The sequence below is a fragment of the Sorangium sp. So ce185 genome, from assembly GCF_051526825.1.
Classification (GTDB): domain Bacteria; phylum Myxococcota_A; class Polyangia; order Polyangiales; family Polyangiaceae; genus Sorangium; species Sorangium cellulosum_D.
This window is the reverse complement of the sequence record NZ_CP150316.1, coordinates 3,279,372-3,394,714: the sequence shown is the minus strand read 5'-3', so window position 1 is coordinate 3,394,714 and position 115,343 is coordinate 3,279,372. Positions and strand designations below refer to the sequence as shown.

Sequence of the window (115,343 nt, the reverse complement as noted above, 5' to 3'; positions counted from 1 at the left end):
GATTGACGTCTTCGCCGAGAGCGGCCGGTGATCGGCCGGCCGCTCCTCGAAAGAGAAGGACCCGCCCGACTCCCCGCCGCAACGCTAAGGCACCACCTCGATCCACGCCGACGCGCGCACGAGGCCGCCCGAAGCCGGGTCGATCCGCACGAGGCTCGCTCCCAGGACGCCGGTCCGGCGATTCCGGGCGAACGTCACGGGCGGGGCCGGGCCGGCGTCGAAGCCGCGCAGCCGCTCGAGCGCCGCGATGAGCCCCTCCCGCGTCACGTGGGCGCCGGCGCGCTTCAGCGCCTCGATCGCGATCTGCGCCGCGACGTAGGCGGTCGCCTGCGCCCCGAGCGGGCCCGGCGCCACGCCGGCCCGGCGCAGAGAGGCGCGCAGCGCCGCGCCCGACGCCCGCTCTCGCTCACCCGAGAGGCCGGCGTGCACGAACAGCACGCGGTCCGACAGGCGGCCGGAGAGCGGCTCGCCGAGGCCGACGACCGATCCCAGCGGGGCGTAGATCGGCGCCGCCGAGCCCGCGTCGTCCAGCGCCGCCCGCGCGCCCGCGAGGTCCTTGCCGGGGCCCCAGAAGAGGATCGCCCGCGCCCCGTGCGCCTGCGCCGCGCCGGCGACATCGCCCGGCGAGAGGCGGCCCGGCTCGAACGACAGCGCAGGCAGCGCCGGGAGGCCCCGGCCGGCGGCCTCCGCGCGCGCGCCCGACGCCCAGGCCTCGCCCTCGCGATCCCGCGCGTGCACGATCAGGGCAGGCGCCCCCGCGTTCGCCGGAGCGCCGGCGAAGTGCTTGATCGCCACGCGGGCCAGCACGTCCGGCCCCGGCCACACCCGGAACACCACGTCCTCGCCCCCGGCCGCCGCCGCGCCGGCGGCATCCCGCGCGAGGCCGGGGGCTCCGCCCACCAACGCGGGTGCGCCCACACCGCCCGGAGCTCCGAGCGCCCCCGCCACGGGCCCCACGAGCGGCGCCCGCTCCTCCGAAAGGCGCGCTCGCACCGCTGCCCCCTCGCCGAGGACGCTCCCCACCAGCGCCAGCACGCCCCCCTCCAGGAGGCGCTCCGTCGCCCCGGCCTCGCCCGCCGGCCCGCCGCTGTCCTCCACGCGCAGCTCGAGCCGCCGCTGGTAGATGCCGCCCTGCGCGTTCACCTCCGCGAACGCCGCCGACAGCACGTCGCGTACGGCCTCCCCCGCCGGCGCCGCCGGCCCGGTCAGCGGCAACGCGGCGCCCAGCACCACCGCGTCCGCCGTGACGCCCGGATCCAGATCGCGCCCGACGCAGCCGAGATACGCGGCGAGATCCGACAGATCCGCCGCCGACAGGCGGTACTGCGGCATCACCGGGCTCAGCCGCTGGCCCGCGCGGCCGCGCCCCTCCCGGACCGCCGCCGCGAGCGCCGCGGCATCGATCGCCGCCTCCCCCTGCCCGCCGCTCGGGCCCCGCGCGCCGCGGGACGCGAGGCGGCGGTCGGCCGCGAGCGGCGGCGCCTCGATGCCCCCCTCGTACGTCCCCTGCCCGCTCGCGCCGTGACAGCCGGCGCAGGCGGCGTCGCGGCCGGAGAGCGCCGCGGCGCCGCCGACGATCGCCCCCTCGATCGCGCGGCCGTCCGCGGTCACGCCGCGCTGGTAGATGCGCTTGCCGCGCCGGGCGGGCGGCGTGAGCTCGGCGCACTGCGCCTCGCCGGCCCCCGCGCGCGCCGCGGGCGCGCGATCGCCCCCGCCCACTGCCCGCAGCGCGACCATGCCGAGCGCGATCGCGGGCGCTGCAGCCAGCAGCAGGCGCAGGCGCCCCCGCGGTCCAGCCGCCGCCCGCGCGCCGCGCCGCCGGCCCCCGCGCGAGGACTTCCACACAGGCAGGGGGAGAGCGCTCATGGCGGCCTCACTGCGGGTCGTTGAGGTGCTGCGCGACGTGCGCGAGGGTCTCGGGCGGCTCGGTGGCGAGCGTCTTCAGCCACACGCCGGTCGACGTGTCGCCGACGAGCAGCGTCATCATGTGGTCCTCCGGCCTCCGCACCTGGCCGCCCAGGCGCAGCAGCACCGCGGCCACGTTCGCGGGCGTGCCGGTCAGGAAGTACCAGCCCTCGCCCGCCTTGAACTTCGCGGCGTATTGCTTCAGCGCGGCAGGCGTGTCGTTCTCGGGGTCGACCGTGATCGTCAGCATCGTCACCCGCTCGCCGCGCGCCCGGAGCAGCGCCTGCACGCGCGCGAGGTTCGCCGTCATCGTGGGGCAGGCGCCCTTGCACGAGGTGAAGGCGAAGTTGATGAGCACCTTCCGGCCCCGCAGGAGCCCGTCGTAGAAGCGGTGCGCGCGGCCGTGCTGATCGACGAGCTCGGTGTTGGTGAAGTACTTCGCCGCGGCGGCGTCGTCCTCCCGAGAGACGCCCCCGACCTTCATCCGCTCGACCCGCGGCGGCGCGTTGCCCTCCGCGGGCGCGAAGCGCGCGACCGAGGCGAAGAGGAGCGCGAGGGCCGCCGCGGCGAGCGCCGCCCCGGGCCTCACCGCGCACCTCTCGCGGCCGCGCCCGCGCCGCGCGGGGACACCCGCAGCGGGACGAACGGGAGCGCGCCGTACGGCGCGCCGCGCCCTGGCGCGGCGGCGAGGAAGCGGTACTGGCCCGACACGGGCGGCGTGAACGCGACGGAGAAGATGCCGTCGCCCTCCGCCCGCGGCGCGCCGCTCCAGCGATACCCAGCCGGGAACCTGATGATCATGACCTCCACCTCCTTGGCATCCAGTGCAGGGGCCGCTCCCGCCGCGGTCGCGCGGAAGCGGAGCGTCGCGGGCTCGCCCGCCTCGAGCCGCAGATCCGGCTCGAACAGCGGCGCGAGCGCGACGGCCGGCGCGGGGTCGCCCCCGCAGCCGGGGCCCTCGCCCGGGGCGCAGCGCGCGGGCGCCACGGCGGCCTCGAGGCACACCGCGGCCCGCGGGCGGTCGAGGAGGAGCTCGACGTCGTAGAGCCCCTCCGCGCCGAGGCGCACCGGGGTCGCGTACACGCCGGGCCGCACCTCCTTGAGCGATCGGTCCTCGACGAGGATCGACCGCGGCTCGCGGCCATAGCTCGGCAACGTGCCGATCGGGGCCATCATGCCCTCCGCGTACACGTAGAGCATCCTGTCGGCCGGGCTCGCGACCACGGCGCCGTTGCCCTCGGGCATCGGGGCGATGGGCGTGGCGAGCGCGCTCGGGCCAGGGCGCGCGCCGGCGGCGGACGGCGCGTCCTGGCCGACCGCGATGTCGATGAGCGGCGGGGCCTTCGGGCCGCCGAGGGCCGCCCGATCGACGAGCGAGACCCTCGGCGCGCCCCGGTTGCGGATGTAGGCAAAGGCGTCGGTGAAGGCCACCGCGTCCGGCGCCGCGAACCCCGTGAGGGCGTGCGCCACCGCGCCGGTCGCGCCGTCGAGCACGGCGACCTCGTTCGCGGCGGGGTTCAGCGCGAACGCGAACCGCCCGCGCGGCTCGAACTCGAGCGCGCCGAGCCCCGGCTTCAGGGCGATGCGCCCGGCGACGTCGCGCCGCGCGGCGTCGAGGACGACCACCTCGCCGCGCGCGGCGTTCGCGGCGTAGACCACGCCCGAGGCGTCGCTCGCCGCGATGGAGACGACCCCCTCGCCCACCGCGATCTCACCGAGCGGATCGAGCGTGGCGCCGTCCACCACGACCACCGAATCCCCTCGCTGGCTCGAGACCCAGGCGGCGCGGCCGCCGCCCGTGAAGGCGATCTCGTGGTGGCCCGGGCCCACCTGGAGCGTCTTCAGCACGTCCGTCGAGCGCGCGTCGATCACGCTCACGGTCCCGTCGCCGTCGTTGCCCACCCAGACCGTGCGCCCGTCGGGGGCGACCGCGACGCGCGACGGGTCCTCGCCGACGGGGACGTTCGACCGGACGAGCCCCCGCCGCGTATCCACGACGGCGAGGCCGCGCCCGCCCCGCAGCGTGACGTAGAGGCTCTCCCGGTCGGGGTGCATCGCGAACGAGACGCCGGGCCCCGCGAGGCTGACGACGCTCCGGAGCTTCGTCCTGCCGAGGGCGATCTGCGGGTTGATGGCCGAGAGGGTGCTGTCCTCGTTGAGCGTCCAGAGGAGGTAGGCGTTCATGTCCACCTCCGGGCGCACCGACAGGAGCCCTGCCATGAAGCTCTTGATCTTCCCCTGGCAGTCCTCCTCGTCCGGCGCCGCGTCGACCGCGCCGCCGGCTGCGCCGGCCGAGGCCGCGGCGCTGGCCGCCCCGGCGCGGCGCGACATCCACCCGAGCGGCGAGAGGCCGGTCACCGGCGCGCCCGTGGCCGCGTCGGTGATGGTGAACTCGGCCAGGACCTCGGAGCCGGCCGCGGCGCCGGCCGCCTCCGGGGCCGGCGCCGCGCCGCGGAGAGCGCCCTCGCCCTGCTCCAGCGAGCGCAGGGCGAACGCGATGGACAGCCCGTCGCGCTCGATCCGGCTCGACTGGAGGGGAGCCGCCGCCTGCGCCGGCCCTCTCGCGGGCTCCGCCGGCGCGGGCGGCGCCGCTGCCTCCGCCGGCGGTCCGGCGCCCTCGCTCCGCGAGGCGAGGAGCGCCTCGACGCGGCCGCAGCCGAGCGCCGGAGAGGCGCTGAGCCACGCCAGCGAGAGCCAGAGTCCGTGCGTGCCCGTCCAGGTCCGTTTCATGGGTGGCTCCGTCCTTCCTCTCACCGCGTGAGCCGCAGGATCCCCCAGAGCCCGTCGACGAGCGTGGCGTTCGCCTGATCGAGGTAGAGGCGATCCCCGGGGACGGCGTACTTGCCGCCCGCCCTGAAGTAGGGGTTGATGTTCCACGCGGTCATGGGGCCGACACCGCCCTGCGCGCTGATGGCGTAGGCCTTGCTGTTCCGGCCCATGTACCGGGATCCCGAGCCCTCCGCCCACGCGTTCTGCGCCCACTCCATGCCCCACAGGCCGAAGGTGTGCTGGCGCCGATGCCCCGAGGGCTGCAGCACGCGGACGCGCAGGCGCTCATGGACTCCCATCGTGAAGATCGGCGTCTCCGGGTCGCCGTGGGCCGCCGAGCTGAAGATGTCGCTGAGATCGAGGTTCTCGATGGCGCTGAACCGCGTCTCCGGCTTCACCCCGAGCCGCGACCAGAGCGGCTCGGCGCGGTAGTTGAACGCCTTGTGACCGGTGGTGTCCGGGTCGACGCCGCTCACGACGTTCGCGAGGGCCGTGCCGCAGCCCAGGGACGCGGCGCACTGGAACGCCGGATCGTCCGAGTGCAGGGCCACCTCGTCGTGGAGCAGGAGCACGACCTCGCGGAACCACTGCTCGGCGCCGGTCTCGTCCCGGTACTTCACCTGGGCGAGCGCGCGCGTGCCCCGGCTCGTGGTCCACTCGGCGCCCTCCGGCTCGACGATCAGCGCGCCGACCGCGCCGTGCATCGGGTGGTTCACCACGTCCGCCATGTCCTTCAGGTTCACGGCGCCGAGCTCGATGGGCTGCCAGCGGACCTCGCCCGCGGACGTCAACGAGACGTCGCCGGCGTACCACGTGTACTTCCGCTCCTCTCCAGGCGCGACCGTCCGGTCGGGGTTCTGGCCGACGTGCGCGCCGTCGGTCGCCACGACGTCGTAGGCCACGAGCTGCGGATACAGCGAGACGCGGTTCGAGGTCCTCACCTGGTTGACGTTGAACCCGTCGACGATGGGAGCGTTGTAGTTCCAGTGCGGCGTCTTCGGCGGATCCTCGGGCAGATCGTTCACGAGCGTGAACTCGACGCACTCCCCGGCCGCCGCGCGCAGGATGAGCGGCTCGACCGCCGCCTTGCCCGACCGGACCGCGCCCAGGTCGCGCTTATCGACGAACACGATGGCGTCGGGGTCGTAGAGCCCGTGCGCCGCGTTGTAGGTGAGGCGATCGCCGGGCAGGTCCCTCGCCGAGATCGCGTGGACGACATACTTCCGCTTCGGCGCGCCCTTCGGGCACACGTTGGGGTCCTTCTCGATCTTCTTCGGCAGCGACACGCCCGAGATCGGCAGGAGATCGGTCGGCGCGCCGTGGACGCGCAGGATGCCCCACGCGCCCGCGAAGAGATCGTCGGTCGCCGCGCTGCTGTACAGGTAGTCGGCGCCGCCGGACTCGTTCTTCTCGAAGACGGGCGCCGGCTCGAGCGCGAGGTCCATCTGCTCCGAGACGCCGATGACCTGCCCGCTCGAGTAGCCGCTGTCCGGGTCGAAGGCCTCCTGAAGCCACTTCTTCCCGTGCACGGAGAACACGTGCTGCTCCCCCTGCGCGCCCTGGGTCAAGCGGATCACCGCGCGATCTCCCTCGTAAACGCGGAGCACCGGCGTCGCGGGGTCGCCGTGCACGCTCGAGCTGAAGACGTTGTGCATGTCGCCGGCGGGGCCGCTCTTCGGGACGACCTCGCCTGTCGCGCAGTTGCGCTGGGCGAGCCGCAGCGGCATCGGCTCGACCCGGTAGTTGATGAGCCCGACCCCCGAGTCGCGCCACGACACCGCGTCGGTGGCGACGCCCGCGTGGGTGATCGCCCGGGGCAGCGCCGCCTGCGCCTGGTTCGGCGGGTTCACCGGGTTGCCGCACTCGTCGTAGATGGTGGCGTAATCGGAGATGCTCAGGTTGAACTCGCGGAACGGCGTCCTCTCGTCGCCGGCCGGGAACAGGATGTCGGCGCGGTAGCTCGTCGGCCCGCCGTCGGCGCGCCCGCCGAAGAGCTCTCCGGTCTCCGGATCGCGCCAGCTCGATCCGGCCGGCTCGATGACGAGGCCCCCGTAGAGCCCGTGTTGCTGGTGCGACGAGGCCGAGAAATGATCGTGGGTGAAGGCCGTGCTGAGCGCGCGGTCCTGGCCGGCCCGGTTCACGAGCGGATCGGCCCACCAGCGCTGGATCGTGGTCTGCGCCCCGAGCGGCGCGTCGGTCAGGCGCGGGTGCCTCGTCGCCTCGAGCCGCACGCGGGCGCCCGACTCGTCGAGCGAGCCGTCGGCGGCGCGGGCGCCGCCGAGCCGGTTGGCCGCCTCGATGCGCGCCATCACCTCGTGCGGCGAGAGCGTCCCGTCCTCGTAGTTGAACCCGTTCGCACCGCCGTCCGACGAGGTGATGTCGAACTTCACGAGGTGGATGTGCTGGCCGACCATGTCCGTCGGCGTGCGCGCCTGGAAGGCGTCCTCCGGGAGCACCTCCGGGATGAGGTTCGTCGCGTGGAAGTCGACGCACTCGCCGGACCTCGCGCGGAGGAACATCGGCTCCGGCGCCCGCGTGCCGTCGAGCGTGGCCGCGACGTCCCCCTCGAGGACGGTCGTCCGCAGCCGCGGGTCGTGCCAGCCGGCGCGGCTCACCGCGGCGTCGATCTCGACGTAGGCCGCGCGGTAGGTGCGCACCGGCGCGTCCTTCGGGCACGGGTCCGCGAAGGGGGCGCCGGGGGCGGGCGGCTGACCGTTCACGAGGAAGAGCGCCGGCTTGCCGGCCGAGGTGAAGGACGGATAGCCCTTGGCGGGGAAGCCGTAGCGCGTCGTCGCGCGCACGGCGCCCGGGAGCTCGCCCGCGTGGAAGCGGCTGGCCGCGATCTCCGCCGGGGTGCCCTGCTGCGGCAGCAGCTTCACTTCGGCCGCGTGGAGCTGCACGTCGAAGAGGCCGCCGGCGCCGCGCTCCACGCCCTCCGGCGGGGCGCTCGTGATGATGTGGCGCGGCAGCCCGCCGTCGTGCTCCATGTCGAGCGGCGGCTGCGAGGGCCGGTGCCCGGGCTTCGCGGCGATGAAGAAGGGATAGCCCGGCGTGGCCGGGACGACCTCGGTCCGGCCGTCGGGCAGGGTGACCGACGTCGGCGCGTAGGTCGGCATCGGCGCCAGCGCGATCCCGGGGAGGGGCACGACCGCGGGCTGGGGCGTCCCGCCCGCGATCTCGCCGTCCGGGAGCGCGCGGTCCGGCGTGCCCGCCTCGAAGACGTCGTGCGTGCGCCAGAGCCCCCACATGCCCGCCGCGAAGTGGGGATACAGGTGGCAGTGGTAGATGGCGTCTCCCGCGGTGAGGTTGCGGTTGCCGCTCCCGCCGTAGGCGATGTGGTAGGTGAAGGCCGCCTTCGGCCCGAGGGTCTGCGAGTCGATGTAGGCGCTGTTGTCGTTGCTGGGCGACCGGAGCCACTGGTGGCCGTGGGCGTGGAAGACGTGCGTCTCGCTCGGACCGGCGTGGAGGTTCCGGATGCGGACCGCATCTCCGAGGTAGCTGTGGGACACGTTCGCGGGGTCGTCGGGATAGAGGGCCCGGACGGCGTTGCCGGCCTCGTCCTTCTCGATAATCAGCCCCGGGTCTCCGTTCGCCCACGAGCTCAGGAAGAACTCCTCGAACTTGCACTCCGCGCAGTCCTTGCTCGGGCCGATCCGCCTCCGGTTGGCGATGACGGCGGCGCCCAGGCCGGCGGAGCCGTAGTTGATGCCGAAGCCGCTGCGGGCCCCCGCGTACCGCCGGTCCGCGAGCTCCGGGAACGCCTGAACGATGCCCAGGATGTCGTGGAACAACACCGTGAACTCGCGGAAGGCGTGGCCGTCGTCGGAGATGGGCGTCCCCGCCTCGGTCTTGTCGAAGCCCGCGATGATGGCGTTGAGATCGCCGTGAACGATCTCACCGGCGTCGTTGATGATCTTCAGGATCGGGACGCCGAAGCTGTCGACCGCCTCGTAGTTGACGCGCGGCGTGCCGTTCGGGTTCGCCGGCTTGACGGACGCGGCCTCGAGCTCCTCGGCCGTCACCTGCGAGCGGTAGGCGACCGCGCCCGGCGGCTCGACGTGGACGGCGCCGTACAGCGTATGGGCGATCAGCCGCGCCGGCCCGCCGCCGTCCGCGCCGGCCATGGAGCCCGCGCTGTACATGAGGAACGCGCCCTCGCGGCCGGCGAAGAGCTCGTAGCTGCGCGTCTCGCCCGGCTCACACAGCGAGCTCTCGTTCTGCCCGACGTTGCCGCCGAGCGCGTCGATGTTCCTGATCTGGAGCCCGGCCACATGGATCGAGGCGCTCCGGGTCGCGGGAGTAAGGGACGAAAGAGGGCCCGTCGCCGGTGTGAGCCAGTTGGTGAACGAGATGGAGAGTTTGTCGCCGGCGTTGACCCGCAGGACGAGTGGCCTCGGGCGCTTGCCCGGCCGCAGCGTGGCGTTGCCCGGCCCGATCGGCCTCGACGGATCGGCGGCCACGACGTCCCGGCGGAGGGCGTATACCATGCCCCCGGGGTTGAACGAGCCGAAGCGGTCATAGACGAACACTTGATCTATGGCCACGACGTCCGCAAATACGGTCCTCCCCGACGCGGGAACATGAAAATCGTCGCTCAACGCCTCTTCGCTCTGCGCTACGCTCTCCTCCTCCGGAGGAGGCGCTTCGGCGCCGGCACAGCCAAGGACAGCCATCGTCGTCGCGGCCCATCCGAGCCACCAGGAATGCCTCATCAGCACAGGAAATCCCCTAGCCCCGTGTGATCTACAAGGGGCGCTCGCTTCGAACGCATGTCGCCCGAGCGCCATGTCCAGAGCGCAGGCCGGCGGAGGAGCACGGGCATAGCGCAGCCGCCGGCTGAGGCGCCTCGATAACAGGAGGTTTTGTCTCCGTATTCCTCTAAGGTCAAGAATCTTCGTGATTGCAAACAACGCAATCTTCGTGATTGCAAACAACGCATGGAGACAGCGCTGTTTTGAACAGATCAGCGAGGGCTGTCTGTCCGCGCCGCCGGGGGCGAGGGCCGGCTCATCGGCAGCGTGCCTGTCGCTCGATCCCTGACGTGCCGGCCGTGACGTGCCGGTCGTGACGTGCCGGTCGTGACGTGCCGGCAGAGTGACGTGCCGGCAGTGACGTGCCGGACGCCTCAGCGCGGCGCGCCTGCTCCGGCACGCCACGCGCGGGGAGACGTCCGGCGGCGCGGCCGGCGCCGTCCGGTCAGGCTCCCGCTCGGCTGGTGCGTCGGCGCGCGAGGGGCCGGCCGCGGGCCGGGCGGCGCCGGTCCGCCCGGCTGCACGTCACGGCTCGGCGTGAGCCCGCGGCTCGTCGCCCTCGGCGATCACCAGGGCGGCCGCCGTGTCCTTCTCGTGGGTCAAGCTGACGTGAAACTGCCTCGCGCCCCGCCGCCGCGCGGCCTCGCGCGCCGCGCCCGACAGGCGGATCCGAGGGGAGCCGTGCTCGTCGCTGACCACCTCGAGCTCATGCCAGGACAGGCCGGACGGCCCGCCGAGCGCCTTGAACAGCGCCTCCTTGGCGGCGAACCGGGCCGCGAAATGCTGCGCCGGAGAGGCGCGCCCGCGGCAGTAATCGCGCTCTTGCTCCGTGAAGAGCCGCTTCTCGAAGCCTCCTTGATGTCGATCGATGGCCCTCGCGATGCGGCCTATATTGCAGAGATCGATCCCAAAACCGACGATCATACGATCCTCCTTCGAGCCCTCTCGGGGCGCGCCGCGGGCGCGCGCGTCCTCCGCGCCCGCCTGCGGCGTTCACGCATGTTGCCCCGAGCCGGCGGGCACCCCGCCGAGTTCCTACGTCGATGAAGCGGCTAGCCCACCGGGCTCGCCGCCGCGCGGTCGATGAGGTCGCAGACGTCCCCGACCGTCTTCACCTCCCGCTCGGCGCCCTCCGGGAAGGTGATCTTGCACGACCTCTCGATCGCGCAGATGAGCTCCACCATCTCCGTGGAGTCGATGTCCAGATCCCCCTGGAGCGACGTGCCGCGGTGGAGCTCGTCCGCGCTCTTCCCGAGGTGGTCCGAGAGGATCTGTCGCACCATGTTCTCTCTATCGCTCATGACTTCTCTTCCCTCCTTGATGGCCGAAACCCCTTGCGTGCTCCCTACCGGGACGGCTCCAGATCGAGCCCGTCGCCGCTGATGACCAGCGCGGCGTTGATGCCGCCGGATCCACGGCCGTTGACGAGGACGTGCTCGATCATCCGGTTTTTCATCGGCTCCGTGGCGATCGCCAGATCGCACTGCGCGTCCCACACATCCAGGTTGCTGGTCGGGGGCACGACACGGCGCTGGAGCGCCATCGCCGCGATCGCCACGTCCATCGCCCCGCTCGCGCCGTACAGGTGGCCGGTCATGGACTTCGGCGCGGTCACCGGCACCTGGCGGCCGCGGGCGCCGAACACCTCGTGGATCGCGGCGGCCTCCTGGTGATCGCCGTCCCGCGTCGCCATCCCGTCGGCCATGACGAAGGAGACGGCGCTCGCGGCGACGTCGCCGTCGTCGAGCGCCTTGCGCATCGCCGCCGACAGCCCCAGCTCCTCCGCCGGCAGCGGCGCCGGGTGGCACGCGTCCGTGGCCATGCCGAAGCCGGAGATCTCCGCGTAGATGCGCGCGTTCCGCCGGATCGCGTGCTCTCTGTCCTCGAGGAGCAGGAACGCCGCCCCCTCGCCGGGGACGATCCCCCGTCGCCCCGCGTCGAACGGGCGGTACGACGCGCTCGGCACCCGGTCCGGCTCGCGGATCATCACGCCGTCGGTGAGGCACGCCAGGTACATGAGCGGCGTGAGCGGCGCCTCCGCGCCGCCGGCGAGGACCACGTCGGCGCGCCCCTCTGCGACCGCGCGCGCCCCGTAACCGACGCTCGCGAGGCCGCTGGCGCGGTCGCACACGATCGTCTTGCTGTGCCCCTTGAGCCCGAACAGGATCGAGATCTGCCCCTGCGGCGCGGCGGGGAACCAGGCCGTCGCCTGGAAGGGGCTCACGGCGCGCAGGCCTTGCGTGTGGAGGGAGCGGATCTCCCGCTCCGCGAAGTGCCAGCCGCCGAAGCAGTTGCCGACGAACACGCCGAACCTCTGCTTGTCGACCTTGTCCAGCTGGAGCTCCGCGTCCTTCATCGCCATGTCCGACGCGGCGATGGCGTACTGGGTGAACGCGTCGAGCTTCCTCGCCAGCCGCGACGGCATGAAGTCGAGCGGATCGAAGCCGCTCACCTCGCCCCCCACCCCGACGGGGAAGCCGTCTGGCTCGAACTTCGTTATGCTCCCGATGGCCGGCAGCTTCGCCAGGATGTTCCCCCAGACGGCGTCCTTGCCGATCCCGTTGGGGGCGACGAGGCCGATCCCCGTGATCACGACGCGGCGGCTCACTTCACACCTCCGGCGTAGTCAGGGCTCGTGAACAAGAGCGCGCCGTGGAGGCCGGAGAAGCCGCTTGCGTCCTTCAGAACCACGTTCACCTTTCTTTCGATCCCTTTGTTGGCCACATAGTTCAGGTCGCAGGCCGGGTCCGGCCTGTCGTGGTTGATGGTCGGCGGTATCTGGCCCTTGTGAATCGCGAGCACGGCCGCGACGCTCTCGAGCGAGTTGGCCGCCGCGAGCGGGTGGCCGACCATCGATTTGATCGAGCTGACCGCGACCTTGTAGGCGTGCTTGCCCAGCGCCCGCTTGATCGCCGAGGTCTCGTTGATGTCGTTCTGCCGGGTCGAGCTGCCGTGAGCGCAGATGTAGTCGATCTCGTCTGGCCGCATCTCGGCGTCGGCCAGCGCGAGCTCGATCGCGCGCGCGAGATCGATGCCGTCCGGCAGCAGATCGGTCATGTGGTACGCGTTGTTGCACGACCCGAAGCCCCGGAGCTCGGCGTAGATGGGCGCCCCGCGCCTCTGCGCGTGCTCGCGCTCCTCCAGGACGAGGACCGCTGCGCCCTCGCTCAGGACGAAGCCGTCGCGCTGGGCGTCGAACGGCCTCGACGCGGTCGCCGGCGCGTCGTTGCGCTTTGTCGAGAGCGCCCCCACCACGTCGAAGGCCGCGATGGCGATCGGCGTGATCGGCGCCTCGGACGCGCCGCAGAGCATGACGTCGGCGTCGCCGTTGCGGATGAGGTCGAGCGACGCGCCGATCGCGTCGAGGCCGCCGGTGCAGCCCGTGCTGAGGGTGATGCATGGGCCGCGGGCCCCGTGGAGCGCCGCCACCTCCGCCGACGCGACGTTGAAGGTCGACGCCTGGTAGATGGTGCGCATCGCCCAGGTCGGATCGAGGCGCTCCCTCCCGCGCTCGGTGAGCACGAGGAACTCCTCCTCCACGGCCAGGATGCCGGCGATCGCGTTGCCGATGCAGACGCCGGACGTGTCGCTGGCCAGTGTGCTCGCCGGGAGCCGCGCGTCCTTCACGGCCATCTTCGACGCCGCGACCGCGAGCTGCGCATACCGGTCGAGGCGCCGCACCTGGTCCTCGGTGAGGCCGTGCGCCCGCGGCTCGAAGTCGCGGATCTCGCCTGCGACCTTGGACTTGAACGGCTCCGTCGAGAACCGGTCCAGCGTGCAGATGCCGGACCTCCCCGACATGGTGTTCTTCCAGAACTGCTCCCAGCCGGTTCCGTTGGGCGCGATGATCCCAAGGCCGGTGACGACGACTCGACGTCTCGTCTTTGCATTGAACGTCTTCACGTGTAGATCCCCCTTGTGGCGCACTCGTCGTGAACCCCGGAGCCCGACGGCTCGGCACCGGACCCTGGCAGCGTCGCCTCGACGCCCGGTCCGCCTCCACGCGCCGCCGACGGAGGCCGGGTGACTCTGGCTCTTGCGCTCAGTAGTTGCCGAGCCCCCCGCAGACGTTGAGCGCCTGCCCGGTGATCCCGCGCGCCGGCGCGGAGGCCAGGTAGGCGACCATCTCGGCGACCTCATCGGGCACGATATACCGCCCGATGGGTATACGCTGCTCGATACGCCGCTTGGCGTCTGCGGTGGAGACGCCCCAAATCTGAGCGTACACCGCCCTCGCCTTCTCAGCAAGCTCGGTCTCGACGAAACCGGGGCAAACGGCGTTCACGGTGATCCCCTTCGGCGCGAGCTCGAGGGCGAGCGACTTGGTGAACCCGATGATCCCGTGCTTCGACGCGCTGTACGCCGCGGCGTGCACGACGCCCTGCTTGCCTCCAGTCGATGCCATGTTGATGATCGTCCGCAGGGCTCCCTCCGTGTTGTGGTTCAGGATCGCCTTGGTGACGTGAAACACGCTGCTCAGGTTCGTCTCGAGGATCTCCCGCCACAGCTCGTCGGTCATCGAGGCCGTCACGCCGCCCCCGCCGCGACCTGCGTTGTTCACGAGCACGCCCACGCCGCCGGTCTTACCGACCACCTCGCGGACCGCCGCGACGACCGACGACGGGGACGTCACGTCGCAGAGCCCGACGACGGCGTTGCCCCCCGCGCGGCGCACCTCGGCCGCGGTGCCCTGGAGCTGATCCTCGGACCTCGCGAGCAGCGCGGTCGTGTACCCGTCCTTCGCGAGCCTCAGCGCGATCGCCTTCCCGATGCCCCTGCTCGCGCCCGTGATGAGGGCAACCTTGTTCATCGACTTGTCCATCGTCAGTCTCCTTCACTGGCGCGACTCGACGCGCGCCTTGATCGCCAGCATGGTGCTGCGGCTGTTCTCGTTGATCGCGCGGGTGACCCTCTCGAGCGCCTCGCGCGCCGTGATGTCACCCCAGACCTGCTTCACCCCCTCGGGCCGGAGCTCCACGCCGTGGCGCGAGACGACCCGGACGCCGCCGCCCGGCAGCGGCTCGACCAGCCACTCCCCGGAGTGCCGCCGCAGCACGGGCGGCGGCTCGGGCTGGAAGTACGTGATCCTCGAGGTCGGGGTGCAGCGCCGGATGGAGCGGAGGTGCTCGTCGCGGCCGCGCACGTCGACGGTCATCACGAACTCCTGGTCCTGGCCGTCGTCGTACCGGACCTCCACCGCGCGGCAGTGGGGGAGGAGCGCCGGCCACTCGCGCACGCGCTCGAGGAGGCCGTACACGGGCTCGGCCGGCCCCGCGATCGTCATCTCTTCCTCGAACTCGCCAGAGAGCTCGCCGCGCCGGCCGGCGTGCGCGCTCGCCTCGAGGGCCAGCTTGATCGCGAGCAGCTCTCGCTTGCTGTTCTCGTCGGTCGAGCGCTCCATGAAGGCGCGCGCCTCCGAGGGCGTCGAGACCCCCGCCACCAGGCCCTGCACGTCCTCCTTGACCGAGAAGCGGTGCTCGAGGACGACGAGCGCCCCGGTCCCCGTCTGGAAGAACCTCCACGCCACCTCCATGCGGTCGAGCAGCGGTGGAGGCCGGACCATCTCGCTCGTGATGACGCGCGCCTCGGGGTCGAGCTCCCTCCTCGATCGCCAGCTCATGACGTGCCCGTTCACGAGGGCCGAGATCTCGATGAGCTGAGAGCGATCGTCCTGCTCGATGACCTTCGCCGCCTTGCACGGCGGGAAGATCCCCGGCCATCGCTCCACATGGAGGCACAGCGCATACGCTTGATCGACGCCGGCGCTCACCTCTATCTGATGTCGCATGAAATGCATGGACCAACCCCTCGCCCGGCACGACCGGGCGTGATAAAGGACTATCCCCGCGGTCGGGCTCAGGCGATCGCGACGACGCGGCACCACGCCGCGTCAGCCCGCGCGAGCTTCACTGGAAAGCAAGCTACCTTGAAGCCATGCGGCCTACCGATCTTGTCGAGGTTCGTGAGGCGCTCGAGCTGGCAATACTCTCGCTCTCGCCCGTAGAGGTGCGCTGGCCAGAGATCGCCCGGGTCCCTGCTCTTCATGTACGACCTCAGCATCCTCGCGAACGGCGCGTCGAACCCGAAGCTGTCGACCCCGATGACCCGGACCCCTTGCTGCACGATCCACTCCGTCGCCTCCCTGGTGACGCCGCGGAACCGCGTGAAATACCGGCTCTCTCCGATGTGTGTGTCTCCCCCCGTGTCGAGCAGGACGATGTCGAGGGGCTTCAGCCGATAACCGATCGCGTCGAGCGCCGCGACGACCTCCTGCTTGCTGACGGGGCCCTCCGTGCCGGAGTGCGCCCGCAGCTTCAGGACGACGCCGTCGCAGAAGCACCACTCCAGGGGAACCTCGCAGATCGTCCTGGCGCGCGCTCCCTGGTTGTTCAGATCCCCATAGTGGTACGGGGCATCCATGTGCGTCCCCGTGTGCGTGGTCAGGGTATATCGCATCAGCGAGAGCCCCTTGCCCCCGGGAAAATCGCGATGGTCGACGCCGAGCCCGACCTTGTGCTTGACCCACGCGAGCGCGCGGGAGAGCCGGGTCGTGCCCTCGACGTACACAAGGGATTTGCCGAGCAGATCTCCTCCGCGGCGGTGGTCGACCACCTCGAGCTTGACCGGCTCAGGCTCCCAGTAACCAGGATCCACGGCCACGCTGAGGTCGATCAGGCGATGGCCCTCGATGGATGTCGTGGCGTTCATTCTGCGTCGTCTCCTCTCCGTGCTGGAAGCCGTCGTTGTTCGCCGCCGGCTCGCCGTCAGGCGAGCTTCTCGGCCATCCAGTCGGAGAGGCGCGGGACGGCGTCCGCGAAGCAGTTGATCGCCGCGTGCCGCTCGCCGTCGTAGCTGATGAGCGCCTTCTCGCCCCTCGCCCAGCTCATCAGCCGCAGGCACGATGCGTACGGGAAGACCCCGTCTTCCTTGCCGTGGATCGTCAAGAGAGGAGCCGTGAGGCGCGGGACGTCCCGGAGATTCACCCGGGACTGCGCGATGTGGTTCATCTCATCTTCGCTCTTCACGCCGAAGACGAACATGAGGTCCTTGCGGACATTGATGGTCATCTTCAGGAAGTTGTCCACATCGTAGGTGCCCGAAAGGTTGATGCACGCCTTGATATCGCGAGGGTGGAAGGCCGCCGAACGGGCCGCCAGGTAGCCACCGTAGCTGACCCCGAAGATGCCGATGCGGCCTCCGTCGACCGCCTCCTGCCGGTGCAGGGCGGAGAGCACGTCGCCGATGACGCGCTCGAAGTCGAGCACCATCGGGACCGTCCCGGCCAGGAGCCCTTGGCCTGGGCCGTCGAAGACGAACGCGGAGAGGCCCCGGCTCACGAACTCCATCGCAAACGCGTGGAGCTCCACTTCCTTCGCGGAGTCGAGGCCGTTGACGAGGATCACGCACGGGCGCTCGCCGCCGCCTGAGCGGTAGAGGTACCCCGGGAGCGACCGCCCCGCGTGCGGGATCTCCATCGGCTCGATCGAGCAGGGCATGTACGGGCGCGCCCGTTCGAAGGTGCGCGTCACGTCCTTCCTCGTCTCGATCTTCACGACCGGGTTGTCGAAATACATGAACTCCGCGAAGTGATAGCAAGCCGACGCCTTCTTGAACCAGAGGCGCGCTGTCGCCCGCTTTCCGCTGGCTTCCGCGTCGGCGCCCGCCTCCTCGTAATGGCGGGCGAGCCTCGCGAACTGGTCGTGCCAGTCATCCCAGTCTTCGTGGAGCGTGGCCTTCCTCACGCCCTTCAGCGCGCGAACCAGATCGCCCCAGTCGAGGCCGAAGTACAGCAGACGCGGGAAGAAATACTCACACATCTCCAGCGTCTTCATCGGTATGGCGTTCGCACCACCGGCCCGCCCGCGCTCCTCGGCACCACCTCTCGCCGTCTGAACACTCATGGCCTACCCCCCCATCGGAAACGACACCCGATCAACGCCGCTCGAGCGACGCTGCAAGACAAGATAGCACGTGCTCGGTAGTACCGAAGATCGTGGCGCCCACCCGACTCAGCGCCTCTTCGCGCGCGTCGCCCTCGAGCTGCGGCGGGACGTCGAACGTGTGGGTGATCAGGAGGCGGCTCCCGTGGCCGCTGGGCTCGACGACCCAGGTCCCGGTCATCGAACCGATCTGGGGCGGCAGGGTCAGCATCTCGAAGTCGATACGCTCGCGGCTCGGGGTGTAGCGCCTGCGCGATCGCACCGTGTTGGTCCCGAAATCGTTCGCCACGCTCATCGTCATGACGATCTCGTCCTCACCGACCTCTTCGCGGCTGGTCGATAGGACCGTGGGGAAGATCCGCGGCCACCGCTCGATATCTACGCAGGCGCTGTAGACGGCAGAAGGGGACGCGTCGATCACGATCTCATTGGTGATGGTCTTCATGTGATGTCCTCCGGCAGACACGAGCCTCGGCGCCGGGCGGCCCCGCGCCAGAGCTCCGTGCGTCGATCCGCCCGATGCGTGATGGGCTACTCAGCGTGAGGCCGTCGGAAGCCCCCGCCAGCGCGAACGCGCGCGGTACCCAGTGACGAGCGCTAGGCGCCGATCGTGGACAATCCGCCAGCTAGGCGCACCTCGTCGGCGGCCTATAGAACGAACTGCATCGCGCTCATCATTGTCGAAACGTCGCTCCGATACAGCCTGGACCGTGTCCCGTTCATGACGCGCTCCGTCACTGCTCGTCGTTCAACGATGAAATACACGAGGAGAGAATTCTAGTCAACGAAGAGAATGCAAACTCGCGCAAACCGAAATCAACCGGAACGACGGCACCATCCAACGCTCCGTGCGTAACGGCGATGGTCCTCCTGCGCGCTCCGAGCGCAGCAGCGTGGGCGGCGGCGGACCATCGAGTCCCGCCCATCGATCGACTCGGACACATGCGTCTGCCTGGGGCATTTCTCTGTGACGGCCAGGCGCGACCGCCGTTGCGTACAGCCGCGACGCAGACGCGCGCTTAACACGCAGCCTTGGATAAGCGTTCCTTATTATCGACTCTTGCTTCTCGCCATGAGCCGGATAGACGCCGACGCTCACGCGTGCGCCGGAAGGCGTCTCAGCCCGCGCGCCGTTCGGCTCAGGGCTCCGTGGCAACGCGAAACACCGCTGAAACGCGCCGGCATGCCGGAGCAGCCTGGGCGGCCGAGCTCTGGGAGATCCAGCGCGTAGTGCAGATGTCTGACTGCCATTCCATCTCAGCCTGCTATTGTCGCATCTTGAGCCAGCGTGGCGTACCGCCACTCGACTCTCCGCAGGTGTGGGAACGATGGACGGAGACGAGGCGAGCGCTCGAAAGGACGGAGACTCATCGTGAGCGACAGACCTGTGATATCTTGGGACTCGAACAGTACGACGAGGACGACGACGTCCGCGCCGGCCGAAGGCGGCGGAACTCACACAATCGATCGACAGTTCACCGGGATCGAAGCGCCTCCGGAGGCCGTGGGGCCGCTGCACATCCAGCCCGCGAACGACCAGCGGCAGCACGCTCCGGCGCAAGCGAGCGCGCTCTTCTTCTCGACCTCGACGTCGGGGACCTCGGGAAACGGCAACACGGCCATGAGGATCCTGGCTAAGTCGCTCGTCCGGGAGCTGGGGAAGCAGGGCTACGGCTCTCGCGAGGCGATCGTGCTCTCGACGGAGCTGGTGCGGCTCATTTCCGCCGAGATGGAACACCACAGGAAGATGCGTTATGTTTCACTGTCGAACGGCGCCGGTCCTGAAGCCCCGTCGCAGGCGGGCTCACCTGCGCTTCAGACCAGCGCGACCTGAGCGGGCGGCGAGGCGCTCCTGATCGTCCGGGCGGTCGACGCCGCCCAGGATCGCCTCCACCCCTGCGCGCCCGGCGGGCGCGACGTCAACAGGGGAGCGGCGCGCCCCGGTGCGCGCCGGGCGCCTGCGGCCGTCTCGCTGGTCCCGCCACGCAGCGGGACGGGCTGGAGCGCGCCCCCCGCCCTCGCCGCGCGCACCTCGCGAGGGGCTGCTGCCTTGTAGGACCAGGACCGCTCGGATAGGCTCCCGCCGCTCAGCGCACCGGCGCGAGTTGAGGATGGATCCGGATGATCCGGCAAGAAGGAGCCTGCCAAGTGCAATTGCCTACTTTGGGTGTCGCAGAGGTGAGGGTGAAGGGGAGCGCCGGGGTCTCCCCTTCCCTGCCCGTCCGGGCCGCGAGCCTCCGACGCCGCCTCATCGCGCTGCTCGCGCCCGCGCTCCTCGTCGGGTGCGGCTACACCGAGTTCGAGATGCAGGCCCAGCTCGACCGGTCCGAGCGCCTCCAGCGCGAGCTGCAGACGAGCCAGCAGCGCGTCCGCCAGCTGGAGCAGGACGTCGTGCGCGGGGGCGCCGCGGCGGCGCCGCGCGAAGATCCGCTCTCCGCGGAGGGCATCGATCTCGGCACCGGGCCGGGCGCGGGGGTGCAGCGCGGCGAGGCGGCCGGGGCTCGCCCGGCGGCCGAGCGCGACAGCGGCGTCCTGAGGGCGTTCCTCCCGGTCGCGGCCGGGGACGTCACGGTCGCGCCGCGCGACGGCCGCGTGGCGATCTCGATCCCGACCCGGGTGCTGTTCAAGGGGAACCGCGACGCGCTCTCCCCGGCGGGCGAGAAGATTCTGCGGGACATCGCCGCGATCATCCGCGGCAACGAGCCGCTCAAAGGCCTCGATTACCAGGTCGTCGGCCACACCGCGGGCGGCGCGCCGGGCGTGGCGCCGGGCGTGGCGTGGCGCAACGGCTGGGACGTGACGGTCGCCCAGGCGCGCGCGGTGCTGCTGTTTCTGGCGCAGCCCAAGGAGGCTGGCCTGCCCGTCGCGCGCTTGAGCCTTGCGAGCTTCGCCGACCTGCCGCCCGCCGACGCGGCCGGCGGCGCGCCCGCGCAGCCGGCGGAGCCGCGCCTGGAGATCGTTGTGGAGGGGACCGCGCAGATCGCGGAGAGGCCGGTCGGCGAGGCTCGCCCGGCTGGCGCGGCCCCGGCGGGCGCGGCCCCGGCGGGCGCGGCCCCGGCGGGCGCGGCCCCGGCTGGCGCGGCCCCGGCTGGCGCGGCCCCGGCGGGCGCGGCTCCGGCGGGCACGGCTCGCCCGGGCGGTGCGACCCGCCCGGCTGGCGAGGCCCGCCCGGCGACCGGCACGAAGGGCGGGGACGACACGTATCCGTGAGAGCGACGCGAGGGCTGCCGCAGCCGTCCGGCCGCAGCCAGCCCGTCACGCGCCGCGCAGCGCCTCGACCCTCCTCCTGAGCGCCCCGGCGTCGCCGAGCTCCCCCAGCACCGCGCGCACCACCTCCGGCGCGGCGGCCGCCACGGCGTCGTGGACCCGCGCCCGCAGCCGCCGCCCGCTCGCGACGAGGTACGCGGCCGCGAGCGCCGCGGCGACCTCGCCGTCGGCGCCGCCGCGCTGGAGGAGCGACCCGGCCAGCGCGCAGAGCGCCTCGATCGCCTTGGCCACCTGCGCGCCGTAGATCGGGTGGGCCGAGTCGACGCCCTGCTCGTGGCACGCCGCGAGGCATCGCGCCGTGCTGGTGAGCCGGCCGATGTCGGTCGGCTCCCCGCGCTCCCAGAGCCCGGACGCGAGCTGCTCCTCGAACATGCGCCCGAGGCCGGCGCCCTCGGGCTCGGTCCCTCCGGGCGCAGCGCCCGGCGCCGGCGCGGGGGGCGCGCCCGGCCCGGAGCCGTGCTGCTGGCCCGCGGGTCCGCCCCGCGCCGCCGCGCTGGCCGGGGCCGCGGCGCGCGGCGGGCCGGCCGCGGCGCTCGGCTGGAAGAGCTGCTTCGCGCGCGACAGCAGGCCGCGGGCGGCCGGCGCCGGGCTGCTCTCTGCAGCCCTGGGCGCCGGTGCCGACATGGCCATGGGCGCGGGCGCCGAGGCCCTGGCCTTCATGAAGGGACTGGCCTTCATGGAGGGACCGCCGATCATCGGACCGCCCATCGCGGCGAACGCGGCGGCCGGCGCCGCCGGGCCGCGGCGGCTCATCCCCCACCCCGCCGGAGCGCTCACCGGCACCGGCCTCGCCTCGGGCTGCCCGTGGGCCCGCCGGTCGCCCGTGCGCCGCTCGATCACCACGAACGACGCGTGCTTCGAGGCGACCCGGTGCCGGACCGCGAGGTCCACGATGCGCTTCCGCATCGCCTCCGCGCGCTTGCCCGACAGCCCGCGCTCCGACGCCTCGAGCTCCCGCACGCGCGCGCCCGCCCACAGCGCCTCGAGCCCCGGCCGCGACACCTCCGCCTCGAGCTCGACCGGCACCGCGAGGTGGAACCGCTCTCCGCGCAGGCTCCCACGCAGCTCCACGCGCCCCACCCCCGGCCGCTCGTAGCGGCCGTAGAGCACCCACGGCTCGCCGTCGACAAGCGCCGGGAGCTCGGCCGGCGAGAGCTCGCCCACGTCGACGCCCTCGAAGCGCGCCTCGAGCCCGGTCACCCGCATCGCCGTCGCCCGCGCGAACTGCGCCGTCACCTTCTCGTCGATGCGCTCGCCCGGGTGGATGAGCTCCGCGGCCCCCTGCGTCCGGCGCGCGAGATCGTTCACGAGCAGATCGCTCACGTTCGTCCCGATCCCGAACGTGTAGACCCGCACCCCCTGGCCCTGCTCGGCGACCCGGTCGACGATCTCGGCCTCGTTGCCCACCTGGCCGTCGGTCAGCAGCACGATCACGCGGTCCCGCTCCTTGTCGCCGAGCATGCCCGCGGCCGCGAGCAGCGGCTGCAGCATCTCGGTGCCGCCGGACGCGACGAGGCCCTCGACGAACGCGTCCGCGGCCTCGAGGGTCCGCTGCGTGAACGGGGCGAGCGACGGCTCCATGGCCCGGAACGTGTTGGAGAAGGCGATCACCCCGAACCGGTCCCCCTCGGCGAGGTGGCGGAGGCACAGGCGGAGCGCGCGCTTCGCCTGGTCGATCGACTCGCCCTGCATCGAGCCCGACACATCGACAACGAACACGACGTCGCGCCGGGCGGACGACCGCTGCGCGTCGAACAGGTCCGGCACTACGGTGAGCGCGAAGGTCCCCTCCTTGCCGGCGGCCCGGTCGCAGACGAGGCCCGCCTGAACGCCCGGCGCGCCCGCGGCGATCAGCACGATGTCCCGATCGAGCGCGGCCTTGTCGCCCCGGAGCGACACCCGCTGTCGACCCCCTTCCTCGCGGCGCACGGCGAGCGCGTGCGAGGGGCTCTCGATCGCGACGTCGCGCCCGAGATCGAAGACGATGTCCACGGTGATGCCGTAGTCGACCCGCGCGATCTCGGGGGAGATGCGGTCGGCGTCGGGCACCTGGTCGGTGGGCGCGTGGGCGCCGTGCGCGGTCCGCTCGCCCCCGGCCTTGCCGGGGATGTAGCGGGGCGCGACCAGGGTCGGGATCATGAGCCGCAGCGCCCCCTCGTCGGCCTGGAGCCGCTGCACGAACGCGACCTCGACGACCGTCTCCTCCCCGGGCAGGAGGTTGCCCACGCTGGCCGTGAACACGTTGCGCCGCTCCTCGTCGAGCAGCGCCGCGCCGTGGCCGGCGGCGACGGCCTCGTCGTAGGCCTGGAACGCCTCTTCCCGCTCCTTGACCTCCCCCTCGAGCCGCCGGCCGGCGCACTCCATGGCGAAGCCGGCGATGCTCGCCTCGCTCGGCAGCGGGAAGGTGTAGATCGCCTCGATCGGCCGGCGCTCCTCGTTCCGGTAGCGCTGCCGCACCACGAGCCGCGCCGCGCCGCCGAAGACCTCCCCGGAGAGGGAGACGCCGAGCAGCGGGACCGGGTGCCCCTCGGAGGAGCGTAGACACGAGCTCGGCGTCGCCGCCGGGAGCGAGGGATCGATGGAGGGGATCATCGCGAGCCTTTCGGGGCAAGGGTTGCGTAACGAGACTCGATATCGAGGGCGATGCGCCGCGAGCGCTCCGGCGCGTCGCCCCGCACGTGGAGCTCGACGCCGTCGGCGATCTCGACCCGCTCCCAGCGCGCGCCGCGCGGCGCTCCGGCGGCGGGGGTCGACGCCGCGGCCGCCTCCGCAGGGCCGGCGCAGGCGCCCGCCTTCGCGGGGGGCGGCGCCCCCGCGGCGATGCGCTCGATCTCGTCGAGACCGGCGCCCGCGAGGCGCGCCTGGATCTCCTCGAGCGGCAGGTGCGCCTGCTGGAGGACCTTGATGGCGCGGAGCCGGACGAGGTGCTCGCGCCCGTAGGAGGTGTCCTTCCCGCGGAACTCGGGGGCCGGCAGCAGGCCGCGCTGCACGTAATACCGCACCGTGCGCGGCGCCACGCCCGCCTCGCCCGCGAGCTCGTCGAGCTTGTACGTCATCACGACGAGCATCCTGGCTCGCGACACTTCGACTGTCAAGTAGACACCACAACCGGTACGCGCTTCGTGCCGCCGGTGTGTGTGGACACCGGCCGCCGGTCTCCGCCGCAAAGCTGCTTTCGTGGGCGGCCCAGGGAGAACCGGTGAGCCGCGCTTCGTACCCGCCGATGGCGTCGGTCGATGGACAGCGTCGAAAACGTGTGATGTCCTGACAAATTCGGCGCACCTCGGCCTTCGCGTGAAGGACCTGGTGCGGTGAGGGCATCAAGCGTCTCGTGGTAGAGAGATGAGGAGGTCCGCGGCTCACATGAAGCTTTCGAAATTCGCGCTCTTTGGGATGATCGCTCTCGCCGGGTGCTCCGCAGGAGAGGGAGGAACGGACGAGGAGGACACGGGGCAGATCGAGCTGAACCTGATCGGCGCGGCGGCGTCGGGCAACGTGTACCGTCTGCGCGACGGGATCGTGATGGTCCAGGGCCCGCAGGACACGATCTTCTTCAACACCGAGGACGACCCGAACCGAGCTCGCCTGAGCGCGGACGTCCCGGCGGGCACTTATTACACGTTCCTTCAGGAGGGCTGGCGGCTCGAGCGCCTGAACCTGGACAACACCATCGAGCCGGTAGAGGCGCAGTTCCTCTCGCCGAACCCCCAGTGGTTCAACGTGTACGCCAACCAGAACACGCTGGTCCCGCTGCGCTTCCGGGTCGGTGGGGACGACGTGGTGCTCGACCGGGGCTCCTTCGACATCGTGATCGAGGTCGAGGAGGCGCCCTCCACGTCGACGCTGTGCACCGACGACAGCGAGTGCGGGCCGGGCGGGACGTGCTGCCTGGCGGGCTTCGTCGGCACCTGCACGCAGCTCGGGGAGGGCGAGGCGTGCCCGTTGCCCGACCTCACCGTCTCCGCGGACGCGGCGCAGTTCAGCCTGAGCATCGGCCACGAGAGCTTCCCGGCGGACAGCTGCGCGATCGTGGAGGGCTGCGTGGGCGGGGCGGGCGACCGCCGCCTGATGCGCTTCTCGACCGAGACGCCGAACGTCGGCGAGGCGGACATGATCCTCGGCGATCCGATGGCCGTCGACGGCTTCGAGTACTCCGCGTGCCACGGCCACTACCATTTTGAGGGGTACGCCCGGTACGAGCTCCTCGACGGCACCGGCGCGGTCGTCGCGACCGGCCACAAGCAGGCGTTCTGTCTGCTCGACAGCTCGCCGGTGGGCATCCCGGGGGCGCCGTCGACGTCGCGCTTCCACTGCGGCTTCCAGGGCATCCAGCGCGGCTGGAGCGACGTCTACAGCTCCGGCCTCGACTGCCAGTGGGTCGACATCACGGGAGTGAGCCCGGGGGACTATTTCCTCCGCATCACGATCAACGCCGATCGCACGCTGCCGGAGAGCGATTACGGCAACAACACGATCGAGATCCCCGTGACCATCCCGGAGGACGGCTCGACGGTGCCCGGGGATCCGCTCTCGGCCTGCTCCAACCCCTTGGGCGGCGAGTGGCGCGACTGCGGCTGGTCGATCGCGCCCGGCTACGAGGCCGTGGCGTGCGATCCGAACACGGTGATCACCGTGGGCTGCGGCTGCCCTTCCGGCACCTGCGGGGGCGATCCGATGATGCGGGTGTGCGACGGCGCCTCGGGGTGCACCGGCGAGGAGGCGCTGTCCTCGGTGGATGACGCGTGCGGCTACTGCCCGCAGACGCAGTTCGTCTGCCCGGAGAGCGGTGTCTACACGGTGCTGGTCGCTTCGTACGACGCGACGGCCGCGTTCACCTGCGACGTCTCCGCCACCGTCGCGACCCCGTAAGCCGCGGCCTCGCGCCCGGTCCATCTCCTCCTCACGGTCCGCCCGCGCGCGTGCTACGAGAGCGCCGCGCGGGCGGCGGCGCGCTCGCGGGGCGGCGGAGGGCCGTCCCCCCGGGCGCGCCCCGCGTCCGGCCGCAGGAGACGCGATGCGCCCCATTCGAGACAGCGATCTGCCGCCCGTCAAGGAGCTCACCCGGGCGTTCTTCCGGGCGGTGAATCCGCACGTCGAGCCGGCCGAGTTCGAGGAGAAGTGGCAGGCCGCGCTGCGCTCTCCGATGCGGTTCATGCGGAGCTTCCCGCAGGCGTGGCACGTGGATCTGCTCGACGTCCCGCGGGCGCGGGTGCCCGGCGGCCGGTGTCTGTGCTTCGGCGACGCGCACCCCGACAATTTCGGGCTCATCACGTTCACGGTCGGCCCGCGCTACGTGTTCAACGATCTCGACGACGCGGGCCCCGGGCTCGCCGCGCTGGACGCGCTGCGGTACTTCACGGTGCTCCGGCTGCTGCTCGACGACCGGAAGGCGCTCGCTGAGCTCATGGAGCTCTACGAGGACATGCTCCAGGGCAACGAGCCCCTGCGCGAGCTCCCCGAGGCGCTGTACCCCGACGTCGCGGCCAGGGACGCGCGCCAGCTGGCGAAGTGGACCGAGGGCGAGGCGTTCCGGTTCGACGAGCCCTCGCTGAGGCTGTCGCGCGCGGAGGCGGGGACGGGCGAGCGGCTGCTCGAGGCGCTCGGGCGGTCCGGGCAGCTCTCGGAGGTCGAGGTGCTCGCGCTCGCGCACCGGGACCGCGACGCGGGCGGCTCGGGGGGGCTCGAGCGGTACCTGATCCTCGGCCGCGAGCGGGGCGGAGAGCGGCGGCTGCGCCTCCTCGAGCTCAAGGAGACGACGCACGCGGCGACGAGCTGGAACAACTTCCTGCACGAGGACGAGGACCGGCTCGAGCGGGTGAAGGCGTCGATATGGCGCGGCCTCGAGGTGCCGTTCTACCGGGAGGTGCAGGTCGGCAGGAGCGTGTACCTGCTCCGGGATCGCCTGGGCCGGGCCTCGGTGGACATCGAGGACCTGTCGAAGCGCGATCTCCGCGCGGTGCTGGAGGCGCAGGTGAGCATCCTCGCGCGGCAGCACGCGGAGGCGTTCGCGGGGCTCGACCTCGGCAAGCTCGACGACTGGCTGAGGGAGAGCCTCGATGTGACGGCGAAGCGGTGGCTCAAGGCGTACGAGCGGGCGCGGAGGCGGTGACGAGGCGACAGGCCGCCTCGCGCGGCGCTCGGTGCTTCCTTGTCTCGGGAGAGGTGGACGTGATGCGTCATCTCCTCGTGAGGGCATGGGGGCGCCAGGGGATGCTCGAGCCGGCGAGGGGGAAGTGAGCGCGTCGTTCGGCGTAGATCGTGGCTGATGGCGGCGGCTGCCTTTTTCCATCTCCATGGCGCGGCGATGAGCTTTCTCCGGAGATCCACGACGGCCGCGGCGCTGCTCGCGAGCGCGCTCGCGCCGAGCCTCGCCACTGCCGCGCCCGACGCGCCGCTGCCGCATGCGAAGCCGCCGGCCGAGCCGACCGCCGAGGCGCCGCCGCCCGGGCGCGACGCGCCGCCGGCCGCGCCGTCCGCCGAGGCGCCGCCGCCCGGGCGCGACGCGCCGCCGCCCGGGCGCGACGCGCCGCCGCCCGGGCCGGCTCGCGATGCGCTGTCGACAGAGCCGCCGCGCGATGCGCCGAAGGACGCGCTGGTGCCGCCGACACCGCTCACGCCGCTCGGCGCCGACTACCCTGCTGGAGCGCACGGCGACGCGCTGGTCCGCCTCGTCCTCACCGTCAACGCGGACGGGACGGTCCGCGCCGCGGTCGCCGAGGAGGGGCAGGAGCCGTTCGCCTCGGCCGCCGTGGCCGCCGCGACGTCGTTCCGCTTCGCGCCGGCCACCCGGAACGGCGCGCCGGTCGCCGCGAAGATCCGCGTCGAGGTCCGCTTCACCGAGGCCGCGCCGCCCGCGCCGCCCGACGCCTCCGCGCCTGCAGCGGCGCCGCCGCCCACGCCCGGCGGCGGCCCGGCCCGGGCGCCCGCGCCGCCGCCCGGCGCGCCGCGATCGCTCGAGGTCACCGTGCACGGCGAGCAGCAGGCGCCCGGCGTCTCCAGCTTGAGCCGCGGCGAGGTCAGGATCGTCCCCGGCGCGTTCGGCGACCCCTTCCGCGCGATCGAGATGCTCCCCGGGGTGACCCCGCTCGTCACGGGGCTACCGTTCTTCTACGTCCGCGGGTCGCCGCCGGGCAACGTCGGTTATTTCCTCGATGGCGTCCGTGTCCCCTATCTCTATCACCTCGGGCTCGGGCCCTCCGTGGTCCATCCCGGTATCGTCGATCGCGTCGACCTTTACCCGGGCGGCTACCCCGCGCGTCACGGCCGGTACGCGGGCGGGATCGTCGCTGGAGAGACGACGCCGCCGCTGCCGTACTGGCACGGTGAGGGCATGCTCCGGCTCGTCGACGTGGGCGGGCTCGTCGAGGGTCCTTTCGCCGACGGACGCGGGGTCGCGCTCGTGGGCGGCCGCTATTCCTACACGGCGCTGCTCCTCTCGCTGGCCGCGCCCGAGGTGGCGCTCGACTACTGGGATTACCAGGCCCGGCTGTCGTACCAGGTCGCCCCCGAGGGCCGGGTGAGCGTCTTCGCGTTCGGCGCGCACGACTACCTCGGAGACGAATCCGGCGGCGAGACGACGACGCTCTTCGACACGACATTCCACCGGATCGATCTCCGGTACGACCATGCCTATGGCCAGGGCAGCGCGCTGCGCGGCGCGCTGACGCTCGGCCACGACGAGACGGGGATCGAGGGCGGTCAGAAAGCGCTGACGCGGAGCCTCGGCGCGCGCCTCACGCTCGCTCACCGGCTGCGCGACGAGACCGTGATCCGCGCCGGCATCGACGCCGTGGTCGACGACAACGTGCTCGATCTCGGGACCGACGTCGGCGACTCCCCGGGCGACGTCGCGCCGGACGGTGACGACGATGATGATGTCTCGGTCGGCGATCTCCTGTTGAGCCGCGTCGACTTCACGACGGGTGGTTACATCGAAGCCGACATTGCGATCACCCCGCGCTTGCGAATCACCCCGGGGCTCCGGCTCGATCTCTACCATTCGGACGGCACGGTCGCGCTCGGCGTCGATCCGCGGCTCTCGGCGCGGCTCTCTCTGGGGCGCGGCGTCACGTTCGTGCAGGCGCACGGCCTCGCGTCCCAGCTGCCGAGCTTCGTCGTTCCGATCCCTGGCATTCGCCCGCGCCTCGACGACGGCCTCCAGCGGAGCTTCCAGTCGAGCGCCGGCCTCGAGTTCGCGCTGCCGGCGGACATCGACGCGACGGTCTCGGTGTTCCACAACGCGTTCTTCAACATGACCGACGCGCTCGGCGCCGCCGGCTTCCAGTCGATCGACGAGGCCTTCACGCTCCGCGCGCTCGGCGCCGCGACCGGCGTGGAGCTGTCCGCGCATCGGCGGCTCACGAAGCGCATCGGAGGATTCGCGTCGTACACGCTGTCCCGCTCCACGCGGAGCATCGGCCGCAGCCGGCAGGTGACCTCGGTCGATCGGACCCACGTGGCGAACGCAGCGCTGACCTACGATTTCGGCCGCGGCTACAGGGCTGGCGGGCGCTTCGTGTTCTATTCGGGGCTTCCCCAGCGGGTTGGCGGCGTGACGCTCCCGCCGGGCAGCGGCGTCCCCGGGGGGCTCGGGTCGGCCGCCGGCGCGGAGCCCCGGTGGGAGCGGCTGCCGCCGTTCTTCCGCCTCGATGTCCGCCTGGAGAAGCGCTGGTCGATCGGGAAGTCGGGCTGGCTGGCGGTGGTGCTCGACGTGCTCAACGCGACGATGTCGAAGGAGAACATGCCGCGGATGTGCGATGGGTTCGGGCCGTGCGAGCCGACCGAGTTCGGGCCGGTCACCGTGCCGAGCCTCGGGCTGGAGGGCGGGTTTTGAGGGCCTGACGAGGATGTTGACCTCGCCGCGGTGGTCATCGGCGATGACGACGCGGTGGCGCTCTCACGCGAGCTGCGTGCGGTGAACCGGAAGCGTGCCGGGAGACCTCCGGCTGCGCTCAAATTCAACCGGAGCCTCTCGGGAGGTGGCGGCATGCTTGAAGAAGACTCGTCTCGATTGACTACGGCTCTCGAGTAAACGAGTAGGCTCGGCCCTTTGGCCTTCGCCTCCGGTCTGCTCAGTCCGGTCTCGCCGCTGGTGCCGGCGCCCTGCCGTCGCTCTCGCATCGCACGGCAAGCCTATGTCCCGGGCCTGCTCGGCGTCAGGATGGGCTCTACCGAACGCGTACACGTTACGGTGCAAATTCGATTAAGGCGCCGAGCTCCGTGAGCTCGACCCTTCCGCAACCGAGCGGGACGCTGTCCGCGAGCTGCTGACAGAACTGTTCATCGGACTGCAATTTCAGCTTGACGCGTTCGATCACGATGTGCGTGCGCTCCCGGCACGCTCACCCCAGGGCGAGCTCCGCGAGCTCGCCCTGGGGCGACCCCGAGCTCTCGCCAACAGCGGGAAGAGCGCGTTTGCGGCACCAATCTATCGTGTTGCCTTTCACTGCGCGGAGATTGGTCCTTAACGAAAATCCTCGTAATGGAGAGCAACCTCCCGACGACGCCACGCAGAGACATCAAACACCCGCGAACCACTGTCACCGATCGCATCACGCAGCTCATCGGTGTCAATTTCATCCGAAACACCCTCGCGCTGAGCCATCCACCGCATTTCGTCGGCATCCAACACAACTCGGCCACTGCTCAGAGCATCATCGCAGCATTCAAAAGCAACAGCCAATGCACGCATCGCCCGTCGAGTAAGACCAGCACGAGCGCGCCGAAGCCATCCTAGAAGATACTCTGCAAGCTTGCTACCGGGCACGATCAACAAGAGCCCGAACGCACGTACCGCGACTATACCCTCCAATCCGACCATTTCTATCGACTGGCTCCCAACCAGGTAATCATAAGACCGCCGCGCACGATGCCGCTCCGCAATTTGCCGTATGACCTGATTTGCTTCCTCGGGCACATCCATCCATAGAGCAGGCCCCCTGCTAGGACGCCAACGCAGGTCAATCCGGCGCCGCGTAGTATCAACCACGATTTTATCTACTTCGCTCCGACTTCGCAGCAGTTCCCCAGGGTAAGACCACGTCAGCCCGTGCATGTTGCACACGAGCGTCCCCGCCGGCAAAACGTCGACTTGCGACCCAATGCCTGACATGATTCCGGCAAGAGACACGTCGCCAGGCACCTCACGAATCAAAGACTCGGCGCTTGTAAACAGCGCACTGTCCGTTGTCCACCAGTACTCTTCCGAGCGAATGTCCGCAATCGAAACCCGAGCTCTCTGCCCCTTTGATTCGCGAACCACAAGCGGCACTTGCGCTATCGCCTCGTCCAGAAGAGTAGAGTTGATAGGCCGCGCGCCTGTCCAAAGAGGGGCCAAGAGCCAGCGCGCCTCCTCCGCGGCCCAAGTCTTCGAGAACCCACGCCGCTCGAGTTGAGAAGCTTCGTCTGCAACCTGCTTGCAGTAAGCCCGATACACAACGCGCAACGCGGCGTACAGTTCACCAGTCACCTCGAAGGCCGAGCGCGCAACGTTAGTCTTTGGCGCTCCTGGACCGCTCACGTTACAGAGCGCGTAAAATGCAGACTGACCGTAGCCGGGGGTCGTAAATTCGACTCTTACCCCTTCCACGCACGTTCCGACCAACGTGTCCGGAGAGTCCGATCCACCTCGCGGTATCTCAACCAAAGACCACTCCTTGAACGTATCCGACCACTCAACCGCACACGCGATCGTAACACCGTTTTCGCTAACCTCATCAACTCTCAACTCAGGACCCTCAACGTGTCCAAATCTCCTGAGTTCATCTGAGAGCGCGGCTTTGACCGAATCGAACCCCACCCTATGCGCAGGCAATCCATCGACACTCAGCGTAACTTCGCATTCTGGAACAACGATCCAGCGCCTCATAATTTCTGCAACGTCACCCACGTCCGCACTAGGCCGCACATGGAGTCGCACAACAGTCCCATGCGCGCCGACCCGCTTCGCCTCCGGATCCACTTTCTTATCAAGCGTCCTAATAAGGTATCTTCCGTGAACCGAGCGAAGCGATAGAAGCCGCGCCTGTGGGTCGCCAGGGGCAGCGGTAATGATCTCGACGCTGTCCGCCAGCATAAAGCACGACAGGACTCCGATACCAAAACGACTAATCGGACTGAATTTTGGGTAACGCTTTCGAAAATCAGCTTCCTGGTACTTCGACGATCCAGCTCGAAGCAAGTGCCGCTCGATTACTGCTTGCGACATTCCTGTACCGTTGTCCTGCACCTCGAGCACCCGCCGCTCCGAGCTCCATGTCACAGCAATCGCACCCTTGTAGGACCGATCGCCCGCTTCTTGAGCGTCGATGCGCTGAACGCGAACGGCGTCGATGGCGTTTTGCGTGAGCTCTCTCAGCACTACCGTTGCGTCGTTGTAGATTGTGTGGCCAGTCAAAAGATCGAGAATTTTTCCCTGATCAAGAGTAAACTCAAACTGCTGGCGCAGAAAACCTTCTGCCTCGACGTGAGAGTCGTCAATGTCTCTCCACGGAAATTCATAGTTAGCCGCCCCTTCTTTCCGTGCGTATGTGACCCACGCATGGCTCTGCTGAAGCTCACGCTTGGCGTACGAGAGAAACGACGTTAGTCCGAAGAACCCAGACGGTTCCTTAAAATGAGCATAAACCTCGATTGTGTCTCGCGGTAAGTCCTTGTCGACCACGCCGTCACGGTCGCGCCCGAGGCGCGATCGTACGGTTCGGACGGCCATCTGCTTCGCCCACTCCTGCTGGCTAATCGGATCCGTCGGCGCGATCAGGCGAAATTCGACACTTGGCGTACGATCCTGCGTCATGTGGAGCAGATCGGCTGTCCGCAGCATAACAGCGATGTACTGCAAATTGCAGGACTCCTCGGGAAGGTCACCGTAGGGCTGCGACACTTGGTATTTCGACAGATCCTCCAAATCGTTGAGGTGGTGACTTTCACACACCAAGCCAAGATCCTTGCGAAAGGTCTCTGGGAGAGCACCCAGCATTTTGTTTATTTCTTCAACTACCAGCCTCGCGTCCCCGAGATCTGACACGTTCCTACCGGTCGACCAAGCGCGGATCCGTTTTGCATGGTGATGGCGAACGTACTCTTGGTAGTAGAAGCGCTCCCGTTGCTCCTGCGACAGCGAGGCCAACTTCGTCTCGAGGTCTTTTCCTGCGTCACCCACCAGCAGAACGTCGCTGACGTACGCCGGAAAACCAGAGTTGGCTCGCCTCGCGAACTCGTCACGCGTCACAAGCATTCCGCTGTCATGGAAATAGATCGACAGCGTCAACATGAGCCAGTCGCAGGGCGTCATTGCCTTTTGCGTTCTTTCGGGAATGAGCCAGTCAAGCATCCCAAGCATCTTGTTGATGTGCGTGATATCGTGACGCGTGAATTGCTCAAATATCTGTTCACGACCAATGTGCCCGAGCAGCATCGCCACTCGGCTTTTCACATTCGAAAGCTTGAACCCTTGGAATGCCGGCAGCTTCTCGACCGCCTCAGCGTTCTTCTCCGCTTCCGTGCAAATGGTGTCGTTCAGCAGGGTGGAAATCGTCACGGTCTAGCTCTCTTAGTGTGTAGTTTTCTGGAAACCGCCGCGGCGCTATCGCTCACAGCTACCGTAAACAAGCGCTTTCGACTGGTCAAGCACGACGGAACGGAGCACGCGTCGCCCCTGGGCATGTACACTGGTCCTCCCCCGCTTCCGTCGACACCCCCGACGGCACCAGGAGGCAGGGATGGGACGGAGAAAGAGGAGGGCGTTCACGCCCGAGTTCAAGGCGGAGGCGGTACGGCTGGCGAAGGCGAGCGACCGGAGCATCGGCCAGGTGGCGAAGGACCTCGACCTGACCGAGACGGCGCTGCGCGACTGGATCAAGCGCGCGGACACCGACGCGGGCCACGGCCCGCCGGGGGCGCTGACGACGCCGGAGCGTGAGGAACTGCAGCGGCTGCGCCGCGACGTGAAGCGGCTGGAGATGGAGCGCGAGATCTTAAAAAAAGCGGCGGGCTTCTTCGCGAAGGAAAACGAGTGAGGTTCGAGTTCATCGACGCGGAGAAGGCGCACTACCCGGTGCTGGTGCTGTGCGCGGTGCTGCTGGTCTCGCGCAGCGGCTACTACGCGTGGGCCAAGCGCTCGGAGTCCGCGCGGGCCAAGTCCGATGCTCAACTGAGCGTGCAGATCAGGGCCGTGCACCACAAGAGCCGTGGCCGCTACGGCAGTCCGCGCATCCACGCGGAGCTGCGTGCTCGCGGTATGCGTGTCGGCAAGAAACGGGTCGAGCGGCTGATGCGCGCTCAGAGGCTCGCGGCTCGGAGGAAGCGGCGCTTCCGCCGCACCACCGACTCGCGGCACAACGGCCCGATCGCCCCGAATGTGATCGAGCGGCAATTCGAAGCTCGAGCTCCCAACCAAGTCCGGGTGACGGACGTGACGTACATTCCCACCGGCGAGGGCTGGCTGTACTTGGCCGTGATCCTGGACCTGTTCTCGCGCCGCGTGGTCGGCTGGGCCGCGAGCGCGTTCAACGATCGCGCCTTGGCGCTCACCGCGCTCGCGTTCGCCTTGGGAACGCGGTGGCCGGCGCCTGGGCTGGTGCACCACTCGGATCGCGGCAGCCCCTACGCCAGCGACGACCACCGGCTCGTGCTCGGGGCCCACGGGCTCATCCCGAGCATGAGGCGCGCTGGCGACTGCTGGGACAACGCCGTGGCCGAGAGCTTCTTCGCGATGCTGAAGGCGGAGCTGGTCGAGTACGAGCGCTACACGACGCGAGCGGCCGCCGTCGCCTCGGTCAGAGACTACATCGACAACTTCTACAACCTGAAACGACGGCACTCACGGCTCGCCTACATGAGCCCGATCGAGTTCGAATTGAAGACCTACGTGACCGCGCGCGCGGCATAGTGAGACTGTCCGCGGAACCGGGGGAGGACCACGCGGGCAGCCCGAGCGCCCGTGGGCAGTCCACCAGGCTCCTCCCTTCACTGTCGAGCCAGCTATCCGCGATCTGGCTGCTCGAAGGCAGCCCGTCGCGCGTACACGTCCGGTGCACCCTCGGCACACCGGCGAGTTCGGCGCCCACGACCTGAGCTGCGCTCACGGATCCGAGGCACACGGCGGCAACCGGACGCGGCCGCGCAAGCGCACGGCGCAGTACAAGCACACCGCGAGGGGGACGAGCACCACCCGCCGCGCCGAGAGGCGCGCGTCGCCGATCGCGCGTCTCGCCGTCTAACCGGAGACGATGCGGTCCCGGCAGAGCGCAAGCACCTCCCGGAAAGCATGCTTTCCGGGCAGCGCGTCCCTCGCCCGCTCTGCGGCCCCGTGACGGCCCGAGCTCTCGCCCTGGGACCGGTACACGTTGTCCGTGAGCTCTTCCTTTCAGCCTTCCGCAGCCTCTACTCCACGGCCCATGGGGGTGGAGCATGCAGCACAGCTGCACAGCGTACGTGACCCGCTCGCCTGCGCCCCAGGGACGCGGTAGGCTTGGCAAGTGGCTGCCGCAGACCCGACGCGATGGGCAGAGAACCTACGCCTGGCCTTCGAGCTGCACGACGCAGGCGTGGCACTGATGCGGCAGAATCTCCGGCGCCGGCTGCCCGGGGCCGGCGAGGAGGACATCGACGAGCGCCTTGCTGACTGGCTGCGGGAGCGTCCCGGCGCCGAGTTTGGCGATTCAGAGGGGCGGCCCGTTCCCTGGCCGCGACGCGCCCCGTGAACACACTTCAAGACGCCCTCGGCCGCGTGGTCGCGGACTTGGAGAGGCTCAACAGGCGACTCGCGCTCGTGGGAGGCCTTGTTTCCGCACGGGCGGAACCGCGGTTCTCAAGGGATGTTGATCTCGCCGTGGAGCTGGCTGACAGTGCACTGGCTCAGATGGTGAGGTCGCGCGCTACCGGCGGCTTGAATTGAAATTCAAGCCGGAGCCTGTCGAGAGCCTTCCGGCTGAATTGAAATTCAACCTGGAGCCTGTCGAGAGCCTTCCGGCTGAATTGAAATTCAACCCGGAGCCTGCCGAAACCTGTCGCCCTGACAGCGCGGCGCGGCCTGACAGCGCCTCGCCCGCCGCCGATGGCCCGCTGACGCAGCGGGCAGCGCGGGCACGAGCGCTGCGAGCACCGGAGCCTCGAAGCGATCGGCGACGCGCCGATCCCGCGCCTCGTACCAGAGAAACGCCTTGCGCCTCGCTCTCTGCTTCGTTCGCGAGGACAATGGGACGGCGCGTTATCTCGGCCGCGCGAAGATGCGGCGCCGTGCCTCCTCCCAGGGGACGGGCTGGGAGCGCCCCGCCCGGATGTCGTCGAGGCGCCTCCGGGCCTCCTCGACCCACGCGCGGTCGACCTCTTCCGACGACTCGTCACCCACGCTTTCCAGGAGCCGCAGGGCAAGGACGCGCCGTTCGCTCTCGGGAAGCTTCATCGCCTGGTCGAGGAGTTCTTCGGCCGGGAGGCTGTCCAGGACCAGGGTGGCGGCTCGGACGAGGCCACCTAACCCCGCGAAATCATTCGCACCCCCGGCAAGAATTGAACTTGCGACCTTCGGTTTAGGAAACCGCTGCTCTATCCACTGAGCTACGGGGGCAGGGGCATCAGCCGCTACGGGGGCGGGACCCTGGCACACCTCGCCGCGTGCATCAAGCCCGATCCCTGGCCGCCTCTCCGTTCAGTCCGCCCTTCCGCTTCCTCTCCGTCCGTTCCGCCGCTCCTCCGCCTTCCTCCCCTCCCCTCCCCGCCCCGCCTCCCCGCCCCGCCCTCCCCGCCCCTGGCTCACGTCGTCCACGGCCCTCCCCAGAGCGCCGCCCCGATCGCCAGCGCGATCCCACCCCGCGCCAGCCCTGCCCGCAGCGCCCCCACCGCGCGCTCCCGGTTCCCCCGCACCACCCGGGCGATCTGCGGCGCCCCGCGGTAGGCGTGGGTCGGCTGCACCACCTCGACCCGCACCTCGTCCCCGAAGCCGAGGTCGACGCTCTCCCCCGTCCCCATGATCCCCGCCCCGCCCTCTCTCGCCTCCTCCGCCCCGATCAACCTGCTCGGCAGCGGCAGCGTCAGCACCTTCGCCAGGGCCAAGGCGTCGACCACGAACAGCGCTCCCACCACCGCGAGCCCGACCGCCGCCACCGCGAGCCCCACCTCGGGCACCGCCGGCCTCCCGAACAGCGCCGGCGCGGTCAGCGCCGCCGCCGCGATCACCGCCGCCGTCGCCGACCACACGGCGCGCCGATCCGCCTGCGCCACGACCGAGCCTGCGCGCGCCCTCCCGACGCGGTTCGCCGCGAGCAGCACCACCGCGAGCGCCGGAACGAACGGCAGCGAGAACACGGCCCCGAACGGCGCGCCGACGAGCATCCCCACCGGCCCCAGCACGAGCCCGACGGTCATGCCGTTGACGACGCCGGCCACCACGATGGCCCACAGCGAGAGCAGGCTCGCCGCGATCGGCCCCCGCCGCGTCCACCGCCCCGGTCCGCTCGCCCCCCCCGGCCGGTCCGCCCATCCCGCGACCGCGCCCGGCGCCGCCGCGCCGGCGCTCCCCACGCCCCCGATCCGGCTCGTCATGTAATGGCCCAGGAGCCCCGCGACGACCGGCGTCACGCCCGCGAGCAGGTAATGGACCGAGCGGTCCGGGAGATGGAAGCTGTCTGCGGTGAGCCAGCCGCCCACGAGCCCCATCGCCCCGAAGGGGAGCACGAGCGACACAGGACCATCAGGCGACACGGAATCGGACGTTGAACGCGGCATCTAGAAACCTCCGGCTCGTTCGTTCCCCTTCGACGCGCTTGCCCTCGAGCAGCTTCCAGCAGGCTGGCTCGCCGCCGACCTTCCATCTTCTCATCCCCACGCTCGACGCGCACTGCCTTCGCGGCGCGCCGCCCGCACCCCCGCGCCGCGCCGCCGGCGCCACGCCGCGCGAGCCCGTGGACCCCTCGGCGCCCCGCTCGGCTCCCCGGCCGACCCCGCACCGCGTCTCCTCCCTGCGCGTCGGCCCCGTATTCCGCACAGGCACGCCGCCGGCACGCGATCAGCCCGCGTCCAGCCGCGGCCCCCGAGGCTCCGGGTAATGGCTGAGCGCCACCAGGTTCCCCTCGGGATCGCGGGCGTACATCGTGTAGGCGCTCTCCCGCTCGACGGCCACGCCCGCCGCGGCCAGCCGGCGGCGCCACGCCTCGCGCTCGGACGGGGCGATCCCCAGCGCGACGCAGTGCCAGCCCGGCGCCTCGTCCGAGCGCGTCGGCCCGGCGGCCGCCGCCCGCTCCACGGCCAGGAAGGCGTCGCCCCCGAGCCCGAGCCACACCGACCGCGGAGCTCCGGCCTCGTCCGTCCAGCGCCGCACCACCGGCAGCCCGAGGACGCCCGCATAGAACGCCTCCGCCCGCTCCAGATCGCGCACGACCACGGCCAGGTGATGGACCGACAGCGACGGCAGCGTCTCGCCCATGCAGCCCCGCATCTCAGCGCCTTTCTCGCGCTGCCGCACCGAAAAACCGCACGAAAACCGCACGAAAGCCGCGCGACCCACGCCCCCGCAGGCCCGGGCGCCCGAGCGAGCTGGCTTGCCCCGGCAAGACACCTCGTCTATGGTCCCGCTCGCGGACGTTCCGCCCGGGGAGTCGCACAGTCCGGTAGTGCACGAGCTTTGGGTGCTCGTTGTCGCGGGTTCAAATCCCGCCTCCCCGACCCTCTCCGACGATCCCGTCCCCTGCCGCGATCCCGACGAGCCGCTTACCAAAGCGCTCGCCTGCTCCGCCGCCCGCTTTCATCGTCCCCGTCGCGCCTGCAGCTTACTTGGCCCCCTCGGGTCTCCCGCGCATAGTCCCGCCGATGTCAACGCGCGGAAGGCTCATGCTCGGCGCATGTCTCTCCTTGTCGGTCCTCGCGGGGTGCGGCGGGCAGCAGGCGGCCGCTCCGGCCTCGGCCCCGGCCAAGCAGGGGGCGAGCGCAGCCCCGGCCAAGCAGGCGGCGCCCGCCGGGCAGCTCGCCCGCGCCGACGTCGACCGGGTGCTGCTGCAAGGCCCGCCCTGGATCCTGCGGCGCGTCCCGGTCGAGGAGGTCATCCGGGCCGGCGCGTTCATCGGCTGGAAGATCCTCGCGCTGCCCGCAGACTGGAGCTCCATCGAGCTCAAGCCAGGCGACGTCGTGACCCAGGTGAACGGCACGACGCTCGAGCGCCCGGACGACCTGTTCGCGGCCTATCGCGCCCTGGCCAGCGCGAGCGAGCTCAAGATCGCCTACGAGCGCGAGGGCACCGCGCGCGAGCTCGCGATGCCCATCTTCGGGCCTCCTTCTCCGGAGACCGTCAAGGCCCTCGAGAGCGACAGCCCCCCGCGCCGCCCGGCCACGACCCGGCCCCGGGGAACGACGGTGATCGAAGAGGACGACGGCGCCGCGCCGCTCGACGACGGCGCGCCCTGAGCGAGCCCCCACCGCCGCGCGCCCGCCCACGGGCGCTCGGCGGCATGCGCTCCCTTCACGCGAGCCCCCCGGCGCCGCGCTCCCTCACACGAACGCCTGCCGCCGCGCTCCCTTCACGAGAGCCCCCGGCGCCGCGCTCCCCCGCGGAAGCGCCCGGCGCAGCGTCTCACATGTCGAGGGCCAGACCCAGGACCCACGTCGAGGTGCCGACGTGCATCTGCGGGCTCGAGCCGAGCCCGTCGAGGTTCGCGTACATCCACTCGCCGAAAAAGTAGGTGTGGTTGATGCCCGTCGTCTCGTCGAGCTGCGACGACGCGCGGCGGTCCATCCAGTTGAGCGCGAGCATCGCGCCGAGCGCGAGGTGCGTGCCCCAGGTGATGCCCTCGCCCCGGACCCCATCGACGTCCGCCGTGCCAGGACCGGACGACGTGAACCAGAGGCCCATGCCGAGCCCCGCCTTCGCGTAGGGCACGATCGGAACGCCCGTCCTGCGCATCAGCTCGTCGCCGCGAAGGACGGCGGACACGTGCATCGGCATGATGGTGAGCGAGGTCTCCTCCGCCTCGGCCCTCGTGTCGCTGCCCGCCTCGAACGCCTTCGCCGACGTCGACGTGTACCCCCAGCCGAGCCCCGGGCCGATCGCGCCGACGTACGGGATCCGGAGCGGCAGCCAGTCGAGCTCCATGCCGAAATAGAACTGCGCGCCGTCGCCGAAGGTCCCCTCGTAGGGGCCCGCGCCGGAGAACTCCTCGTCGACCTCCGGAGAGTACGGGGCGAAGCGGAGCTCGAACGCGAAGCTCTGCGGCGAGGCATAGCGCTCCTCGCGCAGGATCCTCGCCCGATCGTGCTGCCGCCAGTCGCTCCGGCCCGTCTGCGCGCCGGCCGCGGAGACGACGAGGAGCGCCGCGCTGCCGGCGAGGCTCGCCGCAGCAAGATGACGGAGATGACGGTTCATTGGCTCTCCTGCTTGATGGAACGCGCGCGAAGGCGGCGGCCCCTGCGCCATAGACCGAGCGCCGCGCCAGCCACGACCACGCCGAGCGGCGCCGACACCCACCGGCCGGCCCCGACCGGCCCCCCGACGCTGCAGAACCCGCCGCCGGCCTGCCCGCCGGCTTCCCGGTACTTCTCGAAGAACCCGTCGACCTCGACCGGCGTCGCGCAGGACAGCTCCGACAGCGGGCCGGCATTGCCCACGAGGTCATAGGCCGCGACGCCGACGACATACGACGTGCCGTTGGCGATCGCCGCGCCGTCCTCGAACTTCGCCGCCTCGCCACGGTTGGCCTTCCCGACCTTGCCGCACCGCAACGCGGTCGCCGGGACCTCCCCGGGGACCAGGCGCGACGCCCCGCATCCGGAGCTGCCACCTCCCGTCGCTCCACCCCCGCTCCCGCCGCCGGCTGCCCCCGCGCCGCCGTCGCCTCCGCCGGCCCCCGCCCCGCCCGCGCCGGGCGAGGACTGCCCCCCTCCGTCGCAGTAGAGATAGTACCCCTCCACGTCCTCGTCCTCGTTCTGCTTGAAGTCGACGAGGAGACGACCATCGCCGGGGTGCGCCTCGACCTCCGTCGGCGGCTTCGGGCCCTGGAGATCCAGCTTGGTGCTCTCCCACTTCGCGTGATCCGGCCCGTCCTCGTCCAGGGACTCGAGCCGCATGAAGTACATGGTGACCGACACCGCGCCGGTGCTGGACCGCGTGCCCTCGCACTCCTCGGCGCCGAGGGCCGTCGCGATCTCCTTGGACGACAGCTCGATGTCCATCGTCTCGCGGAGGGGCGACACGGCCGTGACCTTCCGGCATCGCGTGCCCGTGTCGCGGTTCGAGTAGAGCGTGCAGTCCTGCGACTCGCTGACCCAGACCTCGAGCGTCTGGCTGGTCGAGAAGTCGCTCAGCGTGACCGTGAAGCGCAGATCGTTGTCCGTCAGGCAGTCCTCGCGGCTGATCCAGAGCGGGTTCTGCGCGTCCTGGCGCCTGTCCCCGGTGCGATCCACGTCGGTGCTGATGGTCACCGTCGCATCGGCCCGGCGCGCGCCTCCGGCGAGCGCCGCCGCCGCGAGCGCCGCCGCGCACATCCGGGCGAGGTGCCGCCGCCCTCGCGGCCGGAGCCGCACGAGAGTCCTTGTCGTGTCCATGGGCGGGTCCTTTCAGCACAGCTCGTACCACGCCGCAAATGCCTCGCACAGCCCTCCGCGCAGCAGGGAAACGGCGCCTCTGCCCCAGTCGGAGCCCCGTCCGAACCCCGCGTCCGCCGCGCTCGGAAGCACCGAGGACCCTTCGACCGCCCCCGCCGAAGGGCGCCTCGATGCCCACGTCGGCGACGCGCGAAATGACGAGGTGGCCACCCTCGCGGTCCGTTCCTGACAAGTTGGCAGCGGCGCCGCGGCGCGCGGGGGCGAGCGGGCCGGCGCGCCGCGCCGCGACGCTGGACGCACCGCGTGGCCCGAAACACGCGCTCTTCGAGAGAGCTCGGCTAGCCTGGGCCGGGTGGACCCGACCGACGCAGCTCCCGCGGAGCCGAGCGCGAAGGGGCGCGCGGCCGCTCCGGAGCCGCAGCGCTCCGGGCAGCCGAGCGCGCGCCCGGACGGCGCGCCTGCGCCCGGGTCCGCCCCGTCCGTGCGCCCGACGTCGAGCCGGCCCAGCCGGCTGCCGCCGAGCGGCGCGCCGCCGAGCACCGACACCGCCGTCCTCGGCGTCACCCTCACCCGCGTCGAGCTGCACCGGAGCGCGCTGCTCTTCTGCCTGCTCTTCCTCGCCGCCCTCATCTTCGTGGTCGGCCGCTCGGCGCGCGACGCGCTCTTCCTCACCAGGTTCCCCGTCACCTGGATCGCGCCGATGTGGATCGTGTACGGCGCCGCCTCCGCGGTCGCGGCGCTCGCCTACGACCGCGTCGCCCGCCGCCTGCCGCGCGCCCGCCTGTGCGTCGCCTTCGCCCTGTTCGGCGCGATCACGTTCGCGCTCCTGCGCGTGCTCATCGGCCAGGAGGTGCGCGGCGCGATCCTCGTCTTCTACATCTGGTCCGAGATCATCGCGAACTTCACCGCCGTCCTCGTCTGGGCCGTCGCCCAGGACCTGCACGACGCGCGCAGCGCCAAGCGCCTCTTCGGCCTGATCGGCAGCGGCCGCGTCGTCGGCACCGTCGCCTGCGGCTTCGGGACCGGCCTCGTCGTGACGTGGATCGGCACCGAGAACCTGCTGTTCGTGCTCATCGCCGCCCTGCTCGCCATGGCCTCGCTCACCACGGCGCTCGCGCGGCGGCACCCGCTGGAGCGGCCCCCGTCCGGCGACGAGGAGCGCATCCAGGCCCGCCTCCCCCGCATGGAAGTGTGGCGATCGCGCTACGCCCTCACCATCGCGCTCCTGACGCTCCTCCTCTTCACCGTGCTCACGGTCGGCGACTACCAGTTCAAGGCGATCGCCCTCACCGCCTACCCCGACCGCGACGATCTCGCCCGGTTCATGGCGCACCTCTACGGCGCCGTCGGCGTGATCGGCCTGCTCGTGCAGCTCGGCGCGACGCCGGCGGTCCTCCGCCGCCACGGCGTGCTCGGCGGGCTGCTCGCCATGCCGGCCGCGTTCACCGCCAGCACCGCCGCGCTGGTCGCGATCCCCTCGCTCGCCTTCGCCTCCATCATGAAGCTGAGCGACAACGCGCTCCAGTTCACGATCCACGACGCGACGATGCAGCTGCTCTTCTTCCCGTTCCCGCCGGCGCTCCGGGAGCGGGTGAGGACGCTCGTCTCCGCGATCGCCAAGCCCCTCGGCTACGGCCTCGGCGCGCTGCTCCTGCTCGCCCTCGCGCCCACCGCCGCCACCGGCCCCGCGCTCGTCGAGGAGGCCGCGCGCATCGGCCTCTACTGCCTCCCGCTCTGCGTCGCCACCATCGCCCTCATCCCGCTCGTGCGGCGCGGCTACTTCGACGCCATGCGCCGGACCTTGATGCGCCGCCAGATCGAGCCGGACAGCGTCGTCTACGGCCCGCAGACGCGCGCGATCCTGACGGAGGCGCTCTACAGCCGCGCCATGACGCAGGTGCTCTTCGCCGTCGATCAGCTGCGCCAGCTCGACCCCGCCCTCGTGCGCGAGGCCGTGCCCGCGCTCGCGCGCCACGGCTCGGCCAGGGTGCGCGCGCTCGCGGTGCGCCTCGCGGCGGAGCTCGAGCACGAAGAGGGCGCCGAGATCGCGCGCGCGGCGATCCGCGACCGGAACACCGCAGTCCGCGTCGCCGCGGTCGACGCCCTCGCGGCGCTCTTGCGGGAGGACGCCCACGACGAGCTGCTCGCGCTCGCGCGGGAGAGCGACGCGCCCCGCGGCGCCGCCGCCGGCGCGCCCGGCGACGACGAGCTCCGGGCTGCCGCGATCGCCGCGCTCCTGCGCTACTGCGGCCTCGACGGCATGCTCGAGGGCGCGCCGCGGCTGCGCGCGCTGCTCGAGAGCCCCTCCCCGCGCGACCGCGTCGCCGCCGCCCGCATCCTCGGCATGGTCGGCCACGCGTCGCTCCAGCGCGCGCTCGCGCGGCTCATCGGCGACCCCGACCCCGCGGTGCGCCGCGAGGCCGTGCGCTCCTCGTCGAGCGTCGCCGATCCGCGCCTGCTCCCCCTGCTCGCCGACGCCCTCGCCGAGCGCGCCCTCGCGTCGGCCGCCGCCCGGGCCATCGAGGCGCTCGGCGACGCCGCCATCCCCGAGCTCGCGGCGCGCCTCGACGACGACGGCACCCCGCGCGCCGCGCGGCTCGCGATCCCGCGCGTGCTCGCGCGGCTCTCCAGCCACGGCGCCCTCGACGCGCTGCTCGCCCGGATCGACCACCCGAACGAGGCCCTCCGCCAGAAGGTGCTCGCGTCGGCCTCGCGCCTGCGCCTCGCGCTGCGCGCGCCGCCGGCCCCCCTCCGGCGCATCCGCGCCTGCATCGACGATGAGACGGTCGAGCACGTCCGCACGCGCGAGGCGTACATCGCGGTGCGCCCCCGCGTCGCGGGCCCGCTGCTCGATCAGCACCTGCTCCGCCGGCTGCGGAAGGGGATCATCCGGGTGCTCCGGCTGTGCGAGCTCGCCTACCCGCGCGAGGTCGTCGCCCTGGTGCGCACCCACGTCTTCGGCCCCGATCCGGCGCTGCGGGCCAACGCGTTCGAGGTGCTGGAGTCGCTCCTCGACCGGCCGCTGCGCGAGCGCCTCGTCTCCCTCGTCGAGCGCCTGCTCGCGCTCTCGGCCGAGTTCCCTCGGAAGCCCATGCCGCCCGAGGCCGCCGCCGTCGGCTGGATCCGCCGCGAGCTCGTTCGCGGCGAGCCCTACAGCGCCGCGCTCGCGCTCGACGCCGTCGCGCGGCGCGCCATCTCCGGCGCGGCCGCGGACGCGCTCGCCGCGACCTGGGACCCCGACCCGCTCGTCCGCGAGGCCGCCGCCATCGCGATCGCGGTCACGGCGCCGCCCGGCGCCGCCGAGCGCCTCGCCGAGCTGCGGGCCGATGAGGATCCCGCGGTGGCCCGTTACGCACGATACTGGGCGGTCACCGGCGGCACCGGCATCGAGCCCGAGGACGAGATGTACACCACCATCGAGAAGGTCCTGTTCCTCCAGCGTGTCCCGCTGTTCTCGCGCGTGGCCGGCGACGATCTCGTGGCGCTGGCGCGCGGCTCGCTCGTGGTCTCGCTGGCCCGGGGCGACGTCATCTTCCGCCAGGGCGAGCCGGGCGGCGCGCTCTACTCGATCATCTCGGGCGAGGTGAGCCTCACCCTGGACGGCCGCGAGGTCGCGCGGCTCGGCGCGAACGACGTCTTCGGCGAGATGTCGCTGTTCGACAGCGAGCCGCGGGGCTCGACCGCCGTGGTCACCGAGGACGCGGAGCTGCTCCGGGTCTCCGCGGAGGACTTCCACGAGGCGGTGCGGGAGACGGCCGAGATCGCCGACGCCGTGATCCGGGTGCTGAACCGGCGCCTGCGCGAGGCCGATCGCAAGCTGGCCGACGCGCACGCGCGGCTGTCGCTCCTGCCGAAGCCGCCGCAGCTGCCCTCGCGAGCGCCGCCGCCGCTGCCCTCGCGAGCGCCGCCGCCGTCGGACGAGGAGGCGCCGGCGCTCGACGACAGCGACCTCGATTGAGGCAAGGGCCGCGATGCGCGACGGCGCGCGCCGCGACGCGGGCTCGACGGTCGACGGCGCGCGCCGCGACGCGGGCTCGACGGTCGACGGCGCGCGCCGCGACGCGACGCGTGGCCTGGCGAAGCGGCGCCCCGAGCTCCGGGTGAGCTCCGGAACGGAGCTTGCAAAGCGCGGTGAACGCGCGGTGACTGATCCGGCGCGCGAGGACGTCTGAAGAGACCCGAGGACGCCCGAGGCCAGCCCGACCTCTTCCTGGCATCCCCCTCGAGAAGGACCCATCATGCACCCGATGCCTCTCCCCCCGTCCGCTCCCCCGAAGCGCCCTGCGCCTGCGGCGTCGGGCATCACCAGGCCCCTGTTCCGCCGGCTCGCGGGCGCGCTGCCGCTGCTCGCCGCGCTCGTCGCCGCGCCATCGAGCGCCGCCGCCCAGGGCCTGCCGCAGGGCTACACGACCGACGAGCCTTCCGCCGCCGGTGAGACCGCGGCTTCACGGCCCGCCGAGACCCAGCCGGTCCAGGCCGAGGTCGGCGTGAGCGCCGAGATCGCGGTGGACGACTACGAGGACACCGACCCGAGCGCCCTGGTCGAGTTCCAGGAGCCGCTCGCCGCGTACGGCACCTGGATCGACGACGCGAGCTACGGCCGGGTCTGGGTGCCTTCCGCGGTCGTGGTCGGCCCGGGCTTCGCGCCCTACCAGACCGCGGGCCGCTGGGAGCTGACCGACGACGGCGAGTGGCTGTGGGTCAGCGATTACGAGTGGGGTCACATCCCCTTCCACTACGGCCGCTGGGTCTGGCTCCCCGTCCACGGCTGGGCCTGGATCCCGGGGCGCGCCTACGCCCCGGCGTGGGTGGTCTGGCGCGTCGGCGACGACGGCTACATCGGCTGGGCCCCGATGCCGCCCACCTATACCTGGAGCAGCGGCGTCGCGGTGTCGCTGTGGACGGTGCCCCCGGCGGCGTACGTCTTCTGCCCGACGACCTACGTGTTCCACCACCACGTCCACCGGCACGTCATCCGGGATCGCGAGGTCGTCCGGCGCATCGCCGCGCATTCGCACCCCTACAGGCCGGCGCGGCCGACCGTGAGCCGGACCGGGCGCGACGACATCCGCCCGGACGGCAGGCGGGGGGCGGGGCACTCCAGCCCGTCCCACGGCATCCGTCCTGGCAGCTACCGCCCCGCATCGCCCTCGCTCGCCGAGGCCCGCGTCCCCTCGTCGGCTGCGCCGAAGGTCCGCGGCAAGGCGGATCCCCGCGCCCTCGCGTATGCGCGCAAGAGCACGACGCCGAGCGCGCGGCTCGCGCCCCCGTCGTCGCGTCGCATCTCGGCGCCCCCGGCGCCGGCGGGCGCTCGGCGGGCGGCGCCGTCGCTGCGCACGCCGAGGTCGCACGACGACGCGCCGGCCTCCGTCGCCAGGCCCGGCCTTCCGGGGCGGGGCTTCTCTGGCGCGGACGCGCCGCACCGCGCCTCGAGGGCGACCGTCGCGCCCCCGTCGGCTGCGCCGGCCCCGCCGCCGCGGGCGCTCCCGGCGCCGCGCGTCGCCCCCTCGCCGCGCGTCGTCCCCTCGCCGCGCGTCGCCCCCTCGCCGCGCGTCGTCACCGCGCCGCCCGCGCCCCGCGTCGACGCCTCGCCGTCCGCCCCGCGCGCCGTCCCGCAGCGGTCGGCGCCGGCGCCGGCACCGCAGCTGAGCGCGCCGGTCGCGAGGCCGCGCGCCCTCCCGAGCGCGCCGGCCCCGCGCCCCAGGATCCACATCCCGTCGGGCCCGGCTCCGGGGAGGGCGGCGCCGGCGCCGCCGGCTCGTCCGCGGTCGAGGTAGCGATTGGTCCACGTCTTGCGACGCCCACGGGCAGGAGCAGATGCGATGACGTTTTCCGCTGACTTCGTGAAGCTTCGTTCACTGGGGCTGTGGTCGTTCCTTCTCGTCGCCGCGCCCCTCGCTTCGTCCGGCTGCATCATCGTCGACGAGGACGGCCACCACGGGGGCCACCAGCACGACGATGGGGACGGCTGGGAGGACGACGACGACCACAACGAGCCTCCGCCACCCACGGACGAGCCGATGCTCGTCGCCATCGACACGGACGCCGCCCTGAGCAGCGAGCCGGGCGAGGGGGTCGGCATCTTCGTCGAGTACGCGGCCGGCGGGACGTGGCGGCTCTGGACGACCTGCGACACCAACAGCTCCAAGGTCGTCTGCAGCTTCGACCTCTACGCCTCGGTGGACACGTCGTCCGAGCTGTTCGACATCGTGGGCACCGACCTCGAGAAGTCGGACGCGACGCGCCTCGCCGACGATGGCATCGCGTACCTCCACGCCGAGACCGGCTCGGACATCGACGCGATGACGTTCACCACGACCGAGGGCGCCATCGTCCGGCTGGAGGCGTACCTCGACGGCGTTCAGGAGCATCGCTACGTCTACTGGTTCGGCGACGGCGTCCTGCATGAGGGCGCGCCGACGAACCCGATCGATTTCGAGCCGACCTCGCCCTGAGGGCGCGGGGGCCGACCTCGCGCCTGGAGCGGCTTTCGCTCGGGTTCAGTGCAGGCGTCTTCCGTAGTTCGTCTCTCGTCTCCGTGTTCGTCTGCGTGCGCGTGCGCGCTGACTCCGGGGAATCGCGCACGCGCACGCGCACGAAGGACGAGCACGGAAGACGGAAGACGGAAGACGGAAGACGGAAGACGGAAGACGGAAGACGGGGACGAGAGGCGACTCACCGCGCGGCGGGAGGAGCGCGGGCAGCGGGGACGCGGGCCGGTCAGGGCGTCTTCTTCGGCTGGATCGGCTGCCCCTCGACGTCCCAGGCCTCCGGCTCGCCGAGGCCGATCGCCTGGAGCTGCGGCAAGATCTCCTGCCGCGGGCCCACGATCACGAGGGTCGCCCCCTTCGGATCCACCGCCCTCGCCAGCTCCGCGAGGCCGGCGAGCGTCGCCTGCTGCCGCGCCTGGCTCGCGGCGCCGTCGAACGTCTCCGGCAGCGAGAGCCTCGCCAGCGTCCCGAGGCGCAGCGCGGTGCGGTTCACCGTCTCGTAGGCGGAGACGAGGTCCGCCCGGTCCTGCGCCTGCACCTTCGCCAGCTCGTCCCGGGTCAGCCCCGAGTCTGCCATCTTGGCAAGCTCGGCGAGCATCTCCTTCAGGGCGGGTCCGGTCGCCTCGGCGACTACGGACGCCCGCGCGACGAAGGCGCCCGGCCGCTTCGTCTCGCTGAACGCCGACGCGGCCCCGTAGGACCAGCCGTGATCCTCGCGCAGGTTCTGGTTCAGGCGCGACGTGAACGAGCCGCCGAGCGCGGTGTTGACCAGCTGCAGCAGCGGCCGCCGCGGATCGCTCGCGGCGACCCCCTCCCGCACGACCGCGATCACCGACTGCGGCGCCCCCGGGCGGTCGACGAGCACGAGGCGCGGCGGCTTCCAGGCCGGGGCCGCGGCGGGCGCGGCCGGCGCGCCCTTGTCGGCCGGCGCGGCGCCCGCCGGCGCGCCCTTGCCGGACCAGGCCCCGAGGTCGCGCGCGATCGCCTGCATCACCTCGTCCCGGGTGATGTCGCCGACCACGGAGATCACCGCGCGATCGGGGCGCCACGCCGCCTTGTAGAACGCCTTGACGGCCGGGAGCCCGATCGACTTGGCGTCCGCGAGCAGCCCCTCGACGGGGTGCCCGTACGGCGTGCCCGGCCCGTAGAGCGCGGCGGTCGAGACCAGCGCCGAGACCCGCGTCGGGTCGTCGCCGCGCTTGCGGAGGTCGTTCTGCCAGAGCTCGCTGACGCGCTTCCACTCCTTCGCCTCGAAGCGCGGGCGCGCGACGACGTCGGCGAGGAGCGAGAACGCCTTGTCGAAGTTCTTCTTGAGCACGGAGAGGGTCGCGACGCTGCCGTCGGCGCGCGCCCCGACCGAGACCGTCGCGCCGAGATCGTTGATCGCGCTGGACAGCTCCACCGCGCTGCGCTGCCCCGCGCCCTCGTCGAGCATGTCGGCCGTGATGTGGGCGAGGCCCGCGGCGCCCTTCGGATCGTCCGCCGACCCCGACGCGACGGCGACGGACACCGCCACGATCGGCAGCGTGTGGCGCTCGAGGAGCCACACCTTGATGCCGTTCGGCCCGTCGAGCACCACGGGCGCGGGCGGCGTGAACGGCTGCGGTTTGGGCAGCTCCGGCTTGGGCCCGAGCGGGTCCGCGGGCTGGGCGGCCGCGGCCGGGGGCGCCTTCTGCGGCGCCTCCGCCCGTGCCGGGGACTGCGCCGGCGCCTTCGGCTCGCAGCCGACGGCCGCGGCGACCAGCGCGATCAGGGCGCCTGCGTTCCTCGCTCTCATTTCGTCACCGCCTTCTTCGTCTCGTCGCTGCCCTTCTTCGCCTCGTCGCTGCCCTTCGGCACGACCCGCAGGATCACGCGCGCGTTCGGGTCCAGCGTGCTCTTCGCGACGGCCTGCAGCGACGCCGCGGTCGCGTCGCGGTAGCGCTTCAGATCCTGCTCCACGAACCCTGGCTGGCCCGTCCACGTCTCGTACCGGTTGAGCATCGAGGCCCGGCCGGCGACCGACTCGAGCGCCGTCACGAAGGCGGTCTCGTACTGGTTCTTGGCCCGGTCGAGCTCCTCGCGGCTCAGGCTCTCGTCGCGCACGCGGGCGAGCTCGGCGTCGATGGCGGCCTCGAGCTTCTCGAGCGGCACGCCCGGCCGCGCGATCGCCTCGACGGTGAACGTCGAGCCGAGATCGCCGGAGCTCTGCAGGGCGCTCACCTCCTGGGCGAGCGCCTTGTCGTAGACGAGGGCCTTGTACAGGCGGCTCGCCTTGCCCTGCTCGAGCGCCGTGGCGAGCAGATCGAGCTCGGCGTCGCCCGGCGCGAAGCGCGCGGGGCTGTGCCAGGCCATGACCACCTTGGGGAGGTTCACGTTGTCCTCGATCGTCTGGCGCACGACGCCGCTCAGCTTCACCGGCGGCGGCGCGGTCACCGCGGGGACCGGCCGCCCCGGGATGCCGCCGAAGTACCGCTCGATGGTGTCGCGCGCCTTCTGCGGCTCGAAGTCGCCCGCCACGACCAGGGAGACGTTGTTCGGCACGTACCACCGCCGGAAGAACGCGGTCACGTCGTCGACCGTCGCGGCCTGGAGGTCCTCGTGCGAGCCGATCACCGGGTGATGGTAGGGGTGCCCTTTCGGGTACATCAGCGAGGGCAGGAGGAGCTCGACCTTGCCGTAGGGCTCGTTCTCGCTGGTCTGGCGGCGCTCGTTCCTCACGACGTCGCGCTGCGTGTTGAGCTTGGCGGTGTCCATGCTGTCGGCGAGCGACGCGAACCGGTCGGCCTCGAGCCAGAGCAGGAGCGGCAGCGCGTGGGCCGGCGCGACCTCGTGGTAGTCGGTGCGGTCCTCGCTGGTCCACGCGTTGTTCCAGCCGCCTTCGGCCTCCATCCACGCGTCGAACTGCTTCGTGGGGACGCGGCGCGTGCCCATGAACATGAGGTGCTCGAACAGGTGCGCGAAGCCGGTGCGCCCCGGCTCCTCGAACCGCGAGCCGACCTTGACCATGAGGTTCAGGGCGACCATCGGCAGCGCGTGATCCTCGTGCAGGATCACGGTGAGGCCGTTCTCGAGGGCGTACTTGGTGAAGGGGACGTCGAGCTTGGGCGGGGGGGAGGCGGCGGTCGGCGCTCCCGGCGCGGGCTTCGGAGCGGCGGCCTCGGGCGGCGCGGCCGGGGCGGCCTTCGGCCCGGAGAGAGAGAAGGCGGCGGCCACGGCGGCCAGGATCGGCCCCGTGGAGCGCGGGAGCGGCGGGTGACGCGCGCGGGTCTGCATGGGCCCGAGGGTTGCGCCGGTCCCAGGCGGGACGCAAGCGGCCGGGAGCACCGAGGGCGAGATGCGGCCGGCGAGGGTGCCGTTGTCAAGTTGTCACGGAAAACGGACGCACGGCGGAAGCGAAAGGAAAGCGCGGCGCGGGCACGGGACAGCCGGGCTCACGAAGGCGGAGCGCCGGCCGGGCTCGCGGGCGCAGCGGGCGGAGGCACCGCCCCCTGCCGGTTTTCGACCGGCGTGCTCTCCGCGGCCTTGCGGGCCTTCTCCCGCCGCGATGCAGCGCGGCGGCGCCGCTCGTAGGCGCTCGTGACCTCGCGGACGATCTCCGGATGGCGGCGGAAGACGTGCGCCGCCGTCTTCCGGATGGCGCCGACGCGCTCGAGCATGAGGTGCAGGAGCTGATTGCGGATCGTGGTCGCGGCGGCCGAGGTGGCGCGTTCGGGGATCGCCTCCAGCGTTCGCCGTTGCAGGTCTTCCGCGAGCTTCCGGGCCTCGGCGATGAGGCGGACGTCGAACTCCTCGTCGGCCTCGACCAGGCGGTCCTCGAGCGACTCCGCGAGTTCCGCGTAATCGCGGAGCGCCTGGGAGAGGGCGCTGGAGCGCTGGCCGTCCTGCGCGTGGAACTCCTTGAGGCGCGCGAGCTGCGCGTCGGCGGGCTCGTCGACGTCGTCGTCGAGCAGGAACTCGAGCGCCGACTCGAGCTCATCGACCAAGAACCGGGCGCGCTCTCCCAGGTCGGTCACTGCGGGGTCGATGATGAGGAGCAGCCGCGTCTGCGCCTCCTGCACGGCGTGGACGATGGAGAGCAGCTCCTCGCTGCTCGAAGCGGGCAGGCGGCTCTTGACGCGCTTGAGGCCCGGGCGCTCGCCGTCGGGCTCCCAGTACTTCTTCACGAACGCCGCGGCGGCGACCGCCTCGCGCACGGCGACGTCGTACGGCAGGCTCAGCGGGTTGTCGGTCCGCGCCTGCTCGGCGGCGGCCTTGACCCAGCGATCGTAATCCTTCCCCTTCTTTGCCATGACGATTGCTCGACCCCCTCCTCCTGCGGTCCGCGGCCCCGCGGCCGCGGCGCGGAGCGGCAAAGATGAGCTCGCTCGAAGGGGTGTCCAGAGTCGACGCACGATCTGGACGCGCGTGGGAGGGCGCCGGAGGGGAGAGGTGGCGGTGGGATGTCCTGATGGCCGGGTGGCGTGTCCTGATGGCCGGGTGGCGTGTCCTGATGGCCGGGTGGCGTGTCCTGATGGCCGGGTGGCGTGTCCTGATGGTCACGCAGGGCGCGGCGGCCTCGCTCGTGGCCTCTCATCTCATTTCCAGATCGTCCGCACCTCCTGCCCGGAAATCCACAACGAGAGCACCTCGGACGGCACAGGGCCGGTCGAGGGTCGAGGTGGAGCGCTGGGGCAGCCGGGCGCAGCGGCCTCTCTCGCTGCGTGCGCCCACGTGGAGATCGGTGGAATGGGTCAGTACGACATCGCCTTGCGGCACATCGCGCTGCGCTGCGGCGACGAGCTCGCTCGGGGTCTGACGCTCGCATTTGCGGTCGACTCGGTCTCGTGGGTCGAGACGCAGCTGACCGCGCTGGAGCGCAGGATCGACCGGGTCCTCGAGCTCCGCGGCGGCGGTGAGCGACGCCTGGTGCAGCTGGAGTTCATCGTCGCGCCGGGCAATGACCTCGCGCTCCGCATGTTCGAGTACGCGGTCCTGCTCGTGCTCTCGCTCCGGGCCGCGGTCGACCCGGGCCGGGGCGACGGCGCCATTCCCCCGGTGGAGAGCGTGGCCGTCCTCCTCAGCGGGCGCGCGGCTCCGTGGCCGCTGGAGGGGCAGTTCCGCACGAACTGGCCCGAGAGCGAGCGCTTCTGCGGACAGAGCTTCCGCATCGAGGCTGTCTACCAACGCAAAGTGGCCGAGCTGATGGCGCGACCGGGCGTGTTCTGGCTCGTCTTCACGCCTCTGGCCGTGGACGCAACGGAGGGCTCCATCCGGCAGGTGGTCGAGGAGATCCGCCGCCGCGAGCCTCGCGACGAGCAGCGCGCGGAGCTGTATGCCGTGATGCAGGTGCTGGCGGAGCTGGCCCCCTGGGGGCAGACTTGGCACAAGGAGATCAGGATGCGAGTACAGGAGCTGGATCAGCAGTCGATCCTGGCGAGCGAAACCCTGCGGGAGGTGTTCGAGCAGGGTATCGAGAAGGGCATGGAGAAGGGCCGCAGACAGGGTATCGAGGAGATGCTGCGGGGCGTGCTCGCGCGCCGGCTGCGCCGCGAGCTGAGCGCCGCGGAGCAGGCCGCCGTGGCCAACAGGGCGAGCACGCTCGGCGATTCCCAGGCGGCTGCCGCCGTGTTCGAGCTGGACACCGAGGCCCTGCTGGCCTGGTTGCTCGGCCCCGACGCGGAGTGAGTGGGCGCCTCCGCGACCGGTGGCAGCTACTCCCGCGGCACCCAGCGCGACAGGACGACCCCCGGGATCGACGCCGCGAAGGCGATCGCGAAGAACGCCGTGAACCCCACGCCGGCGGCGAGGTAGCCGCTCACGCTGCCGGCGAACGTCGCCGAGACCGACATCAGCGCCGACCCGATCGCGAAGTGCGACGACTTGTACCCGTCCACGCAGCGCCGCATCAGGAACACCACGAGCACCGCCGTGCCGATCCCGGCGGCGATCTGCTCGAGCGTGACGAGCGCGACGATCCACGGGAGCGTCGGCCTGAGCCACGCGAGCGCCACATAAAGCAGGATCGCCAGGCTCTGCAGGAGCGCGATGGGGAAGATCGTGCGCGCGAGCCCCCACCGCTTGATGAGCACACCGCCGAGGGTCGAGCCGGCGATCGAGGCGACCGTGCCGACGCCGGCCACGTTGCCGCGCGCCGCCGTGTCGAGGCCGAGGTCCTTCAGCAGCGGCGACGACATCGCGAACATGAGCGCGTCCCCCGCCCGGTAGCAGAGGATGAACGCGAGGCTCGACGCGATCCGGGGCTGGCGCAGGAACACACGGAACGGCTCGACGTACCGCCGCAGCCCGGCGGCTCCCGGCGCCGCCCCGGGCGCCGTCGCCGCTCCGGGCGCCGTGGCGCCGGGCGCGGGCGCTACCGCGGGGCGCGGCAACCCCATCGCGTGCGCGCCCGCCAGCAGCGCGAGCGCGGCCGCCGCGACGGCGAACGACGCGCCGAAGGACGCCCAGCCGGCGAACGCGACCAGGAGCGCGCCCGCGAGCAGCGCCAGCCGGTACGCCCCGACCCGCAGCCCCGAGAACGCCGCCTGCGCGTCCTTGTCGAGCGCCTGCAGATAGAAGCCGTCGACCGCGATGTCGTGCGTCGCCGCCGCGACGGCGACCAGCCCGAACAGCGCCGCGACGAGCCCGAGCGCGCCGCTCTCCGCCGTCGCGGCGAGGCCGAGGAGGATCACCGCGAGCGCGATCTCGGCCCCCACGAGCCAGCGCCGCGCGCTGCCGTGGAGGTCGACCAGCGGGCTCCAGAGGAACTTGAGGTTCCACGGGAGCCCGTAGAGCGACACGAGGCCGATGATCTGGAGGCTCGCCCCCGCCGCCGTGAAGAACTCCCCCGCCACCTTGTGCGCGATCGCGTAGGGCAAGCCCTCGGCGAAGTAGGTCGACGAGATCCACAGACCCCGGCTCGCCGCTCGCTCCGCCGCCGCGCCGGGCGCCGCTGCCGCGCCGGACGTCACCGCCGCGCCGGACGTCACCGCCGCGCCGGACGTCACCGCCGCGCTGGACGCCGCCGCCACGCCGGACGTCACTGCGGGGGCGCCGCGCCTCGCGGCCTCCGCGCCCTGATCGGACAGCGCGGCGCGCGCCGGGGCAGCGGTCTCGACGGACTTGTGGGATGTGACGGCAGCCTCCACGCCTTCTCCGCACCCTTACACGAAGCGCCCCGGGGCGGAGCAAGTTCCAGGGCGCTCGGGGGCGCAGACCACCGCGCCGAACCGTGCGCGACCGCGCGGAACCGCGCCGACGCCGGCGCGAGGGAAGCAGCGGACTCCATTGCGAGCGACGCTGTGGTATCGGTCCGGCATCTGGTTTAACGGTGAACTGCATGCGACGGGCTCGCGCTCCCTCGGTGTCCCCCTGCCGTAACGGCCGCGACGCCGATCGTGGCGCCGCGCGTCCGGACGGCCGACACGCCGATCGTGGCGCGGCGCGTCCGGACGGCCGCGCGGCCGCCCCGGCGCGCACGGCCCTCGCGCCGACCTGCCCATCTCCGGTACTTCCGAGGGAGCGAGCGTGAACGAGTACACCCGGCGCGAGGAGGTCCGCGCCACCTTCATCGCCTCGGCCATCCTCGTCCTGTGCATCGCCGTGGCGGTCCTCCGCCTCGTGACCGTGGAGGGCAGGCTCGTCCCCGACCCGGCCGCGCGGCGGCAGGCCGAGGAGTCCGAGGCCCGCATCGCCCCCGCGCGCGCGTGCGCCCTCGCCGGCGAGAAGCTCATCGTCGAGATCGACCTGTTCAAGAAGGCCGCGAAATCCGCGCGCATGCCCGCTCCGGGCGAGGAGCCCCCGGCGCCGCCGCCGGTCACGAAGACGCGCGCGCCGCGCAACACGCCGCTGCCGAAGCCCAAGGAGCCGGACAAGCAGGGCGCGTGGGCGTCCGCCCAGCCGCTCTACAAGCAGGTCAAGACCCTCGCCGGCTGCCGCGAGGCGACCGAGGCGCTCCTCGGGGCGCGCGTGAGCGCGATCCCCGCCTGGGACGCCATCGTCAAGGCGGCCACGATCACGCCGCCGGGCACCGCCGAGGCCGAGCAGTTCGAGGCGGCGAAGCAGCTGCTCTCGCTCCTCGCCGACATCCCCGCCGACAAGGTCGCGCAGGCCACGAAGGACGCCGAGGCCGCCTACAAGGCGAACGCCGAGCGCGACCGGGAGCGCGCGCTCACCGCGATGGTCCGCGAGCCGCTCCCCCAGGGCGTCTTCTCCCGGCGCGTGGCGGTGAGCGTCGGCGTCGGGCTGACCGTCTGCGCCCTGCTCATCAGCTACCTCGGCGTGCGCGCCGCCTCGATGCGCCGCCTCGCGACGCTGCTGCCGCTGCGCGACGCCGTCCGCAGCGGGCGCCCCGGCATGCAGGCCGCGGAGATCCTGAAGACCGCCGCGGCGCACAACAGCGGCGAGCCCGGCATCGTCATCGGCGCGGCCATCGGCGGGCTCTCCGCCGCGCTCCTCGCGCCGAAGGACGCCGACCTCTTCGTCGCGGGCGTCATGGCCGGCCTCCTCATCGGCCTCGGCGGGCAGTGGGCCTTCCGCCTCGCCCTCGGGGCGAGCCGCTGGCGCGCCCGCGCCACCGAGCTCGCCGAGGTCGAGAAGCCCGCCATCCCGATCGTGCTCGTCCTGAGCGGCGTGAAGCCCGGCCTCGAGCCGGAGTTCATCCAGTTCCTCCGCTCGCTGCCCCCCGCCGACGCCGCCGCGGCGGTCGAGAAGCTCGCCTCGCAGGCCGAGGAGCGCATCCTCGCCGCCGCCGACGCCGGCGCGGCCTTCCCCCAGGGGAAGCCGCCGCCGGGGTGACGCTCGCCCGAGCAGGGCGCCCCGCCCGCCGCCCGCGCCGCCGCCGGACGCCCGCGCGCCGTCGCGGCGGACGGCGCCGCGGCGGCGCCGCTGCACCGATCGCTCGATCCGCACGCGGTTCCATGGAATGGAGGCCCACCCGACATGAAAACTCCTCTGCAGGCCCGCCGGCCCCCCGGGCGATGGGCGCTCCTCTCGCTGCTCGCCGCCACCTGGTGGCTCGCCGCGCCCCCTGCAGCGGCGCAGGACCCGGCCGCCGCGAACGCCGGCGCGCCCCCGGAGCCTCCGCCGGCCGCGCAGGCCGCCCCGCCGGCCGGTGCGGCCCAGGAAGACGGCGCCGCACAGGACGACGGCGCGCCCCAGGACGGCGCGCCCCAGGACGGCGCGCCCCAGGACGGCGCCGGCGCCCCGCCCTCCGGCGGGGGCGGCGCAGCCCCGGAGTCCGGCCCGCGCGCCGATCGCAGCCCGGCGCGGCGCGACCGGCCGGGAGCGACCAGCAGCCGCGCCACCCCCTCGAAGAAGCGCCGCGGCGACATCAACCCCTGCATGACCCCCGATCCGGGCTGGGGCGTCTACGACCGGTGGTCCCGCGCGCCCTCGATCGGGCAGATGATCATGCCCCACAAGGGCGGGGTCACGAAGCGCGGCGGCTTCGACGTCATCATCCACTTCCACGGCCACGAGGCGCTCCGGAAGGAGTTCGTGAAGACGGCCGACGGCGCCGTCCTCGTCGGCATCGACCTCGGCATCGGCTCGGGCGCGTACTCGAGCGCGTTCTCGGCGCCCTACGTCTTCGAGAACCTGCTCGACAGCATCGAGCGCGCGGTGGCGAAGAAGACCGGCAAGAAGAAGGTCTACATCCGGAAGCTCGGCCTCTCGGCCTGGAGCGCGGGCTACGGCGCCATCGAGCAGATCCTGCGCCAGCCCGCCGGCAAGCGGGTCGACGCGCTCGTGCTGCTCGACTCGCTGCACGCCGGGTACGCCGACGAGCACCAGCGCAAGCTCAAGGTCGCGCAGATCGAGCCGTTCATCGCGTTCGCGCGGCGCGCCGCGGCGGGCGAGGCGTTCATGTTCATGAGCCACTCCTCCATCCTGCCGCCCGGCTACGCGTCGACCGCGGAGACGGCGAGCTTCATCGTGCAGCAGCTGCGGGGCAAGCCGCGCGGCTCCTCGCGCCGCGACGTGCTCGGCCTCGACATGATCCGGCGCTTCGACCGCGGCGACTTCCACCTCCGCGGGTACACCGGCGACGACAAGCCCGACCACTGCGCCCACCTCGGCCTGATGGCGGACGTCATGCGGGTCCACCTCAAGCCGCGGTGGAAGACGCCGCAAGGGCGGCGCTAGATGGGCGGCATCGGCGTCATCATCAACCCCCGCTCGCGCCAGAACCAGAGCGATCCCCGCGCGGCCGTCCGGCTCGCGCGCGCGCTCGGCGACCACGGCGTCGTCCGCACCGCGCGCACCCGCGAGGACCTCGCCCGGATCGCGGAGGACTTCAGGAAGCTCTCCATCGACGTGCTCGGCATCTCCGGGGGCGACGGCACGAACCACGTGACCATCACCGGCTTCCTCGACGTCTACGAGGACGAGCCGCTGCCGCCGATCGCGTTCCTGCGCGGCGGGACGATGAACACCGTGGCCAACGCCGTCGGCGTGCCCCGCGGGCGCCCCGACGGCCTGCTCGCCGGGCTCATCGCCCGCTACACCGACCGCGGCCGGCACCCGCTGCGCTGGGTCGAGCGCCACGTGATGCACATCGGCGCCCACTACGGCTTCATCTTCGGCACCGGCTGCGTCCACGGGTTCATCGCCGAGTACAACCGCAGCGAGGAGCGGAACGCGATCTGGGCCGCGAAGGTCCTCGCCCGCGCGAGCGCCGCCGTGCTCCTCAAGACCGACACCCAGGTCGCCGCGCGCTGGGAGGGCCGCGTCCACTTCGACGACGGCTCGGCCTTCCCGGACCGCGACTACCTCGCCGTCGCCGCCGGCACCGTCGACCAGATCGGCCTCGGGTTCCGCCCGTTCCACCGCTACGACGAGCGCCCCGAGAGCTTCCACATGCTGGGCATCCACACCTCCGCCCTCGGCTTCGTGCGGAAGCTGCGCGACATCTGGCGAGCGCAGCCGATGGGAGAGGCGCACACCTTCGAGAAGATCGCGCAGCGCGCGGTGCTCGAGGCGCGCTCCGGTGTGGTCCGCTACGTGTGCGATGGGGACGTGCACGAGCACGTCGGCCCGCTCACGGTGCGCATCGGCCCGCGGGTAAAAATCCTCGTGGAGCACAAGACCGGGCACCGCCCTGTCGCCAGTCGGCGCACATCGCACGAGGTGTACGCCCGCGGCGCCCACGGCGAGCGCGCGCGCCGCGCGCGTTGATCGAGCGCCCTGCCGCGAGCGCGCGCTCGCCGCGCGCGCAACGGCCGCGCGAGACCATGGCTGTAGGAGACCGGCAAAGTTAGAATACCCTCGCTCCATGTCGCCGCGCTCAACCTCCGCGCCCGCACCCTCGACGGGATCGACGCTGCGGGCTGATGGCGTGAGCCGCCCCTCGTCGTCGTCCGCGGCCTTCCCGCGCGGCAGCGCCCCCGACGCGGGCGACCCGGAGCTGCTCGATCCGGAGTCGCTCGATCCATCGCTCCTGTCGTCGCTCCGGCAGGTCGGCGCGCCGTCGCCCGGCCCGGCGCGGTCGACGCGGCGCATCTACCGCGAGGGCGACGTGATCGGCGGGAAGTACCGGCTGCGCTACGTCCTCGGCGAAGGCGGCATGGGGATGGTGTGGCTGGCCCACAACGACGTGCTGAACATCGACGTCGCGCTCAAGTTCATCCGGCGCGAGGTCACCTCGACCGAGGCGACGCTGCGCCTCCAGCAGGAGGCGCGCGCCGCGGCGCGGATCGATCACCCCTCGATCGTCCGGGTGCTCGACTTCGGGGAGTCCGATCACCGCGATCCGTACATCGTGATGGAGGTCCTCCGCGGCGAGCAGCTGGTCGAGGCGATCGAGCGCCGGAAGCGCTTCTCGCCCGCGGCCGCGCTCCGCATCCTGCTGCCGATCGCGAGCGCCCTCGCCGCGGCGCACGACCGCAGGATCGTCCACCGCGACCTCAAGCCCGAGAACATCTTCCTCGTGAAGAACGATCGCGGCGACGTCATCCCCAAGATCGTCGACTTCGGCATCGCCAAGGTGTGGAGCGAGACCGCGGGCGGCGACGTGACCAAGGCGGGCACGGTGCTCGGCAGCCCCGACTACATGTCGCCCGAGCAGGCCCGCGGCATCACCGACGTCGACGGGCAGACCGACGTCTGGGCGTTCTCGGTGGTGCTCTACGAGACGCTCACGGGGCAGCGGCCGTTCCTCGGCGGCAACTACCACGACCTCGTGGCCGCCATCCTCGTGAAGGATCCGGTGCCGATCACCGACCTCGGCGTCGGCGACGCGGCGCTGTGGACCATCATCGAGCGCGGGCTCGCGAAGGAGCGCGCCGGGCGGTGGCGGACCATGCGCGACATGGGCGTGGCGCTCGCGCGGTGGGCCACCGAGAACGGGGTCGAGGAGGACGTGACCGGGACGTCGCTCGCCGTGCACTGGCTGAGCGACGGCGGCCAGCGGCGCCTCTCGGAGCGGCCGGCCGCGCGCCCGCCGCGCAGCGGCCCGGACGTGGAGACGATCGCGCGCGAGGAGCGCGAGGAGATCGCGCTGCCGCCCTCGGGCCGGCGGCGCTCCGCCATCGTCGCGCTGGCGGCGGTCGCGGCCGTCGTCGCCATCGGCCTCGCGCTGTTCACCCTGCGCGGCGTGACCGCGCGCGACGGCGGCGCCGACCCGCCCCCGGCCGCGACGTCCGCCGCGCCGCGCGATCTGCCCTCGCCCGCCGCCGCCGCCGCGCCGACGACGGCCGGGCAAGACGCCGGGAACCTGGCCCACCCCGCGCCGGCGCGCTCGGCCGGAGCGCCGGCGGCCGCCGGCGAGCCGCGCCGCGAGCCGACGGACGGCGGCGCCGGCCCCTCGGCGTCGCCCCGGAACGCGGGCGCCCGGCGGAGCGCCGCCCCGCGGACGACCTCGAAGACCCCTTCCGCCGCCCTGCCGGTCCCGGCTCGGCCGAACTTCTGAAGCCGCGATGCCGATGAACGTGAGGCCCGCTCGCGGAGCGCGACATCGCGAGCCCACGCTCGGCGCGCGATGGCCGCTGCTGCTCGCCCTCGCCGTGCTCACCGGCGCCTGCTCGCTGCTCGCGGACAGCGCCCTCTCCGACAAGCCCTCCGAGGGCGGCGCCGGCGCGCCGGGCAGCACGTCGACCGGCGGCTGCGCGCCGGACTGCCCGGCGGACGCGTGCTGCGGCGGGGCGTGCGTCGACCTGAGCCAGGACCCAGGGCACTGCGGCGCCTGCGGCAACGCCTGCGGCGCCGGCGAGTCGTGCTGCGACGGCGAGTGCACGAGCGTGCTGAACGATCCGTCGAACTGCGGCGCCTGCGGCGCGGCGTGCCCGAACACGCTCTGCGTGGGCGGCCACTGCTCGTCCGAGTGCGTCTTCGGCTTCGACAACTGCGACGGGAACATCGTCACGAACGGCTGCGAGGTCGATCTCACGAGCGATCCCGAGCGCTGCGGCGGCTGCTCCCTGCGCTGCCCCTCGGGCGCGATCTGCGACGAGGGGGAGTGCGCCTGCGCGCCGCCGCTCCTCGACTGCGACGGCCTCTCCGACACGGGGTGCGAGACCGACGGCTCGTCGAACCCCGCGCACTGCGGCGCCTGCGGCGTCACCTGCGGGCCGAACATGGAGTGCCAGGCGGGCGTGTGCGGGTGCCAGGCGGGGTACGCCGACTGCAACACGGCGCCCGACGACGGCTGCGAGGCCTCGCTGGGCACGACCGAGAGCTGCAGGGCGTGCGGCGACGCCTGCTCGGACGGCATGGCCTGCGACCTGATCGGCGGCTGCGCTTGCACCAACGGGCTCCTCGACTGCGACGGCCTGCCCGGCTGCGAGTCGATCGTCACCGACCCGGCGACCTGCGGCGCCTGCGGCGTGCAGTGCCCGGCGGACACGCCGCGCTGCGACGGCACGGCGTGCGTGGTCACCTGCGCCCCCGGCCTCACCGCGTGCGGCCTCTCGTGCGTCGACACGCAGACCAGCCCGCGCCACTGCGGCGCGTGCGGCGTGGTCGCGGGGCCTCACCAGCACTGCGAGGCCGGCGCGCTGGCCTGCGACGCGGACTTCGCCGACTGCGACCCGAGCGCGCCGGGCTGCGAGTCCGATCTCGCCCGGAGCACGCAGCACTGCGGCGCGTGCGGCAACGCCTGCAAGCCGGGCGCCGCGTGCGTCGCCGGCGTGTGCGCGTGCGGCGGGTTCACGCCGCACGACTGCGGCGCAGACTGCCGCGCCTGCTGCTCGGACGCGGACTGCTCGGACGGCGACGGCTGCACCACCGACGTGTGCGAAGCCGGCGGCACGGCGTGCCGGCGCACGGGCTGCGCCGCCGGAGAGCAGTGCTGCAGCCTCGTCGCGTGCCGCCAGTGCTGCACCAGCGCCGACTGCAGCGGCGACGAGATCTGCTCCGGCGGGGCCTGCATCGCGCCCTGCGGCTCCGGCCTCGTGGCGTGCGACGGGGCGTGCGTCAGCCTGAGCTCGGTCGAGCACTGCGGCGCGTGCGGCAACGCCTGCCTGAGCGGCCGCGAGTGCCGCGACGGCGAGTGCACGCCCCCGCGGGTCGTCATGGCGGCGGCCGGCGCGCCCATGCCGCGGCAGATGGCCGCGGCGGCCTGGATCGGGGACGCGCTCTTCGTGTGGGGCGGCCGCACGGCGAACAGGGACGTGAACGACGGGGGGCTCTACGATCCGGCGCGCGACGCGTGGTCGCCGCTGGGCATCGAGGGCGCCCCCTCGGCCCGCGTGCTCGCCGGCGCGGCGTGGACGGGCTCCCGGGTGCTCGTGTGGGGCGGCGGCGCGTTCGGGAGCACGGCGGGCCTGGCCACCGGCGCCGCCTACGACCCGGCGACGCGGACCTGGCGCGCGATGAGCACCACGAACGCCCCCACGGCGCGGCGGTCGCCGATCGCCGTGTGGACCGGCACGCGCCTCCTGATCTGGGGCGGCGCCGCGGGCGGCGCGCCGGTGGGCGGCGGCGCGCTCTACGATCCGGTCGCCGACGCATGGTCGCCCGTCTCCAGCGTGGGCGCGGCTCCGGCGCGCGACGGCGTCGCGTGGGCGTGGTCGGGCGCGGAGCTCTACCTGTTCGGCGGGCGCGCCGGCGACTCGACCACGGGCGACGGGTACGCCTACAACCCCACGACGGACGCGTGGCGGGCGCTGCCCAGCGCGGGCGCGCCGAGCCCGCGGGCGGACGCGTTCGCGGTCTGGATGGGAGGCCGGCTGCTCGTCTGGGGCGGCGTGGACAAGGGCGATCGCGACCTCGGCGACGGCGCGATCTACGACCCGGCGGCCGGCGCGTGGGCCGCGGTCGACGACAAGGACGCCCCCTCGCGGCGCAGCCGCAGCGAGCGGCGCACGGGCTGGACCGCGTGGACCGGCACGCGCGCGCTCATCGCGGGCGGGCGGAGCGATTCGATGCCCAGGAAGGACGGGAAGCTGTACGATCCCGCGGCAGGGTGGGGCGCGAGCGTGGCGGTGGCGAACAAGCAGCACAGCTACGGCGTGGGGGTCTGGACGGGGACCGAGCTCATCCTGTGGTCCGGGTTCGACGGGTTCTCGCTGCTCGCCGACGGGGAGCGGTTCAGGCCGTGACGCCGCGGCGGACGCGGGCCCTCGCCGGCCCCCTCGCGCTCTTCATCGCCGCGGCGGGGCTCCTCGCGGCGCCCGCGCCCGCCGCGGCGCAGAGCGCGGCCGACGTCGCGGTCGCGCGCGAGATCTTCATCGAGGGCTCCGAGTTCGCCAAGCAGGGCCGCTGGGAGGAGGCGCGGGAGCGGTACGAGCGCTCGCTCGCGATCAAGCGCGCGCCGATCACGCTCTACAGCCTCGGGGTGGCGCAGCAGCAGACCGGCCAGCTCGTCGAGGCGCTGGAGAGCTTCCGCGCGTTCCTCGTCGAGCCGTCCGCGCCGGCGACGAAGGAGTACGAGAAGCTCGCGCGGCAGGCGGTGCAGGAGCTCGAGCGCCACGTCGCCGGGCTCGATCTGAGGCTCTCGCCGGACGGCGTCGCGGGCGTGGTGGTGAAGATCGACGGCGTCGAGGTGCCCGCGGCGGCGCTCGATCGCCCTCGGCCGGTCAACCCGGGGAACCACGTGGTCACCGTGAGCGCGCCGGGCTACCGCGAGGCGCGGCGGAGCGTCGCCGCGGCGCCGGGGAGCCGCGTCGTCGTCATGCTGACCCTGGAGCGCGACGCCCCCGCGCCGGGCGCGTCCACCCCGGGCGCCTCCGTCGGGCCGCGGGCGCCTTCGGCGGAGGCGCTGCCGGGCGGCGCTGCGCACGGCGCCGCGCCCGACGCAGCGACGGTCCGCGTCGTGCCGATCGTGCTGCTCGCCGGCGGCCTGACCACGGTCGCGGCCGGCGTGGCGATCGGCCTGCTCGGCGTCGCGAGCGCGTCGGACGCGCCGACGCGGGACGGGGACGCGGCCGACGCCGCGCGGGCCCAGGCGCTCGCCGGCGACATCGTCGCGGGCGCCGGCCTCCTCGCGGCGGGCGCCGGCGTGCTCGTGCTGGTCCTCGACCGCGGCCCCGCCGGCGCCCCGCGGAAGCAGGCCTCGCCGCGCGCCGCCGTCGGCCCGCTCCGCCTCACCGTGCGCTTCTGATCGGCCCGCGGGGGCCGGTCGCTACGCCGTCGGCATCTCGCCGCGGTCGAGGCTCACCACCACGAACGCGCCGTAGTTCAGCACCGTGAGCGAGTCCTCGTCGAGGATGAGCACGCGGACGCACTGGGGCGGGGAGGGCGCGAGCAGGTCGGCGTAGGGGTCGAACGGCGCCTCGTCCGTGGGCGGCAGCGCGGCGTGCAGGAACGCGTGGAGCCGCGCCCGGTGGCCGAGGATGACGCTCGCGGCCGGCGGGTCCGCGCCGCCGGCCGCGGCGCTGCGGAAGAGCAGCCGGCGCGCCGCCGGGGACACGACCAGGATCGCCGCGTCGGTCACCTCGAGCTCGCTGCACGTGCACAGCTGCTCCACGCGATCGCTCACGGCGTCCTCCACCGTCTGGAACAGCCGCAGCCGCCGCCGCTGTCCCTCGGTGAGCCCCGGCTCCTCGAGGTAGGTCTCGAGGCTGCACCCGTGCATGTTCCGCCCGCCCCCGTAGCTCATGCCGCCCGTCGTGGCGCAGTCTGCTCGCCCGCCTTTGCCAGCCGGGTCGGACAGCCGCCACGCCTCCCCGCATGGGCGTTCATGCACGGGATTAGCCAACGCCCCCTGCGCCGCTCCGGGGCGCGGCGCGGTCGCCAAGCTCTCCAGGCCCGGCGCGGCGGCGCGCGCCCGCGCGGCGGGCGGCTACTGCGCTGCGGGCGGCGCGATCTTCGCCGTGAGCTCGACCTGGGCGACGCTGCGCTGGGCGGCCTGCTGGCCGCTGGCGCCGGGGGGCACGAGCAGCGCCTGGAGCCGCTGCGAGGCGTCGGCCGTGCCCGGCGCGTAGCTCGACGGCGACCAGATGAGCGTGCCCTTGCCGGCGGAGTCTAGCCGGTCGATGGTCAGCGTGACGTCGCCGTTCGGGCCCGGCAGCTTGAGGTCGGCGCCCTCCGCGTACTGGCGCGTGTCCACGCTGAGCGAGACGACATCCCCCTCCACCTTCTCGATCTTGAAGACGCGGTAGCGCAGCACCGGCAGCTGCGCGCCCGACACCACGGCGCGGTCGGTGACCATCCAGTAGGCCCCCGCGCCGACGGGCTTGTCCGGCAGCGGCGGCGTGAGGAGCGCGATGGCCTCCCCGAGGGCGGCGAGCAGCGGCTGGAGCCCGGGATCGGCGTCCTTGGCGAGCTCGGGCTTCTGGTTGCTGACCGCGTTCGCCGGCGAGAGATCGTAGCGCAGGGCGCTCCCCTTCAGCCTCGCCAGCGCGTCGGCGAGCTCCTTCGGCGGGCCGCCGATGGACATGGACGCGAGCGTCGCCGACGTGATCTTCGCGGTCACCGTCGTCGGCGCCGCGGGCGCGGGCGCGCCCTCCTTGGGCTTGTCCGCCGGCTTGTCGGCCTTGATGCTCAGGCCGAGCTCGAGGTTCGGCAACCCCTGCGGCCCGCCCATGCGCAGCCCGAGCGTCATGGCGACCTTCTGCTCGGATTTCGGATCGACCTTCGCGGCGAGCTGGGCGCGCGGCTCGCTGCCGGCGTCGATGACCTCGATCTTGTAGGGCACGTCCTTCGGGAGCGCGGCGACCGCCGCCTGCGCCGAGAACACGCCGTTCTCCGGCGGGCCGTCCTTCGCGCCGCCCGGCGCCGGCCGGCTCTCGGGGCCGCCCGACGCCGCCGCCGCCGCGAGCTCCGCGCCGAGCTTGCCGCCGACGACCGGGAGCGCCGGGCCGGCGTCGAGCGCGCCCGCGTCGGCGGCGGACTGCGCCTTGCTCTTGTCCCCGTCGCAGCCCGCGAGCCCCGAGAGGGCGACCGCCGCGAGCATCGAAGCCATAACCCCGCGCCACCGAGTGTGCATGACGGCGGGGTGTAGCCAAAACCCGCGCCGCGTTCCAGCGCGCTCTTGCGCCGGCCAGGGAGTCGCGGCGGCGGTCAGGCCCGCCGCGCGGCCTTGAGCCCGCCGATGAGCTCCAGGAGCTCGAGGGGCCGGAACGGCTTCGCGTAGTAGGCGGTCGCGCCGAGCGCCTCGGCGCGGGCGCGCGCCTCGCGGTCGTCGAGGGCGCTGATCACGACGATCGGCAGGCTGGCCGTCGCCGGGTCCGCGCGGAGGCGCGCGCAGACCTCGAAGCCGTCCATGCTGCCGGGGAGCATCAGATCGAGCAGGAGAACATCGAAGGGCTCGGTCAGGGCGCGCTCCACCGCCTCGGGGCCGGTGCCGACGCCGATGACCTCATGGCCGCTCGCGCCGACCAGCGCCTCGATCATGCGCCGGATCGCGTCCTGATCTTCACAGAGGAGGATACGCATGGTCGCGAGCTCACGGAGCCTCGCACCGGCGCCGTCGCGCGGTCAAGCGGGAACGCGCCCGCCCGGTCCGCTTGCTGCCGGCCTCGGGGCTCCCCCCCGGGCGTCCGCCGCGCGTCGGCCACCCCTTCCGAGATCGCTGGCGCGCGGAAGCTAGTACCGCGGGTCAGAACTCCCGCCAGGGATCTGCCTCGCGAGCGATAGAGAAATAAACGCGAAGGCGCAAAGGCGCAAAGGCGCAAAACTACAAATCTTTTTTGCGTCTTTGCGCCTTTGCGCCTTTGCGTTGAACTCTCTCTCTCTCCGGATCCCTGGCCGGACTTCTGGCGGGCGGAACTAGACGCGGCGAGGGCGATCGCGGAGGCGCGCGGCGCTCGCCGGCGGGCGCAGCGCGAGCTCGATGCCCACGCGCGCCCCGCCGCCCCCGCGGCGCTCGGCGAACGCGCGACCCCCGTGCGCCTCGGCGATGCGCTTGCACAGCGCGAGGCCCAGGCCGAGCGAGCCGCGCTCGGCGCCGCTCTCCCCGCCCTGCGCCCGCTCGCGCCGGAAGAACGGCTCGAAGATGCGCGTCTCCTCCCCGTCCGCGAACCCGGGCCCGCGATCCTCGACCTCGAAGACGACGCGGCTCGGACCGCCGGGGCGGACGCGCAGCCGCTCGGCCCCGCCCGCGTGCGCGCGCGCGTTCTCGAGCAGGTTGGCGAGCGCGCGCGCCAGCAGCGTCGCGTCCGCCTCGAACGCCGGCGTCCCCTCGGCGACCTCCAGCAGCGTCGGGTCGAGCCCGGCGCGCTCCAGCGCGCGGATCGCGGCCTCGGCCGGGTCGAGGCGCGTCAGGGTGAGCGCGGCGAAGTCGATGCGCGAGCTCGCCAGGAGGTCGCCGACGAGCGCGTCGATCTCCATGACCTCGCGATCGAGATCGTCGAGCACGGGCGCGCCGGCCCCGCCGTCCCCGCGGGCAATCTCGGTGAGCAGGCGGATCCGGGCGAGCGGCGTGCGGAGCTCGTGCGACACCGCGGCGAGGAGCTCTCGCTGGTCGGCGATCTGGCGCTCGATGCGCGCGGCCATGTCGTTGACCGCCTCGGCGACCACGCCGACCTCGCCGTGGCCGTGGCGGTCGAGCCGGACCCGGCTCGACAGCTTGCCGGCGCCGATCTCGTGGACGACGTGGGCCAGGTCGACGAGCGGGCGCGCGAGGCGGCGCGAGATGAGGCCCGAGGCCGCCCACAGGACGGCGGCCACGGCGAACAGCGGCAGGGCGAGGCGGAGGGACGCGCCGGACCGGCCGCGCCCGGGGCAGAGGAGCACGGTGCCGAGCGAGCCGCCGTCGCCGGGGACCGGCGCGACCAGGGGCTGCACCCGGCAGGGCTGGCCGTACCGCGCGAGCCGCCGCCCCTTCGCGTCGAGGAGGTCCAGGTCGGTGTCGAACTCCTCCGCGATCACGCGGGCGAGGGCGTCGCGGGCCACGGGATCGCCCCAGACCCGCTGGAACTGGAGGCCCACGAAGGACTGGGCGCGGGCGTGCTCGTGCCGCCAGCCGGAGTTGCCGACGCGGTCGATGGCGCCGACCGTCGCGATCGCCGCGAACGCGGTGATCAGGATGGTCGCGCCGAACCACATGAAGATCCGGCGGTGCAGCCGGGCGCTGAGGAAGCGGTTGATCGAGACCTTCCGCCCGTTCTCGAACAGCCACGAGCGGCAGCGCATCACGCGCGGTCCTTGGCGAGCACGTAGCCGACCCCGCGCACGGTCTTGATGAGCTTCGGCGACCTCGGGTCGTCGGCGAGCTTCTGCCGCAGGTGCGAGATGTGCACGTCGACGGTCCGCCCGCCGACGTTGACGTCGCCGCGGCCGGCCTCCTCGAGGAGCGCCTCGCGGGCGACGACGCGGCCGGCGCGCCGCGCGAGGGCGACGAGGATGTCGAACTCGATGCCGGTGAGCTCCGCGGGCTTGCCCGCGACGGTGACCACGCGGCCGGGCACGTCGATGGCGATGTCCCCGGCCACGATCCGCTCGCCGGCGGCGTCGGGCGTGGCGCGCCGGAGCACGGCGCGGAGGCGCGCGAGCAGCTCGCGCGGGCTGAACGGCTTGGCGATGTAGTCGTCGGCGCCGATCTCGAGGCCGACCACGCGATCGGCCTCGTCGCCGCGGGCGGTGAGCATGAGGATCGGCATCGAGCTCTTCTGCCGGATGCGGCGCACGACCTCGATGCCGTCCATGCCGGGCATCATCACGTCGAGCAGGACGGCGTCGAAGGTGCCCGCGGCGAGCGCCGCGAGGCCTCGCGCGCCGTCGCACGCGACCGTGACCGTGAAGCCGTTCTGCTCGAGGTAGCTCGCGAGCAGGGCGTGGAGCCTGGAGTCGTCGTCGATGAGCAGGAGCCGCAGCGCCATGGAGGGACCCGAAGGGAAGGGGCGGCAGCGCGCGGCGGCCGCCTCTGTCGTGTATAGCTCAGCGGCCGGGGGCGGTGTCGGTCTCCGGCGCCGCGGGGCGCGCGGGCGCGGCGCTCCGCCACGAGGAGCGCTCCGCCTCCCGCGCGGCGTCCACGCAGAGGGACGCGACGTGGCGCTGGAAGGCGTCGCGGCGGGCCTCGGCCCGGCAGCGCAGCGCCGAGAAGCCGGAGGCGTAACCGAAGACGGTGCCGAGGACGAGCAGCGTGATCGTGATCTGGCGTCGCATCATGGTCTTCGTTGCCTCCTTCACGCCCACTCGCCGTGCGTCCTGTAGGGGTCGGCGCGGTGGCCGCGCCGACCGGCCCTGCCGGACCACAGATCGCGGAACGCGGCCGGCCCGATCTCGATGAGGTCCGCGAGCTGCTCGCGCTGGCGGTCCTCGAGCACGGCGTGGACCTTGCCGAGCGCGCCGACCGCGGCCTTGCGCAGCGACTCGATGGCGGTGTCGTGCCGCGCGAAGAGCTCGCCGAGGCGCGTCTCGTCGAAGCTCGGGCTCCGCATGGCGGCCGCGACGTCCGCGCGCGTGCTGCGGATCTCGCTCCGGTGCGCGTCCGCGGCGGCGCGGAGCTCGTCGACGGCCGCGACGATGGCCTTCTCCTGCGACGGCGTGGTGCCGAGCCGGTCGAAGAGGAACGACAGGAAGAAGCGACGGCGGAAGCCGAAGCCGCCGAAGCCGCGCCGGCCGAAGGGGCGCGGCCCCGCGCCCCAGTGCCCGCCGCAATCGTACCGGCCGGCGCGCTTCAGGGTCATGATCAGGCCGATCAGGCAGGCCGTTCCAACGATGAATCCCAACATGATGAGCACCCTCCGTGAGCGTCTCCGCTGTCGATCCGTGCACGGGGCATGTCCGCGCGGCGCCCGGCTCGTCCGGACGCGCGCGGCCCCGGTCGCAGTCGGCCGGAGCCGCGCTCGCGCGGCCCCGGGCTGCGAGGCTGGAGCCGCAAACGCGCGGCCCCGAGCCACGACGAAGCTGCGCAGGGCGTGTGAAGGATGTGCAGGCGCGCTCGTGAAGAAAGATGAAGGAGGCCGCGCGCGGCGCGGCGATCTGTGCTGGGCGATACGGCGCGGCGCGCTGCGGTGAGGCGCCGCGCGGCGGTGAGGCGCCGCGCTGCGGCGATGCCGTGTGGCGCGCGGCCCGTGCGGCCTCGCGCCCTCGGGCGGCCCTACCTCGCCGGCTCCACCTCGCCGAGGTCGTCCAGGTCGTCCACCTCGGCCTTGGCCTTCTCGTCGCTCGAGACCGCCCACGGATTTGTGCGCTCGCTGTCGGCTGGCGCGCCGTCGCCTTCGTCGGCGTCCTCCGCTTCGAGATCGTCGAGCGACTCGACCCCGGCCGGCGAGGCGCTCGGCGCGGGCGGCGTCGACGCGCGCGGCGCGGGCGGCGCGGGCGGCGTCGACGCGCGCGGCGCGGGCGGCGTCGACGCGCGCGCCGCGGGCGGCGCGGGAGGCGTCGACGGGCGCGCCGACGAGACGCCGGGGTCACTCGGGAGCCTGCTGCGCGGCGGCTCGGCCACCTGCGACGAGACGGACGCCGCCGCGGCGCCGCCGGTCGACGGCGGCCTCGTCACGATCGCGCTCGGCGGCGTGATGCCTCCGGCCGGCTTCGAGCCCGCAGGAGCGCCGGCCGGCGGGCTGCTCACCGAGGGCGGGAGCCCTGCCGGCGGCGAGCTCGCCGCCCCGGAGGAGGCCCCGCCCGGAGCGGCGGCCGCGGCGGGCTTGCCGGGATCCGGCGCGCCTCCGGACGACACCGAGGCTGGCGCCGCCGGCGAAGAGGCGGGCGCGTTGCCGGACGACGCGGGGGCCGACGCCGCGGACGCCGAACCGGGCACGCCGGCCGGCGACACCGGCGCGGACGCCGCCGGCTTCGACGCGGGCGCACCGCCGGGCGAGACCGGCGCGGACGCCGCCGGGGCCGACGCGGGAGCGCCGGCGGCCGGCACGGCCGGCGCGGGCGCGCCGCCGGGCGGCGCGGCGGACGGCGCGGGCGCGCCGCTGCGGACCGACGACACCTCGGCCGGCGCCGCCTTCGGCGCGTCCGCCTTCGGCGTGGCGGCGCGCGCCGCGTCGAAGCGCATCGCCTTCTGCGCGAGCTGCACCACGGGGAGGATCTCGCGCGGCGGGATGTTCGCGGCGATCACGTCCGGCCCGGCGATCGCGAGCTCGCCGTCGGCGTGGAACGGCACGCCCGGGCGCTCGCGCTCCTGCTTGAGCCGCGCGTTGTCGATGGCGACGCGGACCTCGAGCGGGATCCGGGTCTGCCACAGCCGGCCGTCGATCGCCGTGCGCACGTCCCACGGCGTGAGGATCGGCGTCCTGCCGATGCCCTCGAACGGGCTCCGGTCCGCGAGCAGCGCCTTGAGCAGCCAGGCGACGATCTCCTGGTGCTGCGGCGTGTCCTGATCCCACGGCATCGACTCGCGGAAGAACTGCCAGTAGCCCCCGGCCGGGCCGTACACGGCGAGATCGCGCGGATCGAACGCGGCCTCGAACGCGCGCGGGGTGATGTCGCCCTCGTCGATGACGGAGTCGATGAGCGCGCCCTGGAAGTCCGGCGTCTTGCGGCGGGCGGCCCGCGGCGAGAGGCCCGTGAGCGAGGTCGTGATCTGCTGGCGAACGTCGCTCCGCTCGCGGAACCAGCTCATCCGCTCGACCGCGCCGAACCGCTCGCGCAGCTTGACCGGCGTCCACCACGGCAGATCGAGCTCGCGCAGCCGCGCGATCAGCTCCGCCACGAGCTGCAGAGCAGGCTCGCTCGCGAGGTGCACGCGCGCTTCTCTCCTCAGCGTCTCGTCGTCCTTGCTATCGGGATCCCGGTGCTGCAGCGATCGCTCCGCCATCGTTCCTCCGTGTTCCCCCGGCCGCTCCGCTGAATACCAGAACCGGATCCGCGCCGGCAGCCCGCGCGCGCGGCGGTGGCGCGCGCAAGCCCGGCGGGAACCGAGCCTCGACGCGCGCGGCGCACATCCCCGCGGACCGCCAGGATGTCGTTCTGCAACGACGCGCGAACGCGGGGCGGCGGCGCGCCGATCGAGCGCGGCCCGCGGCTCGCCACCGCGCGGTGCGTCGTGTCGGCCTCGAGGAGGAAGCGCCGGGGTCGAGGAGAGAGCGCCGGGCGCCCCGCCGCGCGCGGCCGGCCTCGACGAGCAGCGCCGCGGGCCGCGGCCGACCCTCGAACGCGACCCCTCCGCGTGGCCGCGGCCAGCGCCCGGGATCACCCGGTCGCGGCGCGCGCCGCCTTGGGCCTCGGCGCCGGGTCGATCCGGGCTTAGGCTCTCGCGGCCATGCAGGAGAACGCGGGAGAGGCGGCGCGCGAGCGCGCCGCGCGTGGGCTCGATCGGCTGGACCGCCCCGGGCGCGGGCTCTCGCCCTGGGCGCGCCGCGTCGCGTGGTCCGCCGCGGAGGCGATGCTCTGCGACGAGGACGAGCGCGGCGAGCTCGCCCCGCCGGGGGCCGAGGTGTGCGAGCGCGCGGTCGCGGCGCTGGATCTCTCGCTCGGGCAGGCCAGCCCCGAGACCCGGCGCGGCTTCGCGCTGCTGGCCGCCTGCCTCGAGCTCCTGCCGCCCTTCGTGATCGGCGCCTTCGGCCGGATGAGCCGGCTCCCGCTGGGCCGTCGGCTCGCCTACCTCGAGGCGCTGGAGTCGAGCCGCTCCGGGCTCCTCGCGATGCTGCTCGTCGCCTTCAAGGTGCCGATGTGCATCCCCGCCTTCGAGGAGGGCGCGGAGCTCGCGCTGACGGGCCTCGATCGCGAGAGCACCGCGGCGCGCCGCCGCCTGCCCGCGCTCCGCCCGGCCGCGGGCGCTCCGGCCGCGCCCCGCGCCGACGCGGGCGGGCCTCCGCGCGCGACGCCCGCCGCCCGGGGCGACGCGTGAGCGGCGCCATCGCGTCGGGCGAGCCGATCGTCCGCGGGCGCGATCTGCCGGCGGGGTTCGACGAGGCGTGCGACGTCGCCGTGGTCGGCTCGGGCGCCGGCGGCGCGGTCGTGGCGGCGCTGCTCGCCGAGGCGGGGCGCCGCGTGATCGTGCTCGAGGAGGGCCCCTACTACCGCCCCGACGACTACCAGCGCTGGAAGCCCAGCGAGTCGCTGCGGCGATTGTTCCGCGAGGGCGGCATGGTCACGGCGTTCGGCGTGGGCGAGACGCCGATCATCTCCCTCACGCTCGGGCGCGCGGTCGGCGGCTCGTCGGTGGTGACCGGCGGGGTCTGCTTCCGCATCCCGGGCAGCGTCCACGCGCGGTGGGTGCGCGACCTCGGCCTCGACGAGCTCTCGGAGCGGGCGCTCGAGGCGGCGTACGAGAGCGTCGAGGAGCGGCTCCACGTCCGCGAGGTGCCGGAGGCGATGCGCTCCGCGTCGACGGCGCGGTTCGTCGAGGGGGCGCGGCGGCTGGGCATCCCGATGCGCCCGCTCCGCCGCAACACCGGCGACGCGTGCGAGGGGAACGGGCGGTGCAACTTCACCTGCCCCGCCGGGGCGAAGCGCTCGGTCGACGTCGCCTACCTGCCGTCGGCGACGGCGCGCGGCGCGCGCGTCGTCGCCGACGCGCTCGTCGAGCGGATCGCCGTGCGGCGCGGGCGCGCGGCCGGCGTCGAGGGGACGCTGCTCGGCGGAGAGCCCGGCGCCCCGCCGCGCCGCTTCCGCGTGCGCGCGAAGGTGGTGGTCGCCGCGTGCGGCACGCTGCACACGCCGCTGCTCCTCCGCACGGCGGGCGCGTTCAAGGCGAGCGGCGCGCTCGGCAACGACGTGACGCTGCACCCCGCGGTGCGCGTGGTCGCGCGGTTCGACGACGCGCTGAACGGCTGGGACGGCGCGCTCCAGAGCGTCTACTCCGACCACTTCGACGCCGAGGGGATCAAGCTCGTCGGCGTCTACTCGGCGGTGAACGTGCTCGCGGCCGGCCTCCCGGGCGTCGGGCCCGCGCTGCGGCGGCGGGTCCGCGCGCTGCCGCGCTGCGCGGTCTTCGGCGCCATGATCCACGACGAGGGCGGCGGCCGCGTCCGCCCCGGCTTCGGCCGCGAGCCGCTCGTCTCGTACGCGATGGCGCCGCGGGATCTCGCGCGGCTGCGCCGCTCGATCACCCTCCTCAGCGAGATGGCGATCGCCGCCGGCGCGCGCGAGGTCTACACCGCGATGATCGGCGCCCCGCCGATCACGTCGATGGACGCCGCGCTCGCGGCCGAGCGCGCCCCCGTCGACGCGCGCCGCATCGAGTGCATGGCGTTCCACCCGCTCGGGAGCGCGCGCGTCGCGAACGATCCGCGGCGCGGGATCGTCGATCAGAGCGGCGAGTGCTTCGAGCTGCCGGGGCTCTTCGTGGCCGACGGCTCCATCCTCCCCACGAGCATCGGCGTGAACTCGCAGGTGCCGATCATGGCGATGGCGACGCGCATCGCGTGGCGGATGGCCGAGCGGTTCCCGCGGCTCGCGGCGGAGGGCCCCGCGTAGGGGCGAGGGGGCGCGGTGCTAGCATGTCGGCCGGGCCGACAGCCGAGGTTTTCAGGAGGCAAGCGATGATCGATCTCCGCTCCGACACGGTGACCCGACCGACCGCGGCCATGCGCGCGGCGATGGCGGCGGCCGAGGTCGGCGACGACGTGTACCGGGAGGACCCCACCGTGCGCAGGCTCGAGGAGCGCGCCGCGGAGCTCACCGGCAAGGAGGCCGCGCTGTTCGTGCCCAGCGGGACGATGGGCAACCAGATCGCGCTGCTCTGCCACACGCAGCGCGGCGACGAGGTGATCGCGGGCGAGGGCGCGCACTGCGCGTTCTACGAGAGCGGCGCCGGGGCCGCGTGGAGCGGCGTGCAGTTCGCCTTCGCCGGGCGCGGCGGCCTGTTCACGGCGGCGGACGTCGAGGACGCGATCAAGCCGCCGCAGTACACCCAGCCGCGCACGCGCGTCGTCGCGATCGAGAACACCCACAACCGGGCCGGCGGGCGCGTCTTCCCGCAGGACGACGTCCTCGCCATCGCGAAGGTCGCGCGCGCGCACGGCCTCGCGCTCCACCTCGACGGCGCGCGCCTCTGGAACGCGGCGGTCGCCTCGGGCCGGACGGTCGCCGAGCTCGCGGCGCCGTTCGACACGGTGAGCGTCTGCTTCTCGAAGGGGCTCGGCGCCCCGGTCGGCTCCGCGCTGTGCGGCGGCGCCGACGCGATCCGCGCCGCGCTGCGCTTCCGGAAGATGCTCGGCGGCGGCATGCGTCAGGCGGGCGTGCTCGCCGCCGCCGCCCTGTACGCGCTCGCGCACCACCAGGGCCGCATCGCCGAGGACCACGAGGCCGCGCGCACCATCGCGCGGGCGATGCGCGACGCCGCGCGACGCGCCGCCCGGCCGGGCGCGACCGCGCCGCCCGCGACGATCGAGGAGCCCGAGACGAACATCCTCTACGTCGACACGCCCGGGATCCCGGCCGAGCGGCTCGTCGACGCCGCGCGGCGGCGCGGCGTGCTGATCGGGGCGACCGGCAAGAGCACCGTCCGCGCCGTGACCCACCTCGACGTCGCGCCGGAGCAGGTCGCGCCCGCGGCGCGCGCCCTCGCCGAGGCGCTCGACGAGGTGCTCTCGACGCCGCGCGATCGCGGCCACGAGGGCGCGCGCGCATGAGCCGCCGCGCCGCCGCCTCGGCGCTCGCCCTCGCGATCGCCGCGCTGCTCGGCCCCGCGTGCGCGCCCGCGCGCGGCGACGCCTACGTCGCCGCGATGGCCGCCGGCGAGCGCGCCTACCACGCGGGGCGCTACCACGAGGCGGCCCGCTCGTTCGACGGCGCCGCGTCGCGCGCGCTGCGCGTGAAGGACCGCGACGAGGCGCGCCTCCTGCAAGCGCGCTCGTTCGAGCGCGCCGAGGCCTGGGCCGAGGCGCGCGCGTCGTACGAGCGGCTGCTCGCCGACTCGCCGCGCGGGCCGCGCTCGGTGCGCGCGGAGTTCGAGCTCGCCGACCTCGAGATCGAGCACGGCGACGCCGACGCGGGCTACGCGATGCTCCTCGCGGCGACGCGGCGGAACCCGTCGCACGGGCTCGCGCGCAACGCGCTGAAGCGGCTCCTCCGGCGCGAGGAGGAGCGCGCCGGCGCGGGCGGCGCGCTCGCGTGGCTGCGGCAACACGGCCCGGCGTTTCGCGGGACGGAGCTCGATCAGGACGTCGCCTACCACACGGGCCTGCTCCTCGAGCAGAGCGGCGATCGCGAGGGCGCGCTGCGTACGCTCGTCGCCGCCGCGCGCGCGCACCCGTACCCGGCCGGCAGCCTGACCGACGACGCGCTGTTCCGCGCGGCGGAGCTCGCCGCCGCGCTCGGGCGCCCCGAGGAAGCCATCGGCTACCTGAGGGAGCTGCTCGCGCCGCGCGAGTCCGCCGCGACCGGCAGCTACGACCGCGCGCGGTTCGACGACGCGCAGCTGGAGATCGCGCGGCTCTACCGCGACGCGCTCGGCGATCGCGCGGCCGCGCGCCGCGAGCTGCGCAAGCTCTACACGAACCACCCCGCGTCCATCCTGCGCGACGACGCGCTCTGGGCCGAGGCGAAGCTGTGGCGCGAGGACGGCCGGACCCAGGAGGCGTGCGCGACCGCGGCGCTCATCACCCGGGAGCTCCCCGAGTCGCGCTACGCGCGCTGCGCGCACGCGATCTGCCCGTCGCTCCCGGCGCTGCAGCGCCCGTGCGCCGACTACATCGTGCGCGAGCTCGACGGCGGAAAAGACAGCGAAAAGGACCGCTGACGCGGAGCGCCGCACGGCGCATCGCCGTGTCGGCGGCGGCCGGCCGTGGCGGCGGCCAGCCGTGGCGATGGACCGCCCTTCCGGCGGCCCGCCCCGCGGTCAGTCGTCCTCGTCGTCCTCGGGCTCGAGCTCGGCGTCGTCGTCGCCCTCGTCGTCGTCATCGTCGCCGAGGTCGTCGTCCTCCGCCTCGTCGAGGTCGTCGTCGTCCTCGCGCGGCTCGTACTTCAGGTCGATGCCGATGTCGCCGAGCTGCGTCTCGAGGAGCTCGAAGAGCTCGTCTACGTCGTCGCCCCCCCACTCGTCGAGCACGTCGGTCAAGAACTCAAAAAAGTCACCGCTGTCCAGACGACGCTCGATCTCTTCGACCTGCTCTTCCGAGAACGCTTCGAGGACGTCCTCGCGCAGCGCCTCGGTGTCGCCTTCCTCAACGGCATCCGCCGCAGAGAGGCGGATCTGCTTTACGGCACGCTTGTCGAGGTGAATCTCCATGAAGGTGGCTTCGTTTAGGCGACCCTCGCAGCTGCCGTCAAGCGGCGTATGGAGTCGAGCTTCACGAGACCGCTCGCCTCCCCCTCCCGTCCGCTCTTTTCCTGGCGGCGCGGCGGGGGACTGACAGCCGCCCCCGGGCCCCGCCGCCCGCGCGCGGACGGGCGTTGCCGGCGGCAGATCTCTCGCGTATCTCAAGCAACTCGTGCGTTTACGACCTCCGCCCGGCGCGCTCCCGGCCGCGACCCTCGCGGCGAGCGCGCTGCTGTCCTTGACAGCGCCTGCCGCGCCGCCGGAGGGCAAGGCTGAGGGCGACCTCCCCGCCGCCGCGCCCGACGCTCGCGCCGACGCCCGGACAGGCGAGGCCGCGCGCGACGGGAGCGACGGGAGCGACGGCGCGCTCGCCGCGCCCGAACGCGCCGCGCGCGACGCACAGGCGAGCGACGCCGCCGCGCGGCCACCGCCTCCTCCCGTCAAGCCGCGCGTCGAGCTCGCCGCGCGGCCGCCGCCGCTGCACGTCGAGTACGCGCAGTACGGCGTCGCCCTCGTGGCGGAGATCAGCCTCGACCCCGGCGCCGTCTGCCCGAGATCGGGGCCGCTGTACTCGTGCATCCTAGGCAGCGGCGGCGGGCTCGCGATCCGCGGCGGCTACCGATCGCCGGGCCCCTGGTACTTCGGCGGCGCGTACCAGTTCACGAAGATGGACTCGAGCAACCTCTACCGGCTCGGGATCTTCCAGCAGCTGCGCGCCGAGATGAGGTACATGCCGGACATCGGCTACCGAGCGGCCCCGTACTTTTCCGCCGGCATCGGCGGCGTCGTCTACGGCAACGAGTGGGGCGTCGAGACGGGCGGCGCGCTCATCTTCGGCGGCGTCGGCGTCGAGCTGGAGGTGTCGCGCCGCGCGGTGCTCGGCGTCAGCTGCGTCTACCGGCCGGTGCTGATCGCGGGCTGGAAGGACACGGCCAACTACGAGCGGGGCACCGGCATCGCGCAGTTCGTGGGCTTCGAGCTCCTGCTCGAGGTGCGGACCGAGCTCGGTCGGCGCTGAGCGGCTCCCCCTGCCCGCTCGAGAGAACGCACCGTCCACTTGACTCGACCGTCGCTCCGCGGTCCCCTCGGCAGCGTGATCTGCGATGTGTGCGGTCGCGACAACGCTGCCGATCTGACGTTCTGTCAGGATTGCGGCCGACGGCTCAAGGCGCGCGAGGCGCGCGTCGCCCCGCCGACGCCGCCGAGCGGCCTGCCCCAGGTGTCGCTCCCGGCGCTGCCTTCGCCCGCGCAGGCCGACGCGCCGCCCGCGAACGACGCCCGCGGGGCCGCCCGGGCGCCGGGGGCCCGCAGCGCGCCGGGGCGCCTTCGCCCGGAGGCGCCGGTGTTCTCGTTCAGCCCGATCGGCTCGGCGAGGACGGAGCCTTCCATGCCGGCGGCGCACGGCCGCGCGGAGCTCGCCGCGCGGTCCGCCTCCGCGCCCGCGCGCGAGGGCGCCGCGACGCCGGCCGTGGGCGCGCTGGACAGCGCCATCCAGATGGCGCCGGCGCTGCAAGGGCCGCGGCCCGCGGACCGGAGCGACGCGGAGGCGCCGTCCGTGGCGCAGGCGACGCCCTCGATCACCGAGGCGCTGCTGGGGCTCTCGTGCGCGAGCTGCGGCGGGGACAACCCGCCGGGCTATCGCTACTGCGTGACGTGCGGCGCGCCGCTCCACCGGAAGGACGGCGCCGCGCCGGCTGCGGCGCTGCAGCCGGCGAGCGTCGCGCCCAGGCGAACGAGGGGCAGCGACCCGGACGGCGCGCTGTCCCCCGCCGCGCCGTACGTGGCGCACCCGCCGCCCGACGAGACCAAGACGACGGCGCGGGGGGTCCAGGAGGCCGCGCCCCGGCACGCGCCTGCGCCCGAGGCCGCGCCGCCGCCCGCGTCGCGCGACGAGCGCCCCGGCGCCGGGGACGCGCTGCGGCAGGGCCCCGGCGCCTCGCCGCCGGCCAGGCCGGCGCCGCCTCCGCTGCCGCCGGTCGCCCAGCCGCCCCCGCGGCTGCCCCCTCCCCCGGCCAGCGGCAGCACCCCCGACAAGATCGTCGGCTCGCCGGTGCTCGACATCGCGTCGTCGCAGAAGGCGCCGGCCCGGCCGGTCGAGTGCGCGCGCTGCCACGGCCAGTGCCTCGCGGGCACGCGGTTCTGCAAGTACTGCGGGGCGCCGCTCGAGGGCGAGCGGCCCGTCTCCGAGCGCCCGTCCAGGCCCACCGCCGACCGCCCGCAGCCCGCGCCCTCGCTCGCCCCGGAGGTCGGGCGCGACCCGCCGCGGCCCCCGCACGACCCGCCGCGGCCCCCGCACGACCCGCCGCGGCCCCCGCAGGGCGACGCCGCCGGGCCGCTCTCGACCGAGGCGGGCAGCGCGCCGCCGCCCTCCCAGGTGCCGCTCGCTCCGCTGCGGGCGTCTTATTCGGTCCGCCCGCCGGCGTGGGTCCCGGCCGACACGCGGCCGGCCCGGGCGCCCGATGGCAAGCTCATCGTGATCGTCGAAGACGGGACCGAGGGGAAGAGCTTTCCCCTCACCGGCCCGCAGATCGACATCGGCCGCACCGAGGGGGATATCGTCCTCGAGGACGACCTGTACGTCTCGCCGCGGCACGCGCGGATCGTTCCGCAGAACGGGTCCTGGGTTCTCCGTGACCTGGGCAGCGTCAACCGCATCTACCTGCGCATCCGGAAGACGCACGCCCTTCGAGATGCCGACTTGCTCCTCCTGGGGCTTGAGGTGTTACAGTTTCAGACCGTGAGCGACGGGGAGCGAGGCCTCGGCCATGCGATCCAGCATGGAACGTTGCTGTTTGGCTCGCCCGCCATCCACCGGCGGGCGCGACTCTGCCAGCGGACGGTGGAGGGCGTGACGCGGGACGTGTACCACCTCTACCGGGACGAGACGGTGATCGGACGGGAAACGGGAGACATCGTGTTCACGGCCGACCCGTTCCTCTCGCGACGCCACGCCGCCATCCGGAGGAACCCGGCCACGGGGGAGTTCACGCTCACCGACCTGGAGTCGTCGAACGGGACGTACGTCGCCATCCGCGAGGACGTCAGCCTCCACGATCGCGACTTCGTGCGCATCGGGCAGCACCTGTTCCGCGTGGATCTCCCCCGATGAGCGACCCGACCGTCCGCGAAACGCCGACCGAGGCGCTGGAAGTCGAGGGGCTCTCGAGCGCGGCGTCGGTGGGGACCGACTCCAGCGGCAACGCGGGCAAGGCCCTTGGTGATTCCCCGCACGGCGCCGCGTCGCTCGAGGCCGGCAAGGCGGGGTCTCTGGAAGCAGGCAAGCCCGTGAACTGGAAGCCGCCCCCGCCGCCCAAGATGCGCCCGGCCGCGAACGCCGCGCGCGAACAGAAGGCTGGCATCGCCGTGAAATCCGTGAAGGCGCCCGGCGCCGCAGGCCCCGACAAGGTCGGGAGGAAGCTCCCTCCGCCGCCGCGGGTGCGGCTCACCGCCGGCGGGCTGCGCGAGGAGGACGCGGATGGAAGCCCGACGCGGTCGGACGACCTCGCGGACGGGGCGACCCCCGACGGGCCGCCGGCCGGCGTTCACGCGCACGCCTCCCTCGGGGCCCCGTCGGTCGCCGCGTCGCACGACGGCGCGCTCGACGAGACCCCCGCCGCGGAGACCGTCGGCGACGGCTCGACCCTGCGCCCCGCCGCTGGCGACGAGCCGGCCGAGGGCGCGCAGCGCCCCGACGACACGGACGGCGGGGCCGCGGCGCCGGCCGATCCGCGTCGACCCGAGGTCGTGCTGCGGCTGTTCGGCCGGACCGACGTGGGGCAGGTCCGCGAGCACAACGAGGACAACTTCATCGTCGCGGATCTCACCAAGGCGAGCCGCGGCCTGATGGAGATGGACCGCTACCAGGTGGTCGGCGAGCGCGGCGCGCTGCTCGGCGTGTGCGACGGCATGGGCGGCGCCGCGGCCGGCGAGGTCGCGAGCCAGCTCGCGGTCGACATCATCTACCAGCGGATGAGCGCCGGCGGTCCCCCGCAGGACCACGACGAGCTCGCGGCGCGGCTCGTGCAGGCGATCGAGGCCGCGGGCCTCAGGATCTTCAGCGAGGCGAAGCTCGATCGCACCCGGCGCGGGATGGGGACGACGTCGACCATCGCCGCGCTCATGGACGATCACCTGTTCCTCGGTCAGGTCGGCGACAGCCGCGCGTACGTCCTGCGCGGCGATCGGCTCGTGCAGGTGACGCGCGATCAGTCGCTCGTGAACCAGCTCATCGAGGCCGGCCAGCTCACCGAGGAGGAGGCCGAGACCTTCGAGCACAACAACATCATCCTCCAGGCGCTCGGCACGGCGGACTCGGTGCAGGTCGACCTCACCTACGTGGAGCTCAAGCGGGGCGACACGCTGATGCTCTGCTCCGACGGGCTCTCGGGCATGGTGCGGAACGAGGAGATCCGCGAGGTGCTGCGGACCGTCGACGATCCGATCGAGGCCTGCAAGGTGCTGACGGATCGGGCCAACCAGGCGGGCGGCCACGACAACATCACGGTGGTGGTCGCGAAGTTCGACGGCGACGGGCTCGCCGAGGCGGACCTCGTGGACATCGAGGAGCTCCGTTACCAGAAGTACTCGCTGCCCGAGCACCTCCTCGCGCAGAACGCCGCCGCGTCCGAGCCGGCGCGCAAGGTGAAGGAGCTCGACGAGAAGAAGATCTCGCAGCGCCCCCCCTCGCCGAAGTCGTGGCTGAGCGCCGCGGACAGCGACCTGGACGAGGACGGCGACGACTACGACCCCGTCATCTCGCCCCTGCCGGCGGACGACGCGCTCGAGGAGCGCAAGGCCCGCGCCCCCGTCCAGGGCGACGAGCCGATCATGATCCCGACCGACGGCGCGCCGCAGTGGCTCGTGATCTTGATGATCGTGAGCGCCGTCGCGTGCGTTACCATCGCCGGCTACTACCTGCTCCGTTAGGCCGCGCGCCGCGCACGTGCGCGCGCCACCCACCGCGATGCTGCGCAGCAACGACAAGCGTGGCCGGCAGGCTCCGGCCGCCCCGCAGGAAGGGCCGCCCCCGCGGGGACCGGACGCGGACGGCCGTGTCGACGTCGAGACCGCGCAGCGCATCGTCAGGGACGCCGTCGTGCAGGCGATGCAGCGCGAGGACAAGGCGGTCGCGCTCGTGCGGGCCAAGGCGGACGAGGCGCGGCGGCGGGTGGCGCGCCACAACCTGCTGCTCGGGCTCGGCGTCGTCGCGGCGCTCGTCGCTGTGGCGGTGGCGGGCGTGGTCGCGTACCGGTCGCGCCGGGCGGCCGACGCGCTGGCGCGCGAGGTCGGCCTCGGCGTCGCGCCCGCCGCGCGGCCGACGGGCGAGATCCCGGAGCAGGTGCTCTCGGGCCGCGCCATCTTCGAGCAGAACCGGCTCGCCCTCTACGTGATGGGCTACAAGGTGGACAACCGCATCGGCGGTTGCTGCTCGGCCTTCGCCGTCGCGCCCGATCTGCTCGCCACGAACGCGCATTGCGTCCGCGACTGCCGCGCGCGCGGCGGCACCCCGATCGTCACGCAGAACGACTCGATGGGGAAGACGCGGCTCCGCATCGTCGCGATGTCGGCCCACCCGGCGTACAAGCCCGGGCAGGCGGGGGCCGGCTCGCCGGACGTCGCCCTGCTGCGCATCGACGGCAGGGCGTCGCACACGGTGAAGCTCGCGAACGACGCCGAGCTGCGGGCGATCGGGCCGGGCGACGACGCCTACGTCCTCGGCTTCCCCGGCCGGCTGATGGATCCGCTGAGCCCCTCGGCGACGTTCCTCGAGGGCCGCATCGGGCGGGTGACCGGCATCGACGACGAGGCGACGACGCCGGACCGCGCCGTCGTCATCCAGCACGACGCGGTCACGCGCGGGGGCAACAGCGGGAGCCCCATCTTCAACCAGTACGGGCACGTGATCGGCATCCACGCCGCGCACATCGACGACGAGGACGACGTGACGATCGACGGGCGCAAGACGACGGTGACGCAGAGCTCGCCGTTCCGGATCGGGATGCGCATCGATCTGCTGAAGGGGGTCCCCGCGCCGTGATGCTGCGCGTCGTGCACACGTTCGGGCGCAACGCCGGGTCCGTGGAGCTCCATGACAAGCGCGTGGTGCGCTTCGGCCGCGCGCCGGACAACGACGTCGTGTTCGACCCGAACCACGATCGCGACGCGAGCAGCCACCACGCCGAGGCGCGCCTCGAGGCGGCGGGCTGGGTGCTGTACGACCTCGACAGCCGCAACGGAACCTACGCGGGCGGGCAGCGGATCAAGCGGCACGCGATCGCTTCGGGCGACGAGGTCACGTTCGGCGCGAAGGGCCCGCGGGTGCGGATCGAGGTCGTCGAGCGTCGGCCTCCGGGTCCGCCGCAGGCGCACGCGGCGCCGCCTCCCCCCGCGCCCGCGGCGGCCTACCCCGCGCCCACGGGCTACCCTGCGCCCGCGGCGTACCCGGCTGGCGCCGCGTACCCGGCGCCGGCGGCCGGCTATCCCACGCCGGCCGCGTACCCGGCGCCGGCCGCCGGCCACCCCGCGCCCGCCGCCGCTCTCCCGGCGCAAGCCGCGGGCTACGCCGCGCCCGCCGCGGCCCACCCCGGGCACGTCGCCGCCGCGCCGCCGGCCGGCGCCCGGCGGGTCGGCGAGCGGACGATCGCCATGATGATCTCCTCGGCCGTCTCGGCCGCCACGGGGCGCGCGAAGCCCCGCGGCACCGTCGAGCTCAACGCCATGCTCCACAAGGAGGTGCACGCCGCGACCGCGGGCCAGCGTCGCACGACCTACATCCTCGCCTCGCTCCTCGTGGTCGCGCTCGCGAGCCTCGTCGGGCTCATCCTCTACAACCGCTCCTCCCACGACGAGATCAGCCAGCTGCGCGCCGAGCTCGCGCGCCTCCCGCCCGAGGACCCGCGGCGCAAGGAGATCGAGCGGCGCCTCGGCACGCTGCACCCCTCGAACGCCAACTTCGGGCGCAACCTCCACGACCGCTCCAGAAAGGGGATCTTCATGCTCGCCTCGGGGCGCGAGGGGTTCTGCACGGCGTTCGCGGTGCGGCCCTCCGTCCTCGCGACGAACGCGCACTGCATCACGGCGGCCAAGCGCCGCGGCGGCACGATCGTGGCGCTCGAGAACGAGGGCCGGGGCCAGATAAGCTTCGCCGTGACCAGCATGCGGACGCACCCCCAGTACCGCGACAGCGCGGACCAGCTCACCCCCGACATCGGCGTCGTGTCGATCGCGGGGCGCGCCGCCGCCGTCCTGGAGCTCGCCACCCGGGAGGAGCTCGCCGCGGCCGGCGCGGGCGACGACGTGTACCTGATCGGCTTCCCCGAGCGCCTCACCGACGCCGCGAACCCGGTCGCCACGTTCCTGGCCGCCAACATCGGCCGGATCACCGGCGCGAACGGCCGGCCCGCGGCCGCGGCCGACGCCTGGCTGATCCAGCACGACGCCCGCAGCACGAGCGGCATGAACGGGAGCCCCATCTTCAACGGCCAGGGCAAGGTCATCGGCATCAACGCCGGCGGCTACCTGGAGGGCAACGACGAGACGATCTCCGGCCAGAAGACGGAGGTGGTCAAGGCCTCCCCCTACAAGTTCGGGATGCGCATCGACCTGCTCGACGCCATCCTGCGCTGACCCCGCGCGAGAGAGATGCTCCGCCACGCGCTCCGACGGCTCCTCTGGACGCTGCCCACCCTCGTCGGCGTCTCGCTGCTGACGTTCTTCGTGCTCTCGTTCGTCCCGGATCCCACGGACGATCCGCTCCTCGCCAGCTCGCTCTCCAGCGCGGAGCTCGCGCGGCTGCGCCGGGAGCGCTTCCTCGACCTCCCGCGCTTCATCAACCTGGAGCCGCGCGACGTGCGCCTGCGCGCCCTCGCGGCCGTGCGGGCGGTCGCGGCCGGCGGCGACGGCGCGGCCGCCGCGGCCGACGAGCTGCGGCGGCTCGGCGGCGCCGCGCTGCCGCACATCCTGCCGCTCGACGCGCTCGCGCCCGAGCCGCGCACCCGCGTCGCCCTCGCGCTCGCGCCGGTCGCGGCGCGGATGGGCCTGCCGCGCGCCGACGAGGCCGCGGACCCGGCGCACGCGGTCGCCTTCTGGACGCGCTTCTGGGACGACCGCGGCATCGAGTTCCGGAGCCCGTCGGTCCGGAGCGCGGTGCGCCGCCTGGTCCGCTACGGCTCCGAGTCGCGCGCCGCCGAGCTGCTCGAGCTCGACACGTTCGCCCTGCAGCCGGTGATCGCCGCGCTCCAGCCGCCGCGCGACGCGGCGGCGCTCGAGCAGGCGCGCGCCCTCGTCGACGTCGCCGCGCACATCACCGAGATCGACGACCGGATCGCGCCGGGCGAGGACCTCGCCGAGGCGCGCGCGTGCGTCACGCGGTGGAAGTCGTTCTGGAACGTCTACCGCAGCGACTTCGAGGTCTTCTCCGGCCCGGCGCGGCTCGCGGCGACGGTGCTGGAGACGCGGTACGGCAAGTGGGCGCTCGGCGCGGTCACCCACCGCCTCGGCGTCGCGGCGACCGGCGAGCCGGTGCTCGACGAGCTCGAGCGGCGCGCGCCGGTCACGCTCACGCTCGTCTTCGGCGCGATCGCCCTGGCCTACGCCGTGGCCGTCCCGCTCGGCGCGCTGAGCGCGGCCTCGCGCGGGCGGCGGAGCGACTCCGCCATCGCGGCCGCCGTGCTCACGCTCGCGGTCCTCCCGACCGCCGTCGTGGCCGTGGCCGCCGCGCTCCTCACGGGCGGGGCGCGCTCGCTGCTCCTGCCGACGTGCCTCATCGCGCTCTCGCTCATCGCCGCGCCGACGCGTCAGCAGCGCGCGGCGCTCGTCGCCGTGCTCACGCAGGACTTCATCCGGGCCGCGCGGGCGCGCGGCGCCGGCGCCGCGCGCGCCATCGCCGTCCACGGGCTGCGCAACGCCGTGCTCCCGGTCGTGACGCTCGCGATGCTCGAGCCGCCGATGGCGCTCGGCGGCGCCTTCGTCGTGGAGCGCGTCTTCGAGCTCCACGGCCTCGGCGAGCTCACCCTCCTCGCCGTGCAGGCGCGCGACGTGAGCTGGCTCATGGCCATCTCCATCGGCGCCGCGGGCATCGCCGCGCTCGGCGTGATCGCCACCGATCTCGCGTACGTGCTCGTCGACCCGCGGCTCGGCCCGGCCGTGCTCTCGCGGAGGAGCGGCGCGTGACGCACGCGGCGGCGTTCCTCCGCCGGATGGTCGGCAGCAAGCGCGTGGCCGCGGGCACCGTCCTGCTCGGCGTGCTCGCGCTGCTCGCCATCTTCGCCGAGCTGCTCGCCGCCCCTGCGCCCATCGCCCGGCTCGGGCCGGACGGCGCCGAGATCCTGCCCGCGGTCACCGACGCCGCGGAGCTCGAGTCGCTCACCGAGGCCGAGCTCCGGGTGCGCTTCGAGGTGGGCGTCGCGATCTGGCCGCCCATCCGTTACGGCCCGGAGCAACGCACCGACGCCGGCCCGAACGCGTCGCCCTCGCTCGATCACCCGCTCGGCACGGACTTCGAGAGCCGCGATCTCGCCGCGCGGCTGATCTACGGCGCGCGCACCGCGCTCGGCCTGTCGCTCAGCGCGGTGCTCGTGGGCATGTTCCTCGGCGTGGTGCTCGGCGGGCTCGCCGGCACGCTGCGCGGCTTCTGGAACGACGGCCTCGTCCGCCTCGTCGAGACGGTCGACACCTTCCCGGCGATCCTCGTCGTGGCGATCGTGCGCGCCATCGAGCGCGAGCCCTCCGCGCTGTCGCTGGTGCTCGCGGTCGCCTTCGTCCGCTGGGCGGAGATCGCGCGCCTCGTGCGCGCCGAGGTGCTGCGCGCCTCGAGCGAGGAGTACGTGATGGCCGCGCGCGCGCTCGGCAGCACCCGGCTGCGCGTCTTCTACCGCCACATCCTCCCGAACGCGCTCGGCCCCACGATCGTGAGCTCGGTGCTCGGCGTGGCGTCCGTGGTCCTGCTCGAGGCGGCGATCTCGTTCCTCGGGATGGGCGCGCCCACGCGCGTGGCGTCGTGGGGGGAGACGCTGGGCCAGGCGGCGCGGCACCCGAGCGAGATCCGGCTGCTCGTGCTCCCCGGCCTGCTGCTCCTGGCGACGGTCGGCGGCTCGTACCTCATCGCCGACGCGCTGCGCGACGCCGTCGACGCGCGCACCGTGCGCTCGCGGACGCCGCGCTGAGGGCGCGCGCGGCGGGGCGACGCGCGCGGCGGGGCGACGCGCCCGCGGCCGTCTCCGCTGCGCCCGCCGCCCGCCGCCGGCCGCGCGCCGAGGTCGCGCCGGGATTTCGCGAAATCGGCCTCATCCGCGCGATCTCGGCGGCGGGGGCCTCGCGCCACTCGATCTCGATGGGAAGGCCCGCTATGAATTCGCCCGCCATGGCCGTTCCCGAGATCAGCGAGCAGGAGTTCGAGCGCGAGGTGCTCCGCAGCGAGTTGCCCGTGCTCATCGATTTCACCGCCACCTGGTGCGGGCCGTGCAAAACGGTCGCGCCGGAGGTCGACGCCATCGCGCGCGAGCTCGAGGGCAAGGCCAAGGTGGTCAAGATCGACATCGACAAGTCGAAGCGCATCGCCACGATGCTGCGCATCCAGGCCGTCCCGACGTTCATGGTCTTTCACCGGGGCCGCCCGGCGGCCGCGGAGCAGGGCGTCCTCAACCGCAAGCAGCTCCGCGAGCTCCTCGATCCGTTCCTCCCGCGCGCCGAGGGCGCCATCCGGGCGGCCGAGCTGGCGCAGCTGATCCGCGAGGGCCAGGTGGTCGCCGTCGACACGCGCGAGGGCCCCGCCTACGGGCGCGCCCACATCCCCGGCGCGGTGCACATCCCGCTGGAGGAGATCGAGGGCCGGCTCGCCGAGCTCCACATGCTGACCGGCGCGCCGGTGCTCTACTGCCGCTCCGGCGACAAGTCGAAGGACGTGGCCGCGAAGCTCGCGGAGGAGGGCGTCCCCGTCGCGTTCCTCGAGGGGGGCTTCCTCGCGTGGGAGGCCGAGGCGCTGCCGATCGAGCGCCCCGACTGAGCGCGCGCGTCCGCCCTCTCCGGTGAGCGCGGCCGTCGGCCCGGCGCGCGCGCGCCGAGGCGCGGCGTCGCCGCCGGCGGCGTCAGCGACCGGCGGCCGTCGCGTCACCCCTTGGCGGCCGCGAGCGCCGCCGAGACGACCTCGCGCACAGGGACGCCGTGGGTCCTCGCCGCCGCGGCGCAGTCGTCGAACTCCGGCTTGATCTGCGGCGGCCCGAACGGCCCCTCGCTGATCTTCACCCGGATGGCGCCGTACGCGGTCTTCACGGTGGTGATGCGCCGCGGCCGCTCCGTGCGGGCGACCGGGATCTTCCGGAGCCCGATGCTGGTCGTCTCGCGGAGCAGCGCCGTCGCCACCGCGTCGGCCTGGGGGGCGGCGGCGAGCGCCGCGATCGTCAGCGCGGGCCGCCCTTTCTTCATCGTGATCGGCGCCGCCCATGCGTCGAGCGCGCCTGCCGCGAACAGCGCCTCGATCGCGTGCCCCGCCACCTCGCCGGTGAGGTCGTCGACGTTGGCCTCGACGATCACGTGCGACGCGCTGCCGAGGCTCTCCTCCCCGCCCGAGCGCGTCCCCAGGACGACCCGCAGCAGGTTGGGGCGGTCCGGGAGCTCTCGCTGGCCGGCGCCGAAGCCGATCCGGTCGGGCGCGAACGTCGGCCAGCGCTCGAACCGGGTCGCCAGCGCGGAGATGATGGCCGCGCCGGTGGGCGTGACCAGCTCGGCGTCGAGGTCGACGCCGTAGGTCGGGACGCCGCGGAGGCACGCGACCGCGGCGGGCGGCGGCAGCGGGAGGATCCCGTGCCGCGCCTTGACGAACCCGCGCCCCATGGGCAGCGGCGATCCGACGACCTCCGCCCCGATGTGCACGATGGCCGCGGCGGCGCCCACGATGTCGACGATCGCGTCGACGGCGCCGACCTCGTGGAAGTGCACGTCTTCCAGGCGGATCCGGTGCACGGCGGCCTCCGCCTCGCCGAGGCGCCGGAAGATCCGGCGCGCCAGCGCGGCGACGGGCGGATCGAGCGGCGCCGCGGCGAGCATGGCGTCGATCGATCCGTAGGTGCGCTCCGGCTGCGGCGCCTCGACGTGCACGTCGAACGAGGTCGCCACGATGCCGCTGCGGTGGGCGTGCCCGCGGTGCAGGTGGAACCCCTCGATGGGCAGCGCCGCGACCGCGCGCTCGATGACGAGGAGCGGCACCCCGAGATCGAGCAGCGCGGCGATGGTCATGTCGCCGGCGATCCCGCTGAAGGCATCGAAGAACAGGATCTTGCCGGCGCCCGCGCCTTCTTCGAGGAGCGGCGCGCGCGGGTGGTCATGCCCTTGCGCGTGGTCGTGATCGTGACCGTGGTCGTGCCCGTGCGCGTGGTCGTGATCGTGACCGTGCGCATGGCCGTGATCGTGACCGTGCGCATGGCCGTGATCGTGCCCGTGCTCATGGTCGTGATCGTGCCCGTGCTCATGGTCGTGATCGTGCCCGTGCGCGTGGTCGTGACCGTGCCCATGCGCATGGTCGTGATCGTGCCCGTGCGCGTGGTCGTGACCGTGCCCATGCGCATGGTCGTGATCGTGCCCGTGTCCCATGTCTCGCCTGCTCCGTTCGCCGGGCGTCTGAGCCTCGCGGCGCTCCCGCGGTCGCGCTCGTCGAGCGCTCACTCCTTCGGCAACATGCGGTGCACCACCATCGCCGCGCCGAAGCCGCTGTCGATGTTGACCACGGCGACGCCGGAGGCGCACGACGTGAGCATGCAGAAGAGCGCGGTGAAGCCGCCCAGGGCCGCGCCGTAGCCGACCGCCGTCGGGACCGCGACGACCGGGGCCGCCACGAGCCCGCCGACCACGCTCGGCAGCGCGCCCTCCATGCCCGCGACCACGATCACGGCGGACGCCTTGCGCAGCTCCTCGACGCGATGGAGGAAGCGATGCAGCCCCGCGACCCCCACGTCGTACAGCCGCTTCGCCTCGAGCCCCACGGCGCGCAGCGTCTCGATGGCCTCCTCGGCGACCGGGACGTCGCTCGTGCCCGCGGTCACGACCGCGACCGGACCGGCGGCGCGCTTCGGCGTCGGCGCGACCTCGACGGTGCCGGTCCGCGCCAGGGGGACGTAGCGAAACGCGGGCAAGAGCGACGCCACCGCCGCGCCCTTCGCGGCGTCGACCCGGGTCACGAGCACGTTCTGCCCGGCCCCCGAGATCTCCTGGGCGATCAGGGCGATCTGCTCGGGGGTCTTCCCTTCGCCGAAGATCACCTCGGGCACGCCCTGCCGCAGTGCGCGGTGGTGATCGACCGTCGCGACGCCCAGATCCCGGAAAGGCAGGCCTCGGAGCGCCTCGAGCGCCTCCTCGACGGCGAGCTCGCCGGTGCGAACGCGCTCAAGCATGTCCCGGACGAGGCGCGGCTCCATGTGCGCAGCCGCTTAGCGCGGCGGCGCCGCCAGAGCAAACGTTCCGCCCCGGCCGCCCGTTCCCCCCGGTCCCGTGGGGCGCCCGGCCGTGCGCGTCCGGCGGCTCGGCGCGCGCTCCTCTCGCTCGGCGCGCCGTCTCCGGGCGCGCCATCCCGGCGCGCTCCCCTCCCTTCCTTGTGCCGCTCCACCTTGTGCCGCTCCACGCAAACTCTCCAGGCTCTTTGCACAGGAGGGGGCGACAGGACTACGTTCCGCGCCGCGTGCCCGCCTTCGTCGCTCCCCTCGTCGGCTTTGCTCTCGGCGCGCTGCTCGCGTGGTTCAGCGCAGCAGCCCCTCACCGCCCAGGCGCGCTGCGCGCGGCGGAGCCACGGCTCGCGTCCGGCCCGCCCGATCGGCCGCTCGCCCTCGTCTCCCTGTTCGCCGTCCTCGTCTTCGCCCCGGTCTGCGCCTACTTCCTCGTCTTCGCGCCCGACTGGAGCTTCGCGTACCTCGTCGACACCCGCCGGGTCCCGTCCGCCGTCGACCTCGTGCTGCTCCTCCTCGACGCCGCCTCGGTGCCCGCCGGGTTCGTCGCCGCGCAGCGCTTCGCCGCGAGCGCCGGCGGCCGTCCGACCGCGCAGCGCTCGATCCGCGCGCTGGCCGTCTTCGCCGGCGCGCCGCTCGCGATCGCCCTGATCGCCGTCCTCGCCTTGTCCCGGCGCCTCGCGCTCGACGGCACCTACCGGCAGGTCGAGGGCGACTTCGGCGTCCATCCGATCACCGGCGGTCCGCTCGGCTACGCGCTCCTCTGGATGCACACCATGCTCGCCGCCGGCTTCGCGGTCACCGTGAGCGCGCTCCTCCGGCGCGAGCCGCCGGGCGGCGGACAGAAGGGTGAGCCCCCCGCCGGCCCGCGCCCCCGCGCCGTCCCGAGCGCGCCGGCTCCAGCGGTGGAGCCGCCGCGGCCCGCCTCGACGCGCCCGCAGCGCCGGCTCGGCCTCGGCAAGGGTGGCCGCTCGAACCGGCCGGGCTGAGGCGCACCCGCGAGCGCGGCCGCCGCGTCACCATGTCGGCGGACCGCCGCGGCCGCGGGGCCGCCGCGTCACCGCGTCGACGGACCGTCGCGGCGGCCGGCCCGCCGCGTCACCGCGTTGACGGAGCCACCGCGCTCCTCCACCCTGTCGCCTCATGTCCGAACGAGCCCGCATGGATCGTCAGATCGAAGAACTGATGGAGCTGGCCGAGCAGGTGGTGACCCGCGCCAGGAAAGGCGGCGCCGACGTCGCGGAGGCGATCGCCCGCTCCGGCTCCGAGCTCACCACCAAGGTGCGGCTCGGCGAGCCCGAGCTCGTCGAGGAGGCCGTCCACAAGGGCCTCGGCATGCGGATCATCAAGAAGCAGCGCGTCGCGCTGACCTCGACCTCCGACCTCACGCCCCGCGGCCTCGATCGGTTCGTCGCGGACGCGCTGGAGCTCGCCGACATCTCTCAAGAGGACGAATTTGCCGGCCCCGCCGATCCGGAGCTCATCGCCAAGGGGAACTTCCCCGCGCTCGATCTCTACGATCCGTCGGGCGGCGAGGTCACGGCCGCGCAGGCCATCGACCTCGCGCGCCGCGGCGAGCAGGCCGCGCGCGACGCCGATCCCCGCATCACGAACAGCGAGGGCGCGACGTTCTCGCGCAGCGCGGGCGCCTACGCCCTCGTCCTGTCCGGCGGGTTCCGCGGCGGCGTCGCCGGCTCGTACGCCCAGCTCGTGGTCTCCCCGGTCGCCGACGACAGCGACGACAAGAAGCGCCGCGGCTTCTACTTCACCGCCCGGCGCCACCTCGCGGACCTGGACGCCCCGGAGGCCGTGGGCCGCGAGGCGGCCCGCCGGACGCTGCGCAAGCTCGGCGCCCGCAAGGTGCCGACCTGCGAGGCGCCCGTCGTCTTCGACCCGGACGTCGCCCGCTCGATGCTCGGTCTGCTCGGCTCCTGCCTCATGGGCAGCTCGATCTGGCGCAAGTCGAGCTACCTCATCGGCCGCGAGGGGACGCGCGTCGCCAGCGATCTCATCACCGTCGTCGACGACCCCTTGCTCCCGCGCGCGCCCGGCTCGCGCCCGTTCGACGGCGAGGGCCTCCCGTCCAGGCGCAACGTCGTGGTCGAGCAGGGCATCCTGAAGACCTACCTCTGCGACAGCTACAGCGGCCGGAAGCTCAAGCGCCCCTCGACCGGCAGCGCCTCGCGCGGCGCCGGCGGCGGCGTGGGCCCGTCGACCTCGAACTTCATCCTGCAGCCCACCTCCACGCCGGCGGAAGAGATCGTCCGCTCCACGCCGCGCGGGCTGTACGTCACCGAGATGATGGGCTTCGGCTTCAACGCCGTGACCGGCGATTTCTCCCGCGGCGCCGCCGGCTTCTGGATCGAGAACGGTGAGCTGACCCACCCGGTCAGCGAGGTGACCATCTCGCTGAACCTCGACGAGCTCTTGCAGCGGATCGACGCGGTCGGGAACGACCTCGATCTCCGGACGGCGACGTCATCTCCGACGTTCCGGGTCTCCGCCATGACCATCGCCGGCAGCTGAGCGAGCGCGGCCGCCGTCGCCAGAGCGTGTCCGCGGCGCGGCCCGCGCTCCTCGACCTCTTCTTCTTCAGCTCATCCAGGAAAGCGCAGGAGCGGACTCGACAGCTGGGTTGCGAGCGACCCTTCAACCGGCCCCAGGTTGCGCTGCGGAGGGGGGGTTCTGTCCTCAGCGGGTCGTGCTTGCAGTGCTGCGCTCGGTGGCGGGCTCTCCTCCATCGCCCGCGGCCGTCCTCGCCCAGCCGTTGAGCTGGGCGTAGGACGGCCGGGGCCCTCGCTCAGCGCGAGGATCCGCCTGCGGCCAGGCTCCGCGGCGGCTCTTCCGAGGCTGCGCCGGCGCTCGCCTGGAGGGGCGCTCCCGGCTGCGCGGCCGCTTCAGGCATCAGGAATGCCCTTAGCTGCTGCGCGTCGTTGCGGCCGATCCTCCCCACGAACGGGGGCAGGCTGATCGGCTCGTCCGACAGCGCGACGAACGTCCCCTGCGAGTTCGCTCGGTGGAGCGCCTCGAAGAGGGAGGTGACGTCCACGTCGCCGGACACGGCCCGAACGTCGATGATGTACACGTCCGCGGGGTCCGCCCCCGCGTAGATCAGCGCGTCATACGGGTGGCTCGCGTGCCGGATGGGCACGCCTTCCCCGAGGGCTCGCGCCACGTGGGCCATCGTGTCCTTGGTGCCGATGGCCATCATCGACTTGGAGGTCGCCTTGGCGAGCTCCCGAGGCACCGAATAGCCCCATGCACGGAGGAACTCGGCCACATCCGCCGCCTTGAAGCGCAAGTGTCTCCCTGGCGTACGGAAATGGGCAATCCTCCCTCGATCCACCCAATTATGGATTGTCTTCAAGTCGACCTCGCACAGGGCTGCGAGGTCGGATGCGGTCAACAGCTTCTCACGAACACCAGCCATCGCCGAACTCCACGCGAAAGGCACCTGCCGCACAGCTCGCGTTCACAGCGCGGCAGCGTCTCCTCAGGTGGCGGCCCCCCCCACCCGTCTGTCTACTCGATTGAAACCTAGCTCTCACAGACGGGTCCGTCACCCGCTTTGCTCGAATTTTCTCTGCCCCTCGGAGAGATCGCCCTGTACGGAGGCAAACTCCCCATCCTTCAGGGGATCTCCTCGTTCATTATGTTCACGCGCCCGGGCGTCGGCCAGCTGGTCACGAAGGAGCCAGCCGAGCCGTCGGGAGCGCGCGGCCCTACGCGGGCCAGGCTCATCCCTGCTTTCGGCTCGGGCATGGCGGGCGACCTGGACAAGACTGCACCTCCTCCATCCATCAATTTGAGCGGTTCTCCCGAGTTCGACAGCCCATGGTTGCCAAGTTTTGGCACCCGGAGCAGGAGCGCCTCCGGAGGAGCCGGGGGATCGAGCTCATCATCGGAGATAAATCCCTCGTTGACGACCAGCGCGTACGCGCCGGGCGCCAGCGAAATGGAAGGTAATTCGGTCTCTCCGCCCACATCGGCCAACACATACCCTGTAAGGTCAGCTGGGACATCGCCATCATTGTAGAGCTCGACCCATTCCTGCCCCGGCTCCGGCCCGACAGGATTTGCCAGTACCTCGTTGATGATCACGTGGGGCATGGGCTCGCGCGTCATGGCCGAGAACGTCCGCCGCTCCACGCGGCCTGCGTTGTCGACGGTGGCAATGGCGAGCTCCACGGCGGTGAGGGGCGGCAAGGGCCCGAGGACGAACGGCTCGCCCGGTCGCAGGGCGAGGACCTCGTCCAGCCCCTCGCCCGCGATCGCCCAGAGCAGCGGCGCGTCCGCCGACCGGACGCGGATCCGATCGTCGGCGACCTGGGCGCACCCCGGCCCGAGAGGCACTTCGTCCGGCGCGCACGCCGCGGCGACGGCGGAGAGGGGCTCCGACTCCAGCGCAAACGGACGCGGATCGAGGCTCACGGCCGCCGGCTCGCCGTCGAACGCGACGGGCGGGCCCACGAGGCGCAGCTCGTCCGCCTCGCCCGGCGCCGGGGGCGACTCCCCCTCGAAGCGCAGGCAGCGGGCGCCGATGCCCTCGACGGCGCCGCGGCGCAGCTCGCCCGCCGGCCCGCTCGGCTCGAGGGTCGCCGCGGCGATCGTCTCCGGGAGCGGCGCATCGCCGCACCAGACGCCGAGGCCGAGGCTCGCCCCGGCGTCGGGCGGCGGCCAGATCCGCGGGAGCACGGGGGGCGAGCCCTCCGCGGCGACCTGGAGGTGGTGCGAGAAGACGGGGCTGCCGCTCGCGACGGCGTAGGTCTCGCCGGGCGCGAGCGGGACGAGCGGCGCCACGATCAGCGTGAGGTCCCCCGGGGGCGTCCCGTCCAGCCAGGCGATCGACGGGACGACGCGCGCCGAGAGCGCCTTCGACAGCTCGCCCTGCTCGATCTGGCGGAGGTGCGCCGCGCCGACCTTGCCGCGGACGACCAGCGCACGGGCAGGATCGACGCCCTCGAGCGAGGCGCCCGGGAGGCGCACCCGCAGCCGCAGCACCGGCGGCGCGGCGTGCAGGGGCGCTTCGGGCTCGATGTGGAGCTCGGGGCCCGCGTCCGCGGGGTCGGCGAGCTCGGCGTCCTCTTCGTCAGGCGGGGAGCGAGGGGGAGCCGCGAGCTCCGGCGCGCAGGACAGGGCGGAGGCCGCGAGCGGCGCGAGCGCGAGCGGCAGGGCGCGGCGAGCGCGGGGGGTGCACGAGGGGCGAGTCGGCGGGTGCTGGGTCATGACGCGGAGTTCGGCAGGAGCTCGCCGCCGGTTGCTCGACGTCGCTTTTTTTTTCGAGGCCGCTACCCTCGCCTCGCATGGCCCCCGAGGACATCAAGAAGCTCCGGCAGGAGCTTGGGTGCACGGCCCGCGAGCTCGCCGGAGCGCTGGGCATCGAGCAGGAGACGGTGCTCGCCTGGGAGCACGGCGACCTGTTCCCGACCAAGCGCTTCGTCGGAATGATGGAGGAGCTGCGGCGCAAAGGTCCGGAGGCGATCCCCCGCAAGAAGAAGAAGCAGGCGGCCGCCTCGCCGCTCCAGCTGCTCTCCGACCCCGAGCTCTGGCGGCTCTTCCGCAAGCTCCTCGCCCACCCCGAGCTGAGGAGCGCAGCGATGAAGCTGGCCGACACCTATCCGGATCCGATGGACGCCCCACCGTCGTAAGCGACGGGCCGATGGGCCTGAGGATCAGGAGGAGATGACGAATCAGTCGTCGTCCTCGTCGTCGTCCTCGTCGTCTTCGTCCTCGTCTTCCTCGTCGTCGTCCTCATCTTCCTCGTCTTCGTCTTCGTCCTCGTCGTCGTCCTCTTCCTCGCCCTCTTCGTCCTCGTCCTCGCCCTCTTCGTCGTCGTCTTCCTCGTCGTCGTCTTCCTCGTCGTCGTCCTCTTCCTCGCCCTCTTCGTCCTCGTCTCCCCCTTCGCCGTCTTCCTCGTCCTCGCCCTCTTCGTCCTCGTCTTCGTCCTCTTCGTCTTCGTCCTCTTCGTCGCGCAACGCATCCTCCTCGGCAGGGTTGTCGCGCCGGACGGCGGCCTTCTCGACAGCCCCAGCATCCTCCCCAACGACCGAGCTCCCCTCACGCACGTGATCTTCCATGGCTTCCATCGCAACATCTCCCTCCCGCGGCGCAGTAGGCGACACGCCGACGTCTTCCGGTAGATCCTCGGCCGCAGTGGCGACCGTCGTCCGGATTGATCCCTCCGCGCCGGCGAAGCTCTCCTGTCCCGCGGTCGCCACCGCCGTCTCCGGCGGCTCTTCGCCGAGCTCGCGCTCGTAGGCGCGTCGCGACTCCTCGGTCAGCTCGGTGAACTCGCGCAGGGTCGGCAGCTCGCCGAGCGCCTTCAGGCCGAAGAACTCGAGGAACTGCGCCGTCGTGCCGTACAGCATCGGGCGCCCGGGCTCGTCCTTCTTGCCCAGGATCCTCACGAGGTCTCGCTCCAGGAGCGACTTGAGCGCCGCGCCGGAATCGACGCCGCGGATCTCGTCGATCTCCGGCCGCGTGATCGGCTGCCGGTAGGCCACGATCGCGAGCGTCTCGGTCTGGGCGCGAGACATCTTGACCGGCTTCTGATCGGTCACCTCGCGAACGAACGGCGCGAATGCGGGGCTCGTCCGGAAGACGTACCCTCCGGCGACCTCGTCCAGCCGGAACCCCCGCCCGTCGTACTCCGCGACGAGCTCGGCCAAGAGCTCGCGCACGACGCGGTGCTCCGCGTTCGCCGAACGCGCGAGCTCGCGGGCCGGCACCGGTCGCTCCGCCACGAAGATGAGCGCCTCCAGCACGCCCTTCAGATGCTTGCGCGCGACCGCAGAGAGCCCGGGCACCTGCGCGGGCCCCGAGGCCGCGCTCCGGACGGGAGCATCGGCGCGACGCGCAGGATCGCCGAGCTGGGACCAGGCGCCTGCGCGGAAGCGAGCGAGCGGATCCTGCCGCGTCGCCCTGGAGGCGCGCGGCTCTTTCTTCGCGCCGCGCGAGCGCTTCGCTCCGCCGAGCCACGCGTACGCCGCCGCCCGCAGACGCGCCGGCGTGCCCCGCCCGCTCGCCCGCGCCGGCGCGGCCTGCGCCGACGTCTTCGGCGCGCCCTCCGCCGACGTCTTCGGCGCACGCGGCTCCTTCTTCGCCCCCCTCGGCCGCTTCGCTCCGCCGAGCCACGCGTACGCCGCCGCCCGCAGACGCGCCGGCGTGCCCTGCGCGTTCGCCTTCGCCGGCGCGCCCTGCCCTGGCGTCCTCGGCGCCCGCGGCTCCTTCTTCGCTCCCCTCGGCCGCTTCGCTCCGCCGAGCCATGCGTACGCCGCCGCCCGCAGACGCGCCGGCGTGCCCTGCGCGTTCGCCTTCGCCGGCGCGCCCTGCCCCGGCGTCTTCGGCGCGCGCGGCTCCTTCTTCGCTCCTCGTGACCGCTTCGCTCCGCCGAGCCACGCGTGCGCCGCCGCCCTCAGCTGCGCCGGCGCGCCCTGTCCTGTCGTCTTCGCCACGCGCCGCCGCTTCGCCGCGGCATCAGCCACCGTCACGGCCACTCCCTGCGTCTACCTCATCCACCTCTTCCGCCGGCGCAGCCTCTTCCGGCGGTGTCGCGGCCTCCTCCGAGGCCGGCAGGTCGCTCGGATCCGCGGCCGCATCGCGCTCCGTCTGCTCCAGGGCGGGACCGGCGTCTGGTTCGGCCGCTGGCTCACCCCCCACGAGCTCGTGCGCGCGGCTCGTCTCCTCCGCCGGCTCGGCACGCTCCGGCCCTGCAGGTTCGCCGCTCGATGGCTCGGTCAGCTCCGGCCACATCGCCGCTTCGCTCGGCGCCTCCGTAGCCTCCGCAGGCTCAGGCGCCTCCGCCTCGACGCTCATGGCCTCCACGGGCTCGGCAACCTCCGGCCACGCCGGCTCTCCGCTCGGTGCCTCCGCAGGCTCAGGCGCCTCTGTTTCGACGCTCATGGCCTCCACGGGCTCGGCAACCTCCGGCCACGCCGGCTCTTCGCTCGGCGCCTCCGCAAGCTCGGGCGCCTCCGACGTCTCCGCAAGCTCGGGCGCCTCCGACGTCTCCGCAAGCTCGGGCGCCTCCGACGTCTCCGCAAGCTCGGGCGCCTCCGACGTCTCCGCAAGCTCGGGCGCCTCCGACGTCTCCGCAAGCTCGGGCGCCTCCGACGTCTCCGCAAGCTCGGGCGCCTCCACTTCGACGCTCCTGTGCTCCAAGGGCGCGGCCATACCCGGCCACGCCGACTCTTCGCTCGGCGCTTCCGCAGCCTCCGCAAGCTCAGGCGCCTCCGCAACCTCTGCCAGCTCAGGCGCCTCCGCAGCCGCCGCCGGCTCAGGCACCTCCGCAGCCGCCGCCGGCTCAGGCACCTCCGCCTCGACGCTCCTGTCCTCCACGGGCTCGACCAGCTCGGCCGCCTCGATGAGCTCCGGCTCCGCCGCCTCGATGAGCTCCGGCTCCGCCGCCTCGATGAGCTCCGGCTCCGCCGCCTCGATGAGCCCCGGCTCGGCCGCCTCCACGAGCCCCAGCTCCGCTGCCTCCACGAGCTCCGGCTCCGCCGCCTCGATGAGCTCCGGCTCCGCCGCCTCGATGAGCTCCGGCTCCGCCGCCTCGATGAGCTCCGGCTCCGCCGCCTCGATGAGCCCCGGCTCGGCCGCCTCCACGAGCCCCAGCTCCGCTGCCTCCACGAGCTCCGGCTCCGCCGCCTCGATGAGCTCCGGCTCCGCCGCCTCCACGAGCTCCGGCTCCGCCGCCTCCACGAGCTCCGGCTCCGCGAGCTCGCCGCCCCCCACGCTCGCGGCCTCCGCTCCATCACCTTCGCCGGCAGCAGGCGGCGCGCCCGCCTCTTCGCCCCCGGCCGCCTCGACCCGCTTCGCCGACGGCGCCCCCTCGTCGACCTCGAAATCCGCCGGAGGCGTGCCGTCCGGCACCGAGAGCTGGATGTGGATCGGCGCCAGCGGGTCCGTCTGGTGGACCCGGATCAGCCTCAGCTTGCACATCTCGAGCACGGCCAGAAACGTGATGACGACCTCGAAGCGGGGAATGACGCCCCCCTTCGAGACGCTGTCGAGCAGCAGATCCTCGAAGCGCATCGACCGCCGCGCCGAGAGCTTCTCCGTGAGCTCCACGATGCGATCCGTGATGCTGATGCGATCGAAGACGACCTCGTGATCAATCTGGACGTTCGTCCGCTTCAGCACCCGCTCGAACGCGTCCAGCAGGCCGAAGATCTGCATCGACGCGAACGGAGCAGGACCCTTGGGCACCTCGCTCTCGCTCATGCCGCGCGTGAACACGTCCCGCCCCAGCGTGCCGCGCTCGGCCAGATCGGCCGCGGCCATCTTGTACTTCTGGTACTCCAGGAGCCGCCGGACGAGCTCGGCCCGCGGATCCTCCTCCTCGCCCGGCATCCCGTCGTCGTCCTGCCCCGCAGGGACGCTCGGCAGCAGCATCTTCGACTTGATGTGCGCCAGCGTCGCCGCCATCACGAGGTACTCGCTCGCAAGATCGATCGACAGCGAGCGCATGAGCTTCAGGTACTCGAGGTACTTTTCCGTGACGAAGCTCACGGGGATGTCGAGGATGTCGAGCTCGTGCTGCTGGATGAGGTGCAGCAGCAGGTCGAGCGGCCCCTCGAACGTGGGAAGCGTGACGACGTACTCGCCCTCCCGCGGCCCCGCGTCCGCCGCCGCCTCGGCCCGGGACGCGGCCTCCCGGGCCGAGGCGGCCTCCCGGGCCGAGGCGGCGTCACGGGCGGGCGAGGCGGCGCGCGAGGTAGCGGCGGCGCCCCGGCCGGCGGCGGGCGCAGGAGCGGCGCCCGCGTTGCCACGCCCTTTGCCGCCGCGCGCCCTCGCTGCGCCCGCCTTGGAACCGCTCACGCCGCGACCGTAGTCGCAAGGCGCCGGTCGGTCCACGCCCGAGCGTCCCCCGGCGGCGCGACGCGCCGAAACGCCGCTCCCTCCGAGAATTTGTGGCGGGAGCGGTGCTAGGATCAGCGCGGTCGATGAAGCCGTCCCCCGCGAAGAGCTGCCCCTCGTGCGGTGAGCGCTACGACGCGGGCGTGCTGTATTGCCCGCGCGACGGCACCCCGCTCGCGAGCTCGCGCAAGAGCGCCTCGCTGGGCGCCGCCGAGCGCGATCCGTACGTGGGCCTCACCCTCGGCGGGCAGATCCAGGTCCGCCACCTCATCGGCATCGGCTCGATGGGCCGCGTCTACCGCGCCTTCCAGGCAGGGATCGAGCGCGACGTGGCGGTGAAGGTCCTCCACCGCGAGCTCAGCAGCAACGCCGAGCTCGTGAGCCGCTTCCACCGCGAGGCCAAGATCGCGAGCCGGCTCGTCCACCCGAACGTCGTCCAGGTGCTCATGACCGGGAGCATCCCCGCCACGGCCGACGCCAGGATCGGCGGCGAGCTCTACCTCGTCATGGAGCACCTCGACGGCATCTCGCTGCTCTCGGCGCTCGCCGCCGCCGGCACGGCGGGCGAGAGCGAGGCGCTCCCGCTCCCGAGGGCGCTCCACGTCATCCTCCAGGTGTGCGACGCGGTCGGCGAGGCGCACGCGCAGGGCATCGTCCACCGCGATCTCAAGCCCGAGAACATCATGCTCGTCCGCCGCGGCGAGGACCCGGATTACGTGAAGGTGCTCGACTTCGGCATCGCCCGCCTCGACTGGGCCGACAAGGCGATGACCACCCAGGCCGGGCTCATCTTCGGCACGGCCAAGTACATCTCCCCCGAAGGCGCCGAGGGGCAGCGGGTCGGCCCGCCCGCGGACGTCTACTCGATCGCCACGATGCTCTACCAGTGCCTCGCCGGCCGCGCGCCGTTCGAGGGCGACTCGCCCGTCGCGCTGCTCGTCCAGCACACCCACGCCCCGCCGGCGGACCTGCGCAGCATCGCGCGCTCGAGCTACGTGCCCGCGCCGATCGCGCAGGTCGTGATGCAGAACCTCGCCAAGAAGCCCTCGGACCGCGCCCCGGACGCGCGCGCCCTCGGCCGCGATCTCGCCCTCGCCGTGCGCGCGAGCGGCCTCGACCCCGACGAGATCGCCGCCCAGCCCGGGCTCCTGCGCGCCAGCGCGGTCATGAAGCTGGCGTCGAAGTCGCGCACCAAGTCGCTCGACCTCTCCCCCGCGCTCGCCGCCAAGATCGGAGGCATCGCCGCGCCCACGCTGGAGAGCGCCCGCGTCAGCGACCTCGATCCGCTCCTCCCGTCGAGCGAGTCGGCGCTCTACGGCGGCCCCGCGTCGCCCCGCCACGAGGAAGATCCCGCCTCGACGAGCGACGAGGAGCGCTCCTCGTCGCCCCGATCGAGCGGCGTCGAGCGGTACTCCGCGAGCGGCGTCGAGCGGTACTCCGCGAGCGGCGGCGAGCGCGCCTCGTCGCCCAGAGCGAGCGGCGTCGAGCGCTCCTCGGCGAGCGACGCGGAGCGCGCCTCGTCGCCCAGAGCGAGCGGCGTCGAGCGCTCCTCCTTCAGCAGCGCGGACTTCAGCGGCGCGCCGGACGAGCCCGCGCGGACGGCGGTCGGCCTCGGCATCGACCCCGCGCGCGACTCCGCGCCCGCACCGTCGACCATGCAGGGCGTCGCGTCCGCGCCGCCGCAGCTCCCCCGCCGCGCGGTGATCGCCCGCGCCACCGCGCTCCTCGCGTGCGCCGGCGCGGTGGGGCTCGTCGCGTTCCTCGGCGGGCGGCACCTCGGCGCCTTCGGGGGGAAGACCGCCCAAGACTCCCTGGAAGGGCACATCGACCGCGCGCGCGACTGCATGGGCAGGCACGCGTGGGACACGCCGCCCGGCGAGAACGTGAAGGACATCATCGCGCAGGCCCTCGCGCGGTGGCCCAGGGACGCGCGGCTTGTCGCGCTCCGGCGCGAGTCCGCCGAGCGCGTCGTCGCCGACGCCCTCGGGCGGAAGTACGCCGGCGACAGGGCCGGCGCCATCCGCCTGGCGAAGCTCGCGATCGAGCTGCACCCGGAGCTCACCACGGCCCAGCACCTCGTCGCCGAGCTCTCGGCCCCGCCGAGAGACGCCCCCGAAGAGCCGCCGCCGCAGGTCTCCCCGCAGAGCAGCGGGCTCCGGAACGCCGGCCCGGATCGCCGGCCGCCCCCGCGCCGTCCGGCGCCGGACGGCGATCGCGGCTCGACCCCCGGCCAGCCGCCGGCGGCGGGTCCCCGCGGCGCGCCGGTCCCGCCGCCAGCGTCGGGAGGCGCGGGCGCGCCCGCGAAGGCCGGCGCCGCCCCGCCGCCAGCGTCGGGAGGCGCAGGCGCGCCCGCGAAGGCCGGCGCCGCCCCGCCGCCGGCCAGCGACGCGCCGGTCCTGCCGCCGTCGCCGCCCCCGCTGCCCACGGAGGGCTCCTCGCCGCTCCCCTCGTCGACCGGTCCGTGGCTATAATTCGACGAAGGTGAATCGAGGCGGCTGGTACCCGACGTCGCGCGCGCCCACCAACGTCCGCGCTGGGGAGGGTGACCGAGCAGCGCCGCCGCGCCGAGACGGCGCCCGCTCGAAGCGCCGCGCCGCGGGCGCAGCGGGCGCCGCCGCGCTCGCCCTGCTCCTCTTGGCGGCCCCCGGCCGCGCCGACGAGAGCAGGGCGGCCCGCCGCGCCGCCGCCGCGCGCGAGCGCGATCGCCCCTACACCATGGTCGAGATGAGCGGCGGCGTGATGACGCTCCCCGGCGCCGACGTCTGCCCCGTCCTGGCCCCAGAGGCGTGCGAGCAGGGCGAGACGAGCGTCTCCTTCGGCATCCACAACCTCTACCGCTGGGGCGACATCGGCTTCGGCGCGGGCATCTTCTGGGCGGCGTCGCTGAGCACCGACGCCGCGTACGGGGCCAGCAGCCTCGAGCGCGATCACTCGCGCCGCTACTTCATGCTCGACGGGGTGTTCCGCTACTACGCCCTCCGCACGCCCATGACGGAGTGGTGGGTCGGCGCGACCGTCGGCGGCGTCGTCGTCAACGACTCCTGGTCGGTCGAGGCCGATCGCAACCCGTACTCGGACACGGCGTACGTCGGTCCCAGGGCAGCGACGATCGGCACCGAAGGGGTCGCCGCGGGGCTCGCGATCGGAGGAGACTGGGCGTTCGCCGAGAACTGGAGCGTCGGGAGCCATCTTCGTTACTCGAGCTGGTTCCTCCCGGAGCAGCGCAAGATCTCGCCGACCGGCGATCGCGCGTCGCTCTCCGAGCGCGTCGACATGTTCAACATCGGCGTGCTCATCGCCTATCGCGTCGCGCTCTGATCCCGCGCGCGGGGTGGCCCCGGCGCGCGCGCCAGCGGCGGCCGCGCGCGCGGGAGGATCAGAGCGCGCGCACGGTGACCGCTCGGCGTGCGCCAGTTGACGCGACATCGCCAGGTCTGTACGCCTCCTCGACCGTTTCCATCCTGCGAGGAGCCCCCCGATGCCGCTGAATCTCTCGACGGTCGGCCACACGACCAAGCCCAGCGCCTTCACCTTCAACTGGAAGACCCTGGCCACCTACGCGCTCGGCATCGGCGCCCGTCGCGAGGAGCTCGAGTACCTCTACGAGGGCGTGCCGGGCGGCATGAAGGTCTACCCCACGTTCGGCGTCATCCCCTCGCAGGACGCGGTGTTCGCGGCGCTCGAGGCGGCCGGGGCCGAGCTGCCGCTCATCGTCCACGGCGGCCAGACGCTCCGCGTGCACCGGCCGCTCCCGACGAGCGGGACGCTGTTCACGACCGCCACCGTGTCCGGCATCTACGACCTCAAGAAGTTCGCGCAGGTGATCGTCGAGACGAAGACGACCCTCGACGACGAGCCGCTCTTCGACACGGTGTGGTCGATCATCGTGCGCGGCGTCGGCGGCTTCGGCGGGCCGCGACCGCCGCAGAGCGAGCCTGCGGCCTCGGCGCCGAAGGACCGCGAGCCCGACTGGGTCGTCGAGCAGGCGACCACGCCCGAGCAGGCGCTCCTGTACCGGCTCTCGGGCGACGAGAACCCGCTCCACGCCGACCCGGAGGTCGCGGCGAAGGCGGGCTTCTCGCAGGGCCCCATCCTGCACGGCCTCTGCACGTACGGCTTCGCGGCGCGCGCGATCATCCAGAAGGCCGCCGGCGGCGACGCGAGCCGGCTGCGGGCCTACGGCGCGCAGTTCCGCAAGCCGGTCTGGCCCGGCGACACCCTCATCACGCGGGGCTACATGCTCGAGGGCGGCAAGGTCGCGCTGGTGACGTCGGTCAAAGAGCGCCCCGATCCCGTGCTCACGAGCGCGTGGGCGGAGATCGGCTGACGGCCGGCGCGGCCGCGTGCTAAGGCCGAGGCCCGGATCAGGGAAGCGATATGAGCAAGACGACCGAGAAGGACAGGGCCAAGGACGACGAGGACCTCGACGAGGACGAGTCGACCGACGAAGGCAACGACGACGGGGAGGAGGAAGAGGCGAAGGCCACCGCGGTCCGCGGACGCGGCCACGCGCACGACGACGACGACGACGCGGACGACGACGGCGCCGATCCAGAAGATGCGTACTGGTGGACGCCGCACGCGGTGCTCAGCGCGCTCGTGCTGATCGGGCTCCTCGGCTTCTTCGGCATGTTCAACAAGACGCCGCTCGCTCGCCTCGCCGCCCCTGTCGCCCCGGAGCCGGACGAGCACGCGCACACGGCCGCCGCCGCGCCTCCCGCGCCCGCCCCGACGCCCCGTCCGGCGCAGTCGGCGCAGCCGCCCCGGGAGATGTTCGGCGCGAAGCACCTGCTCGTCATGTACCAGGGGAGCCGGCGCGCGCCCGCGACGATCACGCGCACGAAGGAGGAGGCGAAGGCCCGCGCGACCGAGGCCATGACGAAGGCCAAGGCCGATCCGAGCAAGTTCGCGGACATCGTGAAGGAGTACTCGGACGAGCCGGGCGCGGACCGGCGCGGCGGCGACCTCGGCAAGTTCCCGAAGGGCGCGATGGTCCCGGAGTTTCAGACGGGCCTCGAGAAGATCAAGGTCGGCGAGGTGAGCGACCTCGTCGAGACGCCGTTCGGCTTCCACGTCATCCTCCGCACGCAGTGAGCGCGCGGCGCCTCCGGCCCGCGGCGCCTCCGGCCCGAACGGCGCCGCAGCGCCGCCGGCCCGCGCGCCGCAGCGCCGTGAGCGACCCGCTCGCTCGCGCGCTCAGCGCGCCGGCGCGGTGACGATCTTCTTCAGCCTCGCCGACTTCTCTTCCTTGGTCAGCGTCAGCTTCGCGTGCTCGTCGGCCGTCATGCCGCTGCGGAGCACGCGGGCCTCGTCGCCGACCCCGTAGACGGTCTTGTCGGCGCGGGCGAAGATCCACTCGGTGGCGGGGCTCTCGCCCTCCTTGTGCATGAGGCGCACCGAGCCGTCGCCGATGCCCTTCTCCCGGACGGCGCCCGGCAGCTTCGCCAGCGTCGACAGCACGTCCTTGGCCTGATCGACGTCGGCGCGCACGATCGCGGCCACCCGGTAGCGCTTGTCGACCTCCTTGTAGTAGCCGAACGCGCCGGGCCCCGCGCCGTCGACCCCGAGCACGTCCTTGGTCTCGTAGCGGACCCCGAGCGGGATCATGTTGTCCTTGGGGAGCGCCGCCGCCGCCGGCGGCAGCGACGGCTCGCCGGGCAGCTTCGAGCCCATCTCCTTCACGAGCCCCGGCAGGACCTTCTCGCTCGACGACTTGAGCGCCGCCTCGGCCAGCGCCTCGTCGTTGTACGTGATCTCGGCGAGGTACTGCCCGCGCCAGAGGTACGCGTTCCCGACCCCCATCGCGGCCGCGCCGCCGCCGTCGATCTGGCGCGGCGTCGCCTCGTCGGCGGGGTCGCCGTCGCCCACGGTGCGCTTCGTGAACATCCCGTAGGCGCCCTCGGTGGACCCGAACTTCGAGAGGTGCACGTCGACCGTCGCCGAGCCGCCGGCGCCGCTCACGTAGCGCGCCTCGACCACCCGCCGCACCCCGAATCCCTTGTAGATCTCGCACTCCCCGTCGAACATGTCGCAGATGCTGTCGAGCGGCAGGGGCGCCGATTCGCCGAACGTCTTCTCGGCGCCGTTCGGGTCGAGGCAGAACCCGCCCGTCATGCGCGGGAAGAACGGCGCGCTCGCCGCGTCGCTGATCGTCCCGCCGCCGTCCGCGCACGCGGCCGGCTTCGCGGCCGGCGGCGGCGGCGGCGGCGCGCCCATGGGCTCCTCCTTCTTGCTGCAGCCCGCGGACAGCGCGGCCGCGAGCGCGCCCGCGAGCAGCGCACAGCTCCCGGCGCGGAAGCGCCGGGGCCTTTCGCCGCACGCGACAGGCGCGCTGTGGGCAGACGGGACTCTCGATGAACACCTTTCCGGCGGGAATCGCATGGCCCGTTCGCCTTGCACCTTTTTTCATAGCGCCGCAATCGTTAGCGCCCGTCCCGGACCGCTTTGAGAGATTCATCATGCAAATCCATGGTTTAGCGCGCATCGCCGAGGGCATGCGGCTTGCCTTTGCCGGCCCTCTGGTGCGTCCCTTTCCCTGTTCGCGACCTCCTCTTCGAGATCCCGATCGACCGCGGGCGTCGTCACCGCGAGAGCGCGCGCGGCGCCGCCGCAATGGGCGCGGCTTCACCCTGCCGGAGCTGCTCGCGGTGATCGTCCTCATCGGCATCCTGGCGGCCGCCGCGTCGCCGAGCTTCGTGAACGGCATGCGCGATCGCCGCGTGAACCGCACCGCGATGGAGATCAGCGGCCTTTACCGGCTCGCGCGCTACCAGGCGATCGGCCGCGGGGCGGCGGTGCTCGTGCGGTGGACGGCCGCGACGGGGCAGTTCGAGGTGCGGCAGGCGCGGGTCCAGAACATCGCCGCCGGCTCGCTCATCGCGACGAGCTGCCGCAGCATCGCCGACTGGACGAACGCCGACCTGACCGACCCCGTCACGACGCTGCAAACGGCGGGCATCGAGCTGGCGGCCGTGGAGCTCCGCGATCCGACCGCCCCCGATGGCGCCGTGCGCGCGAACGCCGACATCTGCTTCACGCCGAGGGGGCGGACGTACGTGCGCTATGCGGCCTCCGGGGAGTTCGTGCCGCTGCTCGGCGCGATCCGGGTGAACGTGACCAACACGAGGACCGGCCTCTTGCGCTCGGTCTTCGTCCCGCCGAACGGCGTCGCGAGGCTCGGCCTGTGAGCGCGGCGCGGGTGAGGCGAGCGGGGCGCTCCGGCTACACGCTCATCGAGGTCATGGCGGCGCTCGGCGTGCTCGCCATCGGCGCCACCGGGGTGCTCGCGCTGCAGAAGGCCACGCTCATCAGCAACACGAACGCGCGCAACATCGCGATCGCCAACAACATCGCCATGACCTGGGCGGAGCGGCTGCGGGTGGACGCGCTCCAGTGGAACGAGCCCCGGCGGGTCCCCGACCTCGACGGCGACACCCAGTGGCTCAGGCTCACGACCGCCAGCCCGTTCCCGGCGAAGGTGACGCCCACGCGGGTCGACGCGCTCGGGGCGCCGAGCGCCGACGTGTTCGGGACCGACATCCACCTCGGCGACACGTCGGAGCCGGCGTTCTGCACGCACGTCCGCTTCCGCCAGTTCACCCACCCCACGACGGGGACGCGGCTCTGGGAGAGCCTCATCCGCGCCGAGATCCGCGTCATCTGGGAGCGCAATGGGACCCCGATCAACTGCGCGGTCGACCCGATCACCGTCGACCAGCAGCCGGACCGGTTCGGCGCGGTCTACCTGACGACCGGCGTCCTCCGAAACACGAGCGAGGACCGACGATGACGACCGATCGCCGCATCTCCCCCGCGCGGGCGCGCGCCTCTGGACAGCGAGGCTTCACGCTCGTGGAGCTGCTCGTGGCGATGGCCGCCGGCCTCGTCGTGTCGCTGGCGGCGTTCCTGCTCTCGAAGAACGCGACGCGCTTCTTCCAGAACGAGGCGAGGGCGTCCGCCTCTCACCTCGCCGCGACCGTCGGGCTGAACCGGCTCGCCGCGGACCTGCAGCGCGCCGCGTACCTCTCGACGCCCAACATCCGCCTCGATCCGGAGGTCTGCCAGGTCCCGCCCGCGCCGCTCGGCCTGAATCGCCTCGCGGGCATCTGGATCCGGCGGCAAGGATCGGTGTTCGAGGGCGGGTCGGAGCTCAGCCAGAGCGTCGCCAACGAGCTGTATCCGGACTCGATCATCATCGGCGGGAGCTTGAGCAGCAACGAGCTCTTCGAGTTCAGGAAGATCAGCGACGCGACCGGCGCCCTGATCGTCGAGCTCAATCCGAACAGCGCCGCCGTGCAGCGCACGCTCCAGCGCGCGAACGGCAGCGGACAGGGGCTGTCCCAGATCTTCGCGCCGAACCGCATCCTGCGCGTCATGGTCCGGGGCCAGACCCAGTTTCTCTACGGGGTCATCCAGGGCACCAACGTGCAGGGCGATCCGCCCAACCTCATCGCCATCACCCTCAAGCAGTCTCCCGGCCTGCCGATGCTCTCGGGGTTCGGTCGGTGCGGCGTGACCCCCGGCGGCGCCACCGGCGACGCCGGATGGGTGAACGTCGTCAACCGCGTCCGCTACAACATCCGGAGCCTCGTCGGCAAAGAGACGCCCTACGCCCCCCTCGTCGCGCCCATCGCGGCGGAGCAGACCGGCGACGACGGCCGCACCGAGCTCGTGCGGGTCGAGCTCGACGATGAGAACAACGAGATCCCGGAGACGCTCGAGCTCATCGCGGAGTACGCCGTCGATCTCAAGTTCGGGATCTCCGCCGCGGAGGAGAGCGCCGATCCGACCGTGACCGACCCGTTCATCCAGCGGTTTCCGATCATGTCGACCGACAACGCCGCCGCGTACAACATCGCCGCCTCGAACGACCAGTCGAACGCCGCCCCGCAGCGCGTGCGGTCGGTCCAGGTCCGGCTCTCGACCCGCACCCGGGCGCCCGACCGCGACGTCGGCTTCCCCGAGCGCTCCGACGGCCGCAGGCTCAGGTTCCTGATCCCCGGCATCGTCGGCGAGACCACCTTCGCCCGGATGCGCACGCTCTACGCCGACATCGCGCTCCCGAACCAGGCCTACGTCAAATGGTGAACGCAAGCATCGCCCGGTCCCACCGCCGCGCCCACGAGCGGGGCGCCGCCGTGTTCATCGTCGTGCTGGTCATCACGATGCTCATGGCCATCGGCCTGTTCGCGGCCAACGTCGCCACGCTGTCGACCATCGCCACCGGCCACGAGCGCCGGATGACGCAGACGCATTACCTCGCCGAGTACGCGATGCAGCTCGCGCTCGCCGAGATCGAGCAGAACGGCGGCCTGGACGCCATCGCCCCGACGGAGTCGACAAACTGCTCGATCAGCACCGAGCCGTGCTGGTCGTTCTACCCGCACACGTTCGACGCGGCGGAGGATCTCGTGGAGCTGCCCACGCCCGAGGTGCCGGGGAGCCTCGGCCGCGCCGACGTCGCGTGGATCGCCAAGGTGGAGATCACCGACAAGATCAAGCCCGCGATAGGCAATCGCGCCGGCAGCGACCAGGGCGGCCCGAACGCCGTGAGCGCCGATTACTGCACGGTCACCATGAACGCGCGGCTCATCGCCTGGCCGAACGGCGCGGTCATGGAAGAGGCGGGCAGCCAGGAATCCCTGTCCGTCGTTGCCGATATCCTCTGCTCGAAGTGACGAACCGGAGCGCACGATGCGAAACCTGACGAAGGTCCTTGTCACGATGGGCTCCGCGGCCGCGGTCGGCCTCGTCGCCGCCCGCGCGCGCGCGCAGGCCATGGATGTCGAGCCGCCGCTGCCGAACGTCCTCCTGCTGGTCGACACGTCGGGCTCGATGGAGAAGACGGTGGCGGGCGGGGAGCCGGACTGCAACCCGCTCACGCCCCCGGCCTCCGAGGCCCAGAAGAGCCGCTGGACGAAGCTCGTCGAGTCGCTCACCGGCCCGATCCCGGACTTCTCCTGCTACGCGCAGCCCCGCACGCAGTCCGAGTTCATCGACGAGTTCACCATCGACGGGGAGCCGCCGTACGACGCGAACTACTACCTCGCGTTCCATCGCCTGCTCTCCAACGGCTGCACGCCGACCCCCGGGCCGACCCACAACGACGTGGTCGGGCACAGGTACGACGATGCGGCCATCCCTTGCACGTTCCCCTACGACGCTCCCAACGGCCTGCTCGACGTCTACCAGGACCGGATCCGGTTCTCGCTGATGACGTTCGACACGCTCCCCGACGCGCGCACCGGGCTCGTCGGCGGCGTGCGCAACGCCCAGAGCGGCATGCGCGGGATGTGGAGCTACTTCCTCGAGTTCCAGAGCGGCGCGGGCTACCCGGCGCGGGGCAACCCGCCCGACTGCGCCGTCGAGGAGGTGGAGGTCGGCGCCAAGAACCCGGCGGCGCCGCTCTGGGAGGGGCCGCTCATCCCCTTCCCGACCTACGACGCGGCCATCGACGCCGTGCGCGAAAAGAACCTGAGAATCCAGAAGGCGCTCCTCGCGACGCGGCCGTACGGCGCCACGCCGCTCGCCGGGATGCTGTCCGACGCGCGCGACTACATCCTCAACGAGGCCTCCCTCTGGGAGGGCCAGCCGCTCGGGCCGCGCGACGATCCGTACATCAGCGGCGGCTGCCGCAAGACCTCGATCGTGCTCGTCTCCGACGGCGAGCCGAACCTCGATCTGCGCCCGACGTGCGCGCAGGGCCCAGGGCCCGGCCCCGAAGGCACGGGCTGCCCGTACGAGGAGCCGCACGTCATCGCGCACTCGCTCAACACCCACGTGAACCCGAACCGGCGCGTGCGGACCTATGCCGTCGGGTTCGGACTCACCACGCAGGCGCGGCAGGAGCTCAGCGATCCGACCTTCGACTGCGCGAGGATCTCCAGCACCGATTTCCTGCCCGCCGGGCGCTGCGACAACGCCACCGGCGCGGTCAGGGCGTGCTGCACGCTCTCGCGCATCGCCATCGAGGGCGGGACCGACCGCGGCTACTTCCCCGACGACGCCAACGAGCTGTCCGCGGTCATGTCGCAGATCTTCGCGCGCATCTCCGCGAACTCGACGAGCCGCACCCTCCCCGTCTTCGCGATGGCGACCTCGACCGTCAACACCGGCAGCGAGGCCGCGGGGGTCGCCTACCAGTTCGGCTCGTCGTTCAGCCCGCCGGCGGACGGCTCGCTCTGGAGCGGCAACCTCGAGCGCAAGCGCTACGTCTGCGAGTCCGTGAACGGCGTGATAACGACGCAGCTGGAGGACGTCGACCCCAGCAAGGGCGACGACTTCGCGGCCAACGTGAGCTCCAACGATCTGGCGCGGCCGCGGAGGTTCCTCACCGTGATCGGCGATCTCGACGTCGCCCAGCAGCGCATCTGGTCGCAGCGGACCATCCGCCCCGCGGCCGCCGCCGTGGACGACCTCAGCGACTACACGGGCACGGTGACCGGCAGCGGCGCGCCTGCGCCGGCGCAGGCGTTCGCGGACGCCCTCTCCAGCGCGCCGCGCGCGCTCGGCCTCGATCCGAGCCTGGGCACCGTCCCCTCGCAGTGCTCGGGCGGGCTGCAGGCGACCACCGCCGAGGTCTGCGCCGAGCGCATCATCGAGTGGGAGACCGGCGAGCCGATGCCCACGAACGTCCCGTCCCGCGACGGCAACGAGCTCGGCAGCATCTATCACTCCACGCCGGTCGTCGTGGGGCCGCCGCGCGACTACATCCCCGACGAGTCCTACCGGCTCTTCGCGGAGCAGCCCGCTCAGGCGAACCGGCCGCTCGTGCTCTACACCGCCACGACCGACGGGCAGCTCCACGCCTTCCAGGTGACGGCCGCGACCGCGACCGACACGCTCAAGGTGGACCGGGTCGAGAACAACGAGCTCTGGTCCTTCCTGCCGCCCTACGTCCTCCCCCGCCTCCTCGATACGTTCAACCAGCAATCGATCCTGCTCGACGGCGCGCCCGTCGTGAAGAACGTCGTCTTCGAGCGCACGTCGGCGCAGATCAGCGCGGCGAGCGCGCCGTGGAGCACGGTGCTGCTCGCCGGCGGCGGCGCGGGCGGCGGCTTCTACTACGCGCTCGACGTGACGAACCCCGCGGCGCCGCGCTTCCTCTGGCAGCTCTCCACCGACAAGGACGGCAACCCGCTGTTCGGCGCGTCGACCCCGACGCCGGCGATCGGCATGGTCGAGATGGAGGACCGCGGCGAGATCCGCGAGATCGCGGTCGCCATCCTGCCCGGCGGCTCCGCCCCGCTCGACACGAGCCAGAGCGCGTGCCCCCGGAAGGGCACGACGAACCCGCTCTTCCATCCGACGGGCAGCCTGTCGGTCCGCAGCTCGGTGCGGTGCTGGGGCGCCGCGGGCAGCGGCAACCCCGTCGGGCCGGCGCGCTCGCTCACGATCGTCCGGCTCGAGACCGGCGAGGTGCTCCGCACGTTCCGCGGCCTCCCCTCCGAGGCGCCGGCCGGGCTCTCGACGCGGACCAAGGAGGTCGACTTCGACTCGCCGATCACCGGCGTCCCCGTGCCGTTCCCGGCGGGCGTCGGCGAGGTCGCCGAGCGCATCTACGTCGGGGACGCCGACGGGACGCTCTGGCGCGTCAACCTGTCGAGCACGGACCCGGACGAGTGGAGCGTGTCCCTCGCCTGGGACGCGTACTCGTTCGCGACCGACAGCGCGGCGAGCAGCCAGCCGATCCAGACGACGCCGATCGTGAGCACCGACCCGCTCGGCAACACGGTCGTCCTGTTCTCCACCGGCGATCAGGAGTCGTTCACGCCGGGCGTCGACACGCGGGTCTGGTCGATCACCGAGCGGCCGCACGAGACGAGCGTGCGCATCTCCGAGAACTGGGTCGTGCCCCTCACGAACGGCAAGCGCGTGACCGGGCCCATCTCCCTCTTCAACGGCTGCGCGTACTTCGCGACGTTCACGCCCGTGGCGCCCGGGACCTTCGCGTGCGCGGACGGGTTCGGCTCGATCTGGGGCGTCGACTACCTGGTCGGCCAGGCGGCGACCCCGGCCGCGTACCCGAGGGGGGGCGGCTGCCTCGTCGAGGATCCGCTCCAGCCTCCCTTCGAGGATCAGGCGCCGGGCACGGTCGTCTTCGGCGTCGCCGTGACGCAGAAGCCGACGTGCACGGAGACGGCGGAGTACACCGACGCGTTCTTCGGCAAGCAGACGATCATCCGGCAGTCGACCCCGCCCGAGTACCAGCTCGTGTTCCACACCGGCGCCGCGGGCCAGGAGGACGCGCAGGGGGGCGAGACACGCACGACCACGAGGACGCTGCAGCCGCCGCGCAAGGTCGTTAAGATCGACTCGTGGGCGACCATCCTCGAATGAAGCGCGGCGGCCTGTCGCGCGCCGCAGCGGCGCTCGCCGCGGCCGTCATCGGCGCATCCGCCGCGCCCGCCTGCCGCGGCGACGCGCCGGCGCCAGCGCCGACGCCGCCGCCGGCGAGCGAGGCCTCCGCGCCGAGGCCGCCCGTCGACCAGGCGCTGCCGGGCGAGCTCGCCGAGGGCACCGAGCAGGCGTTCGGCCTCCCGATCCCGCGGCGCATGAAGGTGCGCGCGCGCTTCCCCGACGCGGTCTTCGCGGTCGGGGAAATCCCGGCCGAGCGGGTGGCCAATTACGTGCGCACGCGCGTGCTCGCCGGCAACGTCGAGACCGGGCCGGCGAAGACGATCTTCTCGCGCGCGACCGTGAAGAGCGCGCCGCAGCGGATGCTCCGCGTCGAGGTCGTCTCGCGCGCGCACGTCTCGGAGCTCGTCGTCCGCGACGAGACGCGGCCGCCCCCGGAGCGGGGGCTTTCCGTCGAGGAGCGCTGGCGTCGCAGCGGGCTCACGCCGGACGGCAAGGTGCTCGATCCCACGCGCCTCGAGTGAGCGCGCGCCGCCGGCGGCCTCGACGTGGCGCGTCGTGGAGGCCGCCACGCCAGTCGACATCCCCGACCTTTCGAAGTAGATCGCGCCCGTGTCGACCAAGCCGCTCCCCACCGCTCCGCTCCGAAGGACCCCGCTCTACGACGAGCACATCAAGCTCGGCGGCCGCATGGTCCCGTTCGCCGGCTGGGAAATGCCGGTCCAGTACAAAGGCGTGACCGAGGAGCACCGGGCGGTGCGCACCGCCGCCGGGCTCTTCGACGTCTCGCACATGGGCGAGATGATCCTGAGCGGCGAGCACGCCGGACGGGTGGTCGACCACCTCGTCACGAACGACGTCAAGAAGCTGGAGGACGGACACGCGCTCTACACGTGCGCGTGCAACGAGGGCGGCACGATCCTCGACGATCTCATCGTTTACCGGATCGACGCGCGGCAGTGGCTCATCGTCTGCAACGCGTCGAACCGCGACAAGATCGCGGCCCACTTCCGGAGCGCGGCGCAGGGCCACTGCAGCTTCGAGGACGCCTCGGACCGCACCGCGATGATGGCGCTCCAGGGGCCGAAGGCGCTCGACATCGTCGCGCTCGCGGGCGGCGACGGCCCGGCGCTGCGCGAGCTGCCGTCGTTCCACTTCCGCGACGCGACGCTCGCCAACGTCCGCTGCACCGTGGCCCGCACCGGCTACACCGGCGAGGACGGCATCGAGATCTTCTGCTCCCCGTCCGACGCGCAGCGGCTCTGGCGCGCGCTGGTCGAGCTCGGCGGCCCGCTCGGCCTCGAGGCGACGGGCCTCGGCGCGCGCGACACGCTCCGCCTGGAGGCGCGCCTGTCGCTCTACGGCAACGACATCGACGACACCACGAACCCGATCGAGGCGGGCCTCGGCTGGGTGGTGAAGCTCGACAAGGGCGATTTCGTCGGGCGCGCCGCGCTCCAGCGCGTCAAGGACGAGGGGCCCGCGCGCAAGCTGATCGGCTTCGAGATGGTGGGGCGCGGCATCGCGCGCCACGGCTACCCGCTGCTCGATACCGACGGCGCGAAGGTCGGCGTGTGCACGAGCGGCAGCCCCGGGCCGACCGTCGGCAAGAA

The 115,343-nt window shown here is 73.0% G+C and carries 87 protein-coding genes and 2 tRNA genes (2 of these 89 cut by a window edge); 47 read left to right on the top strand and 42 right to left on the bottom strand.

All coding sequences use genetic code 11. The features are described 5' to 3' along the window. A protein-coding gene (locus WMF26_RS12620; RefSeq protein WP_438000521.1) for a phosphatase PAP2 family protein crosses the window boundary here: on the top strand, nt 1–6 show its 3' portion. Its footprint begins 1,401 nt before the window's first position; 6 of the gene's 1,407 nt are visible here — the last part of the coding sequence; its start codon lies beyond the left edge, outside the window; its stop codon occupies nt 4–6. A 78-nt stretch (nt 7–84) separates the two neighbouring features. Here WMF26_RS12620 and WMF26_RS12615 read toward each other — a convergent pair whose 3' ends face one another. The 13 genes from WMF26_RS12615 to WMF26_RS12555 all read right to left on the bottom strand — a co-directional run bounded on the left by WMF26_RS12615 (nt 85) and on the right by WMF26_RS12555 (nt 17,810). Next, nucleotides 85–1,866: a cytochrome c/ABC transporter substrate-binding protein gene (locus WMF26_RS12615; RefSeq protein ID WP_438000520.1), complete on the bottom strand. Its 1,782-nt coding sequence runs from the start codon at nt 1,864–1,866 to the stop codon at nt 85–87. 7 nt (nt 1,867–1,873) lie between these two features. Next, nucleotides 1,874–2,494 carry an SCO family protein gene (locus WMF26_RS12610; protein ID WP_438000519.1) on the bottom strand — a complete coding sequence of 207 codons (621 nt, stop codon included), beginning with the start codon at nt 2,492–2,494 and terminating at the stop codon, nt 1,874–1,876. Beyond that, entirely contained in the window at nt 2,491–4,635 is a 2,145-nt protein-coding gene (locus WMF26_RS12605; RefSeq protein WP_438000518.1) for a YncE family protein, read from the bottom strand. The genes WMF26_RS12610 and WMF26_RS12605 overlap by 4 nt, the downstream gene beginning before the upstream one ends. Nucleotides 4,636–4,655: 20 nt before the next feature. After that, nucleotides 4,656–9,218 (bottom strand): copper oxidase, encoded by a 4,563-nt coding sequence (locus tag WMF26_RS12600; protein ID WP_438000517.1) that lies wholly within the window; start codon nt 9,216–9,218, stop codon nt 4,656–4,658. A gap of 732 nt (nt 9,219–9,950) precedes the next feature. Next, complete coding sequence (locus tag WMF26_RS12595; RefSeq protein ID WP_438000516.1) at nt 9,951–10,349, bottom strand: holo-ACP synthase; 399 nt, start codon at nt 10,347–10,349, stop codon at nt 9,951–9,953. Nucleotides 10,350–10,477: 128 nt separating this feature from the next. Further along, entirely contained in the window at nt 10,478–10,726 is a 249-nt protein-coding gene (locus WMF26_RS12590) for an acyl carrier protein (RefSeq protein ID WP_438000515.1), read from the bottom strand. Nucleotides 10,727–10,770: 44 nt separating this feature from the next. Continuing rightward, the gene (locus WMF26_RS12585; protein WP_438000514.1) at nt 10,771–12,033 is read right to left on the bottom strand and encodes a beta-ketoacyl-[acyl-carrier-protein] synthase family protein; all 1,263 of its coding nucleotides are present in this window, start codon (nt 12,031–12,033) and stop codon (nt 10,771–10,773) included. After that, a complete protein-coding gene (locus WMF26_RS12580) occupies nt 12,030–13,328 on the bottom strand; it encodes a beta-ketoacyl-[acyl-carrier-protein] synthase family protein (RefSeq protein WP_438000513.1) in 1,299 nt (432 codons plus the stop codon). The genes WMF26_RS12585 and WMF26_RS12580 overlap by 4 nt, the downstream gene beginning before the upstream one ends. Before the next feature lie 139 nt (nt 13,329–13,467). Beyond that, nucleotides 13,468–14,247 (bottom strand): SDR family NAD(P)-dependent oxidoreductase, encoded by a 780-nt coding sequence (locus WMF26_RS12575; protein WP_438000512.1) that lies wholly within the window; start codon nt 14,245–14,247, stop codon nt 13,468–13,470. Nucleotides 14,248–14,259: 12 nt separating this feature from the next. After that, a complete protein-coding gene (locus WMF26_RS12570) occupies nt 14,260–15,213 on the bottom strand; it encodes an aromatase/cyclase (RefSeq protein WP_438000511.1) in 954 nt (317 codons plus the stop codon). 68 nt (nt 15,214–15,281) lie between these two features. Further along, nucleotides 15,282–16,133 (bottom strand): cyclase family protein, encoded by an 852-nt coding sequence (locus tag WMF26_RS12565; protein ID WP_438000510.1) that lies wholly within the window; start codon nt 16,131–16,133, stop codon nt 15,282–15,284. Between the two features lie 56 nt (nt 16,134–16,189). Further along, nucleotides 16,190–17,257: an alpha/beta hydrolase family protein gene (locus WMF26_RS12560; RefSeq protein ID WP_438000509.1), complete on the bottom strand. Its 1,068-nt coding sequence runs from the start codon at nt 17,255–17,257 to the stop codon at nt 16,190–16,192. Between the two features lie 100 nt (nt 17,258–17,357). Beyond that, nucleotides 17,358–17,810: an aromatase/cyclase gene (locus tag WMF26_RS12555; protein ID WP_438000508.1), complete on the bottom strand. Its 453-nt coding sequence runs from the start codon at nt 17,808–17,810 to the stop codon at nt 17,358–17,360. Nucleotides 17,811–18,737: 927 nt separating this feature from the next. On the opposite strand from WMF26_RS12555, the gene WMF26_RS12550 reads away from it, so the two are divergent. Continuing rightward, nucleotides 18,738–19,199, top strand: coding sequence for a hypothetical protein (locus tag WMF26_RS12550; RefSeq protein WP_438000507.1), 462 nt, complete (start codon nt 18,738–18,740; stop codon nt 19,197–19,199). Between the two features lie 314 nt (nt 19,200–19,513). Then, nucleotides 19,514–20,575: an OmpA/MotB family protein gene (locus WMF26_RS12545; RefSeq protein ID WP_438000506.1), complete on the top strand. Its 1,062-nt coding sequence runs from the start codon at nt 19,514–19,516 to the stop codon at nt 20,573–20,575. Between the two features lie 45 nt (nt 20,576–20,620). On the opposite strand, the gene WMF26_RS12540 is transcribed toward WMF26_RS12545, so the two are convergent. Further along, on the bottom strand, nt 20,621–23,224 hold the full coding sequence (locus tag WMF26_RS12540; protein WP_438000505.1) for a VIT domain-containing protein: 2,604 nt from the start codon (nt 23,222–23,224) through the stop codon (nt 20,621–20,623). Continuing rightward, nucleotides 23,221–23,700, bottom strand: a complete 480-nt coding sequence (locus WMF26_RS12535; RefSeq protein WP_438002400.1) for a helix-turn-helix domain-containing protein — start codon at nt 23,698–23,700, stop codon at nt 23,221–23,223. Before WMF26_RS12535 ends, WMF26_RS12540 begins: the two co-directional genes overlap by 4 nt. 295 nt (nt 23,701–23,995) lie before the next feature. Between WMF26_RS12535 and WMF26_RS12530 the strand changes: the two genes are divergently transcribed. The 3 genes from WMF26_RS12530 (at nt 23,996) to WMF26_RS12520 (ending at nt 29,465) form a co-directional block, all read left to right on the top strand. Beyond that, nucleotides 23,996–25,501, top strand: coding sequence for a lysyl oxidase family protein (locus WMF26_RS12530; protein ID WP_438000504.1), 1,506 nt, complete (start codon nt 23,996–23,998; stop codon nt 25,499–25,501). A gap of 145 nt (nt 25,502–25,646) precedes the next feature. Next, the gene (locus WMF26_RS12525; RefSeq protein ID WP_438000503.1) at nt 25,647–26,741 is read left to right on the top strand and encodes a DUF2252 family protein; all 1,095 of its coding nucleotides are present in this window, start codon (nt 25,647–25,649) and stop codon (nt 26,739–26,741) included. Between the two features lie 195 nt (nt 26,742–26,936). Continuing rightward, nucleotides 26,937–29,465: a TonB-dependent receptor domain-containing protein gene (locus tag WMF26_RS12520; protein ID WP_438000502.1), complete on the top strand. Its 2,529-nt coding sequence runs from the start codon at nt 26,937–26,939 to the stop codon at nt 29,463–29,465. A gap of 630 nt (nt 29,466–30,095) precedes the next feature. Here the strand turns inward: WMF26_RS12520 and WMF26_RS12515 are convergent. Then, the gene (locus WMF26_RS12515) at nt 30,096–33,170 is read right to left on the bottom strand and encodes an HD domain-containing protein (RefSeq protein ID WP_438000501.1); all 3,075 of its coding nucleotides are present in this window, start codon (nt 33,168–33,170) and stop codon (nt 30,096–30,098) included. Between the two features lie 181 nt (nt 33,171–33,351). Here WMF26_RS12515 and WMF26_RS12510 point away from each other — a divergent pair. Further along, a protein-coding gene (locus tag WMF26_RS12510; RefSeq protein ID WP_438000500.1) for an IS3 family transposase occupies nt 33,352–34,520 on the top strand; the annotation gives its coding sequence in 2 pieces (ribosomal slippage) (nt 33,352–33,604 and nt 33,604–34,520; 1,170 coding nt in all). Nucleotides 34,521–35,109: 589 nt separating this feature from the next. Continuing rightward, nucleotides 35,110–35,334: a hypothetical protein gene (locus WMF26_RS12505; RefSeq protein ID WP_438000499.1), complete on the top strand. Its 225-nt coding sequence runs from the start codon at nt 35,110–35,112 to the stop codon at nt 35,332–35,334. A 506-nt stretch (nt 35,335–35,840) separates the two neighbouring features. Here WMF26_RS12505 and WMF26_RS12500 read toward each other — a convergent pair. The 4 genes from WMF26_RS12500 to WMF26_RS12485 all read right to left on the bottom strand — a co-directional run bounded on the left by WMF26_RS12500 (nt 35,841) and on the right by WMF26_RS12485 (nt 38,051). After that, a complete protein-coding gene (locus WMF26_RS12500; protein ID WP_438000498.1) occupies nt 35,841–36,035 on the bottom strand; it encodes an addiction module protein in 195 nt (64 codons plus the stop codon). Nucleotides 36,036–36,124: 89 nt separating this feature from the next. Next, a tRNA-Arg gene (locus WMF26_RS12495) sits at nt 36,125–36,197 on the bottom strand. Between the two features lie 185 nt (nt 36,198–36,382). Continuing rightward, entirely contained in the window at nt 36,383–37,312 is a 930-nt protein-coding gene (locus WMF26_RS12490) for a hypothetical protein (protein ID WP_438000497.1), read from the bottom strand. A gap of 322 nt (nt 37,313–37,634) precedes the next feature. After that, complete coding sequence (locus tag WMF26_RS12485; RefSeq protein ID WP_438000496.1) at nt 37,635–38,051, bottom strand: VOC family protein; 417 nt, start codon at nt 38,049–38,051, stop codon at nt 37,635–37,637. Between the two features lie 165 nt (nt 38,052–38,216). On the opposite strand from WMF26_RS12485, the gene WMF26_RS12480 reads away from it, so the two are divergent. Continuing rightward, nucleotides 38,217–38,290, top strand: a tRNA-Pro gene (locus WMF26_RS12480). A gap of 165 nt (nt 38,291–38,455) precedes the next feature. Next, entirely contained in the window at nt 38,456–39,025 is a 570-nt protein-coding gene (locus WMF26_RS12475) for a serine protease (protein WP_438000495.1), read from the top strand. A 166-nt stretch (nt 39,026–39,191) separates the two neighbouring features. Here WMF26_RS12475 and WMF26_RS12470 read toward each other — a convergent pair whose 3' ends face one another. Continuing rightward, complete coding sequence (locus WMF26_RS12470; RefSeq protein ID WP_437337315.1) at nt 39,192–39,980, bottom strand: MXAN_2562 family outer membrane beta-barrel protein; 789 nt, start codon at nt 39,978–39,980, stop codon at nt 39,192–39,194. Then, complete coding sequence (locus tag WMF26_RS12465; RefSeq protein ID WP_438000494.1) at nt 39,977–41,158, bottom strand: hypothetical protein; 1,182 nt, start codon at nt 41,156–41,158, stop codon at nt 39,977–39,979. The genes WMF26_RS12470 and WMF26_RS12465 overlap by 4 nt, the downstream gene beginning before the upstream one ends. A 352-nt stretch (nt 41,159–41,510) precedes the next feature. On the opposite strand from WMF26_RS12465, the gene WMF26_RS12460 reads away from it, so the two are divergent. The 4 genes from WMF26_RS12460 (at nt 41,511) to WMF26_RS12445 (ending at nt 47,613) form a co-directional block, all read left to right on the top strand. Further along, entirely contained in the window at nt 41,511–45,116 is a 3,606-nt protein-coding gene (locus WMF26_RS12460; protein WP_438000493.1) for an Npt1/Npt2 family nucleotide transporter, read from the top strand. Between the two features lie 13 nt (nt 45,117–45,129). Beyond that, nucleotides 45,130–45,330: a hypothetical protein gene (locus tag WMF26_RS12455; RefSeq protein WP_438000492.1), complete on the top strand. Its 201-nt coding sequence runs from the start codon at nt 45,130–45,132 to the stop codon at nt 45,328–45,330. Between the two features lie 66 nt (nt 45,331–45,396). Further along, nucleotides 45,397–46,935, top strand: a complete 1,539-nt coding sequence (locus tag WMF26_RS12450) for a DUF6600 domain-containing protein (RefSeq protein WP_438000491.1) — start codon at nt 45,397–45,399, stop codon at nt 46,933–46,935. 45 nt (nt 46,936–46,980) lie between these two features. Then, on the top strand, nt 46,981–47,613 hold the full coding sequence (locus tag WMF26_RS12445; protein ID WP_438000490.1) for a hypothetical protein: 633 nt from the start codon (nt 46,981–46,983) through the stop codon (nt 47,611–47,613). Nucleotides 47,614–47,878: 265 nt separating this feature from the next. On the opposite strand, the gene WMF26_RS12440 is transcribed toward WMF26_RS12445, so the two are convergent. The 3 genes from WMF26_RS12440 to WMF26_RS12430 form a co-directional block, all read right to left on the bottom strand. Continuing rightward, entirely contained in the window at nt 47,879–49,426 is a 1,548-nt protein-coding gene (locus WMF26_RS12440) for a M16 family metallopeptidase (protein WP_438000489.1), read from the bottom strand. Beyond that, the gene (locus tag WMF26_RS12435) at nt 49,423–50,904 is read right to left on the bottom strand and encodes a M16 family metallopeptidase (RefSeq protein WP_438000488.1); all 1,482 of its coding nucleotides are present in this window, start codon (nt 50,902–50,904) and stop codon (nt 49,423–49,425) included. The genes WMF26_RS12440 and WMF26_RS12435 overlap by 4 nt, the downstream gene beginning before the upstream one ends. Before the next feature lie 158 nt (nt 50,905–51,062). Next, complete coding sequence (locus WMF26_RS12430; RefSeq protein WP_438000487.1) at nt 51,063–51,920, bottom strand: hypothetical protein; 858 nt, start codon at nt 51,918–51,920, stop codon at nt 51,063–51,065. A 436-nt stretch (nt 51,921–52,356) separates the two neighbouring features. Here WMF26_RS12430 and WMF26_RS12425 point away from each other — a divergent pair, with 436 nt between their 5' ends. Next, on the top strand, nt 52,357–53,295 hold the full coding sequence (locus WMF26_RS12425; RefSeq protein ID WP_438000486.1) for a hypothetical protein: 939 nt from the start codon (nt 52,357–52,359) through the stop codon (nt 53,293–53,295). A 26-nt stretch (nt 53,296–53,321) separates the two neighbouring features. Here the strand turns inward: WMF26_RS12425 and WMF26_RS12420 are convergent, their stop codons facing one another. After that, a complete protein-coding gene (locus tag WMF26_RS12420; RefSeq protein WP_438000485.1) occupies nt 53,322–54,755 on the bottom strand; it encodes an MFS transporter in 1,434 nt (477 codons plus the stop codon). Between the two features lie 379 nt (nt 54,756–55,134). Between WMF26_RS12420 and WMF26_RS12415 the strand changes: the two genes are divergently transcribed. The 6 genes from WMF26_RS12415 to WMF26_RS12390 all read left to right on the top strand — a co-directional run bounded on the left by WMF26_RS12415 (nt 55,135) and on the right by WMF26_RS12390 (nt 64,144). Continuing rightward, a complete protein-coding gene (locus WMF26_RS12415) occupies nt 55,135–56,403 on the top strand; it encodes a hypothetical protein (protein ID WP_438000484.1) in 1,269 nt (422 codons plus the stop codon). Nucleotides 56,404–56,547: 144 nt separating this feature from the next. After that, a complete protein-coding gene (locus tag WMF26_RS12410) occupies nt 56,548–57,750 on the top strand; it encodes a hypothetical protein (RefSeq protein WP_438000483.1) in 1,203 nt (400 codons plus the stop codon). After that, nucleotides 57,751–58,782: a diacylglycerol/lipid kinase family protein gene (locus tag WMF26_RS12405; RefSeq protein ID WP_438000482.1), complete on the top strand. Its 1,032-nt coding sequence runs from the start codon at nt 57,751–57,753 to the stop codon at nt 58,780–58,782. 160 nt (nt 58,783–58,942) lie between these two features. After that, nucleotides 58,943–60,514, top strand: a complete 1,572-nt coding sequence (locus WMF26_RS12400) for a serine/threonine-protein kinase (protein ID WP_438000481.1) — start codon at nt 58,943–58,945, stop codon at nt 60,512–60,514. 13 nt (nt 60,515–60,527) lie between these two features. Next, nucleotides 60,528–63,143, top strand: a complete 2,616-nt coding sequence (locus tag WMF26_RS12395) for a Kelch repeat-containing protein (RefSeq protein WP_438000480.1) — start codon at nt 60,528–60,530, stop codon at nt 63,141–63,143. Continuing rightward, nucleotides 63,140–64,144 carry a PEGA domain-containing protein gene (locus WMF26_RS12390; RefSeq protein WP_438000479.1) on the top strand — a complete coding sequence of 335 codons (1,005 nt, stop codon included), beginning with the start codon at nt 63,140–63,142 and terminating at the stop codon, nt 64,142–64,144. Before WMF26_RS12395 ends, WMF26_RS12390 begins: the two co-directional genes overlap by 4 nt. Before the next feature lie 21 nt (nt 64,145–64,165). Here the strand turns inward: WMF26_RS12390 and WMF26_RS12385 are convergent, their stop codons facing one another. The 8 genes from WMF26_RS12385 to WMF26_RS12350 form a co-directional block, all read right to left on the bottom strand. Further along, nucleotides 64,166–64,729, bottom strand: coding sequence for a hypothetical protein (locus tag WMF26_RS12385; protein WP_438000478.1), 564 nt, complete (start codon nt 64,727–64,729; stop codon nt 64,166–64,168). A gap of 96 nt (nt 64,730–64,825) precedes the next feature. Further along, nucleotides 64,826–65,947 carry a hypothetical protein gene (locus WMF26_RS12380; RefSeq protein WP_438000477.1) on the bottom strand — a complete coding sequence of 374 codons (1,122 nt, stop codon included), beginning with the start codon at nt 65,945–65,947 and terminating at the stop codon, nt 64,826–64,828. Between the two features lie 98 nt (nt 65,948–66,045). After that, nucleotides 66,046–66,420 (bottom strand): response regulator, encoded by a 375-nt coding sequence (locus tag WMF26_RS12375; protein ID WP_061628100.1) that lies wholly within the window; start codon nt 66,418–66,420, stop codon nt 66,046–66,048. 333 nt (nt 66,421–66,753) lie between these two features. After that, nucleotides 66,754–68,118 (bottom strand): ATP-binding protein, encoded by a 1,365-nt coding sequence (locus tag WMF26_RS12370; RefSeq protein WP_438000476.1) that lies wholly within the window; start codon nt 68,116–68,118, stop codon nt 66,754–66,756. Beyond that, nucleotides 68,118–68,804: a response regulator transcription factor gene (locus tag WMF26_RS12365; protein ID WP_020734467.1), complete on the bottom strand. Its 687-nt coding sequence runs from the start codon at nt 68,802–68,804 to the stop codon at nt 68,118–68,120. The genes WMF26_RS12370 and WMF26_RS12365 overlap by 1 nt, the downstream gene beginning before the upstream one ends. Before the next feature lie 58 nt (nt 68,805–68,862). After that, the gene (locus WMF26_RS12360) at nt 68,863–69,093 is read right to left on the bottom strand and encodes a hypothetical protein (protein ID WP_044988081.1); all 231 of its coding nucleotides are present in this window, start codon (nt 69,091–69,093) and stop codon (nt 68,863–68,865) included. Between the two features lie 17 nt (nt 69,094–69,110). Then, nucleotides 69,111–69,659, bottom strand: a complete 549-nt coding sequence (locus WMF26_RS12355; protein ID WP_061628103.1) for a Spy/CpxP family protein refolding chaperone — start codon at nt 69,657–69,659, stop codon at nt 69,111–69,113. A 368-nt stretch (nt 69,660–70,027) separates the two neighbouring features. Further along, nucleotides 70,028–71,698: a hypothetical protein gene (locus WMF26_RS12350; protein ID WP_438000475.1), complete on the bottom strand. Its 1,671-nt coding sequence runs from the start codon at nt 71,696–71,698 to the stop codon at nt 70,028–70,030. A 444-nt stretch (nt 71,699–72,142) separates the two neighbouring features. On the opposite strand from WMF26_RS12350, the gene WMF26_RS12345 reads away from it, so the two are divergent. From WMF26_RS12345 to WMF26_RS12330, 4 genes are all read left to right on the top strand, one after another. Continuing rightward, a complete protein-coding gene (locus WMF26_RS12345) occupies nt 72,143–72,730 on the top strand; it encodes a hypothetical protein (RefSeq protein ID WP_438000474.1) in 588 nt (195 codons plus the stop codon). Further along, nucleotides 72,727–74,301, top strand: a complete 1,575-nt coding sequence (locus tag WMF26_RS12340; RefSeq protein WP_061621451.1) for a GMC family oxidoreductase — start codon at nt 72,727–72,729, stop codon at nt 74,299–74,301. The genes WMF26_RS12345 and WMF26_RS12340 overlap by 4 nt, the downstream gene beginning before the upstream one ends. A 65-nt stretch (nt 74,302–74,366) precedes the next feature. Beyond that, a complete protein-coding gene (ltaE, locus tag WMF26_RS12335; RefSeq protein WP_438000473.1) occupies nt 74,367–75,458 on the top strand; it encodes a low-specificity L-threonine aldolase in 1,092 nt (363 codons plus the stop codon). Then, nucleotides 75,455–76,567, top strand: a complete 1,113-nt coding sequence (locus WMF26_RS12330) for a tetratricopeptide repeat protein (RefSeq protein WP_438000472.1) — start codon at nt 75,455–75,457, stop codon at nt 76,565–76,567. The genes ltaE and WMF26_RS12330 overlap by 4 nt, the downstream gene beginning before the upstream one ends. 99 nt (nt 76,568–76,666) lie before the next feature. Here WMF26_RS12330 and WMF26_RS12325 read toward each other — a convergent pair whose 3' ends face one another. Continuing rightward, nucleotides 76,667–77,056 (bottom strand): hypothetical protein, encoded by a 390-nt coding sequence (locus WMF26_RS12325; protein ID WP_129574434.1) that lies wholly within the window; start codon nt 77,054–77,056, stop codon nt 76,667–76,669. 202 nt (nt 77,057–77,258) lie between these two features. Here WMF26_RS12325 and WMF26_RS12320 point away from each other — a divergent pair, with 202 nt between their 5' ends. From WMF26_RS12320 to trxA, 8 genes are all read left to right on the top strand, one after another. Continuing rightward, complete coding sequence (locus tag WMF26_RS12320) at nt 77,259–78,104, top strand: hypothetical protein (RefSeq protein WP_438000471.1); 846 nt, start codon at nt 77,259–77,261, stop codon at nt 78,102–78,104. A 39-nt stretch (nt 78,105–78,143) separates the two neighbouring features. Next, nucleotides 78,144–80,195: an FHA domain-containing protein gene (locus WMF26_RS12315; protein WP_438000470.1), complete on the top strand. Its 2,052-nt coding sequence runs from the start codon at nt 78,144–78,146 to the stop codon at nt 80,193–80,195. Beyond that, entirely contained in the window at nt 80,192–82,012 is a 1,821-nt protein-coding gene (locus tag WMF26_RS12310) for a Stp1/IreP family PP2C-type Ser/Thr phosphatase (protein WP_438000469.1), read from the top strand. The genes WMF26_RS12315 and WMF26_RS12310 overlap by 4 nt, the downstream gene beginning before the upstream one ends. Before the next feature lie 16 nt (nt 82,013–82,028). Next, nucleotides 82,029–83,123, top strand: a complete 1,095-nt coding sequence (locus WMF26_RS12305; protein WP_438000468.1) for a S1 family peptidase — start codon at nt 82,029–82,031, stop codon at nt 83,121–83,123. Then, nucleotides 83,123–84,712 (top strand): trypsin-like peptidase domain-containing protein, encoded by a 1,590-nt coding sequence (locus WMF26_RS12300; RefSeq protein ID WP_438002399.1) that lies wholly within the window; start codon nt 83,123–83,125, stop codon nt 84,710–84,712. Before WMF26_RS12305 ends, WMF26_RS12300 begins: the two co-directional genes overlap by 1 nt. 15 nt (nt 84,713–84,727) lie before the next feature. Then, entirely contained in the window at nt 84,728–86,257 is a 1,530-nt protein-coding gene (locus tag WMF26_RS12295) for an ABC transporter permease (protein WP_438000467.1), read from the top strand. After that, complete coding sequence (locus tag WMF26_RS12290; RefSeq protein WP_437337288.1) at nt 86,254–87,249, top strand: ABC transporter permease; 996 nt, start codon at nt 86,254–86,256, stop codon at nt 87,247–87,249. The genes WMF26_RS12295 and WMF26_RS12290 overlap by 4 nt, the downstream gene beginning before the upstream one ends. 197 nt (nt 87,250–87,446) lie before the next feature. Beyond that, nucleotides 87,447–88,088 (top strand): thioredoxin, encoded by a 642-nt coding sequence (trxA, locus tag WMF26_RS12285; RefSeq protein WP_437337287.1) that lies wholly within the window; start codon nt 87,447–87,449, stop codon nt 88,086–88,088. A gap of 104 nt (nt 88,089–88,192) precedes the next feature. On the opposite strand, the gene larC is transcribed toward trxA, so the two are convergent. Further along, nucleotides 88,193–89,671: a nickel pincer cofactor biosynthesis protein LarC gene (gene larC / locus WMF26_RS12280; protein WP_438000466.1), complete on the bottom strand. Its 1,479-nt coding sequence runs from the start codon at nt 89,669–89,671 to the stop codon at nt 88,193–88,195. A 68-nt stretch (nt 89,672–89,739) separates the two neighbouring features. Beyond that, nucleotides 89,740–90,492: a nickel pincer cofactor biosynthesis protein LarB gene (gene larB, locus WMF26_RS12275; protein ID WP_061622021.1), complete on the bottom strand. Its 753-nt coding sequence runs from the start codon at nt 90,490–90,492 to the stop codon at nt 89,740–89,742. A gap of 260 nt (nt 90,493–90,752) precedes the next feature. Between larB and WMF26_RS12270 the strand changes: the two genes are divergently transcribed. Beyond that, nucleotides 90,753–91,505 (top strand): hypothetical protein, encoded by a 753-nt coding sequence (locus WMF26_RS12270; RefSeq protein WP_437337285.1) that lies wholly within the window; start codon nt 90,753–90,755, stop codon nt 91,503–91,505. A gap of 172 nt (nt 91,506–91,677) precedes the next feature. Further along, nucleotides 91,678–93,042, top strand: a complete 1,365-nt coding sequence (locus WMF26_RS12265) for a TldD/PmbA family protein (RefSeq protein ID WP_437337284.1) — start codon at nt 91,678–91,680, stop codon at nt 93,040–93,042. Nucleotides 93,043–93,316: 274 nt separating this feature from the next. On the opposite strand, the gene WMF26_RS12260 is transcribed toward WMF26_RS12265, so the two are convergent. Both WMF26_RS12260 and WMF26_RS12255 read right to left on the bottom strand, forming a co-directional pair. Further along, a complete protein-coding gene (locus tag WMF26_RS12260; RefSeq protein ID WP_437337283.1) occupies nt 93,317–93,946 on the bottom strand; it encodes a helix-turn-helix domain-containing protein in 630 nt (209 codons plus the stop codon). 200 nt (nt 93,947–94,146) lie between these two features. Next, nucleotides 94,147–95,742 (bottom strand): lamin tail domain-containing protein, encoded by a 1,596-nt coding sequence (locus WMF26_RS12255; RefSeq protein ID WP_438000465.1) that lies wholly within the window; start codon nt 95,740–95,742, stop codon nt 94,147–94,149. Between the two features lie 77 nt (nt 95,743–95,819). On the opposite strand from WMF26_RS12255, the gene WMF26_RS12250 reads away from it, so the two are divergent. Beyond that, complete coding sequence (locus WMF26_RS12250; RefSeq protein WP_061626783.1) at nt 95,820–96,164, top strand: helix-turn-helix domain-containing protein; 345 nt, start codon at nt 95,820–95,822, stop codon at nt 96,162–96,164. Nucleotides 96,165–96,206: 42 nt separating this feature from the next. On the opposite strand, the gene scpB is transcribed toward WMF26_RS12250, so the two are convergent. Further along, nucleotides 96,207–97,280: an SMC-Scp complex subunit ScpB gene (scpB, locus tag WMF26_RS12245; protein ID WP_438002398.1), complete on the bottom strand. Its 1,074-nt coding sequence runs from the start codon at nt 97,278–97,280 to the stop codon at nt 96,207–96,209. A gap of 712 nt (nt 97,281–97,992) precedes the next feature. Beyond that, nucleotides 97,993–100,335 (bottom strand): segregation/condensation protein A, encoded by a 2,343-nt coding sequence (locus tag WMF26_RS12240; protein WP_438000464.1) that lies wholly within the window; start codon nt 100,333–100,335, stop codon nt 97,993–97,995. Between the two features lie 125 nt (nt 100,336–100,460). On the opposite strand from WMF26_RS12240, the gene WMF26_RS12235 reads away from it, so the two are divergent. From WMF26_RS12235 to WMF26_RS12220, 4 genes are all read left to right on the top strand, one after another. Next, nucleotides 100,461–102,845 (top strand): protein kinase domain-containing protein, encoded by a 2,385-nt coding sequence (locus WMF26_RS12235; RefSeq protein WP_438000463.1) that lies wholly within the window; start codon nt 100,461–100,463, stop codon nt 102,843–102,845. A gap of 10 nt (nt 102,846–102,855) precedes the next feature. Continuing rightward, nucleotides 102,856–103,692 carry a hypothetical protein gene (locus tag WMF26_RS12230; RefSeq protein WP_438000462.1) on the top strand — a complete coding sequence of 279 codons (837 nt, stop codon included), beginning with the start codon at nt 102,856–102,858 and terminating at the stop codon, nt 103,690–103,692. A 160-nt stretch (nt 103,693–103,852) separates the two neighbouring features. Then, nucleotides 103,853–104,701, top strand: coding sequence for a MaoC/PaaZ C-terminal domain-containing protein (locus tag WMF26_RS12225; RefSeq protein WP_438000461.1), 849 nt, complete (start codon nt 103,853–103,855; stop codon nt 104,699–104,701). A gap of 50 nt (nt 104,702–104,751) precedes the next feature. Next, on the top strand, nt 104,752–105,468 hold the full coding sequence (locus tag WMF26_RS12220; RefSeq protein ID WP_437337276.1) for a peptidylprolyl isomerase: 717 nt from the start codon (nt 104,752–104,754) through the stop codon (nt 105,466–105,468). Between the two features lie 102 nt (nt 105,469–105,570). Here WMF26_RS12220 and WMF26_RS12215 read toward each other — a convergent pair whose 3' ends face one another. Continuing rightward, nucleotides 105,571–106,590 (bottom strand): DUF6599 family protein, encoded by a 1,020-nt coding sequence (locus WMF26_RS12215; protein ID WP_061622174.1) that lies wholly within the window; start codon nt 106,588–106,590, stop codon nt 105,571–105,573. Nucleotides 106,591–106,727: 137 nt separating this feature from the next. Here WMF26_RS12215 and WMF26_RS12210 point away from each other — a divergent pair, with 137 nt between their 5' ends. The 7 genes from WMF26_RS12210 to gcvT form a co-directional block, all read left to right on the top strand. Continuing rightward, the gene (locus WMF26_RS12210) at nt 106,728–107,561 is read left to right on the top strand and encodes a pilus assembly FimT family protein (RefSeq protein WP_438000460.1); all 834 of its coding nucleotides are present in this window, start codon (nt 106,728–106,730) and stop codon (nt 107,559–107,561) included. Then, nucleotides 107,558–108,163: a type IV pilus modification PilV family protein gene (locus tag WMF26_RS12205; protein WP_438000459.1), complete on the top strand. Its 606-nt coding sequence runs from the start codon at nt 107,558–107,560 to the stop codon at nt 108,161–108,163. The genes WMF26_RS12210 and WMF26_RS12205 overlap by 4 nt, the downstream gene beginning before the upstream one ends. Then, complete coding sequence (locus WMF26_RS12200) at nt 108,160–109,461, top strand: PilW family protein (protein ID WP_438000458.1); 1,302 nt, start codon at nt 108,160–108,162, stop codon at nt 109,459–109,461. Before WMF26_RS12205 ends, WMF26_RS12200 begins: the two co-directional genes overlap by 4 nt. Then, the gene (locus WMF26_RS12195; RefSeq protein ID WP_438000457.1) at nt 109,455–110,051 is read left to right on the top strand and encodes a hypothetical protein; all 597 of its coding nucleotides are present in this window, start codon (nt 109,455–109,457) and stop codon (nt 110,049–110,051) included. The genes WMF26_RS12200 and WMF26_RS12195 overlap by 7 nt, the downstream gene beginning before the upstream one ends. Before the next feature lie 16 nt (nt 110,052–110,067). Further along, entirely contained in the window at nt 110,068–113,712 is a 3,645-nt protein-coding gene (locus tag WMF26_RS12190; RefSeq protein ID WP_438000456.1) for a hypothetical protein, read from the top strand. Further along, complete coding sequence (locus WMF26_RS12185; RefSeq protein WP_438000455.1) at nt 113,709–114,254, top strand: hypothetical protein; 546 nt, start codon at nt 113,709–113,711, stop codon at nt 114,252–114,254. Before WMF26_RS12190 ends, WMF26_RS12185 begins: the two co-directional genes overlap by 4 nt. Before the next feature lie 88 nt (nt 114,255–114,342). Further along, on the top strand, nt 114,343–115,343 hold the 5' portion of the coding sequence (gcvT, locus tag WMF26_RS12180; protein WP_438000454.1) for a glycine cleavage system aminomethyltransferase GcvT. 121 nt of this gene lie beyond the right edge of the window; the window shows 1,001 of its 1,122 coding nt (coding positions 1–1,001); its start codon is at nt 114,343–114,345; its stop codon lies off the right edge, out of view.

Coding starts and splice junctions, on each gene's coding strand:
- WMF26_RS12590 (WP_438000515.1), bottom strand. CDS start 10,726: ATGAGCGATAGAGAGAACATGGTGCGACAGATCCTCTCGGACCACCTC.
- WMF26_RS12185 (WP_438000455.1), top strand. CDS start 113,709: ATGAAGCGCGGCGGCCTGTCGCGCGCCGCAGCGGCGCTCGCCGCGGCC.
- WMF26_RS12380 (WP_438000477.1), bottom strand. CDS start 65,947: ATGGCTTCGATGCTCGCGGCGGTCGCCCTCTCGGGGCTCGCGGGCTGC.
- WMF26_RS12195 (WP_438000457.1), top strand. CDS start 109,455: ATGGTGAACGCAAGCATCGCCCGGTCCCACCGCCGCGCCCACGAGCGG.
- WMF26_RS12570 (WP_438000511.1), bottom strand. CDS start 15,213: ATGCGACATCAGATAGAGGTGAGCGCCGGCGTCGATCAAGCGTATGCG.
- larB (WP_061622021.1), bottom strand. CDS start 90,492: ATGGAGCCGCGCCTCGTCCGGGACATGCTTGAGCGCGTTCGCACCGGC.
- WMF26_RS12440 (WP_438000489.1), bottom strand. CDS start 49,426: ATGAGAGCGAGGAACGCAGGCGCCCTGATCGCGCTGGTCGCCGCGGCC.
- WMF26_RS12605 (WP_438000518.1), bottom strand. CDS start 4,635: ATGAAACGGACCTGGACGGGCACGCACGGACTCTGGCTCTCGCTGGCG.
- WMF26_RS12215 (WP_061622174.1), bottom strand. CDS start 106,590: ATGGGCGCGCCGCCGCCGCCGCCGCCGGCCGCGAAGCCGGCCGCGTGC.
- WMF26_RS12465 (WP_438000494.1), bottom strand. CDS start 41,158: ATGGACACGACAAGGACTCTCGTGCGGCTCCGGCCGCGAGGGCGGCGG.
- WMF26_RS12360 (WP_044988081.1), bottom strand. CDS start 69,093: ATGATGCGACGCCAGATCACGATCACGCTGCTCGTCCTCGGCACCGTC.
- WMF26_RS12540 (WP_438000505.1), bottom strand. CDS start 23,224: ATGATCCCCTCCATCGATCCCTCGCTCCCGGCGGCGACGCCGAGCTCG.
- WMF26_RS12210 (WP_438000460.1), top strand. CDS start 106,728: ATGAACACCTTTCCGGCGGGAATCGCATGGCCCGTTCGCCTTGCACCT.
- WMF26_RS12520 (WP_438000502.1), top strand. CDS start 26,937: ATGAGCTTTCTCCGGAGATCCACGACGGCCGCGGCGCTGCTCGCGAGC.
- WMF26_RS12350 (WP_438000475.1), bottom strand. CDS start 71,698: ATGGCGGAGCGATCGCTGCAGCACCGGGATCCCGATAGCAAGGACGAC.
- WMF26_RS12395 (WP_438000480.1), top strand. CDS start 60,528: ATGAACGTGAGGCCCGCTCGCGGAGCGCGACATCGCGAGCCCACGCTC.
- WMF26_RS12575 (WP_438000512.1), bottom strand. CDS start 14,247: ATGGACAAGTCGATGAACAAGGTTGCCCTCATCACGGGCGCGAGCAGG.
- trxA (WP_437337287.1), top strand. CDS start 87,447: ATGGCCGTTCCCGAGATCAGCGAGCAGGAGTTCGAGCGCGAGGTGCTC.
- WMF26_RS12330 (WP_438000472.1), top strand. CDS start 75,455: ATGAGCCGCCGCGCCGCCGCCTCGGCGCTCGCCCTCGCGATCGCCGCG.
- WMF26_RS12265 (WP_437337284.1), top strand. CDS start 91,678: ATGGATCGTCAGATCGAAGAACTGATGGAGCTGGCCGAGCAGGTGGTG.
- WMF26_RS12475 (WP_438000495.1), top strand. CDS start 38,456: ATGCTCGGCGCATGTCTCTCCTTGTCGGTCCTCGCGGGGTGCGGCGGG.
- WMF26_RS12555 (WP_438000508.1), bottom strand. CDS start 17,810: ATGAAGACCATCACCAATGAGATCGTGATCGACGCGTCCCCTTCTGCC.
- WMF26_RS12325 (WP_129574434.1), bottom strand. CDS start 77,056: ATGGAGATTCACCTCGACAAGCGTGCCGTAAAGCAGATCCGCCTCTCT.
- WMF26_RS12190 (WP_438000456.1), top strand. CDS start 110,068: ATGCGAAACCTGACGAAGGTCCTTGTCACGATGGGCTCCGCGGCCGCG.
- WMF26_RS12225 (WP_438000461.1), top strand. CDS start 103,853: ATGCCGCTGAATCTCTCGACGGTCGGCCACACGACCAAGCCCAGCGCC.
- WMF26_RS12535 (WP_438002400.1), bottom strand. CDS start 23,700: ATGCTCGTCGTGATGACGTACAAGCTCGACGAGCTCGCGGGCGAGGCG.
- WMF26_RS12200 (WP_438000458.1), top strand. CDS start 108,160: ATGACGACCGATCGCCGCATCTCCCCCGCGCGGGCGCGCGCCTCTGGA.
- WMF26_RS12445 (WP_438000490.1), top strand. CDS start 46,981: ATGACGTTTTCCGCTGACTTCGTGAAGCTTCGTTCACTGGGGCTGTGG.
- WMF26_RS12435 (WP_438000488.1), bottom strand. CDS start 50,904: ATGCAGACCCGCGCGCGTCACCCGCCGCTCCCGCGCTCCACGGGGCCG.
- larC (WP_438000466.1), bottom strand. CDS start 89,671: ATGGGACACGGGCACGATCACGACCATGCGCATGGGCACGGTCACGAC.
- WMF26_RS12455 (WP_438000492.1), top strand. CDS start 45,130: ATGCGCGACGGCGCGCGCCGCGACGCGGGCTCGACGGTCGACGGCGCG.
- WMF26_RS12615 (WP_438000520.1), bottom strand. CDS start 1,866: ATGAGCGCTCTCCCCCTGCCTGTGTGGAAGTCCTCGCGCGGGGGCCGG.
- WMF26_RS12450 (WP_438000491.1), top strand. CDS start 45,397: ATGCACCCGATGCCTCTCCCCCCGTCCGCTCCCCCGAAGCGCCCTGCG.
- WMF26_RS12365 (WP_020734467.1), bottom strand. CDS start 68,804: ATGGCGCTGCGGCTCCTGCTCATCGACGACGACTCCAGGCTCCACGCC.
- WMF26_RS12300 (WP_438002399.1), top strand. CDS start 83,123: ATGCTGCGCGTCGTGCACACGTTCGGGCGCAACGCCGGGTCCGTGGAG.
- WMF26_RS12595 (WP_438000516.1), bottom strand. CDS start 10,349: ATGATCGTCGGTTTTGGGATCGATCTCTGCAATATAGGCCGCATCGCG.
- WMF26_RS12405 (WP_438000482.1), top strand. CDS start 57,751: ATGGGCGGCATCGGCGTCATCATCAACCCCCGCTCGCGCCAGAACCAG.
- WMF26_RS12375 (WP_061628100.1), bottom strand. CDS start 66,420: ATGCGTATCCTCCTCTGTGAAGATCAGGACGCGATCCGGCGCATGATC.
- WMF26_RS12425 (WP_438000486.1), top strand. CDS start 52,357: ATGGGTCAGTACGACATCGCCTTGCGGCACATCGCGCTGCGCTGCGGC.
- WMF26_RS12565 (WP_438000510.1), bottom strand. CDS start 16,133: ATGAACGCCACGACATCCATCGAGGGCCATCGCCTGATCGACCTCAGC.
- WMF26_RS12260 (WP_437337283.1), bottom strand. CDS start 93,946: ATGGCTGGTGTTCGTGAGAAGCTGTTGACCGCATCCGACCTCGCAGCC.
- WMF26_RS12355 (WP_061628103.1), bottom strand. CDS start 69,659: ATGTTGGGATTCATCGTTGGAACGGCCTGCCTGATCGGCCTGATCATG.
- WMF26_RS12255 (WP_438000465.1), bottom strand. CDS start 95,742: ATGACCCAGCACCCGCCGACTCGCCCCTCGTGCACCCCCCGCGCTCGC.
- WMF26_RS12370 (WP_438000476.1), bottom strand. CDS start 68,118: ATGCGCTGCCGCTCGTGGCTGTTCGAGAACGGGCGGAAGGTCTCGATC.
- WMF26_RS12525 (WP_438000503.1), top strand. CDS start 25,647: ATGCGCCCCATTCGAGACAGCGATCTGCCGCCCGTCAAGGAGCTCACC.
- WMF26_RS12235 (WP_438000463.1), top strand. CDS start 100,461: ATGAAGCCGTCCCCCGCGAAGAGCTGCCCCTCGTGCGGTGAGCGCTAC.
- WMF26_RS12250 (WP_061626783.1), top strand. CDS start 95,820: ATGGCCCCCGAGGACATCAAGAAGCTCCGGCAGGAGCTTGGGTGCACG.
- WMF26_RS12530 (WP_438000504.1), top strand. CDS start 23,996: ATGAAGCTTTCGAAATTCGCGCTCTTTGGGATGATCGCTCTCGCCGGG.
- ltaE (WP_438000473.1), top strand. CDS start 74,367: ATGATCGATCTCCGCTCCGACACGGTGACCCGACCGACCGCGGCCATG.
- WMF26_RS12310 (WP_438000469.1), top strand. CDS start 80,192: ATGAGCGACCCGACCGTCCGCGAAACGCCGACCGAGGCGCTGGAAGTC.
- WMF26_RS12560 (WP_438000509.1), bottom strand. CDS start 17,257: ATGAAGACGCTGGAGATGTGTGAGTATTTCTTCCCGCGTCTGCTGTAC.
- WMF26_RS12500 (WP_438000498.1), bottom strand. CDS start 36,035: ATGAAGCTTCCCGAGAGCGAACGGCGCGTCCTTGCCCTGCGGCTCCTG.
- WMF26_RS12220 (WP_437337276.1), top strand. CDS start 104,752: ATGAGCAAGACGACCGAGAAGGACAGGGCCAAGGACGACGAGGACCTC.
- WMF26_RS12470 (WP_437337315.1), bottom strand. CDS start 39,980: ATGAACCGTCATCTCCGTCATCTTGCTGCGGCGAGCCTCGCCGGCAGC.
- WMF26_RS12485 (WP_438000496.1), bottom strand. CDS start 38,051: ATGGGCGAGACGCTGCCGTCGCTGTCGGTCCATCACCTGGCCGTGGTC.
- WMF26_RS12430 (WP_438000487.1), bottom strand. CDS start 51,920: ATGGCAAAGAAGGGGAAGGATTACGATCGCTGGGTCAAGGCCGCCGCC.
- WMF26_RS12295 (WP_438000467.1), top strand. CDS start 84,728: ATGCTCCGCCACGCGCTCCGACGGCTCCTCTGGACGCTGCCCACCCTC.
- WMF26_RS12410 (WP_438000483.1), top strand. CDS start 56,548: ATGAAAACTCCTCTGCAGGCCCGCCGGCCCCCCGGGCGATGGGCGCTC.
- WMF26_RS12345 (WP_438000474.1), top strand. CDS start 72,143: ATGCAGGAGAACGCGGGAGAGGCGGCGCGCGAGCGCGCCGCGCGTGGG.